At 60.3% G+C, this 114,025-nt stretch carries 107 protein-coding genes, 1 tRNA gene and 3 pseudogenes (1 of these 111 cut by a window edge); 54 read left to right on the top strand and 57 right to left on the bottom strand.

What is annotated here, in order from left to right; genetic code table 11:
• Positions 1–314: 314 nt before the first annotated feature.
• Entirely contained in the window at positions 315–1,220 is a 906-nt protein-coding gene (locus tag KGB25_RS13290; protein ID WP_008035828.1) for an NAD-dependent epimerase/dehydratase family protein, read from the bottom strand.
• 150 nt (positions 1,221–1,370) lie between these two features.
• Here KGB25_RS13290 and KGB25_RS13295 point away from each other — a divergent pair, with 150 nt between their 5' ends.
• A complete protein-coding gene (locus KGB25_RS13295) occupies positions 1,371–2,294 on the top strand; it encodes a LysR family transcriptional regulator (RefSeq protein ID WP_223435147.1) in 924 nt (307 codons plus the stop codon).
• A gap of 117 nt (positions 2,295–2,411) precedes the next feature.
• Complete coding sequence (locus KGB25_RS13300) at positions 2,412–3,194, top strand: SDR family NAD(P)-dependent oxidoreductase (protein ID WP_008043101.1); 783 nt, start codon at positions 2,412–2,414, stop codon at positions 3,192–3,194.
• 29 nt (positions 3,195–3,223) lie between these two features.
• Here the strand turns inward: KGB25_RS13300 and KGB25_RS13305 are convergent, their stop codons facing one another.
• The 11 genes from KGB25_RS13305 to KGB25_RS13355 form a co-directional block, all read right to left on the bottom strand.
• Positions 3,224–4,531, bottom strand: a complete 1,308-nt coding sequence (locus KGB25_RS13305; protein ID WP_223435149.1) for an OprD family porin — start codon at positions 4,529–4,531, stop codon at positions 3,224–3,226.
• Between the two features lie 80 nt (positions 4,532–4,611).
• The gene (locus tag KGB25_RS13310) at positions 4,612–5,184 is read right to left on the bottom strand and encodes a PPC domain-containing DNA-binding protein (protein WP_008043099.1); all 573 of its coding nucleotides are present in this window, start codon (positions 5,182–5,184) and stop codon (positions 4,612–4,614) included.
• A gap of 125 nt (positions 5,185–5,309) precedes the next feature.
• Positions 5,310–6,887, bottom strand: coding sequence for an aldehyde dehydrogenase (NADP(+)) (locus tag KGB25_RS13315; RefSeq protein WP_223435151.1), 1,578 nt, complete (start codon positions 6,885–6,887; stop codon positions 5,310–5,312).
• Positions 6,888–6,918: 31 nt separating this feature from the next.
• Entirely contained in the window at positions 6,919–7,878 is a 960-nt protein-coding gene (locus tag KGB25_RS13320; protein WP_223435153.1) for an amidohydrolase family protein, read from the bottom strand.
• Complete coding sequence (locus KGB25_RS13325) at positions 7,871–8,830, bottom strand: amidohydrolase family protein (protein ID WP_223435155.1); 960 nt, start codon at positions 8,828–8,830, stop codon at positions 7,871–7,873. The genes KGB25_RS13320 and KGB25_RS13325 overlap by 8 nt, the downstream gene beginning before the upstream one ends.
• A 15-nt stretch (positions 8,831–8,845) precedes the next feature.
• The gene (locus tag KGB25_RS13330) at positions 8,846–9,304 is read right to left on the bottom strand and encodes a thioesterase family protein (protein WP_223435158.1); all 459 of its coding nucleotides are present in this window, start codon (positions 9,302–9,304) and stop codon (positions 8,846–8,848) included.
• Between the two features lie 40 nt (positions 9,305–9,344).
• The gene (locus tag KGB25_RS13335; RefSeq protein ID WP_008033807.1) at positions 9,345–11,243 is read right to left on the bottom strand and encodes a TRAP transporter large permease subunit; all 1,899 of its coding nucleotides are present in this window, start codon (positions 11,241–11,243) and stop codon (positions 9,345–9,347) included.
• A gap of 15 nt (positions 11,244–11,258) precedes the next feature.
• Positions 11,259–12,302, bottom strand: a complete 1,044-nt coding sequence (locus KGB25_RS13340; RefSeq protein WP_008033809.1) for a TRAP transporter substrate-binding protein — start codon at positions 12,300–12,302, stop codon at positions 11,259–11,261.
• Between the two features lie 169 nt (positions 12,303–12,471).
• Positions 12,472–13,680 carry a CaiB/BaiF CoA transferase family protein gene (locus KGB25_RS13345; protein ID WP_223435160.1) on the bottom strand — a complete coding sequence of 403 codons (1,209 nt, stop codon included), beginning with the start codon at positions 13,678–13,680 and terminating at the stop codon, positions 12,472–12,474.
• A 1-nt stretch (position 13,681) separates the two neighbouring features.
• Entirely contained in the window at positions 13,682–14,461 is a 780-nt protein-coding gene (locus tag KGB25_RS13350; protein WP_008043086.1) for an enoyl-CoA hydratase-related protein, read from the bottom strand.
• Between the two features lie 73 nt (positions 14,462–14,534).
• On the bottom strand, positions 14,535–15,674 hold the full coding sequence (locus KGB25_RS13355; protein ID WP_008043085.1) for an iron-containing alcohol dehydrogenase: 1,140 nt from the start codon (positions 15,672–15,674) through the stop codon (positions 14,535–14,537).
• A 175-nt stretch (positions 15,675–15,849) separates the two neighbouring features.
• On the opposite strand from KGB25_RS13355, the gene KGB25_RS13360 reads away from it, so the two are divergent.
• Entirely contained in the window at positions 15,850–16,773 is a 924-nt protein-coding gene (locus KGB25_RS13360; protein WP_008033815.1) for a LysR family transcriptional regulator, read from the top strand.
• 503 nt (positions 16,774–17,276) lie between these two features.
• Positions 17,277–18,623 (top strand): PQQ-dependent sugar dehydrogenase, encoded by a 1,347-nt coding sequence (locus KGB25_RS13365; RefSeq protein ID WP_223435161.1) that lies wholly within the window; start codon positions 17,277–17,279, stop codon positions 18,621–18,623.
• 50 nt (positions 18,624–18,673) lie between these two features.
• Here KGB25_RS13365 and KGB25_RS13370 read toward each other — a convergent pair whose 3' ends face one another.
• Positions 18,674–19,183, bottom strand: coding sequence for an Lrp/AsnC family transcriptional regulator (locus KGB25_RS13370; protein WP_223435162.1), 510 nt, complete (start codon positions 19,181–19,183; stop codon positions 18,674–18,676).
• A 200-nt stretch (positions 19,184–19,383) separates the two neighbouring features.
• Between KGB25_RS13370 and KGB25_RS13375 the strand changes: the two genes are divergently transcribed.
• The 6 genes from KGB25_RS13375 to KGB25_RS13400 all read left to right on the top strand — a co-directional run bounded on the left by KGB25_RS13375 (position 19,384) and on the right by KGB25_RS13400 (position 26,393).
• Entirely contained in the window at positions 19,384–20,400 is a 1,017-nt protein-coding gene (locus KGB25_RS13375) for a 1-aminocyclopropane-1-carboxylate deaminase (protein ID WP_008045265.1), read from the top strand.
• 765 nt (positions 20,401–21,165) lie between these two features.
• Positions 21,166–21,615, top strand: coding sequence for a hypothetical protein (locus KGB25_RS13380; protein ID WP_008036370.1), 450 nt, complete (start codon positions 21,166–21,168; stop codon positions 21,613–21,615).
• 52 nt (positions 21,616–21,667) lie between these two features.
• Entirely contained in the window at positions 21,668–22,087 is a 420-nt protein-coding gene (locus KGB25_RS13385) for a hypothetical protein (protein WP_223435164.1), read from the top strand.
• Entirely contained in the window at positions 22,084–24,783 is a 2,700-nt protein-coding gene (gene mdeB, locus KGB25_RS13390) for an alpha-ketoglutarate dehydrogenase (protein ID WP_223435166.1), read from the top strand. Before KGB25_RS13385 ends, mdeB begins: the two co-directional genes overlap by 4 nt.
• A gap of 40 nt (positions 24,784–24,823) precedes the next feature.
• Entirely contained in the window at positions 24,824–26,068 is a 1,245-nt protein-coding gene (locus tag KGB25_RS13395) for a dihydrolipoyllysine-residue acetyltransferase (RefSeq protein ID WP_223435168.1), read from the top strand.
• A 124-nt stretch (positions 26,069–26,192) separates the two neighbouring features.
• Positions 26,193–26,393 carry a YbdD/YjiX family protein gene (locus tag KGB25_RS13400; protein WP_008033844.1) on the top strand — a complete coding sequence of 67 codons (201 nt, stop codon included), beginning with the start codon at positions 26,193–26,195 and terminating at the stop codon, positions 26,391–26,393.
• A gap of 101 nt (positions 26,394–26,494) precedes the next feature.
• Here the strand turns inward: KGB25_RS13400 and KGB25_RS13405 are convergent, their stop codons facing one another.
• On the bottom strand, positions 26,495–26,773 hold the full coding sequence (locus tag KGB25_RS13405; protein WP_223435169.1) for a Rho-binding antiterminator: 279 nt from the start codon (positions 26,771–26,773) through the stop codon (positions 26,495–26,497).
• A gap of 226 nt (positions 26,774–26,999) precedes the next feature.
• Here KGB25_RS13405 and KGB25_RS13410 point away from each other — a divergent pair, with 226 nt between their 5' ends.
• A complete protein-coding gene (locus KGB25_RS13410) occupies positions 27,000–28,220 on the top strand; it encodes a helix-turn-helix domain-containing protein (RefSeq protein ID WP_223435170.1) in 1,221 nt (406 codons plus the stop codon).
• A 35-nt stretch (positions 28,221–28,255) separates the two neighbouring features.
• Positions 28,256–28,888, top strand: a complete 633-nt coding sequence (locus KGB25_RS13415) for a glutaminyl-peptide cyclotransferase (RefSeq protein ID WP_223435171.1) — start codon at positions 28,256–28,258, stop codon at positions 28,886–28,888.
• Between the two features lie 30 nt (positions 28,889–28,918).
• Here the strand turns inward: KGB25_RS13415 and KGB25_RS13420 are convergent, their stop codons facing one another.
• Entirely contained in the window at positions 28,919–29,779 is an 861-nt protein-coding gene (locus tag KGB25_RS13420; RefSeq protein WP_008036363.1) for a CAP domain-containing protein, read from the bottom strand.
• A 333-nt stretch (positions 29,780–30,112) separates the two neighbouring features.
• On the bottom strand, positions 30,113–31,015 hold the full coding sequence (locus KGB25_RS13425) for a LysR substrate-binding domain-containing protein (protein WP_008033861.1): 903 nt from the start codon (positions 31,013–31,015) through the stop codon (positions 30,113–30,115).
• Between the two features lie 107 nt (positions 31,016–31,122).
• On the opposite strand from KGB25_RS13425, the gene KGB25_RS13430 reads away from it, so the two are divergent.
• Both KGB25_RS13430 and KGB25_RS13435 read left to right on the top strand, forming a co-directional pair.
• On the top strand, positions 31,123–32,520 hold the full coding sequence (locus KGB25_RS13430; protein ID WP_223435172.1) for an MFS transporter: 1,398 nt from the start codon (positions 31,123–31,125) through the stop codon (positions 32,518–32,520).
• Positions 32,517–33,791, top strand: coding sequence for a glucarate dehydratase family protein (locus KGB25_RS13435; protein ID WP_008036359.1), 1,275 nt, complete (start codon positions 32,517–32,519; stop codon positions 33,789–33,791). The genes KGB25_RS13430 and KGB25_RS13435 overlap by 4 nt, the downstream gene beginning before the upstream one ends.
• Here KGB25_RS13435 and KGB25_RS13440 read toward each other — a convergent pair.
• The 3 genes from KGB25_RS13440 to KGB25_RS13450 form a co-directional block, all read right to left on the bottom strand.
• Positions 33,775–34,083: a hypothetical protein gene (locus tag KGB25_RS13440; RefSeq protein ID WP_032832285.1), complete on the bottom strand. Its 309-nt coding sequence runs from the start codon at positions 34,081–34,083 to the stop codon at positions 33,775–33,777. The genes KGB25_RS13435 and KGB25_RS13440 overlap by 17 nt on opposite strands.
• 132 nt (positions 34,084–34,215) lie before the next feature.
• Entirely contained in the window at positions 34,216–34,848 is a 633-nt protein-coding gene (locus KGB25_RS13445) for a response regulator (protein WP_223435249.1), read from the bottom strand.
• Positions 34,849–34,874: 26 nt separating this feature from the next.
• On the bottom strand, positions 34,875–36,236 hold the full coding sequence (locus tag KGB25_RS13450) for a cache domain-containing protein (RefSeq protein WP_192228366.1): 1,362 nt from the start codon (positions 36,234–36,236) through the stop codon (positions 34,875–34,877).
• A 351-nt stretch (positions 36,237–36,587) separates the two neighbouring features.
• Between KGB25_RS13450 and KGB25_RS13455 the strand changes: the two genes are divergently transcribed.
• Together KGB25_RS13455 and KGB25_RS13460 are read left to right on the top strand one after the other, a co-directional pair.
• Positions 36,588–38,645: a carbon starvation CstA family protein gene (locus tag KGB25_RS13455; protein ID WP_008024713.1), complete on the top strand. Its 2,058-nt coding sequence runs from the start codon at positions 36,588–36,590 to the stop codon at positions 38,643–38,645.
• 14 nt (positions 38,646–38,659) lie between these two features.
• Positions 38,660–38,857 (top strand): YbdD/YjiX family protein, encoded by a 198-nt coding sequence (locus tag KGB25_RS13460; RefSeq protein ID WP_007900300.1) that lies wholly within the window; start codon positions 38,660–38,662, stop codon positions 38,855–38,857.
• Positions 38,858–38,993: 136 nt separating this feature from the next.
• Here KGB25_RS13460 and KGB25_RS13465 read toward each other — a convergent pair whose 3' ends face one another.
• A complete protein-coding gene (locus KGB25_RS13465; protein WP_223435174.1) occupies positions 38,994–39,221 on the bottom strand; it encodes a hypothetical protein in 228 nt (75 codons plus the stop codon).
• A 233-nt stretch (positions 39,222–39,454) separates the two neighbouring features.
• Between KGB25_RS13465 and KGB25_RS13470 the strand changes: the two genes are divergently transcribed.
• Entirely contained in the window at positions 39,455–40,186 is a 732-nt protein-coding gene (locus KGB25_RS13470; RefSeq protein ID WP_008039129.1) for a CPBP family intramembrane glutamic endopeptidase, read from the top strand.
• A gap of 21 nt (positions 40,187–40,207) precedes the next feature.
• On the opposite strand, the gene KGB25_RS13475 is transcribed toward KGB25_RS13470, so the two are convergent.
• The 5 genes from KGB25_RS13475 to KGB25_RS13495 form a co-directional block, all read right to left on the bottom strand.
• Complete coding sequence (locus KGB25_RS13475) at positions 40,208–41,419, bottom strand: MFS transporter (RefSeq protein WP_223435175.1); 1,212 nt, start codon at positions 41,417–41,419, stop codon at positions 40,208–40,210.
• A complete protein-coding gene (locus KGB25_RS13480) occupies positions 41,416–41,808 on the bottom strand; it encodes a GlcG/HbpS family heme-binding protein (protein WP_008039127.1) in 393 nt (130 codons plus the stop codon). The genes KGB25_RS13475 and KGB25_RS13480 overlap by 4 nt, the downstream gene beginning before the upstream one ends.
• Before the next feature lie 84 nt (positions 41,809–41,892).
• The gene (locus KGB25_RS13485) at positions 41,893–42,612 is read right to left on the bottom strand and encodes an IclR family transcriptional regulator (protein WP_207284603.1); all 720 of its coding nucleotides are present in this window, start codon (positions 42,610–42,612) and stop codon (positions 41,893–41,895) included.
• A gap of 309 nt (positions 42,613–42,921) precedes the next feature.
• Positions 42,922–44,037, bottom strand: coding sequence for a Gfo/Idh/MocA family protein (locus KGB25_RS13490; protein ID WP_192228363.1), 1,116 nt, complete (start codon positions 44,035–44,037; stop codon positions 42,922–42,924).
• A 135-nt stretch (positions 44,038–44,172) separates the two neighbouring features.
• Positions 44,173–45,093 (bottom strand): MurR/RpiR family transcriptional regulator, encoded by a 921-nt coding sequence (locus KGB25_RS13495; protein WP_008039123.1) that lies wholly within the window; start codon positions 45,091–45,093, stop codon positions 44,173–44,175.
• 321 nt (positions 45,094–45,414) lie between these two features.
• Between KGB25_RS13495 and KGB25_RS13500 the strand changes: the two genes are divergently transcribed.
• From KGB25_RS13500 to KGB25_RS30590, 13 genes and pseudogenes are all read left to right on the top strand, one after another.
• Positions 45,415–47,352 carry a bifunctional 5-dehydro-2-deoxygluconokinase/5-dehydro-2-deoxyphosphogluconate aldolase gene (locus KGB25_RS13500; protein ID WP_008039121.1) on the top strand — a complete coding sequence of 646 codons (1,938 nt, stop codon included), beginning with the start codon at positions 45,415–45,417 and terminating at the stop codon, positions 47,350–47,352.
• A gap of 136 nt (positions 47,353–47,488) precedes the next feature.
• Positions 47,489–48,382 (top strand): myo-inosose-2 dehydratase, encoded by an 894-nt coding sequence (gene iolE, locus KGB25_RS13505; protein WP_223435177.1) that lies wholly within the window; start codon positions 47,489–47,491, stop codon positions 48,380–48,382.
• Positions 48,379–49,188, top strand: coding sequence for a 5-deoxy-glucuronate isomerase (gene iolB, locus KGB25_RS13510; protein WP_008039118.1), 810 nt, complete (start codon positions 48,379–48,381; stop codon positions 49,186–49,188). Before iolE ends, iolB begins: the two co-directional genes overlap by 4 nt.
• Before the next feature lie 30 nt (positions 49,189–49,218).
• The gene (locus tag KGB25_RS13515; protein WP_008039116.1) at positions 49,219–50,721 is read left to right on the top strand and encodes a CoA-acylating methylmalonate-semialdehyde dehydrogenase; all 1,503 of its coding nucleotides are present in this window, start codon (positions 49,219–49,221) and stop codon (positions 50,719–50,721) included.
• 25 nt (positions 50,722–50,746) lie between these two features.
• Positions 50,747–51,568 carry a TIM barrel protein gene (locus tag KGB25_RS13520; RefSeq protein WP_223435179.1) on the top strand — a complete coding sequence of 274 codons (822 nt, stop codon included), beginning with the start codon at positions 50,747–50,749 and terminating at the stop codon, positions 51,566–51,568.
• A gap of 136 nt (positions 51,569–51,704) precedes the next feature.
• A complete protein-coding gene (iolD, locus tag KGB25_RS13525; RefSeq protein ID WP_223435180.1) occupies positions 51,705–53,636 on the top strand; it encodes a 3D-(3,5/4)-trihydroxycyclohexane-1,2-dione acylhydrolase (decyclizing) in 1,932 nt (643 codons plus the stop codon).
• A 32-nt stretch (positions 53,637–53,668) separates the two neighbouring features.
• On the top strand, positions 53,669–54,679 hold the full coding sequence (locus KGB25_RS13530) for a Gfo/Idh/MocA family protein (protein ID WP_008039111.1): 1,011 nt from the start codon (positions 53,669–53,671) through the stop codon (positions 54,677–54,679).
• A gap of 132 nt (positions 54,680–54,811) precedes the next feature.
• Positions 54,812–55,864, top strand: coding sequence for a Gfo/Idh/MocA family protein (locus KGB25_RS13535; RefSeq protein WP_192228358.1), 1,053 nt, complete (start codon positions 54,812–54,814; stop codon positions 55,862–55,864).
• A 156-nt stretch (positions 55,865–56,020) separates the two neighbouring features.
• Positions 56,021–56,947 carry a sugar ABC transporter substrate-binding protein gene (locus KGB25_RS13540; protein WP_008039109.1) on the top strand — a complete coding sequence of 309 codons (927 nt, stop codon included), beginning with the start codon at positions 56,021–56,023 and terminating at the stop codon, positions 56,945–56,947.
• 70 nt (positions 56,948–57,017) lie between these two features.
• Positions 57,018–58,583 (top strand): sugar ABC transporter ATP-binding protein, encoded by a 1,566-nt coding sequence (locus tag KGB25_RS13545; protein WP_008039108.1) that lies wholly within the window; start codon positions 57,018–57,020, stop codon positions 58,581–58,583.
• 56 nt (positions 58,584–58,639) lie between these two features.
• Positions 58,640–59,662 carry an ABC transporter permease gene (locus tag KGB25_RS13550; protein ID WP_008039101.1) on the top strand — a complete coding sequence of 341 codons (1,023 nt, stop codon included), beginning with the start codon at positions 58,640–58,642 and terminating at the stop codon, positions 59,660–59,662.
• Between the two features lie 610 nt (positions 59,663–60,272).
• Positions 60,273–61,295 (top strand): annotated as a pseudogene (locus tag KGB25_RS30585) (HAMP domain-containing protein); the annotation flags it as partial.
• Between the two features lie 102 nt (positions 61,296–61,397).
• Positions 61,398–62,153, top strand: a complete 756-nt coding sequence (locus KGB25_RS30590; protein ID WP_411736698.1) for a methyl-accepting chemotaxis protein — start codon at positions 61,398–61,400, stop codon at positions 62,151–62,153.
• A 62-nt stretch (positions 62,154–62,215) separates the two neighbouring features.
• Here KGB25_RS30590 and chrA read toward each other — a convergent pair whose 3' ends face one another.
• The 3 genes and pseudogenes from chrA to KGB25_RS13570 all read right to left on the bottom strand — a co-directional run bounded on the left by chrA (position 62,216) and on the right by KGB25_RS13570 (position 64,638).
• Positions 62,216–63,574: a chromate efflux transporter gene (gene chrA / locus KGB25_RS13560; protein WP_223435184.1), complete on the bottom strand. Its 1,359-nt coding sequence runs from the start codon at positions 63,572–63,574 to the stop codon at positions 62,216–62,218.
• Positions 63,567–63,701: pseudogene (locus tag KGB25_RS13565) on the bottom strand (chromate resistance protein); the annotation flags it as partial. The gene chrA and the pseudogene KGB25_RS13565, both read right to left, overlap by 8 nt.
• 19 nt (positions 63,702–63,720) lie before the next feature.
• Positions 63,721–64,638: a LysR family transcriptional regulator gene (locus KGB25_RS13570; protein WP_008024727.1), complete on the bottom strand. Its 918-nt coding sequence runs from the start codon at positions 64,636–64,638 to the stop codon at positions 63,721–63,723.
• A gap of 278 nt (positions 64,639–64,916) precedes the next feature.
• On the opposite strand from KGB25_RS13570, the gene KGB25_RS13575 reads away from it, so the two are divergent.
• On the top strand, positions 64,917–65,681 hold the full coding sequence (locus KGB25_RS13575; RefSeq protein ID WP_223435190.1) for an SDR family NAD(P)-dependent oxidoreductase: 765 nt from the start codon (positions 64,917–64,919) through the stop codon (positions 65,679–65,681).
• Positions 65,682–65,726: 45 nt separating this feature from the next.
• On the opposite strand, the gene KGB25_RS13580 is transcribed toward KGB25_RS13575, so the two are convergent.
• A complete protein-coding gene (locus KGB25_RS13580; RefSeq protein ID WP_223435192.1) occupies positions 65,727–66,629 on the bottom strand; it encodes a helix-turn-helix domain-containing protein in 903 nt (300 codons plus the stop codon).
• Between the two features lie 154 nt (positions 66,630–66,783).
• Between KGB25_RS13580 and KGB25_RS13585 the strand changes: the two genes are divergently transcribed.
• The 3 genes from KGB25_RS13585 (at position 66,784) to KGB25_RS13595 (ending at position 68,384) form a co-directional block, all read left to right on the top strand.
• Positions 66,784–67,224, top strand: coding sequence for a DoxX family protein (locus KGB25_RS13585; protein ID WP_223435194.1), 441 nt, complete (start codon positions 66,784–66,786; stop codon positions 67,222–67,224).
• 149 nt (positions 67,225–67,373) lie between these two features.
• A complete protein-coding gene (locus tag KGB25_RS13590; RefSeq protein WP_223435196.1) occupies positions 67,374–68,111 on the top strand; it encodes an SDR family oxidoreductase in 738 nt (245 codons plus the stop codon).
• Positions 68,112–68,126: 15 nt separating this feature from the next.
• Positions 68,127–68,384 (top strand): Atu4866 domain-containing protein, encoded by a 258-nt coding sequence (locus tag KGB25_RS13595; protein ID WP_008039090.1) that lies wholly within the window; start codon positions 68,127–68,129, stop codon positions 68,382–68,384.
• Positions 68,385–68,426: 42 nt separating this feature from the next.
• Here the strand turns inward: KGB25_RS13595 and KGB25_RS13600 are convergent, their stop codons facing one another.
• Positions 68,427–69,338, bottom strand: a complete 912-nt coding sequence (locus tag KGB25_RS13600) for a LysR family transcriptional regulator (protein ID WP_207284588.1) — start codon at positions 69,336–69,338, stop codon at positions 68,427–68,429.
• Between the two features lie 122 nt (positions 69,339–69,460).
• Here KGB25_RS13600 and KGB25_RS13605 point away from each other — a divergent pair, with 122 nt between their 5' ends.
• Complete coding sequence (locus KGB25_RS13605) at positions 69,461–70,360, top strand: pirin family protein (protein WP_223435251.1); 900 nt, start codon at positions 69,461–69,463, stop codon at positions 70,358–70,360.
• Positions 70,361–70,435: 75 nt separating this feature from the next.
• Here KGB25_RS13605 and KGB25_RS13610 read toward each other — a convergent pair whose 3' ends face one another.
• The 6 genes from KGB25_RS13610 to KGB25_RS13635 all read right to left on the bottom strand — a co-directional run bounded on the left by KGB25_RS13610 (position 70,436) and on the right by KGB25_RS13635 (position 78,036).
• A complete protein-coding gene (locus KGB25_RS13610; protein ID WP_192228351.1) occupies positions 70,436–71,377 on the bottom strand; it encodes a cupin in 942 nt (313 codons plus the stop codon).
• A gap of 89 nt (positions 71,378–71,466) precedes the next feature.
• Positions 71,467–72,783, bottom strand: a complete 1,317-nt coding sequence (locus KGB25_RS13615; RefSeq protein WP_192228350.1) for an MFS transporter — start codon at positions 72,781–72,783, stop codon at positions 71,467–71,469.
• Between the two features lie 120 nt (positions 72,784–72,903).
• Positions 72,904–73,725, bottom strand: coding sequence for an enoyl-CoA hydratase (locus KGB25_RS13620; RefSeq protein WP_192228349.1), 822 nt, complete (start codon positions 73,723–73,725; stop codon positions 72,904–72,906).
• Positions 73,722–75,161, bottom strand: a complete 1,440-nt coding sequence (locus KGB25_RS13625) for an aldehyde dehydrogenase family protein (protein WP_223435198.1) — start codon at positions 75,159–75,161, stop codon at positions 73,722–73,724. Before KGB25_RS13625 ends, KGB25_RS13620 begins: the two co-directional genes overlap by 4 nt.
• The gene (locus tag KGB25_RS13630; protein ID WP_223435199.1) at positions 75,158–75,949 is read right to left on the bottom strand and encodes an enoyl-CoA hydratase/isomerase family protein; all 792 of its coding nucleotides are present in this window, start codon (positions 75,947–75,949) and stop codon (positions 75,158–75,160) included. The genes KGB25_RS13625 and KGB25_RS13630 overlap by 4 nt, the downstream gene beginning before the upstream one ends.
• Positions 75,946–78,036, bottom strand: a complete 2,091-nt coding sequence (locus tag KGB25_RS13635) for an acetate--CoA ligase family protein (protein ID WP_223435201.1) — start codon at positions 78,034–78,036, stop codon at positions 75,946–75,948. The genes KGB25_RS13630 and KGB25_RS13635 overlap by 4 nt, the downstream gene beginning before the upstream one ends.
• 161 nt (positions 78,037–78,197) lie before the next feature.
• Between KGB25_RS13635 and KGB25_RS13640 the strand changes: the two genes are divergently transcribed.
• A complete protein-coding gene (locus KGB25_RS13640; protein WP_192228345.1) occupies positions 78,198–79,094 on the top strand; it encodes a LysR family transcriptional regulator in 897 nt (298 codons plus the stop codon).
• A 165-nt stretch (positions 79,095–79,259) separates the two neighbouring features.
• Here KGB25_RS13640 and KGB25_RS13645 read toward each other — a convergent pair whose 3' ends face one another.
• A complete protein-coding gene (locus tag KGB25_RS13645; protein WP_223435203.1) occupies positions 79,260–80,651 on the bottom strand; it encodes an aldehyde dehydrogenase family protein in 1,392 nt (463 codons plus the stop codon).
• Between the two features lie 100 nt (positions 80,652–80,751).
• On the opposite strand from KGB25_RS13645, the gene ptrR reads away from it, so the two are divergent.
• Entirely contained in the window at positions 80,752–81,633 is an 882-nt protein-coding gene (gene ptrR / locus KGB25_RS13650; RefSeq protein WP_008024741.1) for a putrescine utilization regulator PtrR, read from the top strand.
• A gap of 66 nt (positions 81,634–81,699) precedes the next feature.
• On the opposite strand, the gene KGB25_RS13655 is transcribed toward ptrR, so the two are convergent.
• Together KGB25_RS13655 and KGB25_RS13660 are read right to left on the bottom strand one after the other, a co-directional pair.
• On the bottom strand, positions 81,700–83,487 hold the full coding sequence (locus KGB25_RS13655) for an IlvD/Edd family dehydratase (RefSeq protein ID WP_008024776.1): 1,788 nt from the start codon (positions 83,485–83,487) through the stop codon (positions 81,700–81,702).
• 47 nt (positions 83,488–83,534) lie between these two features.
• On the bottom strand, positions 83,535–84,716 hold the full coding sequence (locus tag KGB25_RS13660; protein WP_008024778.1) for a fumarylacetoacetate hydrolase family protein: 1,182 nt from the start codon (positions 84,714–84,716) through the stop codon (positions 83,535–83,537).
• A 114-nt stretch (positions 84,717–84,830) separates the two neighbouring features.
• Between KGB25_RS13660 and KGB25_RS13665 the strand changes: the two genes are divergently transcribed.
• The 5 genes from KGB25_RS13665 (at position 84,831) to KGB25_RS13685 (ending at position 90,586) form a co-directional block, all read left to right on the top strand.
• Entirely contained in the window at positions 84,831–85,781 is a 951-nt protein-coding gene (locus tag KGB25_RS13665) for a LysR family transcriptional regulator (RefSeq protein ID WP_008024779.1), read from the top strand.
• A gap of 128 nt (positions 85,782–85,909) precedes the next feature.
• Entirely contained in the window at positions 85,910–87,490 is a 1,581-nt protein-coding gene (locus KGB25_RS13670; RefSeq protein ID WP_223435206.1) for an aldehyde dehydrogenase (NADP(+)), read from the top strand.
• 89 nt (positions 87,491–87,579) lie between these two features.
• Positions 87,580–88,962: an MFS transporter gene (locus KGB25_RS13675; protein ID WP_032832480.1), complete on the top strand. Its 1,383-nt coding sequence runs from the start codon at positions 87,580–87,582 to the stop codon at positions 88,960–88,962.
• Positions 88,959–89,699, top strand: coding sequence for an SDR family oxidoreductase (locus KGB25_RS13680; RefSeq protein ID WP_223414821.1), 741 nt, complete (start codon positions 88,959–88,961; stop codon positions 89,697–89,699). The genes KGB25_RS13675 and KGB25_RS13680 overlap by 4 nt, the downstream gene beginning before the upstream one ends.
• Before the next feature lie 38 nt (positions 89,700–89,737).
• Complete coding sequence (locus KGB25_RS13685; RefSeq protein WP_223435208.1) at positions 89,738–90,586, top strand: ureidoglycolate lyase; 849 nt, start codon at positions 89,738–89,740, stop codon at positions 90,584–90,586.
• A gap of 89 nt (positions 90,587–90,675) precedes the next feature.
• On the opposite strand, the gene KGB25_RS13690 is transcribed toward KGB25_RS13685, so the two are convergent.
• From KGB25_RS13690 to KGB25_RS13720, 7 genes are read right to left on the bottom strand one after another with little or no spacing between them, the layout of a single operon-like run.
• The gene (locus KGB25_RS13690; RefSeq protein WP_223435210.1) at positions 90,676–92,043 is read right to left on the bottom strand and encodes a sensor histidine kinase; all 1,368 of its coding nucleotides are present in this window, start codon (positions 92,041–92,043) and stop codon (positions 90,676–90,678) included.
• Positions 92,040–92,702 carry a response regulator gene (locus tag KGB25_RS13695; RefSeq protein WP_008028051.1) on the bottom strand — a complete coding sequence of 221 codons (663 nt, stop codon included), beginning with the start codon at positions 92,700–92,702 and terminating at the stop codon, positions 92,040–92,042. Before KGB25_RS13695 ends, KGB25_RS13690 begins: the two co-directional genes overlap by 4 nt.
• Before the next feature lie 11 nt (positions 92,703–92,713).
• Positions 92,714–93,358 carry a tetratricopeptide repeat protein gene (locus KGB25_RS13700; RefSeq protein WP_192228338.1) on the bottom strand — a complete coding sequence of 215 codons (645 nt, stop codon included), beginning with the start codon at positions 93,356–93,358 and terminating at the stop codon, positions 92,714–92,716.
• On the bottom strand, positions 93,355–94,161 hold the full coding sequence (locus tag KGB25_RS13705; protein ID WP_223435212.1) for an SDR family oxidoreductase: 807 nt from the start codon (positions 94,159–94,161) through the stop codon (positions 93,355–93,357). Before KGB25_RS13705 ends, KGB25_RS13700 begins: the two co-directional genes overlap by 4 nt.
• Complete coding sequence (locus tag KGB25_RS13710) at positions 94,148–94,822, bottom strand: TenA family transcriptional regulator (RefSeq protein ID WP_008028063.1); 675 nt, start codon at positions 94,820–94,822, stop codon at positions 94,148–94,150. The genes KGB25_RS13705 and KGB25_RS13710 overlap by 14 nt, the downstream gene beginning before the upstream one ends.
• Positions 94,819–96,300, bottom strand: a complete 1,482-nt coding sequence (locus KGB25_RS13715) for an AMP-binding protein (protein ID WP_223435214.1) — start codon at positions 96,298–96,300, stop codon at positions 94,819–94,821. The genes KGB25_RS13710 and KGB25_RS13715 overlap by 4 nt, the downstream gene beginning before the upstream one ends.
• Positions 96,290–96,967, bottom strand: coding sequence for a thermostable hemolysin (locus KGB25_RS13720; RefSeq protein ID WP_223435216.1), 678 nt, complete (start codon positions 96,965–96,967; stop codon positions 96,290–96,292). Before KGB25_RS13720 ends, KGB25_RS13715 begins: the two co-directional genes overlap by 11 nt.
• Positions 96,968–97,168: 201 nt before the next feature.
• Between KGB25_RS13720 and KGB25_RS13725 the strand changes: the two genes are divergently transcribed.
• Positions 97,169–97,720: a cytochrome b gene (locus KGB25_RS13725; protein WP_223435218.1), complete on the top strand. Its 552-nt coding sequence runs from the start codon at positions 97,169–97,171 to the stop codon at positions 97,718–97,720.
• Between the two features lie 152 nt (positions 97,721–97,872).
• Here KGB25_RS13725 and KGB25_RS30595 read toward each other — a convergent pair whose 3' ends face one another.
• On the bottom strand, positions 97,873–97,992 hold the full coding sequence (locus KGB25_RS30595; protein WP_411740530.1) for a fimbrial protein: 120 nt from the start codon (positions 97,990–97,992) through the stop codon (positions 97,873–97,875).
• 811 nt (positions 97,993–98,803) lie between these two features.
• Here KGB25_RS30595 and KGB25_RS13730 point away from each other — a divergent pair.
• Positions 98,804–99,085 carry an excalibur calcium-binding domain-containing protein gene (locus KGB25_RS13730; RefSeq protein WP_223435220.1) on the top strand — a complete coding sequence of 94 codons (282 nt, stop codon included), beginning with the start codon at positions 98,804–98,806 and terminating at the stop codon, positions 99,083–99,085.
• Between the two features lie 40 nt (positions 99,086–99,125).
• Here KGB25_RS13730 and KGB25_RS30460 read toward each other — a convergent pair whose 3' ends face one another.
• Positions 99,126–99,275, bottom strand: a complete 150-nt coding sequence (locus KGB25_RS30460; RefSeq protein ID WP_317850743.1) for a hypothetical protein — start codon at positions 99,273–99,275, stop codon at positions 99,126–99,128.
• Between the two features lie 175 nt (positions 99,276–99,450).
• Positions 99,451–99,693: a DUF4224 domain-containing protein gene (locus tag KGB25_RS13740; RefSeq protein WP_223435222.1), complete on the bottom strand. Its 243-nt coding sequence runs from the start codon at positions 99,691–99,693 to the stop codon at positions 99,451–99,453.
• Between the two features lie 327 nt (positions 99,694–100,020).
• Between KGB25_RS13740 and KGB25_RS13745 the strand changes: the two genes are divergently transcribed.
• Both KGB25_RS13745 and KGB25_RS13750 read left to right on the top strand, forming a co-directional pair.
• Complete coding sequence (locus tag KGB25_RS13745) at positions 100,021–100,290, top strand: hypothetical protein (RefSeq protein WP_223435224.1); 270 nt, start codon at positions 100,021–100,023, stop codon at positions 100,288–100,290.
• A gap of 264 nt (positions 100,291–100,554) precedes the next feature.
• The gene (locus KGB25_RS13750; protein ID WP_223435226.1) at positions 100,555–101,616 is read left to right on the top strand and encodes a GTP pyrophosphokinase family protein; all 1,062 of its coding nucleotides are present in this window, start codon (positions 100,555–100,557) and stop codon (positions 101,614–101,616) included.
• On the opposite strand, the gene KGB25_RS13755 is transcribed toward KGB25_RS13750, so the two are convergent.
• Positions 101,599–101,928 carry a hypothetical protein gene (locus KGB25_RS13755; RefSeq protein ID WP_223435228.1) on the bottom strand — a complete coding sequence of 110 codons (330 nt, stop codon included), beginning with the start codon at positions 101,926–101,928 and terminating at the stop codon, positions 101,599–101,601. The genes KGB25_RS13750 and KGB25_RS13755 overlap by 18 nt on opposite strands.
• A 394-nt stretch (positions 101,929–102,322) precedes the next feature.
• Entirely contained in the window at positions 102,323–102,541 is a 219-nt protein-coding gene (locus KGB25_RS13760) for a hypothetical protein (RefSeq protein WP_223435229.1), read from the bottom strand.
• 637 nt (positions 102,542–103,178) lie between these two features.
• On the opposite strand from KGB25_RS13760, the pseudogene KGB25_RS13765 reads away from it, so the two are divergent.
• Positions 103,179–103,376 (top strand): annotated as a pseudogene (locus KGB25_RS13765) (DUF2514 family protein); the annotation flags it as partial.
• 113 nt (positions 103,377–103,489) lie between these two features.
• Here the strand turns inward: KGB25_RS13765 and KGB25_RS13770 are convergent.
• The 3 genes from KGB25_RS13770 to KGB25_RS13780 all read right to left on the bottom strand — a co-directional run bounded on the left by KGB25_RS13770 (position 103,490) and on the right by KGB25_RS13780 (position 104,536).
• Positions 103,490–103,891, bottom strand: a complete 402-nt coding sequence (locus KGB25_RS13770; RefSeq protein WP_223435231.1) for a DUF3892 domain-containing protein — start codon at positions 103,889–103,891, stop codon at positions 103,490–103,492.
• Positions 103,892–104,023: 132 nt separating this feature from the next.
• On the bottom strand, positions 104,024–104,260 hold the full coding sequence (locus tag KGB25_RS13775) for a hypothetical protein (RefSeq protein WP_223435253.1): 237 nt from the start codon (positions 104,258–104,260) through the stop codon (positions 104,024–104,026).
• Positions 104,261–104,448: 188 nt separating this feature from the next.
• Positions 104,449–104,536: transfer RNA gene (locus tag KGB25_RS13780), tRNA-Ser, on the bottom strand.
• Positions 104,537–104,659: 123 nt separating this feature from the next.
• Between KGB25_RS13780 and KGB25_RS13785 the strand changes: the two genes are divergently transcribed.
• Entirely contained in the window at positions 104,660–105,331 is a 672-nt protein-coding gene (locus KGB25_RS13785; protein WP_007915443.1) for a Bax inhibitor-1/YccA family protein, read from the top strand.
• 65 nt (positions 105,332–105,396) lie between these two features.
• On the opposite strand, the gene KGB25_RS13790 is transcribed toward KGB25_RS13785, so the two are convergent.
• The gene (locus KGB25_RS13790; protein ID WP_223435233.1) at positions 105,397–105,834 is read right to left on the bottom strand and encodes an Lrp/AsnC family transcriptional regulator; all 438 of its coding nucleotides are present in this window, start codon (positions 105,832–105,834) and stop codon (positions 105,397–105,399) included.
• Positions 105,835–105,969: 135 nt separating this feature from the next.
• On the opposite strand from KGB25_RS13790, the gene KGB25_RS13795 reads away from it, so the two are divergent.
• The gene (locus KGB25_RS13795; RefSeq protein WP_192228321.1) at positions 105,970–106,863 is read left to right on the top strand and encodes a DMT family transporter; all 894 of its coding nucleotides are present in this window, start codon (positions 105,970–105,972) and stop codon (positions 106,861–106,863) included.
• Here the strand turns inward: KGB25_RS13795 and KGB25_RS13800 are convergent, their stop codons facing one another.
• Together KGB25_RS13800 and KGB25_RS13805 are read right to left on the bottom strand one after the other, a co-directional pair.
• Positions 106,864–107,904 carry an FUSC family protein gene (locus tag KGB25_RS13800; RefSeq protein ID WP_223435255.1) on the bottom strand — a complete coding sequence of 347 codons (1,041 nt, stop codon included), beginning with the start codon at positions 107,902–107,904 and terminating at the stop codon, positions 106,864–106,866.
• A 47-nt stretch (positions 107,905–107,951) separates the two neighbouring features.
• Positions 107,952–109,577, bottom strand: a complete 1,626-nt coding sequence (locus KGB25_RS13805) for an NADP-dependent glyceraldehyde-3-phosphate dehydrogenase (protein ID WP_207284543.1) — start codon at positions 109,575–109,577, stop codon at positions 107,952–107,954.
• A gap of 186 nt (positions 109,578–109,763) precedes the next feature.
• On the opposite strand from KGB25_RS13805, the gene KGB25_RS13810 reads away from it, so the two are divergent.
• The 5 genes from KGB25_RS13810 to KGB25_RS13830 form a co-directional block, all read left to right on the top strand.
• Entirely contained in the window at positions 109,764–110,651 is an 888-nt protein-coding gene (locus KGB25_RS13810) for a Dyp-type peroxidase (RefSeq protein ID WP_223435236.1), read from the top strand.
• A 370-nt stretch (positions 110,652–111,021) separates the two neighbouring features.
• Positions 111,022–111,774: a GntR family transcriptional regulator gene (locus KGB25_RS13815; protein WP_008039052.1), complete on the top strand. Its 753-nt coding sequence runs from the start codon at positions 111,022–111,024 to the stop codon at positions 111,772–111,774.
• Positions 111,771–113,501 carry a fumarate reductase/succinate dehydrogenase flavoprotein subunit gene (locus KGB25_RS13820; protein WP_192228316.1) on the top strand — a complete coding sequence of 577 codons (1,731 nt, stop codon included), beginning with the start codon at positions 111,771–111,773 and terminating at the stop codon, positions 113,499–113,501. The genes KGB25_RS13815 and KGB25_RS13820 overlap by 4 nt, the downstream gene beginning before the upstream one ends.
• A gap of 25 nt (positions 113,502–113,526) precedes the next feature.
• The gene (locus KGB25_RS13825) at positions 113,527–113,772 is read left to right on the top strand and encodes a ferredoxin family protein (RefSeq protein ID WP_007946457.1); all 246 of its coding nucleotides are present in this window, start codon (positions 113,527–113,529) and stop codon (positions 113,770–113,772) included.
• Between the two features lie 236 nt (positions 113,773–114,008).
• Positions 114,009–114,025 carry the beginning of an ABC transporter substrate-binding protein gene (locus tag KGB25_RS13830; RefSeq protein ID WP_008039050.1) on the top strand. The gene runs 1,390 nt beyond the window's last position, so only the first 17 of its 1,407 coding nucleotides appear in the window; it begins with the start codon at positions 114,009–114,011; its stop codon lies off the right edge, out of view.

The raw sequence follows: 114,025 nt of genomic DNA on the forward strand, positions 1-114,025 counted from the left end.
CGTTAGCTCGCCTTCAGCTTTTGATCTGAGCGCCCCCTCGAGAGGCCGAGTGGAGGTTCTGCGCAGTGGGCAACCCGGCATGGATGCCGGGTTAGCCGCCCCCGGCCATGGATGGCCGATGGCGGCGGGCCCACGGAGCAGGACCGGAGCGAGGGCATGCCGAGCCTTAGCGAGGCACCGAACGAAAGGGGCAAGAGCGCTTGGTTACTTGGCGCTCTTCCAAGTGACCCGCTGTAAGAGCGGAACCAATAGCCGCCGTTACCGCAGAAATGGATATGCACACACCCAGCAGCATCACCGCATAAAGCGAACAATCACCACTGCACACCGCTAGTCTCGATCCACTGCTGAATCGACTCCCGCTTCGGCGCCCAGCCCAACAACACACGAGCATTGACCGCACGCACACGGCTATTCGAACCAATGGCAAAACGCGCCCAATCCCCCAGCTCGGCAATCGCCTCATCCGCCGGCCAGCTCTGAATCGCCCCGCCAAAACCCAACGACTTGCTGATCGACGTCGCAATCTCGATAAACGAAGCCTCGCCATTCTCGGCAAAGAACAACGAAGCAGAAGGCGCCTTCTCGATAGCCAGACGATACAACTCCGCCAGGTCCTCGATGTGCACGTTGGACCAGCGATGCACCCCGGCCCCCATGTAAGCCCCCGCGCCATACTTGCGCGATTGAGCGAACAGTTTCGGCAGTTGATCGCTTTTCGCCGGCACGCCCAACGTCTCGCCATAAATCATGGTCGGGCAGAACACAATGCTGCGAATACCCAGCTCAACGCCGGCATTACGCACCAGCTGATTGATCTCGACCCGGTCCTTGCGGATGTCCATCGGCGTGAACGGCGTTTCATCGGTGAAGATATCCGGGCGTTCATAGGCGCCACGAGCATCATCACCGACCACGCTCGAACCGGAGGTGTGCAACAGCACTTTTCCGCTGCCGCTCAGGGCGCTGATAAACGTTTCCACCGAAGCACGATGGTCGGAGTTGGCGGCGTTGACCACTGCGTCGGCAGCGCGCGCCTGTTCGCTGAGAATATAAGCATCATCGAGGGTGCCGAGTACCGGGGTGATGCCCAGTGCCTGCAGCGCTGCGCGGTGTTCCGGGTTACGCACCAGGCCGCTGACTTCATGGCCCGCATCCACCAGGTATTTGGCTACGGAACCGCCGATGTAACCGGTCACGCCGGTAACGAAAATTTTCAATGGATTATCTCCCTTGCATCTTTGAGTTATGCCCGGCCTCGCATTAAATGGAAGGCGCAGGTATTCCTGGTCAAGGAATCCGGTCACGATACGATCCACTCCGTATATGAGCTAGACTGCTGGAACTACAAGTATCTGTGAATCAAGTTCATGCTAACGATCAAAGACATCAACCGCTCCGGCGAGATGGAAGTGTTCACCCGGGTCGTCAGCGCAGGCACCTTCTCTGAAGCCGCACGACGCCTGGACATGTCGCCCTCGGCGGTCAGCAAACTGATTGCGCGACTTGAGGCGCGCTTGGGTGCGCGCTTGTTGCATCGTTCGACGCGGCGTCTGGAGCTCACGGCGGAAGGCGAGCGGTTCAACAACGAATGCCTGCGGATTCTCGAACTGATCGATTCCGCCGAGCGAGATATCGCCAACGTGACCCGGCCTAGCGGGCTGATTCAGGTCAACGCCAACCTGCCGTTCGGTCTGCATTGCCTGTTGCCGCTGCTGCCGGATTTTCTTGCGGCCTACCCGGACATCACGCTGAACGTCGAGCTGACCGACACCGTGGTGGACCTGCTGGAGCGACGCGCGGATGTCGCGATCCGCACCGGCCCGATGAGAGAGTCGAGCCTGGTCCAGCGACGTTTGGGTGAAAGCCGCAAGATCACCGTGGCCTCACCGGGTTACCTCGCCCGCTGGGGACAGCCGAAAACCCTGGAGGAGTTGCAGCGGCATAACCGCCTCAGTTTTGGTTTTCATCGCCATTCCCAGGCCTGGGTTTTTCGCGGCGCTGACGGTCAACGCATCGAGATCGAGCCCAAGGGCAATGTCCTGCTCAGTGACGGCGAGAGCATGCGTCAGTCGGCGCTGGCCGGATTGGGGATTGCCCGGCTGGCGAATTTCCACATCAGCGCCGACATCGAAGCGGGGCGTCTGGTACCGCTGCTGGAGGCATTCGACAGTGGTGAAACCGAGGCGATTCACGCCGTGTTCATCGGCCCGGGACAGCAATTGCCCCATCGCGTACGGGTGTTCATTGATTTTCTGCTGGAACGAATCGGGCCGCAGTTGACCTCGCCCTGATTGCAACACAACCCCGCGGTTTCGGTTTTTTGCTGAATCAGTCTTCAGCAACCCTTGAAAGTCTTCACGCCAGGCCTGGGGCATGATTGTCCATATAACAACAAACCAGGGCTGTTCATGGACTATCAACTGACTGGAAAAACCGCGCTGATCACCGGCGGCGCGACGGGGATCGGCAAGGCCATCGCCCAGCGTTTCATCCTTGAAGGCGCCAACGTGGTCATCAGCGGGCTGCTGGCGGAAGAGGTCGACGCAGCCGTCGCAGAACTGGGTGAACGCAGCAAAGGCCTGGTGGCAGACTTGACCCAGGAAGGCGCGGCGGAACGTCTGGTGGCCTTGGCCCTTGAGTCCGGGCCGATTGATTTCCTGATCAACAATGTCGGCATCTTCGAAGTCCGGGACTTTTTCGAAACGGACGACGCCCAGTGGTTTCATTACTTCAACGTCAATGTCATGAGCGGTGTGCGCATGACGCGGCTGGTCATGAAGCAGATGCTCGAACGCGGGCACGGTTCGATTGTGTTTATCAGCAGTGAATCCGCGGTCAAGCCACAGCCGTGGATGGTTCATTACGGCGCGATGAAAACCTGCCTGCTGGGGATTTCCAGAGCGTTGGCCGAACTTACCAAAGGCACCGCCGTGCGGGTCAACTCGATCCTGCCGGGGCCGACCTACACCGAGGCGGTCAAGCGTTACCACCGCGAAATCGCTGCCGAGAAAGGCATCACCCCGCAGCAGGTGGTCCACGATTACTTTGACGATACCGAACCGACGTCGTTGATCCGGCGCATGATCGAGCCTGAAGAAGTGGCCTGCAGCGTGCTGCACCTGGCGGCGTCACCGGCGCTCAATGGCATGGCCATGCGCGTCGAGGGCGGCACCATTCGCTCGATTCTATAAGGGGTCGCATCCCTGCGAACCGGTACACGTTAAAGCAGCGGAATGCTGTAGCTCACGATCAAGCGGTTTTGATCCTGATCGCGGCTCGCTTCACTGTTGGACTTGCCGTTGCGCCAGCCAAACCCGATACCCTTAAGCGCGCCGGACTGAATCGTGTAGTCCAGGCCGAAATCCCGTTCCCATTCCTTCTGGGTGTCGCCGGTGACGGTCTTGATGTTATCGCCGCTGAGGTAGATGACCGAAGCCTTCAAACCAGGCACACCCATACCGGCAAAGTCATACGCATACTGACCGAAAGACGTGCGTTCGCCCGCGCGGGTGAAGGTCTGGATCAGGCGGTCGGTGTACAGGTACAGGCTGGCGCCGCCGGCACCTTTATCGGGCAGGTTGCCCTGGCTGAGTTGAGTGAAGTTGCTGCCGCTGGAAACGCTTTGATAACCGGCGGTGAGTGCATGGGCACCGACGGTGTAGATCAGCGCGGCGCTCCAGGTCCGGTTGTCGATTTCGCCATCGGCGCCTTCGGTGTAGCCGCTGATTCGGTAGCCTGACGTGCCCGAGCTGTTAGCGCCCGACGAATCGGTCTTGAAGTAGCGCAGGTCCGTTTTCAGCGATTGATTGTCCGAGATCGCCAGCGTGTGCAACAGGCCGAAAAACTGCTGGGTGTAATAGTTGTCGAGGTTGGCGTAGTAATACTGGGCGGTCAGGTCTTTGGTGATTTTCCAGTCGCCGCCAGCGAAGTCGAAGGCGTTGCTTTCACGGGTGCCGCCGGTGGCCGCCAGGCCTGTCCGGTCGCTTGAGCCACGGCCCGTCGCATGTTCGATGCGGCCACCTGTGAGGGTCAGGTCCTTGAACTCGCTTGAAGTGATCTGGCCGCCGTCGAATGTCTGTGGCAGCAGGCGCCCGTCGTTGGACACCAGGATCGGCAGTTTCGGCATCAGCGTGCCCAGGCGCAGCTCGGTTTTCGAGACCTTGACCTTGCCGGTCAACCCCAGCCGGCTCCATTCATCGACCGCGCTGTTGTCGCTGTCCGACGGAATCATGCTGCTGCCGACATGGCGTCCTTTGCCGCTGTCCAGCGTGATCCCCATCAGCCCGAGCGCATCGACACCAAAGCCGACCATGCCGTCGGTGTAACCCGACTTGAAGTCGAGCATGAAACCCTGCGCCCATTCCTCGGTTTTTGACGGCGCGGCCGGGCCGTCGCGGTTGTCGTTGTTGAAGTAGAAATTCCTCATCCCCAGGGTTGCCTTGCTGTCACTCAGGAAATCGGCGTGGGCCTGGGTGCTCAGTGCAATGGCGCCCAGCGCCAGGGTTACAACGGTGTTCTTGTTGCTCATGTAAATCGCCCCTTTTTTTTGTAGTTTTTGAATTCAGGAGGGTGGCTCCCGCCGTGACAGGCGGGAGCGTGATGCCTGGATCAGATACCCAGCACGTTGGCGCCGATGCATGGGTCAATGCCGCGCTCCAGTCGACGCTGGTGGACGATCACGGTGATTTCCATCGAGCCGGTGGTGACTTCGAAGTCGAGGATGTGGCCGCCATACGCCTGGAACGTGGCGTCACCGGCCACGCCGTGCATATGGATCGAAGGCTGATCGTTTTTCCAGGCGACCGAGCCGGTGATGCTCGCCATCTCGACACCGTTCAAGAGCTTGGCGTCGAAGTCCTTCTTGTCCTTGTTCCAGAAACCGAACTTGACGTTGCCGAAGCCGATACCGGTGATGGACGCGCTGGGGATCTTCTCGGCGATGGCCAGTTTGGTCAGCTCCTTGAACGCGTTGTCGCCCGTGCGCAGGACCATGAGGTAACCGGTGGGGGTTTTGGTGTAGCGCGGTGTGGCTTCAGTGGGGCATTGCATGGGCGCGGTCGTCGCGGTGGGAGTGGTTTCGGCAAAGGCCAATTGAGCACCTGCAATGTTGATCATCACGGCGGCGGACACGGCCAGCATCAGTTTGCACAGGCGTTGTTTCGGGTGACGTTGGACTTGCATGAGACTTCCTCTGTTTTTGTTGTTGTGTGGGTGTTGCGGTTTTCGGGACGAGCGAATCCGACGCCTGTAGTTCAACAGGCGCGGAAGTTGTCGCTAAACGTGGTTGTTAGTTGAAGCCGGGTGACTTACAGCGCATCGCGGCTGCTGACGCCGTCAACCAGTCGGGCGATGCTCAGCGGGTTGCTGTTTTTCAGGGCCTCCGGCAACAGGCTGTCGGGGCAATTCTGGTAACACACCGGCCGTAGGAAACGATCGATCGCCAAGGTTCCGACCGAGGTGCCGCGTGCATCCGACGTCGCCGGGTAGGGGCCGCCATGCACCATGGCGTCGCAGACTTCCACGCCAGTGGGATAACCGTTGAACAGCACGCGCCCGACTTTCTGTTCCAGCAGGGCCAGTACGTCGCCGAGGGTATCGAGCTCCGAATCCTCGGTAATCAGCGTGGCGGTCAACTGCCCGCGCAAACCGTGCAGTGCCTGCATCAACTCGCTGTGATCGGCGACTTCAACGACGAGGGTGGTCGGGCCGAACACTTCTTCCTGAAGCAACTCATCGCCATTGATCAGCAGGCTCGCATCAGCCTTGAACACTTGCGGCCGCGCCTGATTGCCCTGTTGCTCGCTGCCGGCCAGGTGCGTGATGCCGGGGTGAGCGCGCAGGTTGTCGAGGCCATGGCAATAGCTTTTCAAGGCGCCGGCGTTGAGCATCGTTTGCGCCGGTTGTTCGCTCATCAATCCGGTAAAACGTTCGAGGAAAGCCGTGAATTCCGCCGAGCGAATGCCCAGCACCAAACCGGGATTGGTGCAGAACTGGCCCGCACCCAACACCACGGAAGCGCTCAGCTCGGCGGCGATTTTTTCACCGCGTGCCTTGAGTGCTTCGGGCATCAGCAACACCGGGTTGATGCTGCTCATCTCGGCGAACACCGGGATCGGCTGAGGGCGCGCCGCCGCCATGTCACACAAGGCGCGACCGCCACGCAACGAACCGGTGAAGCCGACCGCCTGAATGGCCGGATGCTTGACCAGCGCCTCACCGACGCTGCCGTAGAGCAGGTTGAATACGCCTGCGGGCATCCCGGTTTTGCGCGCTGCGCGGGTGATCGCATCGGCGACGTAATCGGCGGTTGCCATGTGGCCGCTGTGGGCCTTGAACACCACCGGGCAACCGGCGGCGAGGGCGGAAGCGGTGTCGCCGCCGGCGGTGGAGAAGGCCAGCGGAAAGTTGCTGGCGCCGAACACGGCGACCGGACCGAGCCCGGTGCGGTACTGGCGCAGGTCGGGACGCGGCAGTGGCTGACGGTCCGGCAGCGCACGGTCGATGCGCGCACCGTAGAAGTCACCCCGGCGCAGCATCGTGGCGAACAGGCGCATCTGGCCGCTGGTGCGTGCCCGTTCACCTTGAATGCGCCCGGCGGGCAGGGCGGTTTCCTGGCACACCAGGGCGATGAACGCGTCATCCAGCGCATCCAGTTCTGCGGCGATGGCATCGAGGAACCCGGCGCGTCGGGCGGCCGACAGGTTGCGGAAAGTCGGGTACGCCGTGGCCGCGGCTTCTGCAGCGGCATTCACTTCCTCGGTTGTCGCCTGATGGAAGCGATAGGGCAGTGCTTCGCCAGTGCTGGCGTCGTGGCTTTGCAGGGTGTGCGTGCCGTTGGCCGAGCGCGTGCCGGCGATGTAGTTGTGGCCTGAAACTTCAAACATGTTGGACTCCTGATGAGCTGTTCAAATCGGGTCAAGCGAGCCGGTAGATGCGTCGGGCGTTGTCATGAAACAGCGCAAGCCGATCTTCGAGAGAGCGGTCCCGGACAATGGTTTTGAAACCGTCGAACACTTCGCTGAGGCTGTTCACCACGCCATCGACCGGGTAATTGCTGGCAAACGCGCAGCGGCTGACGTCGAAAATCGATATCGCGTCGTTCACCACCACGCGGTTCAACTCGATCGGCCACGCCTTGCCGGGAATGCAGATGCCGGAAATCTTCAGCACGACGTTCGGTTCCCGTGCCAGCAGGGCGAGGTTTTCACGCCAACCGGCCAGACCTTCTTCGGAGCGGTCGGCGGGCAATGCGGTGTGATTGACCACGATGGACACGTCGGGAAAATCCCGCGCCAGCTCGGCGGCTTCCGGCAGATGCCACCACGGCGCCTGCAATTCGAAGTGCAGGCCGTTTTCGGCCAGTTGGGCATAGCCATCGCGCCAGCGCGGATCGCGCATCGAACCGGGGGCGACAAAATCTTCGCGCCAGGCCTCACGGCTGGTTACTGCCGGTTTGTGGCGTATGCCGCGCACCAATGGGTGGTCGCCGTACAGGCGCAGCAGATCAAAAGCGTCTTCACGATCCAGCCAGGCCTGCGCGACCATGGCGCCCAGGGTGGACTCGGTTTTCGCCAGCGATTCGACAAACCGCACTTCATCGGCCGGTGTCGCCGGGTCCCACTCACCCTCGATCACGACCGTTTGCACGACGTGATGGCGGCCGGTCAGCCGGTGATAGTCGGCGGGCAGGAAATTGCGGCAGATCGACGAGTAATCGCCATAACGAAACGGTCGCAACGGCCGGTCGTTCAGCCATGGGTAGTAATGGTTTTCGATATCGAAATAGTGTTGATGCGCGTCGACGATGGGCAAATCCGCATCGTCGCCGCTGGCCAGAAAACGTGCGCGCCAGTCGATGGCCGACAGGTTATCCATGCTGCTCCTCCAATCGATAAAAGCGTCGAGCGTTGCCGGCGAACACCGCTTCCTGCACCGCACGGCCCATGGGGGCGAGCATCGCGGCCATGCCATCGGCAATCGTGTCGTAGGAAGCGCGCAGCCCGGCCACCGGAAAATTGCTGGCGAACATGCAGCGCTCGGGGCCGAAGATTTCCAGCGCGGTCAGGACCACAATCCGGTTGTCGTCATAATTCCAGGGCGAATCTTTAAGCCCGAACTCCGACAGCTTGATGTGCACGTTCGGCTGCAAGGCCAACGCTTCCAGGCCTTTGCGCCAGCGCGCCATGCCTTGTGGGCTGCGGTCCCAGGCGAAACCGGTGTGGTTGAGCGCAATGCGGATCTGCGGAAACATCGCCGCCACTTCCGCCGCCTCGATCAGGTGCCACGGCGGCACCCGCAGGTCCCACGACAGATCGTGCTCGGCCAGCCGTGAAAAGCCTTCCAGCCAGTTCGGGTCCTGCATGGTGCCCTTGGCCCCGGCCACCGACACGTCCGGCGATGCCGAGGTCACCGGTTTCGAACGGATGCCTTTCACCAGCGGCCTGGCGGCTTGAGCGGCGAGAATCTCTGCACTGTCTTCGCGATCGAACCAGGCATGGGCAACGATGGCATTCGGGAAGCCGTAACGGGCGTTCACTTGTTCCAGCCAGCGTGTCTCGGCGACTTGCTCATCGCGTGCACGCTCGGCCTCGACGTGCACCGTGCCGACCAAGCGTTGATTTTCGGTCAGGGCGAGGAACTGTTCCGGCAGGAAATCACGGCACAGGCTGTGATAGTCGCCGAGGAAGAATTCCTCGTGATACTCGTCCTGCAACCACGGATAGCGCCCGTTGCCCAAGTCCCACAAATGGTGATGGGCATCGACGACCGGCAGCGCATCCCCGGCCGCCAGGTTCGGCATGCCGTTGCGTTCGTGAAGGGTGATCATGACGGCGACCCTGACTCAGCGCGACGCGGAGAATTGCGAAGGGCTGAGCACGCCGTCTTCGACGTCGCCTGCGGCCGCTGCCTCGGCTTTGGCCTGGACGCGGCTGCGCAGTTTGGCGACATTCACCACCACACGGGTATGCGCCGCTGTCGCCACCAGCTCGACGTCATCGCGCACCTCGACATTGAAGGTGACGCTGCGACCTTCAATGCGGGTGACCGTGGCGGCAATGTTCACCGACATGCCCAGCAGCGTGGCGCCGACGTGACGGATATCGACCGCCGCCCCCACGGTGTTTTCACCCTCGTCGAGGAAGGTCAGCAGGTAATCGAGGCAAGTCTGTTCAATGTCGTCGACCAGGCGCGGCGTGGCGTAGATGCGCAAGTCTTCGCCCAGAAACGAAATGGTGCGTTGTTTGTCGACGATCAGTGGGCGCTCGGTGGCGGAGCCTGGGTGCAGTGTGGAGAAATTCATACAAAACCTCGTGTTTGAGTGCTGACAGTCAAAGGTTGATTCAGGCAGACGGCAGGAAACCGATGGAAATCCACGGCACGGCGATCAGCACCGCCAGCGCGACGACCAGGGCGCCGAGATACGGCCAGACCCGGCGCATGGCGCCACTGGGGTCGACCTTGGCGATGGCGCACGCGGCGTAGAAACCGACGCCGAATGGCGGGGCGAACAAGCCCAGGCCCATGGCGAAGATCGCGACCATGGCGTAATGCACGTCGTTGATGCCCATGGCTTTGGCAATCGGGAACAGCAGCGGGCCGAACAGCACGATGGCCGGGATGCCTTCCAGGAAACTGCCGAGCAGGATGAACGCCACGGCGGAGATGATCAGGAAGCCCATCGCGCCCCCCGGAACGGTCGCCATCACTTGCGCCAACTGGTGCGAAAAGCCCGACTGGGTCAGCGCCCAGGCCATGGCGGTGGCGCTGCCGATGATGATCAGGATCGCGCCGGACAACGACGCGGTGCTGACCAGAATCGGGTACAAGCGGCGCCAGTCGAAGCAGCGGTAACACAGCAGACCGACGATGAAGGTGTAAGCCACGCCGATGGCGGCGACTTCGGTCGCGGTGGCGACCCCTTCGACCACCGCAGTGCGGATCACGAAGGGCAGGGCCAGCGCAGGGATCGCGAGCAGCAGCGAGTGGCCGATTTCCTTGCCCGAGGCGCGTTTGCCGGTGGAGGCCTCACCTTTGCGGTTCTTCCACCAGATGACGGCTGCCATCGCAATTGCGCCCACCACCGCCGGCATGAAACCGCCGGTGAACAGTGCGGAAATCGACACGCCGGTCACCGAACCGATGGTGATCAGTACCAGGCTTGGCGGAATGGTTTCCGACATCGCCCCGGAGGCGTTAAGCATCGCCACCAGTTCGTTTTCGTCCTCGCCGCGCTTCTTCATTTCCGGAAACAGCGCCGGGGCGATGGCGGCCATGTCGGCCGCTTTCGAGCCGGAAATACCGGAGATCAGGTAAATGGCGCCGATCAGCACATACGACAAACCGCCGCGCACATGGCCGATCAGCGAGCACAGGAAACGGATCATCGCCCGCGCCATGCCCATGGCTTCGATCAGCGCACCCAAAAACACGAACAGCGGGATGGCCAGCAGGATCAGGCTCGCCATGCCTTCGTCCATCCGCCCGACCACCAGCGTGAGTGGTGTGCTGGTCATGGTCGACAGGTACGCCACCGTGGCCAGGCCGAACGCGACCATGATGGGGACGCCGATGACGATCATCGCCATCACGCCGACCATGAAGAAGATCACCAGGTTCCAGTTGCCCATCAGCAACATCGAGCCTTCGGCCACCCACAACAACGCGCCGAGGGATGCGAGCATCGCCACCGAGACCGAGAAGTCGATCAACCGTGCGCTGGTCAACAGCCGGGCGACGCAGGTCATCAGCATCAGGCTCAGGCCGACGGCGATGGCGGAGACGCGAAAGGCGTTGGGGATTTCGAGGGCGGCGGTGGTGATGATCCACTCGTCGCTGACGTACTCCCAGGCCGGGGTAAACAGCAGCCCGATGAAGGTGATGACGATCACTGCGCCCAGGGTGTCGATGAACGCCCGTTTTTCCACGGGCAGCCGCGAGATGAACGAGGTCAGGCGCATGTGCTCGCCGCGTCGCATCGCCACCACCGAACCGAGCATCGCCAGCCACAGGAACAGCAGCGAAGCCAGTTCGTCGCCCCAGACAATCGGCTGGTTGAGCACATAACGCGAGAACACGTTGCAGAACAGCAGCGTGACTTCGATGACCACCAGCAACGCGGCGCTGCCCTCGGTCAGCCAGCGCAGACCGGTGTCCAGCGCGCGGCCGAGACGAAATGTGGTTTGGTGTGGGCTGAGTCCTTCAGCGGGAGCAACATCCGTCATTGGCAGTTCATTTTTCATGACTTTGTCTCCGGCTTAGGACAGTTGACCCGCGTATTGCTCAAGCAAGCTCCAGGCTTCCGGGCCGTACTTATCTTTCCATTGGGTGTAGAAGCCTTTCGATTGCAGGTCTGTCCTGAACAATGTGCGGTCGACTTTGTTGAAGGTGATGCCGTGGGCGGTCAGCGACGGCTCCAGGCTGGAGTTGAGGTCGATCACCTGTTGGCGCTGAACCAGCGCGGCGGCGTTGATCTGCCGGGAGACGATTTCCTGCACGTCCGCCGGCAGTTTCGGGAAGGTCTTGCCCGAGGCGACGATCCAGAAACCGCCCCAGATGTGGTCGGTCATCGAGCAATATTTCTGCACTTCATAGAAACGTGCGGACTCGACCACCACCAGCGGGTTTTCCTGGCCGTCGACCACTTTGGTCTGCAAGGCCGAGTAGGTTTCGTTGATGCTGATGCCGGTCGGCGAGGCGCCCAGGGCGCTGAACATCGACGTCCACAGCGGGCTGACCAAGACGCGCAGTTTGAAGCCGGCGAGGTCTTGCGGCGTGTTGATCGGACGCGTCGAGCTGGTGATCTGGCGGAAGCCGTTGTTCCAGACTTTTTCCATCGGAATCAGGCCGACCTTCTCGGTCTTGGCGCGCACGTACTCGCCCAGCTTGCCGTCCAGCGCGGCCCAGACACTGTCGTAGTCCTTGAACGCAAACGGCATGCTTTCAATCGACATGGCCGGCACCAGCGTCGAGAGAATCGCACCCGGCAATGGAATGAAATCGATTGCCCCGGCGCGCACCTGGGACAGCATGTCGGTGTCGCCGCCCATGGCGCCGTTGGCGTACACCTGCAAGTCCACCGCGCCGTTGGTTTCGGCCTTGATCGCCAGCGAGGCGGCCTTCATCTGTTGGTTCAGCGGATGGGTGTCGGGCAGGCTGCTGGTGTAGCGCAGCACGATGGGTTTGGTCGCGGCGAAGACGCTGGAAGGCAGCAGGTTGGCGGCGAAAGCACCACCCACGGTGACGCCGGCAGACACTAGAAAGGATCGGCGGCTGACGGACTCGGTCAAGATACGGCTCATGATGTTCACCTATTGTTTTTGTTGTAGTTGTTCTAAAAAGCAACGCGAACGCTGCTCCTTGTGGGAGCGAGCCTGCTCGCGATGGACCTGAGGGCGCCGCGTTTATCCAGCCAAAAACGCGTTTTCGTTAACGTCCATCGCGAGCAGGCTCGCTCCCACACAGTTCGGTTCAGGAGGCGAGTGCGACCACCGCCTGGGTTCGAATCAACTCGTCGATTTCGTGTTCCGCATACCCGCTTTCCTTCAGCACTTCGCGGGTGTGCTCGCCGAGCAGCGGTGCAGGGCGGCTGGTCGGTGGCGCGGCGTTGTCCATGTCGGAGAAGTGAATCGGCAAGCCCATGCCGCGCACTCGGCCTTCGGTCGGGTGTTCGGTTTCGACGACCATGCCGCGTGCCTTGGTTTGCGGGTGGGCCAGCGCGGCGGCGATGTCGAGGACCGGCCCGGCAGGCAGGCCGAGGCTGTCGAACAACACCATCCATTCATCGGTGGTGCGTGCGACCAGGACTTCGTTGAGGATTTCCACCAGCGCCAGGCGATGCTCCATGCGCAAGGCGTTGCTGGCGAAGCGTGGGTCGGCTTTCAATTGCGGAACGGCCAGCGCCTCGACCAGTCGTTCGTAGTTGGCCTGGTTGGCGGCGCCGATGTTGATCCAGCCGTCCGCCGTGCGGAACACCTGGTACGGCGCGCTGGTGGAGTTGGCCGAACCCATTTTCGGCAGGATGGTGCCATCGGCGAAATACGCCGCTGCTGGCCAGTACATTTGTTGCAGGCCGGCTTCGAACAGCGAGGTGTCAACCATCTGCCCAAGGCCGGTTTTCTGTTTCGCGGCATACGCAGCGCAGATGCCGAGGGCGGCGAGGATGCCGGAGTTGATGTCGGCCACCGGCGAACCGGCCTTGACCGGCTCACGACCGGCTTCACCGGTCATGCTCATCATGCCGCTCATGCCTTGGGCGATCAGGTCGAAACCGCCTTTTTCGCCGAACGGCCCGCTGCGGCCGTAACCGGAAATCGCGCAGTAGATCAGCCCGGGGTTGAGGGTTTTCAGGGTTTCGTAACCGAGGCCGAATTTTTCCATGGTGCCGGCGCGGTAGTTTTCCGTGACCACGTCGGCGTCCATCAACAGGCGGCGCAGAACGTCGCGGCCGCCCTCGGTTTTCAGGTTCAGGCCGATCCCGCGCTTGTTGCGGTTGACCACCATGAACGAAGCGGATTCACCGCTGGCCATGATCGGCGAGAAGCGGCGCGAATCATCACCGTCCGGGACTTTCTCGACCTTCACCACGTCAGCGCCCATGTCGGCCAGCATCATGCCGCACACCGGGCCGGACATGATGTGAGCCAGTTCTACCACGCGCATTCCTGTCAGCGGTCCCATGTTATTTGCCCTCGAATTGTGGTTTGGCTTTGGCGATGAACGCGTTCAGGCCGATCTGAAAATCGTCGGTGTCGTAGCAGGCGTAGCTGCTGTCGATCTGCTCGACGGTGGGGGCGATGCCCGCTTCCAGTTGCCGTGCCGCCTGGCGATGCCAGCGGGCGACGAGCGGGGCGCCGTTAGTGATGCGTTTGGCGGTGGCGAGGGTTTCGGATTCGACTTCGGCATCCGGTACGACGCGGGTCACGAGGTTTTTCACGTAGGCGTCGTTGGCGTCGAGAATGCGGCCTTCAAGGAGAATCTCCAGGGTCGTCGAGCGTCCCGCCAGCGCCACAAGCCCGGCCATTTCGTCATAGGACATGACCAGCCCGAGCTTGCCGACCGGCGCGCCGAAGCGGCTGGACGTGCCACAGATGCGCAGGTCGCAGAGTGCAGCGATTTCCAGGCCACCGCCGACGCACACACCGTGGATCATCGCGATCACCGGGTGCGGGCAGTCGACAACCGCGCGCATCGCCGCTGAAGTGACTTCGGCATAGTGTCGGGCCTGCGCCTGGTTGGCGCGCACGCTCGGAAACTCGCCGACATCGGCGCCGGCGGCAAAGGCCTGTTCGCCCGCACCGCGCAACACCACGCAGCGCACGCTGAGGTCGGCGGACAGTTCGGTCATGACGTCACCCAGGTCTTGCCACATGGACAGGGTCAGGGCGTTCATCTTTCCCGGATGACTGAGGGTGACGATGGCAATGGCGTCTTGCCGTTCGATAAGGACGGTGGGCTTCATGATTGTTCCGCTGCCGTCGGCGTTGCCGACGACGCGGTTGCCTCCTGATTTATTGTTGTTGGGCAGCGGCTGCTTACAGCGATTGTTCGAGCATCGACAGGTAGTCCGCCGAGGATGCTTCGCGCGGATTGGTCTTGTGGCTGTGATCGTGCAGCGCGCCCTCGACGATGCCGGCGAACAGGCTTTCATCGACGCCGATCTGGCTCAGGCGGGTCGGCAGGCCCAGGCGTTTGGTCATGTCTTCGATGGCTGCGCCGATGTTCGCGTCGGCCTCAAGGCCCATGGCATGGCGCAGTCGTTCCAGTTTGCGCTCGTCGCGGACGGTCGGGGCGTTGGCGTTGAAGTGCACGACCGCCGGTAGAAAAATCGCGTTCAAAGTGCCGTGGTGCAGTTTCGGATTGATGCCGCCCAAGGCGTGGGAAAGGCTGTGCACGCAGCCCAGTCCTTTCTGGAAGGCCAGCGCGCCTTGCATGGACGCGCTCATCATGTTCATCCGCGCTTCGCGATCACCGGGCTCGGCGGTCGCGCGTTCGATGTGTTCCCAGGCACGCCACAGGCCGTCGAGGGCGATGCCGTCTGCGGCAGGGTTGAAGGCCGGGGCCATGAACGTTTCGATGCAATGCGCGATAGCGTCCATGCCGGTGGCGGCGGTGAGCATGGGCGGCAGACCGAGGGTCAACTCCGGATCGCAGATGGCCACGCGCGGCACGACATAGGGGGAGATAACGCCGACCTTGCGACCATCGTCGAGGATCAGGATGGCGCCGCGACCCACCTCGCTACCGGTGCCCGCCGTGGTCGGAACTGCAATCAGCGGCGCGGTGGCCGAGGTGATGCGATCCAGTCCGCCTTCAATCACCGCGAAGCTTTGCAGAGGACCGTCGTGGGTGGCGCAGACCGCGACGCCCTTGGCCAGATCGATCGATGAACCGCCACCGACAGCGATGATGCCGTTGCACTCGCCGAGGTGGTATTGGGCCACGGCTTCACGCACGGCGTGCTCATTCGGATTGGGCGGGGTGGCGTCGAAAATTGTCGGTGCGCGGTCACTACCGAGGGCGGCGATGACTTTGTCGACGATGCCGGCATTGCGCACGCCGACGTCGGTGACGATCAGCGGCCGGGTGATGCCGGCGCGCTCGGCTTCGGCGGCGAGGTGCTGCAGGCTGTCGTAGCCGAACTGGATTTTGGTGACGTAATTGATGAGTGACATGATTCACCACAAGTTATACAGGATTGTTATTGTTGCAACCGGTCTGGGGCAGGAGGGCTTTCGCGCTCTGGTCAAACCCATTGCATTGCCTGGCTGTGGAGTGGACTATAGGGCCGTCTTGGCCAGCCTCGATACTGACAACTTTCGATACCTCTATAACTTTTAGTTAACCCTGATGACGCCCTCACTGAACTCGATCATGTCCCGCCTGCACGTCAAGCAGCTCCGTTTGCTGATCGCCCTGGATGAGCACGGCTCCTTGCTGGGCGCGGCCAAACAGGTCGCGCTGACCCAGCCCGGCGCGAGCAAGGCGCTGCAAGAAATTGAAACCACTTTCGGCACTGCGCTGTTCACTCGCACTAACCGCGGGCTTGAGCCGAACGACGCCGGGCGTTCGGTCATCCGGTACGCGCGGTTGATCCAGACTGACCTTGCGCACCTGCGCGAAGAGATCATCGGCATCATGAGCGGCGAGGGCGGACGCGTGTCGGTCGGCACCATCATGGGCGCCGTGCCGCTGCTGACCACGGCGATCAGCCGGGTGATTGCCGACAACCCGAAGCTGTCCATCGAGATTGTCGAGGACACCAGCGCCGCGCTGCTCAGCCAGCTCGATGCCGGGCGCCTGGACCTGGCGATCTGCCGTACCACCATCAGCACCACCCCCTACTTGTATGAGAGCTCGACCTTCGTCGAGGAAACCCTGGCGGTGATCGCCAGCACCCAGCATCCGTTCGCCTATGCCCGCCAGTTGTCGTTGAAAGACCTGGTGGATTACCGCTGGGTCGTCTATCGCGCCAACATGCCGATGCGGCTGTTGCTGGAGCGGGAGTTTCATGAGGCCGACCTGCGTTTCCCGGTGCATTTGCTGGAAACCACCTCGGCCTTCGCCACTCTGTCGCTGCTCCAGGAAAACCCGACCCTCGTCGCGCTGGTGTCGACCGACGTGGCGAAGTTCTGCTCCGGCTACGGCTTCACCACCACGCTGCCGCTGCCGATCACCTCACGCAGCGAACCCTATGAACTGGTGTCGCGCAAAGGCGTCCCGGACTCGCCAGCGGCCAGGCTGCTGCGCGAGGCACTGCTGAATCCCGCCTGATTGCTGGCGATGACGGCCTCGCAATCGATGCAAATCCTACGGGCCCCATCGCCGGCAAGCCGGCTCCTACAGTGGATCGTGTTGTTCACCTTTCCCGTGCCCGCCACCAAACCCTTGTAGGAGCCGGCTTGCCGGCGATGGCGGCCTTGAAATCGATGCAAACCTTACGGGCCTCATCGCCGGCAAGCCGGCTCCTACAGTGGATCGTGTTGTTCACCTTTTTCGTGCCCGCCACCAAACCCTTGTAGGAGCCGGCTTGCTGGCGATGGCGGTCTTGAAATCGATGCAAAACTCTCGGGCCCCATCGCCGGCAAGCCGGCTCCTACAGTGGGTTGCGTCTTTGTCAGGGATAGTGCCCGGCATTGGACGTTTGCATTCGTGCGATTCAGGCAAAATTGATTTGTGGCGGGCGCGGTGTTTGAAACGAATCGGCGCCGCGATACTCGACGGGATTTTGCCTATTCCTGAATTGGCCCACGGATGGCCATTGCGAGGTTCGAACCATGACTGTCTCCCGCCGACTGGCGCTCTTGATGACCGCTGCCGCGTTGCTCACCGCGTGTGGTGAATCTTCCAAACTGCCGCCGCAGGCCAGTGTCGGCCCGAGCCCGCAGTTGCCTGAGCCCACGACTACGCTGATCCCGACGTTGAAGGTGTCCAAGGCCATCGGCTGGGCCGGCAGCGACAAGCCGAAAGCGCCCGCCGGTTTCACGGTGACGGCCCTGGCCGAAAACCTCGACCACCCACGCTGGATCTACAGATTGCCCAATGGCGATCTGTTGGTCGCCGAAAGCAATCACCCGCCGATGCCTGAAGGCGCCACTGACGGTGGCAGCGGTCCGCTGGCCTGGGCGCGGCGCACCGCGATGGGTTTTGTGATGGGCCGTGTCGGTGCCGATGCGCCCAGCGCCAATCGAATCACTTTGCTGCGCGATGCCGACGGTGACGGTCACGCTGAACTGCGCACGGTGTTCATGAGCGGACTGACGTCACCCTTCGGCATGGCGTTGGTGGGCAACGAACTGTTCATCGCCAACGCCGACGCCCTGGTCAAGGTGCCTTACAGCGAGGGGCAAACCGAGATCACGGCGACGCCGGTGAAAGTCACCGATCTGCCTGCCGGTATCAACCATCACTGGACCAAGAACGTGCTCGCCAACCCCGAGGGCACCAAGCTGTACGTCACCGTGGGCTCCAACAGCAACGTTGGCGAAAACGGTCTGGAGGCCGAAGAAGGGCGCGCGGCCATCTGGGAAGTTGACGTTAAAAGCGCAGACAAGCGTCTGTTTGCCAGCGGTCTGCGCAACCCCAACGGCCTGGCCTGGAAACCCGGTTCGAGCCAGTTGTGGACCGTGGTCAATGAGCGCGATGAAATCGGCAGCGACCTGGTGCCGGATTACCTGACGTCGGTAAAAGACGGCGCGTTTTACGGCTGGCCATGGAGTTACTACGGCAACCACGTCGACACCCGGGTTGAGCCGCCGCGCCCGGACAAGGTGGCCCAGGCCATCGCCCCGGATTACGCGTTGGGCACCCACGTCGCACCGCTGGGCCTGGCGTTCTCTGACTCGCGCGGCATGCCCAGCGCTTTCGCCAATGGCGTGTTCATTGGCGAACACGGCTCGTGGAACCGCAATCCGCAGGCCGGCTACAAGGTGGTGTTCATCCCGTTCAGCGACGGCAAGCCTTCAGGTTTGCCGGTGGATTTCCTCACCGGTTTCCTCAATGCCGACGGCGAGGCGCAAGGGCGTCCGGTGGGCGTAGCGCTTGATCAGAGCGGTGCGCTGCTGGTGGCGGACGATGTCGGCAACAAGGTATGGCGCGTGGCGGTGGCCAAACCGGGTCAATAAAGCGGGATAGGGCCCGGTCACCGCGCAAGTTGCGCGGCTGACACGGGCCATCAAAGAGGTATCTGCGGCGTCGAGACCACTTGGCGCAAGCCCATGAACGAACGAATCTGCCGCACGCCGGGCAGGTACAACAATTGCTCCGCGTGCAGGCGGTTGAAACTGTTGCTGTCCTTGGTTCGTATCAACATGAAGTAGTCGAATTCCCCCGTCACCACATGGCATTCCATGCAGCCGGAAACCTTTTGCGCCGCCGCTTCGAAGGCAGCGAAGGATTCCGGCGTCGAGCGGTCCAGCACCACGCCGATCAACACCACCATGCCCGCATCCAGCGCGTCATTGTCCAGCAACGCGACGATGCCCTTGATCAAACCCGCCTGCTTGAGGCGTTCAACGCGGCGCAAACACGCCGGCGCACTCAGTTTGACCTTCTCGGCAAGCGCCACATTGGAGATGGAAGCGTCGCGTTGCAGCGCCTTGAGAATGGCGCGGTCGGTGCGGTCCAGCGGGTGTGGCTCCGGGCTGGATGTGCCGGTTTTCTTGTGAGTATTTGTTGCGTTCATATGGATTTCCACGCAATAAAAAGTTGTTTGAAGTGATAGGCGGCGATTTATGTTTCTTTAATGTATTGAAACTTGCAACACATATTTTTGGCTTTGTTCTTAATATTGAACTCATCGAAGCCCCTCTGAAAGAACCTGGAATGCAGCCTGTTTGCCTTTCGGTCTGGCGCTTGGATATCCAATAATCAAGGAGCAGAGTCATGAACCTGAATCGTTTCAAACGCTATCCGTTGACCTTCGGTCCTTCGCCCATCACTCCCTTGAAACGCCTCAGCGAACACCTGGGCGGCAAAGTCGAGCTGTATGCCAAGCGTGAAGACTGCAACAGTGGCCTGGCCTTCGGCGGCAACAAGACTCGCAAGCTCGAATACCTGATTCCCGAGGCCATCGAGCAGGGCTGCGACACCCTCGTGTCCATCGGCGGGATCCAGTCGAACCAGACCCGCCAGGTCGCTGCCGTTGCCGCACACCTGGGTATGAAGTGCGTGCTGGTCCAGGAAAACTGGGTGAACTACTCCGATGCCGTGTATGACCGCGTTGGCAACATCGAGATGTCTCGCATCATGGGCGCGGATGTACGACTGGACGCTGCCGGGTTCGACATCGGCATTCGCCCCAGCTGGGAGAAGGCGATGAACGATGTGGTGGAGCGCGGTGGCAAACCGTTTCCGATCCCGGCGGGCTGTTCCGAACATCCGTATGGCGGCCTCGGCTTCGTCGGTTTCGCCGAGGAAGTCCGCCAGCAGGAAAAAGAACTCGGCTTCAAGTTCGATTACATCGTGGTCTGCTCGGTGACCGGCAGCACCCAGGCGGGCATGGTGGTCGGGTTTGCCGCCGACGGCCGTTCGAAAAATGTCATCGGTATCGACGCTTCGGCCAAACCGGAAAAGACCAAGGCACAGATCCTGCGGATCGCCCGGCACACCGCTGAACTGGTGGAGCTGGGGCGCGAAATCACCGAAGAAGATGTGGTGCTCGACACACGGTTTGCCTATCCGGAATACGGTTTGCCCAACGACGGCACGCTGGAAGCCATCCGCCTGTGCGGCCGACTTGAAGGCGTGCTGACCGACCCGGTGTACGAAGGGAAATCCATGCACGGGATGATCGAAATGGTTCGCCGTGGCGAGTTCCCTGAAGGCTCGAAAGTGCTTTACGCACACTTGGGCGGGGTGCCTGCGCTGAATGCCTACAGCTTCCTGTTCCGTAACGGCTGATCACAAACCTGTAGGAGCCGGCTTGCCGGCGATGGCGGCCTCGAAATCGATGCAGAACTCACGGGCCTCATCGCCGGCAAGCCGGCTCCTACAGTGGATTGTGTTGTTCACATTTTCGTGTCTGTCACCGAACCCTTGTAGGAGCCGGCTTGCTGGCGATGGCGGCCTTGAAATCGATGCAAAACCAATGGGCCCCATCGCCGGCAAGCCGGCTCCTACAGTGGATTGTGTTGTTCACATTTTCGTGTCAGTCACCGAACCCTTGTAGGAGCCGGCTTGCTGGCGATGGCGGCCTTGAAATCGATGCAAAACCAACGGGCCTCATCGTCGGCAAGCCGGCTCCTACAGTGGATTGTGTTGTTCACATTTTCGTGTCTGTCACCGAACCCTTGTAGGAGCCGGCTTGCCGGCGATGGCGGCCTTGAAATCGATGCAAAACCTACGGGCCTCATCGCCGGCAAGCCGGCTCCTACAGTGGATTGTGTTGTTCACATTTTCGTGCCTGTCACCAAACCCTTGTAGGAGCCGGCTTGCCGGCGATGGCGGCCTCGAAATCGATGCAGAACTCACGGGCCCCATCGCCAGCAAGCCGGCTCCTACAGTGGATTGTGTTGTTCACATTTTCGTGTCTGTCACCGAACCCTTGTAGGAGCCGGCTTGCTGGCGATGGCGGCCTTGAGATCGATGCAAAACCAACGGGCCTCATCGCCGGCAAGCCGGCTCCTACAGGAAAGGGGACAACGTTCAATCGCCAGGAGTAGCGCCATGCATGCGATATCGCAATCCGCCGTCTGGATCAAGGAACCCTCGGCGGATGCCGGGGTGGTCATCGTGACCAGTGCCGCATTGCCCAAATACATGATCGACCAGCTGCACGTGGCCATCGACGACTGGGATCAGGTGGCTTACCTGGCCGTCAAGCAATGCAGGGCATTGATGCTCGACTGGTTGCGGGTCGGGTCCAGCCCCGAGCAAGCGTGTGATGCCCGCCAATTGCTGCGCGGCGTGTGCAAAAGCAGCTTTTTACTGGACGTCGAAGTCGGCACGGTGCCGGGCCTGACCTGGCTGGGATCCGTCTGCGGTCACTCGCTGCGCGTCGTCGACCTGGGAACCGTCGCCTCAACCCATGCGGCGATGGATCGACAGGTGGAAGCCGTTTTGTTGGCGACCCGGAGCCTGGCGAAAAGCGTGCTGCAGGAGCGCTACGTCATTTAGCGGATGTCTTCGTCCGCTCAATCAAACACACCCAATAAGAAAGGCAACGCCTATGAGCCGATCTGCCGACCGTCGTAATAACGCCAGGAAATGGATGCGCGAGCCCTCAAGTGGCACGCGCATTGTTGTGATCACTGCTGGACTGGGCAGTGAACATCTAGAGTTGATTCACCACAGTTTCAGTTGCTTTGAAAACATTGCACTGATGCAGGTCGATGTCGCGCCGATGAGCGCTGGAATGTTTGAAGCGCACACATCCACCTGTGATTACTGCCTTGTCGTGGCTGGCGAACTGGATAAGCGCTTTTTACGCGATTTGCCCAAGCGCAGAATCAATATTTACCCGATAGCCCGGGATGCCCGGACCGAGCGCTCCGTCATCGAAGCGGTCGAGCAGGTCAAAAGCCTGGCCCGAGCAAACCCTACACCGCGCATTGATAACGAATCAGCCTTTTGCAGGAGATGCCCATGAACCCGTCCGATCTTCATGCCCAGTTACCCGGCCAGACCACGGAAGATGCCGAGGAAATCGCTGAATGGCGCGATGCCTTGCTATCGGTCATCGCCCACGGCGGCACCGGGCAGGCCCGGCAGATCATGGACATGTTGGTGACGCTGGCCAGCACCTGCGAGATGAATTGGCGGCCCCGTCACGGCACGCCCTACATCAATACCATCAGCGTTGAGCAGCAGCCGGTGTTCCCGGGGGATCTGGCGCTCGAAGAACGCCTGGCCTCGATCATGCGCTGGAACGCGTTGGTCATGGTGGCGAGAGCCAACCAGGCCTACGGGGAACTCGGCGGCCACATCGCCAGTTACGCGAGCGCCGCCGATTTGTTTGAGGTGGGCTTCAACCACTTCTTCAGGGCGCGCACTGAAACCAGCGGCGGCGATCTGGTGTTCTACCAGCCGCACTCGGCGCCGGGGGTCTATGCACGGGCTTTTCTGGAGGGCCGCCTCGAAGAGAAGGACTTGCAGCATTACCGGCAAGAGATCGGCGCACGCGCCAATGGCGCCCGGGGGCTGTCGAGTTATCCGCATCCGTGGTTGATGCCGGACTTCTGGCAGTTCCCGACCGGCTCGATGGGCATCGGTCCGATCAGCTCGATCTACCAGGCGCGTTTCATGCGCTATCTGGAACACCGCGGCCTGCAAGACACTGCCGGGCGCACCGTTTGGGGGGTGTTCGGCGACGGTGAAATGGATGAGCCGGAAAGCATGTCGGCCCTGACGCTGGCGGCACGCGAAGGGCTGGATAATCTGGTGTGGGTGGTCAACTGCAACCTTCAGCGTCTGGACGGTCCGGTGCGGGGCAACGGTCGCATCATCGACGAGCTGGAGGCGCTGTTCGGTGGGGCCGGCTGGAACGTCATCAAACTGGTCTGGGGCTCTGACTGGGACGGACTGTTTGCCCGGGATCACGACGGTGCGCTGGTCAAGGCCCTGTCCGCCACGGTCGATGGCCAGTTCCAGACGTTCGCTGCCAAGGACGGGCGTTTCAATCGCGATCAGTTCTTTGGCCAGAACGAAGCACTGGCTCATCTGGCCCAAGGCCTGACCGATGAACAGATCGACCGCCTCAAACGCGGTGGCCACGACGTGGTGAAGATTTTCGCCGCCTACCAAAGCGCGATGCGCGAGGGCAGAAAACCCACGGTGATTCTCGCGCAGACCAAGAAAGGCTTCGGCATGGGCGATGCAGGGCAGGGCAAGATGACCGTGCACCAGCAGAAGAAACTCGACAAGGACGCGTTGATCGCCTTCCGTAACCGTTTCAATTTGCCGTTGACCGATGAACAGGCGACTTCGCTGAGCTTCTTCAAACCTGACGACGACAGCGCCGAAATGCGCTACCTGCATGAACGTCGCCGGGCATTGGGCGGCTATATGCCGTCGCGGCCCACCACGTCGACGTCCTTGGCCGTGCCCGACGTCAACAGTTACGCCGGGTTCGCCATTGCCGCCGAAGGCAAGGAAATGTCCACCACCATGGCCTTCGTGCGGATGCTCAGCGGGTTGCTCCGGGATAAACAACTGGGGCCGCGCATCGTGCCGATCGTGGCCGATGAAGCGCGTACGTTCGGCATGGCCAGTTTGTTCAAGCAGATCGGGATTTACTCCAGCGTGGGCCAGCGTTATGAGCCGGAGGATATCGGTTCGATCCTGAGTTATCGCGAAGCCCTCGACGGGCAGATTCTCGAAGAGGGCATCAGCGAGGCCGGGGCGATCAGTTCCTGGGTAGCCGCCGCGACCAGTTATTCGGTGCATGGCCTGCCGATGTTGCCGTTCTACATCTACTACTCGATGTTCGGCTTCCAGCGCATCGGCGACCTGATCTGGGCAGCGGCGGACCAGCGGGCGCGCGGGTTTCTGCTCGGCGCCACGGCGGGGCGCACGACGCTGGGTGGCGAAGGTTTGCAGCACCAGGACGGCAACAGTCACCTGATGGCGGCGATGGTGCCCAACTGCCGGGCCTACGATCCGGCGTTCGCCGGTGAGTTCGCGGTGATCCTCGATCACGGCATGCGCCAGATGCTGGAACGCCAGGTCGACGAGTTCTACTACGTCACGCTGATGAACGAAAACTACCCGCAGCCCAACCTGCCCGAGGGCGTCGAACAGGCAATTATCAAGGGCATGTACCTGTTCGCCCGGCATGAAGTCGAGGACGCACGCGGCAGCGTTCAGTTGCTGGGTTCCGGCGCGATCCTGCTTGAAGTGATCGCGGCAGCCGAGCTGCTGGCCAGCGACTGGAACATCGACAGCGAGGTCTGGAGCGTCACCAGCTTCACCGAGCTGGCCCGCGAGGCCCGTGAGGTGGAGCGCTGGAATCGCCTGCATCCGGGACAACCGGCGCGGCGCAGCCACGTTCAGGAATCGCTCAACGACAATGCACCGATCATTGCCAGCACCGATTATGTGCGCGCCTTGCCCCAACTGATCGCCAGCTACGCGCCGACACGTTACACGGCGCTCGGTACCGACGGTTTTGGCCGCAGTGATACCCGCAGCCGGTTGCGCGCGTTTTTCGAAGTGGACCGCCATCAGATCGTCTTGAGCGCCCTGACGTCACTGGTTCAGGACGGGCGCCTCGATGCCGGCGTGTGTGCCGAAGCGATTGCGCGCTACGGGATTGATGTTGACGCCATCGCGCCTTGGGACGCTTGAAGCCGGGCTTCAGGTCGAGTCGAATTTTCAGGAAATGGTCATGAAGAATGTGCATGAAGTGCGAATGCCCGACATCGGCGATGCCAAGGATGTCGGTGTCATCGAAATACCGGTCAAGGCGGGCGATGCGGTGGTCGAAGGGCAGACCCTGATCATTGTCGAGACGGACAAGGCGTCCATGGAAATTCCATCGCCGCACACGGGCGTGTTGCAATCGTTGGTGGTCAGTCTGGATGACAAAGTCAGCGAGGGATCGCCGATTGCCTTTATCGAAAGTGAAGGGCTATCGGCGGCGCCGGCACCCCGCATCGAACCCGTTGCAACGGTCATAGAGCCTCAGCCGATTGCCTCGCCGGCGTTGCTCATCGAAGCGGTTGATCCGCCAACGGACTTGCCGCTGGCATCGCCATCGGTTCGCAAGTTCTCTCGAGAACTGGGTGTTTCGCTCAAAGCCATTCAGGGCACGGGCCTGCGTCGCCGCATCACCAAGGACGATGTGTTGGCCCATGTGAAAGGCGCACTGACGGTAACTGAAACCCGTGCCCAGCCGTTGGGCGGATTGCTGCCCTGGCCGGTGGTGGATTTTGCCAAGTACGGGCCGGTGGAAACCCGGCCACTGTCGCGCATCCGCAAAATCAGCGGGGCCAACCTGCATCGCAATTGGCTGATGATTCCCCACGTGACCAATCACGACGACGCGGATATCACGCAACTCGAACAGTTCCGCGTGCAGGTGAACAAGGAAAAGGCCGGCAGCGGGGTCAAGTTGACGTTGCTGGCGTTGTTGATGAAAGCCTGTGCGGGCGCGTTGAAAAAATTCCCGGAGTTCAATGCCAGTCTCAACGGCGACGAATTGGTGTTGAAGGGTTATTGCCACATCGGTTTTGCCGCCGATACACCCGAAGGGTTGGTCGTGCCCGTCATCAAGGACGTCGATCAAAAAGGTGTGCTGGCGATTGCCTGGGAAATGTCGGCGCTGGCTGAAAAGGCCCGTGCGGGTAAGTTGAGCGCTGCCGAGATGAGTGGCGGCTGCTTTTCGATCTCGTCGTTGGGCGGCATTGGCGGGACGTATTTCACGCCGATCATCAATGCGCCGGAAGTCGCGATTCTCGGGGTGGGCAAAAGCACGGAGCGACTCGCGCTGGAGGGCGGGCAGGTTGTGACGCGCAACATGCTGCCGTTGAGCCTGAGTTGGGATCATCGCGTGATCGATGGCGCGGCGGCGGGGCGTTTCAACGCCTATCTGAGCAGTGTGCTGGCGGATTATCGCAGGCTGGTTCTGTGAACGGGGGACGGTTTGTCGGGTTCGTTCAGCCACTTGAACATACAAATTCCCCGGTCGCGGACACAATGCAGATACATGAGTGCGGTTTGATGAGGTCGTCCAACACCACAAAGAGGCTTTTGCCATGTTCCGCAAACTGCAGCTTGCCGCCAGGTTCCTCAGCCAGAGTACGCGCCTGATGGTGGGCGTTCCGGATTACGACAACTACGTCGCGCAGATGAAGCTGAATCATCCGGACCAGCCGGTCATGAGTTATTCAGCGTTCTTTCGCGAACGTCAGGAAGCACGCTACGGCAAACGCAGCTGCACGACGCGGTGCTGCTGAACGCCGGTTGAACGGCGGCTGCCGAAAAGCCTCGTCCTCATTGAGAGGGCGGGGCTTTTTGCGTTTCACAGAGCCGAATTGAGGGGCCGGCACACCGAGTGCTAGAACGAGCAGTTCGCGCCCTGAAGCACCACGCGTCCAAACTGCGCATTGTCGTCCAGCGGCGTCACGGCCAGCAGCTGATCCAGACGGATTTCCTGTGGGCCGCCTGCCGATTCAACACAGAGAAACTCTTCTTTGTCGCTGGACGTCCGTGTCGTCAGCGCTTTGGCCGTCAGGCTTGTGCCATCCATCAACTCGATATGCAGTCGATAACCGCGCAGGCAGGCAATCTCGAGATAGTCGTGCAGGTCGCAATCCAAAGGCTGATACGTGTTCATGGCATGACTCCTGGCAATCTTGACGTTTGATGATGCAGGGTTGGCCTGCAACATAGAATCTCCCACGTATTTTGTGCAAGCCCCGCAATCCCTGTGGGAGCGAGACCGGCTTGCCGGCGATGAGGCCCTTACAAACGCAAACAATCGCGCCCCGTGCTCAGCTGCCGCGTGACTAGACTAACCAGGGTTATCGAACGGCAGGGGCGACAACCGTGGCGCTACTCTTATGGACTCATTGATCACAGCCGCAGCGCGGGCACTCGCGGCGGGTGATCCGCTTGGCGCGCTGGACCGGGTGGCGTTGCGTGACGATGCGCCCGCGCTCGCGTTGCGCGGCATCGCCATGGCGCAGCTCGGCGATCTGGTTCGGGCGAAAGCGCTGGTGAAAAGCGCCGCGCGCGCATTCGGGCCGAAAGAGCCGTTGGCACGGGCGCGCTGCGTGGTGGCCGAGGCCGAAATTGCGCTGGCTTCGCGTGACCTGGGCTGGCCAGTGAAGGCGCTCGAAACGGCACGCCTGACGCTTGAGGCCCACGGGGATCGAGTGAACGCCGCTCACGCGCGGTACTTGCAGATTCGGCGATTGGTGCTGATCGGTCGGCTCGACGAGGCGGACGTTCTGTTGGCCGCGCTGGATCCCGCACCGTTGCCGCCGGTGCTGCGCGCCGCCCATGAATTGGTGGTGGCGGGGATTGCCATCCGCCGCCTGCAATCGCAAACAGCCCGGCTTGCCCTGGCGAGGGCCGAACATGTCGCACGCGAGGCGGGTATCCCGGCGCTCACCGGCGAAGTCGAAAACGCCGTTAACGTCCTGAATTCCCCGGCGGCGCGCCTGATCGCCCATGGCGAAGAGCGGCCGTTGTGGCTGGATGAAGTTGAAGCCGTGCTCGGCTCGACCGCGTTGGTGGTGGACGCCTGCCGTTATGCCGTGCGTGGCGTTGGTATGTCGGTTTCCCTCTCCAGGCGCCCGGTGTTGTTCACCCTCGCTCGGGCGTTGGCCGAAGCGTGGCCGGCGGACGTATCGAGGGAAACCCTGATCCGCCGGGCGTTCCGCCTGAAGCTGTCGGACGAGTCTCATCGAGCGCGCTTGCGTGTCGAAGTCGGGCGCTTGCGTGCGGCGCTGAAACCCTTGGCGGGCGTCATCGCCACTCAACGCGGGTTTGCGCTGGTGGCGCTGGTTTCATCTGACGTAGTGGTGTTGGCGCAACCGGTCGAAGAACGACACGCGGCGCTGTTTGCCTTGCTCGCCGACGGCGAATCCTGGTCGAGTTCGGCGCTGGCGTTGGCGCTCGACACCAGCCAGCGCACGGTGCAGCGCACACTCGACGCGCTGGCGGCGGCCGGCAAAGTGCAGCCATTCGGACGTGGCCGGGCGCGGCGCTGGATGACCCCGCCGGTACCGGGTTTCGCGACGACCTTGTTACTCCCGGCACCACTGCCGAGTGACTAGGATGAACGCCACGAACCCCTGAAGAGGTAACCGAGATGAAACACTCAACCGCAGAAATCCTCCGCGAATATGGCCCGTTCGCCGGTGTCGACAGCGTGCATGGCGTGACCTGGGACGGTGAGCGCGTCTGGTTTGCCAGTGGCGAAAAACTCATCGCCCTCGACCCGGCCAGCGGCAAGACCCTGCGTTCAATCGACGTCCGCGCCGATGCAGGCACGGCCTTCGACGGCCAGCACCTGTTCCAGATCGCCGCCGACCGCATCCAGAAAATCGACCCGCAGACCGGCAAAGTGCTCAACACCATCCCGGCACCCGGTGGCGGCAATGATTCCGGGCTGACCTGGGCTGAGGGGACGCTGTGGGTCGGCCGCTATCGCGACCGGAAGATCCACCAGATCGACCCCGAGACCGGCGCGATTTTGCGCACGATCGAGTCCAACCGCTTCGTTACCGGGGTGACTTGGGTGGACGGGCAGCTGTGGCATGGAACGTGGGAAGGGGATGAAAGCGAGCTGCGCCGCGTGGATGCCAAAACCGGGGAAGTGCTGCACAGCGTCAAGATGCCGACCGGAGTCGGCGTGTCGGGACTTGAGTCCGATGGCGGCGATCAGTTCTTCTGCGGCGGCGGTGGCAGCGGGAAGGTGAGGGCGGTGCGGCGGCCAGCGTGACGCATCACGCTGGCCATGGTGTGACCGGCCTCAAGGCGCTCCAAACAACATCGTCCAGTAAACCCCTTGGTCACTGCGCGCGTCCGTCGCGTAGGCGGCTCCCACTTGGGTGAACAACGGGCTCATCAGGTTGGCGCAATGTCCGGGGCTGGCGAGCCAGCCTGCCATTGCCTTGCTCGGTGAGCCTTGGCCTGCGGCGATGTTTTCACCGATCTGGCGGCCACGGAATCCGGCAGCCCGCGCCCGGTCGGCAGGCATATCGCCGTCGGGATCGCGGTGTGCGAAGTAATTTCCGTAGGCCATTGCCTTGCTGTGGCCCTGCGCCGCTGCCCCGAGGCTGGCATTCCAGGCCAGTGGTCGGGCGGCGGCAAAGCGCTGGCGTCCGCAGAGACGCGGTTTCGCCCGCGCGGCGTTGACCTGGGCGAGCAACGCCTTGCTGACGGCTCGCGCGTCGTTCATTTGACTGTCCAGCACCGGCCGCGCCAGTACCACTTGCCATTCGCTGCGGCTGCGGCTGACGCCGATATCGGCGTATTGGCTATCCAGCAATGCCGAGCAGTAATCGCTCTGCAGCAGGTCGAAGGCCTCTTCGGCATCCTGCGCGCCGACCACGCGCAGGCTGCGCACGGTCACTGCCTGATAACCGGATGCTTTCAACCGGTCCCGCAAGCCGCCGCCGTAGCCGACCGGCAAGGCCAGATTCGATTTCAGCGCCAGCGGTGCCAAGCGTTGGGCGGGACGCCGCTCGCAGCGCTGCGGGTGGGCGCGGTAATCGTTGATGGCTTCCACCAGTTGCCGTTCCGCGCCGGCGTGGGCGGGGCGGGTGGTAATGGAAAGCAAGGTAAACAGGCACAGCGAAGTCAAGCGCAAGGCGTGGGCGGTTTGGCGCATGGAGGGACAGCTCTGAAGAGATGGCAGCGGTTAGGGGAGGAATTGGCGCCGCTGTAAGACTGGGGAGTTGAAACAAGGTTCACGGGGCAGGAGCGCATATTTACCGGCGACTTCGTGTGTCCGACGGACGTACCTTCACCGCTACATCTTCAGGTGCAAGGATTGCCGGCGATGGCGATAACACAAATGTCTTCGCGGGCAAGTCGGGTCGCCGCATCGCACGCTCCTACAGGGTTGGTGTCGTTCACAAAATTGTGTTTCAACTCAAACCCGTAGGAGCGAGGCTTGCCCGCGAAGACGGCAGCACAAACACCGACGAAATCAGCTCAGCCCTCACAACCCCCAGCCTTCACGAACAGCCGTGCGAATCCCTTCCAGCAACATGGCAAACGCCGGGTTGTCATTGTTCTCGCGCCAGATCAGATGCAACTCGCTCTGCACACCTTCCCCCAGGTCGATATCGCGAAACACCACGTTCTTGAACACCACGCTGCTGGCGCACCGTGGCACCAGCGCCAGGCCCATGCCGGCGTTGACCAGCGCCAGAATGGTCAGCGACGAACCCAGCCACTGCACGTATTCCGGGGCGACGCGGGCCGAGCGCAGCATGCCGGTCAGCAGTTCGTTGAACGGTGGGTAGGCGGCGTGGGAGTACATTAGAAACGGTTGCGCATCGAGGTCTTTGACCGACACGGTTTCGGCGCTGGCCAATCGATGATGGCTGGGCACGGCCAGGACAAACGGCTCGCGCACCAGGCACTCGGTGGCATATCCCGGTTCCAGCAACGGCGCGCGGACGATCCCCAGGTCGATGCGGCGGGCGCGCAGGGCTTCGTGCTGCTGGTAGGTATTCATCTCCGACAGGTCGATTTTCACGTGCGGTTGCTTGAGGCGAGCTTCGGCGATGACCTTGGGCAGGAATTCATACACCGCGCTGCCGACAAAACTGATGTTGACCGTGCCGATATCGCCCTCGGCAAAACGCCGGGCGGTGGCGGCGGCTTGCTGCGCGCGTTCGAGCAGGTTCTGCGCTTCGATGAAGAAGGCGCGGCCGGCAGCCGTCAGGGCGACGCTGCGGGTGGTGCGGGTGAACAGCTCGACGCCCAGATGATGCTCCAGCAGCTGAATCTGTCGGCTGAGCGGCGGCTGGGTCATGTTCAACCGTTCGGCGGCGCGCCGGAAGTTCAGTTCGGTGGCCACCGTGGTGAAGCAGCGCAGTTGGGTCAGTTCGAACATTGATCTAATCCAAGTATCAATCGAATGCCAAGTTAGATTAGACGGGATCAATGTCGGCGTCCATGATCGGCGCGTCCCTAAAAAAACAATGAACGGGAGTCGCCCCCTTGAATACCCTCCAGAGTCCGCCCGATCCAACTGTGCTCGCCCGCGCAGCGGCCAAGGTGAAGCGCCATGTGCTGCCGCTGTTCGTGGTGATGTTCATCGTCAACTACATCGACCGGGTCAACATCGGCTTCGTGCGCAGTCACATGGAAACCGATCTCGGCATTGGCGCCGCGGCCTATGGCCTCGGTGCCGGGCTGTTCTTCATCGGTTACGCAATCTTCGAAGTCCCCTCCAACCTGCTGCTGCAACGCTACGGCGCCCGCGCCTGGCTGACGCGCATCATGTTCACCTGGGGCGCAGCGGCCATGGCCATGGCGTTCGTGCGCGGCGAAACCAGTTTCTATGTGCTGCGCTTCATCCTCGGTGCGGCCGAAGCCGGGTTCTTCCCCGGCATCATTTATTACTTCACCCAATGGTTGCCGTCGACCGAACGCGGCAAGGCCATGGCGATCTTCCTCAGCGGCTCGGCCATTGCCTCGGTGATTTCCGGGCCGGTGTCCGGTGCGCTGTTGCACGTCAGCGGTTTCAGCCTGCACGGCTGGCAGTGGATGTTCCTGATCGAAGGCTTCGCCTCGATCGTGCTCTGCGGGTTTGTCTGGTTCTGGTTGCAGTCCCATCCACGCCAGGCGAACTGGCTGAGCGAGGAAGAAAAGGACGCACTGGTGGGCGCCATCGCCCTCGAACAGCAGGCCCGCGAAGCCACGCAGACGGTCAAGCCGTCGATGTTCAAATTGCTCGCCGACAAGCAGATCGCACTGTTCTGTTTCATCTACTTTTCCATTGCCTTGACCATCTATGGCGCGACGTTCTGGCTGCCGAGCATGATCAAGAAAATGGGCAACTTCGGCGACTTCCAGGTCGGCCTGTTCAACTCGATTCCGTGGATCATTTCCATCGTCGCGATGTATGGCTTCGCCGCCATGGCCAGCAAATGGAAATACCAGCAGGCATGGGTCGCCTTGACCCTGGTGATCGCCGCATTCGGCATGTTCATGTCCACCACTGGCGGGCCGGTTTTCGCCTTCGTCGCCATCTGTTTTGCCGCGATTGGTTTCAAGGCCGCCTCGGCGTTGTTCTGGCCTATTCCGCAAGGCTATCTGGATGCGCGCATCGCTGCGGCGGTGATCGCTTTGATCAATTCCATCGGCAACCTCGGCGGCTTCGTCGCCCCGACAGCGTTCGGTTTCCTGGAACAAAAAACCGGCTCCATCGAGGGCGGTCTCTACGGGCTGGCGGCCACCTCGCTGGTGGCGGCGGTGGTGATCTTCTTTGCCCGCACCGCCCCGCGTGGTGATCCCATTCGCGTGTTGAGCGGCCAGCCTGCCGACATCGCAGCGTCAGAAAAATCAGTCAGTCATCAAGCCTTGAGCTCAGGTCCAAAGGGAGCAGCCTCTTGAAAATCAAACGAGTCACCGTCACCCCCATCGCTTTCCGTGATCCGCCGCTGCTCAACGCCAGCGGGATTCATGAGCCGTTCGCGCTGCGTTCGATCATCGAGATCGAGAGCGACAATGGCTACATCGGTCTCGGTGAAAGTTACGGCGATGCGCCGGCACTGTTGATCCAGCAGCAACTGCAATCGCAACTGATCGGTCTCGACCCGTTCGACCTCAATCAACTGCGGCGCATCGTCCAGGCCACCGTGGCGGCAAACAAACCGGCGAGCATTGCCGGCGCGGAACTGGCACCGGGCTCCCATGCCAGCAAAGCGGTGAGCAATGCGTATTCGGCGTTCGAAGTGGCGTTCCTGGATTTGCAGGCGCATTCGTTGAACGTGCCGTTGGTGGACTTGCTGGGCGGGGCGATTCGCGACGAGATTCCGTTCAGCGCCTACCTGTTTTTCAAGTACGCGCAGCATGTCGATTCACCGTACAAACCGGACAATTGGGGCGAGGCGCTGAACGAAGAGCAGATCGTTGCCCAGGCACGGCGGATGATCGAGGCCTACGGTTTCAAGAGCATCAAACTCAAGGCCGGCACGCTGCCGCCGGAGCACGAAGTGTCGTGCATCAAGGCGCTGAAAAAGGCCTTCCCCGGTTACCCATTGCGCATTGACCCGAATGGCAACTGGTCATTGGAAACGTCGATTCGCATGGCTGAATTGCTGGGCGATGACCTGCAATATTACGAAGACCCGACGCCGGGCCTCGACGGCATGGCCGAGTTGCACAAACGCACCGGGTTGCCGCTGGCGACCAACATGGTGGTCACCGATTTCGACGAGTTCCGGCGTAGCGTGGCGTTGAACAGCGTGCAGATTGTCCTCGCCGATCACCATTACTGGGGCGGGCTGCGCGACACGCAGGCGCTGGCGAAAATGTGCGACACCTTTGGTCTTGGCGTGTCGATGCACTCCAACTCGCACCTGGGCATCAGCCTGATGGCGATGGCGCATGTTGCGGCCGCGGTGCCCAATCTGGATTACGCCTGCGACACGCATTACCCGTGGCAGGAGCCGGATGAAGAAGTGATCAAGGGCGGCAAGCTGCCGATCGTCGATGGCTGCGTGAAAATCACGCGCGCGCCGGGGTTGGGTCTGGAACTGGATCACGATCAACTGGGCAAGCTGCATGACCAATACCTGACCTGCGGCATCCGCCAGCGCGATGACGTTAAGCAGATGCAGCGTTACAAACCGGACTGGAAGGCGGTCAAACCGCGTTTTTGAGCTCGGTCAGCAGGCGTTCTATCTGCGCCAGTTCCCAGGTGCTGAGCAGACTGACCGGGTCAGTGCCGTAACGTTGCCAATTGTCGAACAGGCCCTCGCGGCCGTCCGGGCTCTGGCAGCGTTGGCAGCGGCGCAAGTGGTTGTCGTCGATGTCGAGGGTCAGCTGCCAACCTTCGATGTCGACCTGCATCAGACCGGATGCGGAAGGTTCGCCTATCAGCCGCAGGGGACGAACCTCCAGGGCGGCGTCGCGCAATAGCTGGTAAATCTCGCGGGTGGTCAACGGTGGCACGGGTGTCTCCGGTGGCTCAGATAAAAAATCGGCAACGACACCCCCCTGTAGGAGCCAGCTTGCTGGCGATGGCGATCTTGAGGACGCCATCGCCGGCAAGCCGGCTCCTACAGGGGGTAGTGTTCAGCAGGCTTATGGGGAAATGATCCCGTGGCCGATAGCGTATTTGACCAGCGCCGCCGGTTTGTCGATGTTGAGTTTGCGGCGGATGCTCAGGCGATGGGTTTCAACCGTGCGCACGCTGATGTCGAGGTCGCGGGCCATTTCCTTGTTGTTCATCCCCTGGGCCATTTTGTACAACACCTGGCTTTCACGCGGCGTCAGCTCGTTGTCGGTACTTTTATCAGCAATGAGCCGCTGGGCAATTTCCGCGCTGTAGAACGTGCCGCCGCTGGCAATGGCTTCGATGGCGGCGATGATTTCCCGTGACGGCGCGTTCTTCAGCACATAACCGCTGGCACCCGAACGCACGGACTCGCTCACGTATTCATAATTGTCGTACATGCTCAGCACCAGCACTTTGAGCGACGGGTACTGGCTGCGCAGCAACCGGGTCAGCTCCAGTCCGTTCATGTCCTTGAGGCTGATGTCGACCAGCAACAGGTCAGGCTGGCAGCGTCCGACCATCTCGATGGCGTCCGCGCCATTCTCGGCTTCACCCACCACTTCCAGCGGGGCCATGACGGACAGCAGCGCCTTGATCCCGTCGCGAACCAGGGAGTGATCGTCGACCAGGGCGACGCGGATCGGGGAGGGCAGGTTAATCACGGGCATTCACTCTTGTTGTCTGATCAGCGTTTTGTGCCGGGCATTTTCATGGGCAGCAGCACGTCCAGCTCACTTCTTCCCGGCACCGAGATCAGCTCGAACCGACCGCCAAAGTGCTCGACACGCTCACGGATATTACGCAGGCCGATGCCGGCATGGCCACGTTCGACCTGGGCAACGTTGAAGCCGATGCCGTCATCGATCACCGTCAGCCGGATGGATTCTTCAGAACCGTGCAGGTTGATGGAAACGTTTTTTGCCTGTGCATGGCGTTCAATGTTGGTCAGGCCTTCCTGCACAATGCGAAACAACGAAACCGCCGCGCCATCGACCAGATGGCAGTCGAATTCGTTGTCGTTGTAGGTCACGGTGAGGCCGCTGCGTTGCTCGAATTCCTCGGCAAGTTGACCGATGGCCGCCGACAGCCCCAGGGTGTCGAGCAAGGATGAGCGCAGGTCGTGGGAGAGGCTGCGCACCTCGCCAATCGCTTCGCCGAGACGTTCCGTGGCCTCTCTTAAAATGCTCAACCCTTTGTCTTGTCCATTCTCCAGCACATGGCTGGCGAGTTCGAACTGGAACTTGATGGAGACGAGCACCTGACTGATGCCGTCGTGCAGTTCACGGGAAACCCGCGAGCGTTCTTCCTCCTGCAAACTGACGATTCGCTGGGTCAGGCGTTGCAGTTTTTTGTCGGCCAGACGGTGCTCGCTGACGTTCAGTGTCATGCCGCTGGCAAACACGAACAGCACCGCCACGAGCGCCACGGCGGCAATCGCCAGCATGGTTTTGCGGATGCCCTGGGCCACCTCGTCACGCGCCTGTTGGGTCGCGCGTTCGACGTCCTCAAGGTAAATGCCGGTGCCGAGCATCCAGCCCCAGCGATCCAGCATCACCACGTAGGCGAGCTTGTCGGTTACCTGACCGGAAGATGGCTTGTTCCAGGCGTAGCGTTGAAAGCCTTCGCCCGATTGCGCACTTTTGAGCAATGCCTGTATCACCGGCAGGCCGTGCGGGTCCTTCATGTCCCACAGGTATTGGCCGACCAGTTCCGACTGTCGCGCGTGCATCAGGCTGCGACCTTCGCGGTCGTACACGAAGAAGTAGCCATTGATGCCAAAGCTGAGTTTGCGCAGTTCTTCCAGCACGCGTTGCTGGGCGTGTTCGTCACCGTGGCCGTCGTCGTACAGCGGCGCGATCAGGCTTTGCGCCATTTCCACGTAGTTTTTCAGTTCGGCACGCTTGCTCGCCAGGATGCTGTCTTCGATCAATTGCGCCTGTTGGTCACCCACCTGGCGGTTCAGGGAAATCACCAGCCCGCAGATGACAGCGATCGCCAACACCAGCGGCAGAATCCCGAGCGCGACGATTTTGTGTTTGAGCTGCATCTGGGCTCCTGTCCGGACCGGGGGAAGGCGAAGGCCGGCATCATATGCCAAAGATGCGCACGTCCAGTAGCGCTGCTGGACGGAATGACCTGTGGCTTTCTGGACGACGCGAAATTGTAGGAGCCAGCTTGCTGGCGATCCAGACGACGCGGTGTATCAGTCACGCCACCATCGCCAGCAAGCTGGCTCCTACAGGTTTTGCGTTTCTACGTAGAACTACGTAGAGGGCGCGTACGTAGTAACGCGGATTTATTTGTAGACGGCATGCGCGGATATTGGGCCAGCTCCGCACAGCGGACACAATTATAAAAATTACCGCCGCAGTCACAAGCTGTCGGCAGGAGACACGCTATGCCCCGTCTGGCTAAACACCTCGCCTGGTTTGCCGTGGCTGTTCTGGGAGCGTTTGCGCTGAGTGTCGTGGCCCTGCGCCGCGGCGAAGCGATCAACGCCCTCTGGATCGTAGTCGCAGCCGTCGCCATCTACCTCGTTGCATACCGCTACTACAGCCTGTTCATCGCCAACAAGGTGATGCAACTGGACCCCAATCGAGCCACTCCCGCCGTACTCAATAACGATGGCCTGGACTACGTTCCGACCAACAAGCACGTACTCTTCGGTCACCACTTCGCAGCCATTGCCGGCGCAGGTCCGCTGGTCGGTCCAGTGTTGGCGGCGCAGATGGGCTACTTGCCCGGCACACTTTGGCTGATCGCCGGTGTGGTGCTGGCCGGTGCGGTTCAGGACTTCATGGTCCTGTTCATGTCCACTCGCCGCAACGGTCGCTCCCTGGGCGACATGGTCCGTGAAGAAATGGGCCGCATCCCCGGCACCATCGCGCTGTTCGGCTGCTTCCTGATCATGATCATCATCCTCGCGGTGCTGGCGCTGATCGTGGTCAAAGCCCTGGCCGAAAGCCCTTGGGGCATGTTCACCGTGATGGCGACCATCCCGATCGCGATGTTCATGGGCATCTACATGCGCTACATCCGTCCGGGCCGCATCGGTGAAATCTCGATCATCGGCGTGTTCCTGCTGCTGGGCTCGATCTGGCTGGGCGGGCAGATTGCCGCTGACCCGGTCTGGGCCAAGGCCTTCACCTTCACCGGCATTCAAATCACCTGGATGTTGATCGGCTACGGTTTCGTTGCCGCGGTACTGCCGGTGTGGCTGATTCTGGCACCGCGTGACTACCTCTCCACGTTCCTGAAAATCGGCACCATTGTGGCATTGGCGATCGGCATTCTGATCACCATGCCCGAGCTGAGAATGCCGGCACTGACCCAGTTCATCGATGGCACCGGTCCGGTGTGGAAGGGCGGTATGTTCCCGTTCCTGTTCATCACCATTGCCTGTGGCGCGGTATCGGGTTTCCACTCGCTGATCGCTTCCGGCACCACGCCGAAGCTGCTCGCCAGTGAAGGTCATGCCCGCTACATCGGTTACGGCGGCATGCTGATGGAATCCTTCGTCGCCATCATGGCCATGGTTGCGGCATCGGTGATCGATCCGGGCGTGTACTTCGCCATGAACAGCCCAGCGGCGATTGTCGGCGCGGATGCTGTTTCGGTTGCGCAGACTGTCAGCAGCTGGGGCTTTGCAATTACCCCGGAAGCGCTGCAAGCAGTGGCCAAGGACATCGGTGAAACCACCATCCTGGCCCGTGCCGGCGGTGCTCCGACCCTGGCGGTCGGTATCGCGCAGATCCTGCACCACGTCCTGCCGGGTGAAAACACCATGGCGTTCTGGTACCACTTTGCGATCCTGTTTGAAGCGCTGTTCATCCTGACCGCAGTCGATGCCGGTACCCGTGCCGGTCGCTTCATGTTGCAGGATTTGCTCGGCTCCTTCGTGCCGGCGCTGAAACGCACCGAATCCTGGACCGCCAACCTGATCGCCACCGCCGGTTGTGTGGCGATGTGGGGTTACTTGCTCTATCAAGGCGTGATCGATCCGCTGGGTGGCATCAACACCTTGTGGCCGCTGTTCGGCATCTCCAACCAGATGCTGGCCGGTATCGCGCTGATGTTGGCGACGGTTGTGCTGATCAAAATGAAGCGCCAGCGCTACGTCTGGGTGACCATGCTGCCAGCGGTCTGGCTGCTGATCTGCACCACCACCGCCGGCTTCATCAAGCTGTTCGACGCCAACCCGGCGATCGGCTTCCTCGCGCTGGCCAAGAAGTACAGCGATGCCTTGGCCAACGGCCAGGTACTCGCGCCGGCCAAGAGCATCGAGCAGATGCAGCACGTGATCTACAACGCCTACACCAACGCGACGTTGACCGCGCTGTTCCTGTTGGTGGTGTTCAGCATCCTGTTCTTTGCCCTCAAGGTCGGCATTGCCGCGTGGGGAACCAAGGAGCGCACGGATAAAGAAGCGCCATTCCAGGCCCTGCCGAATGCGTGATCGAGGAGTGCAGCATGTTCAATGACCTGAGTCGCCTCGGTAAATACCTCGGTCAGGCCGCGCGCCTGATGGTCGGCATGCCCGACTACGATACTTACGTCGAGCATATGCAGACCAAACATCCGGACAAACCGGTGATGAGTTACGAGGTGTTCTTCCGGGAACGCCAGGAAGCGCGTTACGGAAGCAAGGCCGGGCCAAAGTGCTGTTGATCCGGTTGTCGGGTTAACAGCAATCCCTGTGGGAGCTAGCCTGCTGGCGATGGCGGCTGAACATTCAACATCACTGTTGATTGACAGTCCGCCATCGCCAGCAGGCTAGCTCCCACATTGTTTTGCGCAGTAATTTTCAGGGTTTACGTTCGATGAGGGTTCGCCCCGGTTCATTGCGGCACACAAGCTTGTCCCGATAGTTGTCACACAGCGATCTCAGCACATCACTCGCGCAAGCCCCGCTGATCCGCCGATCAATCGCAAAACCCGCCACGTCGCCCTTCAGTTGAATATCCACCCCCGACACCGTCTCCAATCGCTGCTTGATCGGCGCTTCTGCTGTTTGCACGGCCTCGCGGAACATTGAACTGTGCAAATGGCCACACGTCCAAGCCATTAAGCCGGTTTGAGCATTTCAATGTTTCTGGAGGCGGGTGATGTCGAGGCGGGCGTTGATTCGGTTTTTTGCGGTTTATCTGTCCGCTTTCCTGGTGTTCGGATTGGGCGTGGCCGCGGCGTCTCCCTAGATTGCCACTCACATTCTTCTGAAGTGGATGCTATAACCCGGCACTCGCCTCGACGCCAACGGACAGACACATGATTGAAGAGGGACTTTCGCTACTGATCGATTACGGCACTTATCTGCTGCCCGGTTTTAGCCTCTGTGCTCTCTGGTTCTGGCTGACGCCGAAGACGCAACCCGGTTTGCGTATTGTGATCCTGCTGCTGACCTTCGTCCTGCTGCGCGATGTGATGACACCGCTGCGCTTATGGTCCCTGAGTGGCGATGTGCAGATCGGCTTTGTTGCTAATCCGTTTGTCCTGGCCGTGCTGGGTGCACTGTCGCTGGCGATCGTCGCCGCGCTGGCAAGGATCGCCCCGCAGCTTTGGCAACTCGTCGTCTGGAGGAAGGGCAATCTGGCTGCAGGGCTTGCGCTGGGTGTTGCGGCCGGGTGTGCGATCGGCGTTCCGCTGCGGCTCTATCAAGGCATCGGTGTAGGCGAAATAGCCGGTTACTGGCCCTGGTTGATGGGCATGGTCGTGCTGGCCTACGGCGGGAATGCGTTGGAAGAAGTGCTGTTTCGCGGGTTCCTGCAAGGTCACCTCGAACACCACACCTCTGCGATACGAGCCGCCTTGATCAGCGCTGTCGCCTTCTCGGCCTGCCATTCGTTTCTGGCACTGAGCGTCACCCGAATTGGCTGGCCGATTCTACTGTTCACGTTGCTGGAGGGGCTAGTCTGTGCTTTCGTCCGCATGCGCTACGGCGTGATCGCCGCCACCGCTGCGCACGGGACTGCGATATTGCTCATCGCCGTTCCCATGTGATTGATCAGCATTGGGGGTTGCTCAGGGGTTGCAGATTTCGGCTCGGTGCTCAAGCGAGTCTTTTCGGTTGAGCGACAGCAGCCAGATCAGCGGCAACTGCGCAAGGATCACGGTCACGACACCGGCCCAGGGCGTGAGAGCCATTTGCCCATTGGCGACCAGGGCACTGCCGCTGGTTTCGCCCAAGGCGATACCCAGGTTGAAGGCCGAAATGTTCAGCGCCGAAGCGAACGCCACGGCGTGCGGGGTATAGCGTTCGGCGGTGGCCAGCATGCCGGCCTGGGCGGCGGGAGAGAGACCGAAGGCCAGCGCGCCCCAGAAAAACAGCATCACTACCATCGGCAGTTGATAGGGCAACAGCAGCGCGACCGCCGCCAGCACGAGTGTCAGTAGCACAAAGATCATTCGCAGCGCCGATTGCCAGCCCATCGTGGCCGCGAGTCGGCCCCCGACCAGATTGCCGACCAGGGTCGCAGCGCCGAATACGACCAACAACAAACTGGCGGTCGCGGTGGAAAAGCCGCTGATGTCGGTGAGGATCGGGGTGATAAAGGTGAAGGCGGCAAAGCTTGAACCGAAACCCAACACGGTCACGGCCATCATCGCCAGAATGGCCGGGTGCCTGAGTGCCGCCAACTGAGTGAGAGCTTTGCCCGACGGCGGCGTCGGCACATTCGGCAACCATCGCGCACTGGCTATCAAGGCCAGGGCGGCCAGCAGCGCGACCGCATAAAACGGCAGCCGCCACCCCATCGCGTTACCCAGGATGCTGCCAATCGGCACACCGATGACCATCGCGAGCGTCAGGCCGGCGAACATCACGGCAATGGCTTTGCTTGCCTGTCCCTTTGGCGCCAGGCTGGCGGCGACGGTGGCACCGATGGCAAAAAAGCTGCCATGAGCAAGCGCGGTGATGATGCGTCCTGCCAGCAACCAAGGGTAATCGGTGGAGAGCGCTGCCAGCAGATTCCCGCCCAGAAACAACGCAATCAACGCCAGCAGCACCGGTTTGCGCGGCAAGCGCGCCAGTGCCAGAACGGTCAGCGGTGTGCCCAGTGCCAGCGCCAATGCGTACAGCCCGACCAGGCTTCCCGCGCGCGCCAGTGGGATGTCGAGGTCAGAGGCGATAGCCGGGAGAATGCCGACGACAATGAACTCGGCCATTCCGATAGCGAAAGCGGTCACCGCCAGCGCCACCACGCCAGGGTGAATACGTTGCGTGGTCGGGTTCATGGACGACCCGCTGCCTGCAGGGCAATCACCTGATCCGCCTCGACGGTCGCCCCGGCAACGCCAACGGCGCCGATGACCTTGCCGTGTTCATCACGCAACACCACGCCACCGCCAAAGCTGATCAGGCCGCCGTTGGTAGCCTCCAGCGAGTAAATGGCTCCGCCCGGTTGCGCTTCCATACCCAGTTCGGCGCTGTCGGTGCGAAACAACGCAGCCGTGCGTGCTTTCTTCAGCGAAACATCGATGGCGCCTGGCACAGCGTCATCCATGCGCACGAAATGGCGCAGAAGTCCGGCATCGTCGACCACGCTGATGCAGACGGCGAAGCCTTGATCACGCGCCTGCGCTTGTGCACGGTTAATGACCTGCTGGGACAATTGCTCAAACATTCGGGACTCCATTGAATAAAACGACAGGAACGCGATGATCCCGACGATTGCTTTTCAAGGGAATATGCCCCAGGCCATTGGCGGTTAAAGTTTGAGCATGTCGAACATTTCGCGCATGGCGTGGTTCGCCAACGTGCACAACGCTGTCTTGGGCAAGCGTGAGGCGGGCGCGGCAACACCGAGCGCCGCCACCACGCGACCTTGCAAGCGCAGGGGCAGGGCGACGCAGTTAAGCCCCGGCTCGGCTTCTTCAAGGTCTAACGCGTAGCCATGGGTGACGATACCGGCCAACTCGATTTCCAGTTCCGCAGGCAGCAAGTCCGCTCGACGCAGACTGCGGCGCAGGTCCTCGTCAAAGGCCAGGAATATTTTACCGATGGCCGAGGTGGTCAGCCCGGCGCGACGCCCGCGCGGGCTTGCAACGCGCAAGTTGCCGCTGCCTTCCAGGGCATCCATGTAGAGGTATTCGCGGGTGCCACAGGGCGCTGCGAGGAAACAGGTTTCGCCACTGCGTTCGGCCAGCGTGCGCAGCGCAGGGGCAAAGGCTTCACGCAGCAACGCATCGGCGTCGTTCAACGGTTGAGCGATTTCGCGCAGGCGCAAACCCAACGCATAGTGGGTGCCACGGCGGGCAATGTAGCCCATGGCGGCCAGTGTATTGAGCAGGCCGTGCAAGGTGCTCTTGTGCAGTCCGGATTGCGCCGCAAGGTCCACCAAGCGGATTTCGCCCTCCGCCGCTGCGATGGTTTCAAGGATCATCATCGCGCGCTCGACGGACTGTATGCCTTTGTTCTCGTTGATCATGTGAGGGACGTTCGTTGGCCAGTAATGAGTCTGAGGTCCACGAGGAATAGTGCCTCGTGGTTCGGTGAAAGCCCATGAGTCGCAGGATTATCCACGCTGACAGGATTGGGCAGCAGTCCTGATCATCCGGGGGGCTTGATGCTGGCGTGAAGGTGGCCGGAGCGATTGGCGGGGAAAGTTTGATGATGTCGGAGTTTAGCGCGGGTGATTGTCTGCGCCGGTCGCAAAACACCCGCACCCCGCAGAACATTTGTGGGAGCGAGCCGGCTCGCTCCCACAGGAATTGGCGTTCTTCAACGCCTATTGCGATCAGACCTCGCTGATGTTGACCCAGCGCTGTTCCCGCGCCGCCAGTCGAATCGCCGTCGCCAGTCGCTCCACTTCAAAGGCTTGCTCGAAATCGGTGCCGGCTTGTCCGTGGCCGGCCAAGGCCATGATCAGCTCATGCACTTCCAGCGTCTTCAACTCGTTGTAGCCCAACTGATGCCCCGGCGCTGGACTGAACGCTGCGTAACCGGGCAAGTCCGGTCCGGCGAGTAAACGTTGGAAACCGTCCTGGCCGGCGCGGCACAGGCGTAACTCATTCAAACGCTCCTGATCGAACGCCAGGGTGCCTCGGGTACCGCTGATCTCGAAGCTCAGATGATTCTTGTAGCCGTGCTTGAGCCAACTGCTGCTGAAGGTGCCACGGGCGCCGCTGGCAAAGCGCAGCAAGGCATGGGCGTGATCGTCGACAGCAATGCTGCGTTGATCCTGGCTACCGGCCGTGACCGGGCGCTGGCGGTGCACGGTCTGGGAATCGGCGCACACCGCTTCGACATTACCCAGCAGATGGCGCGCCATGGCGAGCAAATGGCTGCCCAGATCCGCCAATGCCCCGCCGGCATGCCCGGCCTCACAGCGCCACGACCAGGGGGACGCTGGATCGGCCATGAAATCTTCGCTGAATTCGCCTTGAAAACTGATGATCTCGCCGAGTTCGCCGCTCAGAATCAACTCACGTGCCAGGCCAATGATCGGGTTGTGCTGGTAGTTGTAGCCGACACGGGTGACCACGCCGGCATCCTTGGCCGCCACGTGCATGGCATTCGCCTGTTCAAGGTTCACCGCCAGCGGTTTTTCGCAGTACACCGCCTTGCCGGCGGCAAGAGCAGCCATGGCCATCGGGTAGTGCAGATGGTTGGGGGTGGTGATGGCGATCAGGTTGACCTTGGGGTCGTCGATCAATTGCTGCCAGTCGCCATGGGCCTGCTCAAAGCCCCAGGCAGTGGCGCATGCTTGCGCACGAACGGGATCGGCGTCGGCCAGGGCGGCGAGGCGAAGCGTGAAGGGCAGTTCGAATGCCGCACTGACGTTGCGAAAGGCCAGGGCATGGGCACGGCCCATGAAACCCGTGCCGATAAGTCCGATTCCGAGTTCGCGCATGACAGGATCCTTTGGATTCTTGTTTTCAGAGATCCAATTTATAGAATAAATATTCTCTTGTTTCAATTTTTAGAATAAATATTTACACGTGATCGCTGAGTCGCCGTATGCGGAACCGTAACACCTGTGTCCGGGTCAGTCGTCGAACCCGACCTGTTCGTGAATCTCATCGACCTTCAACTCCAGTCGATAGGCCACGGCGATAAACAGCGCCTGACACAGGCACAGGGTCGCACTCAATGAACGGAACGCAAACGAACTGCCTTCGTTGACCAGCAGCAGGGTGTTGGCGCGCTTGGCCAGGGGCGAGAGATTGCTGTCGGTGATGATCAGGGTTTTCGCCTGATGATGCTGGGCGATGCGCAGGCAGTGCTGGGTTTCCTTGCCGTATGGCGTGAAGCTGATGGCGATCACCAGGTCATTGGCGCGCACGCTGCGCATCTGCTCGCGGTAGCTGCCACCGAGCCCAGACACCAAATGAATGCGCTTGTTGGTGTGTTGCAGGTTGTAGACCAGGTAATCGGCTACCGCGAACGAACGACGCACGCCGACCACGTAGATGTTGTCGGCGTTGACCACCAGGTCCACGGCCTTGTCGAAGGCCTGGTCATCGAGTTCCAGCCCCAGTCGCTCGATGCCCGACAGGGTCGCGTCGATGCACTCGCGCGCCAGGTCGCCGCCGCTGGCTTTCTGCGACTTGTTGGCGATCATGCTGCGAATGCGCTGCTGGTAGTTCTGTACCGGCGTGGTTTTGTGGGTATACGCCTCGCGGAACAATGCCTGCATTTCGCTGAAACCGCTGAAGCCGAAACGCTGGGAAAACCGCACGATGGCCGACGGGTGCACTTCGCACTCGCGAGCGATGTCGCTGATGCGGTCGACCATGATCCGGTCGCTCTGCTGGCTCATGTAACTGGCAATGCGTTTGAGCTGGCGCGGCAGGCTTTCGTATTCATTGGTGATCAGCTGCAGCAGGCGCTCGGCATTGATCGGGGGGCTGACAAGATCGCTCTCGGGCGTGCTCTCGGTCGTATCCGGCTGATCGGTGCGGGACATAAGGAATCCTTCTGGCTTGTTCTTGGCTTGTTCTTATAGCGACGATGTTTCACCGCGTCCCAGGACAATAGGTTGGCTGTGCGCAGTCTACAGGGTAGGCCCGAACAAAATCATGAGCTTGCGGTAGTGTGAGGCTTGCTGAAACGATGCACCGCCTCTGGAGTGCTTGTAATGAAGCTTATTGGAAAAAATATTCTACGTAAAAATTATTTGGAATAATTATTGATTATTCGGTCCCGGTCGTTTTAGTCTGCATCCACCAAGAGTGTTCGGCACGGTCATCGTCCTGAACACAGGCTGATAAAAATAACAGGAGCCAGCATGGGCCAGACTCGTTTTGCCAGTGGACGCCAATTGGATCTGATTTGCCTGGGGCGACTGGGTGTCGACCTCTATGCGCAGCAAGTCGGGGCGCGGTTGGAGGATGTGAGCAGCTTCGCCAAGTACCTCGGTGGATCGTCCGCCAACATCGCTTTCGGCACCGCCCGGTTGGGGCTCAAGTCGGCGATGCTGAGCCGGGTAGGGGACGACCACATGGGACGTTTCCTGGTCGAATCCCTGGCCCGCGAAGGCTGCGATACCAGCGGTATCAACGTTGATCCGGAGCACCTGACGGCGATGGTGTTGCTCGGCCTCAAGGACCGCGAGACCTTTCCTTTGGTGTTCTATCGCGAAAACTGTGCCGACATGGCGCTACAGGCCGAAGACATCAGCGAAGCCTTTATCGCCTCCAGCAAAGCCTTGCTGATCACCGGCACGCATTTCTCCACCGACGGCGTCTACAAGGCGAGCATCCAGGCGCTGGACTATGCCGAAAAACACAACGTCAAACGGGTTCTGGACATCGACTACCGCCCGGTCCTGTGGGGGCTTGCCGGCAAGGCCGATGGCGAAACCCGGTTCATTGCCGACCAGAACGTCAGTCAGCATGTGCAGAAAATCCTCCCGCGTTTCGATCTTATTGTCGGCACCGAAGAAGAGTTTCTGATTGCCGGTGGTTCCGAGGACTTGCTCACCGCGCTGCGCAATGTCCGTCGATTGAGTGACGCGACCCTGGTGGTCAAACTCGGCCCGCAAGGCTGCACGGTGATTCACGGGGTGATCCCGGAGCGTCTGGAAGATGGCGCGATTTATCCCGGCGTGCGGGTCGAAGTGCTGAACGTACTAGGGGCCGGCGATGCCTTTATGGCCGGCTTCCTCAGCGGTTGGCTGGAGGATGCCAGCGACGAGCATTGCTGCCGGTTGGCCAATGCCTGCGGTGGCCTGGTGGTGTCACGCCATGCCTGCGCCCCGGCGATGCCGACCCGTGCCGAGCTCGATTATCTGTTCAACAGTCCGGTGCCGATTACCCGGCCGGATCAGGACGCCACGTTGCAACGCCTGCATCAGGTCAGTGTGTCGCGTAAGCCGTGGAAGCAACTGTTCATCTTTGCCTTCGACCATCGCTGGCAACTGGTGGAACTGGCGCAAAAGGGCGGTCGCGACCTCGGCGTCATCAGCGAACTCAAACAGCTCTTTATCAAAGCCGTGGAGCGGGTCGAACGCGATTTGCGCGAGCAGGGCATCGAGGCCGATGTCGGGCTGCTGGCGGACCAGCGTTTCGGCCAGGACTCGCTGAACGCGGCCACCGGTCGTGGCTGGTGGGTGGCGCGGCCGGTCGAGATACAAAACTCCCGTCCACTGGCCTTCGAACACGGGCGTTCGATCGGCAGCAACCTGATTGCCTGGCCGCAAGAGCAAATCATCAAATGCCTGGTGCAATTTCACCCGGACGACGAGCCAATGCTACGCCTGGAGCAGGAAGCGCAGATCAAGGGTTTGTACCAGGCGTCGCAAGTCAGCGGTCATGAACTGCTGCTGGAAATCATCCCGCCCAAGGATCATCCCTCGACGCACCCGGACGTGTTGTATCGCGCGCTCAAGCGCCTCTACAACCTGGGCATCTACCCGGCGTGGTGGAAGATCGAAGCCCAGAGCGCCGAGGAATGGAAGCAACTCGACGAGCTGATCCAGGAGCGCGATCCGTACTGCCGAGGCGTGGTGTTGCTGGGCTTGAATGCCCCGGCGGCGACGTTGGCCGAAGGGTTTCAACAGGCGAGCCAGAGCCGGACATGCCGAGGGTTCGCCGTGGGGCGGACGATTTTTCAGGAACCAAGCCGTGCGTGGCTGGCTGGGGAAATCGACGACGAGGCGCTGATTCGACAGGTGCAGGGCACGTTTGTCGAATTGATCGATGCCTGGCGCACAGCCAGGGCTTGACGCGACACCGCGTTATCGTTGTTCGCGGGCAAGCCTCGCTCCTACAGATCACCGTAGCTTCCCGTAGGAGCGAGGCTTGCCCGCGAAGGCGGCCTCAGATTCAACGGAAATTCAGAAAACAATAAAAGGTGCAGCCATGCCCGCTATCCGAATTGGCATCAACCCGATCTCCTGGAGCAACGACGACCTGCCGTCCCTCGGTGGCGAGACGCCGCTGAGCACCGCCCTCGGCGAAGGCAAGGAGATCGGCTACGAAGGCTTCGAACTCAACGGCAAATTCCCCAAGGACGCCAAAGGCGTTGGCGATGTACTGCGCCCGTATGACCTGGCGCTGGTGTCCGGCTGGTATTCCAGTCGCCTGGCACGCCGCTCTGTGGCCGAGGAAATCGACGCCATTGCCAGCCATGTCGAGCTGCTGGCGAAGAACGGCGCCAAGGTGCTGGTTTACGGAGAAGTCGCCGATTCCATTCAAGGGCAACGTATTCCTCTGGTCGAACGCCCGCGTTTTCACACCGAACAGGCGTGGCAGGAATACGCTGACAAACTGACCGAGCTGGCGCGCTTCACCCTGTCGCAGGGTGTACGTCTGGCGTATCACCACCATATGGGCGCCTACGTCGAATCCCCGTCGGACATCGACACCCTGATGGCGTTGACCGGCAGTGAAGTTGGCCTGCTCTTCGATTCGGGTCATTGCTACATGGGGGGCGGTGAACCCTTGCAGGTGCTGCGCAAACACATCTCACGCATTTGCCACGTGCATTTCAAGGACGTGCGCAAACCGGTAGTGCAGTTGGCGCGCAACAATCTGTGGAGCTTCCCGGACTGCATCATCAACGGCACCTTCACCGTGCCGGGAGATGGTGACATCGACTTCGCCGAACTGCTCGACGTGCTGCTGGCGGCCGATTACCAGGGCTGGCTGGTGGTCGAGGCCGAGCAGGACCCGGCGGTGGCCCCGAGCTACGTCTATGCCAAAAAAGGCTTCGACACCTTGCGTGCGCTGCTCGACGAGAGGACGGCACGATGAGCCTGCTGGTCAAAAGCAATGCCCGTGGCCGGACCATGGTCGAGTTGGGCAAAGGTGAACTTGAATACGTCGGTTTCGCCGCTTACCGCTTGAGCCTCGGCGAAACCCTGCCGGTCTCTGCCGGTGACAAGGAACTGTGCCTGGTGCTGCTCAGCGGCCGGGTCGGCATCAAGGGTGAAACGCCGGGGCAGGGCGTGTTCGACTGGGACAACCTTGGGGATCGCCAGTCGGTGTTTGAAGACAAATCCCCGTTCGCCGCGTACTTGCCGCCCGGCAGTCAGGCCCGGATTGTCGCGTTGAGTGATGTGCAGATCGCCGTTTGCGCGGCGCCCGGTGCACCAACCGAGAACCTCGGCCCACGGCTGATCAAACCCGAGACCATGAAACGCAGCGTGCGCGGCAAGGGCGCCAATACCCGCTACGTCTGCGACATCCTGCCGGACACCGAGCCGGCCCATTCGCTGCTGGTGGTGGAAGTGCGCACGCCTTCGGGGCACTCGTCGAGCTACCCGCCGCACAAGCACGACACCGACGATCTGCCGCACCAGAGCTTTCTCGAAGAAACCTATTACCACCAGATCAACCCGCCCCAGGGCTTCGTGTTCCAACGGGTCTACACCGACGATCGCAGCATCGATCAGGCCATGGCCGTGGAAAACAACGACCTTGTGGTCGTGCCCAAGGGTTATCACCCGGTCAGTGTGCCGTACGGCTACGAGTCGTATTACCTGAACGTGATGGCGGGCCCGAAACGCGTCTGGCAATTCCATAACGATCCGCAGCACAGCTGGCTGCTGGATCTCTGAATTCCAACCTCTGCACGGAGAACAAGCACAATGAGCGACGCCCAGGTTGTAGGTCATTACATCGATGGTCAGGTGCAAGACAGCGGCAGTGAAAGGTTCAGCAACGTCTTCAACCCGGCCACCGGCAGCGTTCAGGCGCGGGTCGGGTTGGCCAGCCAGAAGACCGTGGACCAGGCTGTCGCCTCGGCCCTGAAAGCCTTCCCGGCCTGGTCCGAGCAATCGTCCCTGCGGCGTTCGCGGGTGATGTTCAAGTTCAAGGAACTGCTCGACCGCCATCACGATGAGCTGGCGGAAATCATCAGCCGCGAACACGGCAAGGTCTTTTCCGACGCCAAGGGCGAGGTCACCCGCGGCATCGAAATCGTCGAATACGCCTGCGGTGCGCCGAACCTGCTGAAAACCGAGTTCAGCGACAACATCGGCGGCGGCATCGACAACTGGAACCTGCGTCAGCCGCTCGGTGTTTGCGCCGGGGTTACGCCGTTCAACTTCCCGGTGATGGTGCCGCTGTGGATGATTCCGCTGGCGCTGGTCACCGGTAACTGCTTCATCCTCAAGCCGTCCGAGCGCGATCCGTCCGCCAGTTTGCTGATGGCTCGCCTGCTGACCGAAGCCGGCTTGCCGGACGGTGTGTTCAACGTGGTCCAGGGGGACAAGACGGCGGTCGACGCCTTGCTGCAACACCCGGACATCGAAGCGATTTCGTTTGTCGGTTCAACGCCGATCGCCGAGTACATCCACCAGCAGGCGACCTCGCGTGGCAAGCGTGTACAGGCGCTGGGCGGGGCGAAGAACCACATGATCGTCATGCCCGATGCGGATCTGGATCAAGCGGCGGATGCCCTGATCGGCGCCGCTTATGGTTCGGCCGGTGAGCGCTGCATGGCGATTTCGATTGCCGTGGCAGTCGGTGATGTGGGGGACCGGCTGATTGCCAAACTGCTGCCGCGCATCGATCAGTTGAAAGTCGGCAATGGCCTGCAGGGTGACACCGACATGGGGCCATTGGTGACCGCCGAACACAAGGCCAAGGTTGAAGGCTTCATCGATCAGGGCGTAGCCCAGGGCGCGCAACTGATCGTTGACGGGCGCAACTTCAAGGTGCCGGGTGCCGAGAATGGCTTCTTTGTCGGCGCGACGCTGTTCGACAACGTCACGACCGGGATGAGCATCTACCAGCAGGAAATTTTCGGGCCGGTGCTGGGCATCGTTCGCGTGCCGGATTTCGCCAGTGCCGTGGCCCTGATCAACGCCCATGAGTTCGGCAACGGCGTGTCGTGTTTTACCAGCGACGGCGGGATTGCCCGTGCCTTTGCGCGCAGCATCAAGGTCGGCATGGTCGGCATCAACGTGCCGATTCCGGTACCCATGGCCTGGCATTCGTTCGGCGGCTGGAAGCGCTCGCTGTTCGGCGACCACCATGCCTACGGCGAGGAAGGCATCCGCTTCTACAGCCGCTATAAAAGCGTGATGCAGCGCTGGCCCGACAGCATCGCCAAGGGCCCGGAATTCAGCATGCCGACGGCCAAATAATTCACCTGTGCGGAGAACAACAATAATGAGCAAGCCGCTGCGTTTCGCCTTGAACCGTATGGTCGCCCCACGCTTGTCCCTGCCTGCGTTCATCGAGTTGGCGGTGACTCTCAAGGCCGACGCCATTGAGATCCGCAACGACCTCAAGGGCATCGAGATCGAGGACGGGACCACGCCCGGGCACGTCCGGGAGTTGTGTGCGGCCCAAGGCATCACCGTGCTGTCGATCAACGCGTTGTATCCGTTTGATGTGTGGAATGACGAGCGCCGTGCGCAGGCGTTGAAACTCGCCGCTTACGCACGTGATTGTGGCGCGCAGGGGTTGGTCATGTGCCCGTTGAACGACCGGGCCGACCCGCGCAGCGAGGCCGAACGCGCTTCGGGCCTGCGCACAGCGTTGAGTCAGCTGGCGCCGATCCTGCGCGATCACGGCATCCTCGGTTTCATCGAACCGCTGGGCTTCGAAGAATGTTCGCTGCGGCGCAAACGCACGGCGGTCGATGCGATCAAGGCCATCGGCGGGCTGGATGTGTTCCGTCTGGTGCACGACACCTTTCATCATCACCTGGCCGGTGAACAGGAGTTTTTCCCTGAGTTGACCGGGCTGGTGCACATCTCCGGCGTCGAGGATACCGAAGCGCCGTTGGCGACAATCCGCGATGGCCATCGGGTGCTGGTGGGCGAGGGCGACATTCTCGGCAACGCGGTGCAGATCGAGACCTTGCTCGGCAGCGGCTACAGCGGCTACCTGTCGTTCGAACCGTTTGCCGACAGCGTGCATGGGCTGGTGGATATCGAGCAGGCGATCGGCGCGAGCATGGATCACCTGCAAAAATCCCTGGGCTGAGGCCATCGCGGTTCAAATGTGGGAGCGAGCCTGCTCGCGAAGCGGCGGCACAATCAATATTGATGTCGCCTGACACAACGCTTTCGCGAGCAGGCTCGCTCCCACAAGGGTTTCTTCGTGTATTGAAGGATCAGATATGACCACTACAAGACTGACCATGGCCCAGGCCCTGGTGAAATTCCTCGATAACCAGTACATCGAGGTCGATGGGGTTCAGAGCAAATTCGTCGCCGGGATATTTACCATCTTCGGCCACGGCAACGTGCTGGGTCTGGGGCAAGCCCTGGAGCAGGACAGCGGCGACCTGATCGTCCATCAGGGTCGCAACGAACAAGGCATGGCCCACGCCGCCATCGGGTTCGCCAAGCAGCATCTGCGACGCAAGATCTACGCCTGTACTTCGTCGGTGGGGCCAGGCGCGGCGAACATGCTGACCGCTGCCGCCACCGCGACAGCCAACCGCATCCCATTGCTGTTGTTGCCGGGTGATGTCTACGCCTGCCGCCAGCCAGACCCGGTGCTGCAACAGATCGAGCAGTTCCACGACCTGAGCATCAGCACCAACGACGCGTTCAAGGCCGTGAGCAAATACTGGGATCGCATCAACCGTCCCGAGCAACTGATGACCGCCGCAATTCACGCCATGCGCGTGCTCACCGATCCCGCCGAAACCGGTGCCGTAACCCTGGCCTTGCCGCAAGACGTGCAAGCCGAGGCTTACGACTACCCCGATTACTTCCTGCAAAAACGCGTGCACCGCATCGAGCGCCGTCCGGCGACCGAAGCGATGCTCGACGATGCCGTGGCGTTGTTCAAAGGCAAGCGCAAACCGCTGATCATCTGCGGCGGCGGAGTCAAATACTCTGGTGCCAATGCGGCGTTACAGGCCTTTGCCGAGCGCTTCGATATTCCCTTTGCCGAAACCCAGGCCGGCAAAAGCGCGGTGGTCTCCAGCCATGCCCTGAACGTCGGCGGCATCGGTGAGACTGGCTGTTTGGCGGCAAACCTGTTGGCCAGGGATGCAGATCTGATCATTGGTATCGGCACTCGTTACAGCGACTTCACTACCGCGTCGAAGTCCTTGTTCCAGCATCCTGAAGTGCAATTCCTCAACCTCAATATCAGCCCGTGCGACGCCCTGAAACTCGACGGCGTACAACTGCTGGCGGACGCCCGAACCGGTTTGCAGGCACTGGCGGAAGCGCTGGGCGACTACCGCTCCGGTTGGGGTGATCAACCCCATCAGGCCAGGGCGCAGCTGGATGAGGAAGTCGATCGCCTTTATCAGATCGAATACCAGACCCAGGACTTCACCCCGGAAATCAACGATCACCTGGACCCGGCAGTGTTGCGCGAATTCATCGAGTTGACCGGCTCGTGCCTGACCCAGAGCCGCGTACTCGGCGTGCTCAATGAAACCCTCGCGGATGACGCGGTGATCGTTGCCGCCGCCGGCAGCCTGCCGGGTGACTTGCAACGCAGCTGGCGCAGCAAAGGCGTGAACACCTATCACGTCGAATACGGATATTCGTGCATGGGCTATGAGATCAATGCCGCATTGGGGGTGAAACTCGCCGAGCCTGAGCGCGAGGTCTATGCGCTGGTGGGCGACGGCTCCTACATGATGTTGCACTCGGAGCTGGCGACCTCGATTCAGGAGCGACGCAAGATCAACGTGGTGCTGCTCGACAACATGACCTTCGGCTGCATCAACAACCTGCAGATGGGCAACGGCATGGATAGCTTCGCTACCGAGTTCCGTTACCGCAACCCGCAAACCGGCAAGCTCGACGGCGGTTTCGTGCCGGTGGATTTCGCCATGAGCGCGGCGGCCTATGGCTGCAAGACCTACAAAGTGAACACCGTTGAAGAGTTGCACGCCGCGTTGGCGGATGCGCGCTTGCAGACCGTGTCGACCCTGATCGATATCAAGGTCCTGCCCAAAACCATGATTCACGGCTACCTGTCCTGGTGGCGGGTCGGCGTGGCGCAAGTCTCCACCAGCGCCCGCACCGATGCGGTGGCCAAGACCCTGAACGAACGACTGGCCAAGGCCCGTCAGTACTGATTGCCCTGAAACGAACAAACAGGAGTGTTTATATGTCTTTGAAGCTTGGCGTCATCGGCACCGGGGCCATCGGCCAGGACCACATCCGTCGTTGCAGCCAGACCTTGCTCAACAGTCAGGTAGTCGCGGTCACCGACATCAATTTGCAGCAAGCGGCCAAGGTCGTTTCCGATCTGAAGCTGACTGCCGAGGTCTATCCCGACGGTCATGCGCTGATCAAGGCGCCGGAAGTCGAAGCGATCCTCGTCACCTCCTGGGGGCCGAGCCACGAAGAGTTCGTATTGGCAGCGATTGCCGCAGGCAAACCGGTGTTCTGCGAGAAACCGCTGGCGGTCACCGCCGAAGGCTGCCGCAAGATCGTCGAGGCCGAAGTGGCCCATGGCAAGCGGCTGGTGCAGGTCGGTTTCATGCGTCCGTACGATGAAGGGTATCGCGCGTTGAAATCAGTGATCGACAGTGGCCAGATCGGCGAACCGTTGATGCTGCATTGCGCTCACCGTAACCCCACGGTGGGCGAGAACTACAAGACCGACATGGCGATCACCGACACGCTGATCCATGAGCTGGACGTGCTGCGCTGGTTGCTCGACGACGATTACGTTTCGGTGCAGGTAGTGTTCCCGCGCAAGAGCAGCAAGGCCCTCGCGCATTTGAAAGACCCGCAGATCGTTCTGCTGGAAACCGCCAAGGGCACACGCATCGACGTGGAAGTTTTCGTCAATTGCCAGTACGGCTACGACATCCAGTGCGAAGTGGTGGGGGAGACCGGCATCGCCAAACTGCCGGAGCCGTCCCAGGTTCAATTGCGTAGCGGGGCGAAGTTGTCCAACGCGATTCTGATGGACTGGAAGGATCGCTTCATCGCGGCGTACGACGTCGAGTTGCAGGCGTTCATTGATGGTGTAAGGGCCGGGCAGGTGGGTGGGCCTTCGGCGTGGGATGGCTTTGCTGCCGCTGTCGCCGCCGATGCATGCATCGAAGCGCAAAACAGCGGGGCGATCGTCAACGTCGCACTCCCTGATCGCCCCCGCTTCTACGGCTAACAATTATCCCCTGTGGGAGCGAGCCTGCTCGCGATAGCGGTGTATCAGGCGACATCAATGTGGAATGTACCGCCGTCATCGCGAGCAGGCTCCCTCCTACAGGGTTTGCGTTCTTTCAGGGGAAATACGTGTATGCGCATCGGACTTGTCGGTTACGGCCATGGCGGCCGGTTTTTCCATGCTCCGCTGATCAGCAGTTTGCCAACGGCGACCTTCGTGGGCGTGGTTACCCGCTCCCCCGAGCGCCGACAATTGCTGGCCGCGGAGCATCCCGGCGTGCCAGCCTTCGACAGCATCGGCCAATTGGTGGAAGCCGGAATCGATGTGTTGGTAGTGTCGACACCACTCAAGGGCCGCCCGGCACTGGTGCTCGACGGCATTGAGTACGGTGTGGCAGTGGTCAGCGACAAGCCGTTCGCTGCCGATGCGCAACAGGCACAAACCCTGATTACCATGGCCGAGCGCCAGGGTGTGCGGCTCAGCGTCTATCAGAATCGGCGCTGGGATTCGGATTTCCTCACCGTACGCAAACTCATCGAGTCCGGCGCGCTGGGCCAGGTCACCCGTTTTGAGTCGCGGATCGAGCGCTACTCGCCGCAGTCGGTGAACAACGGCAGTGGCGGCGGCTTCCTGCGGGATCTGGGCAGCCATCTGGTGGATCAGGCGTTGTTGCTGTTCGGTCCGGTGACACGGGTCTATGCCGAACTGGATTACCTGGAGAAAGGCCAGACGTTCGATAACGGCTTTTTTATGTCCCTGACTCACGCCAGCGGTGTGACCTCGCACCTGGGTGGCAGTTGCCTGCAAAACACCCCCGGCCCGCGCTTTCGGGTGACCGGCACACAAGGCTGTTACAGCGTCGATGGTCTGGACGGGCAGGAGGCGTCGGCGCTTGCCGGGCTCTCGCCTAAAACCGAAGGCGAACGCTGGGGCGTGGAGGAGCACCGACGCTGGGGCTGGTTCGAACAGGGCGAAGAGCGCGAACGGGTTCCCTCCGAGCGGGGCTGTTGGAATCAGTTCTATTTACAGCTACAAACCGCGTTGCAGAGCGGTGGCCCACTGCCTGTGGACGCCCGTGATGCACTGGCGACCACCCGTGTGCTAGACGCCGCGCGGCTGAGTTTCAAGCGCCATCAAGCGGTGGAGTTGAGCCCGTTCGAAAGCCATGGAATAAAATCAGAATAAAATTCTAAAATTGGTTGATATAGAAAATATTTTCCAATAAAGTCATTTCCAGCGAGCTGCCTCGCGTTATGTTTCAACACTTTTCCTGCTTGTCCGCTTACTGAAATCGTCACGCCTCATCCATAAAACCAACAAGAATGTGGAGAAAGACTTTTCATGAAGACCAAGATCCGTTTTGCCTCACTTGCCCTATCCCTGATGGTCGCCAGCGGCGCTGTGCTGGCCGATGTGAAGATCGGCGTCAGCATGTCCCAGTTCGATGACACCTGGCTGACCTATCTGCGTGAGTCCATGGACAAGAAAGCCAAGTCCTACCCCGACGGCGTCCAGCTGCAATTCGAAGATGCCCGCAGCGACGTGGTCAAGCAACTGAGCCAGGTCGAAAGCTTTATCAGCCAGAAAGTCGATGCCATCGTGGTCAACCCGGTGGATACGGCCGCAACCAAAAAAATCACTGAAGCCGCCGTGAAGGCCGGTATTCCGCTGGTCTACGTCAACCGCCGCCCCGATGACCTGAACCTGCCCAAAGGTGTGGTGACTGTCGCTTCCAACGACCTGGAGGCCGGTGAAATGCAAATGCAGTACCTGGCGGACAAGATGGGCGGCAAGGGCGATATTGTGATTTTGCTGGGCGACCTCGCGAACAACTCCACCACCAATCGCACCAAGGGCGTCAAGGAAGTACTGGCCAAATACCCGAACATCAAGATCGAGCAAGAGCAGAGCGGTATCTGGCTGCGGGATAAAGGCATGACCCTGGTCAACGACTGGCTGACCCAGGGCCGCAAGTTTGACGCGATCGTCTCCAACAACGACGAAATGGCCATTGGCGCCGCGATGGCCCTGCAACAGGCGGGCGTCGAAAAAGGCAGTGTGTTGATTGCAGGTGTCGATGGTACGCCGGACGGTTTGAATGCCGTGAAGAAAGGCTCGCTGGCGGCTTCGGTGTTTCAGGACGCCAAGGGGCAGGCCGACGGTTCCATCGATACTGCAGTGAGAATGGCGAAAAACGAGCCGGTCGAGTCGGCTGTCTGGGTGCCGTTCCGCCTGATCACACCGCAAAACGTTGACCAGTTCAAATAGTCCGTCCGTTCAATAACAACAATAAGTACGCAAGGTGGCGAGCGCGACCTTGCTGATGGAGTACCTGATCATGTTCGCTTCAGCGACTGCTTCGAGCACCCCTTTGAAGGGTGCCCAGCCCACTGCAACACCTGTCGATGAGCCGTACCTGCTGGAGATCGTCAACGTCAGCAAGGGTTTTCCCGGTGTAGTGGCGTTGTCCGATGTGCAGCTGCGGGTGCGCCCCGGTTCCGTGCTGGCGCTCATGGGCGAAAATGGCGCCGGCAAGTCCACCCTGATGAAAATCATCGCCGGCATCTACCAGCCAGACGCCGGCGAACTTCGCCTGCGGGGCAAGCCGGTGGTTTTTGAAACGCCGCTGGCGGCGCTTCAGGCCGGGATCGCAATGATCCACCAGGAACTCAACCTGATGCCGCACATGAGCATCGCCGAAAACATCTGGATCGGTCGTGAGCAGCTCAACGGCTTCCACATGATCGACCACCGGGAAATGCACCGCTGCACGGCGAAATTGCTGGAGCGCCTGCGGATCAACCTCGACCCCGAAGAGCTGGTCGGCAACCTGAGCATCGCCGAGCGGCAGATGGTCGAGATCGCCAAAGCCGTGTCCTATGACTCCGATATCCTGATCATGGACGAACCGACTTCGGCCATCACCGACAAGGAGGTCGCCCACCTGTTTTCGATCATTGCCGACCTGAAAAGCCAGGGCAAAGGCATCATCTATATCACCCACAAAATGAACGAAGTGTTCGCTATCGCCGATGAAGTGGCGGTGTTCCGCGATGGCGCCTACATAGGCCTGCAGCGGGCCGACAGCATGGACAGCGACAGCCTGATTTCGATGATGGTCGGTCGTGAGTTGAGCCAGTTGTTTCCGGTGCGCGACGAGCCGATTGGCGATCTGTTGCTGTCGGTGCGCGACCTCAAGCTGGATGGCATCTTCAAAGGCGTCTCTTTCGACCTGCATGCCGGAGAGATCCTTGGCATTGCCGGGTTGATGGGCTCCGGACGGACCAACGTGGCCGAAGCGATTTTCGGCATTACCCCGAGCGACAGTGGCGAGATTCGCCTCGATGGCGAAGTGGTGCGCATCAGCGATCCGCACATGGCGATCGAGAAGGGTTTCGCACTGTTGACCGAGGATCGCAAGCTCAGCGGCCTGTTCCCATGCCTTTCGGTACTGGAGAACATGGAAATGGCGGTGCTGCCGCACTACGCCGGCCACGGCTTCATTCAGCAGAAAGCCTTGCGGGTGTTGTGCGAAGACATGTGCAAGAAGCTGCGGGTGAAAACCCCTTCACTGGAGCAGTGCATCGACACCTTGTCCGGCGGCAATCAGCAGAAGGCCTTGTTGGCGCGCTGGCTGATGACCAACCCGCGAATCCTGATTCTCGACGAGCCGACCCGCGGTATCGATGTCGGCGCCAAGGCCGAGATTTACCGACTCATCTCCTACCTCGCCGGCGAAGGCATGGCGGTGATCATGATTTCCTCGGAACTGCCGGAAGTGCTCGGCATGAGCGACCGGGTGATGGTCATGCACGAGGGCGAACTGATGGGCACCCTCGACCGCAGCGAAGCGACTCAGGAACGAGTGATGCAACTGGCCTCGGGCATGTCCTCGGTTCATTAATGATGCGGGTGGTGGCTACGGCCGCCGTCGATGACGCAATAGAAAGGTGAGTGGCTATGAACGCGATACTGGAAAACAAACCGGCAGCGGCACCGGCCAAGAGTCGCCGGCGCTTTCCGACCGAGCTGAGCATCTTCCTGGTGCTGATCGGGATCGGCCTGGTATTTGAAATGTTCGGCTGGATCGTGCGCGACCAGAGCTTCCTGATGAACTCCCAGCGGTTGGTGTTGATGATCCTGCAAGTGTCGATCATCGGCCTGCTGGCGATTGGCGTGACCCAGGTGATCATCACCACCGGCATCGACCTGTCGTCGGGCTCGGTGCTGGCCTTGTCGGCGATGATCGCTGCCAGCCTGGCGCAGACCTCGGATTTCACTCGGGCGGTATTCCCGTCGCTGACCGACTTGCCGGTGTGGATTCCAGTGATTGTCGGGCTCGGCGTCGGGCTGCTGGCGGGGGCAATCAACGGCAGCATCATTGCCATCACCGGGATTCCTCCGTTCATTGCCACCCTGGGCATGATGGTCTCGGCCCGTGGCCTGGCGCGTTACTACACCGAAGGCCAGCCAGTGAGCATGCTGTCGGATTCCTACACGGCGATCGGTCACGGCGCGATGCCGGTGATCATTTTCCTGGTGGTGGCGGTGATCTTCCACATCGCGCTGCGCTACACCAAGTACGGCAAATACACCTACGCCATTGGCGGCAACATGCAGGCGGCGCGTACGTCGGGTATTAACGTCAAACGCCATCTGGTCATCGTCTACAGCATCGCCGGGTTGCTGGCGGGACTGGCGGGCGTGGTGGCTTCGGCCCGTGCCGCCACCGGGCAGGCCGGGATGGGCATGTCCTATGAGCTGGATGCGATTGCCGCAGCGGTCATCGGCGGCACCAGCCTGGCGGGCGGGGTGGGGCGCATCACCGGCACGGTCATCGGCGCACTGATCCTTGGGGTGATGGCCAGCGGGTTCACTTTCGTCGGGGTCGATGCCTACATCCAGGACATCATCAAGGGCTTGATCATCGTGGTCGCGGTGGTCATCGACCAATACCGCAACAAGCGCAAACTCAAGCGCTGACATTGACTGCCAGTAGCGGGGGCCGGCTCTGGCTCTCGCTGCCATGTCCGTTGCCGCCTTGTCTCGCAAGCCGCGCATGTGGAGGTCGGTCAGGTAGTGATTCAAGTAGAGATAGTCTGTCGCAAAATTTTACACAGGGGCCCTCTGTCTGCGACGAGGCGGTTCCATTTTTTTATTAAGTAATTGTAATTTAAGGAGTTTATGTCTTTGGCGTGAAAAGTGCTGGTGATTGATGTCAGGGGGCCAGTACTGCTTGCTGAGCTGACCCGATCCACGTTGCCGTCGGGTTCCGCCGTCAATGCGCGCATCGTCGGACCTCAACCAGTATCTCCGCACAAGGACTGCTTCAATGCCTCTTGACCGACTTTCCATCCAATGGAAGATCACCTTGCTGACCGGCTTCTGTCTGGTGGCTATCGTTGCCATGCTCATCGGCATCTCGCTCTACCGCATGGGGGCCGGGACCACGCTGGTCAAGGCGAGCAGTGCGCAGATGCTCGAAGCATCGGCCCGCGAACGCATGCAAGGGGAGGGCAAGGTTCAGGCGTTGACCATCCAACGTTACTTCATGTCGGCCTACCAGGATGGCCTGAACTTATCCCGCGAAGTAATGCGCCAGCGGCGCCAGGCGCAGAAACTGAATCTGGACGGCCAGGCCCTGCGTGATTCGCTCAACCAGCAGATCAAAGAGGCGTTGCAGGCCAACCCGCAACTGCTCAGCCTCTACCTGGTGTTCGAACCTGATGCGCTGGGCGGAGACGATTCCGCCTTTGCCGGCCATGCCGAAACGGGCAGTAACGAACAAGGCCGATTCGCCACTTACTGGGCGCAGCGCGGTGCAAGCCTGAACACCCTGGCAGTGACCGAAGACATGATCAGCGACGCCACGCCCATGCTCGACGGCAGCCCTTTCAATACCTGGTTCAACTGCCCCAAGCAAAGCCTTAAGCCCTGCTTGTTGAATCCCTACTTCGATGACGCTTCGGGGCAGAAGACGCTGATCACCACCTTGACCTTTCCGGTCATCGAGAACGGTCGCATGATCGCGGTGGTCGGCATGGACATCAGCCTGAGCAATCTTCAGCAGTTGGCGACGGCGGGCAGTCAGGGCCTTTATCAGGGGCAGGGCGCCATCAGTATCCTCAGCCCGGCCGGCTTGCTGGCCGGTCACAGTGTGGACGCCGGCCTGCTCGGCCAGAGCCTGTCCAAGGCCTACCCGGGCGAAGCGGCCGAGCTGCTGGACTTGCAACGTCAGGGGTTGGGGCATGAGCAGCAGACGAACGACCATTTGCAGGTGCTGGCACCGCTGCAACCCATTCCAGATGCCAAGCCCTGGGCCGTGTTGCTGGACGTGCCCATGACGACCCTGCTGGCGCCGGCCATGGCCTTGCAGAACGATCTGGACGTGCGCAACACCCAGGGAACCTGGCTGGAGCTGCTGCTCGGGATAGCCGCCGCCATCGCCGGTCTGCTCCTGGTGTGGCTGACCGCGCGCGGCGTGACCCGACCGATCCTTGGGGTCGCCAGCATGCTCAAGGACATCGCCAGCGGTGAAGGCGACCTGACCCGTCGCCTCGACTACTCGCGCAAGGACGAGCTGGGCGAACTGGCCGGCTGGTTCAACCGCTTCCTCGACAAGCTGCAACCGGTGATTGCCGACGTGAAGCGTTCGGTGCAGGACGCCCGCAGCACCGCTGACCAGTCCGCGGCGATCGCCAGCCAGACCAGCTCCGGCATGCAGCAGCAATATCGCGAAGTGGACCAGGTGGCCACGGCCTCCAACGAGATGAGCGCCACCGCCCAGGATGTCGCCCGCAGCGCGGCGCAGGCCGCTGAAGCGGCGCGTGGTGCCGACCTCGCCACCCGCGAAGGCCTCGGCATCATTGGCCACACCACCAGCGCCATCGATGCTCTGGCTCGCGACATGAGCAGTGCCATGGCGCAGGTCGAAGGTCTGGCGGCCAACAGTGAACAGATTGGGTTGGTGCTGGAGGTGATCCGCAGCATCGCCGAGCAGACCAACTTGCTTGCCCTTAATGCCGCCATCGAAGCTGCGCGTGCCGGTGAGGCCGGGCGCGGCTTTGCGGTGGTTGCCGATGAGGTGCGCAACCTGGCCAAGCGGACCCAGGACTCGGTGGAGGAAATCCGTCAGGTCATCGAAGGTTTGCAGAAGGGGACCCGCGAAGTCGCCAGTTCAATGAACAGCAGCTACCAGCAAGCACAGGGCAGCGTCGTACACGTCGAACAGGCGGTCGCCGCCTTGCGTCGAATCGGCGAATCGGTATCGGTCATCTCCGACATGAACCTGCAGATTGCCAGCGCCGCCGAGGAGCAGAGCGCCGTGGCCGAAGAGATCAATACCAACGTGGCGACCATCCGTGATGTCACCGAGTCCCTTTCGGGGCAGGCCGAGGAATCGGCCCAGGTGAGCCAGGCGCTGAACCGCCTGGCCAACCATCAGCAGGGGCTGATGCAGCAATTTCGGGTTTAGTCTGGTTCAGGGCGTGGGTGAAGGCCATTGATGCGATTCACCCTCGCATTCCTTGCACCAGGCTAACGCAACAGATGCACGGTCAAACCGACGAGCGCGCAGGCCATCAGCACCTGAATGACGCCCCGCTTGAAGCGGAACAAGGCAACCGCCGCCGCAATCGCGATCAGCGCGGAGGGCCAGTCGAGGTTGCCGCTGAAGCCTGTTGGCCAAAGCACGTGATAGCCGAAGAAGCACGCCAGATTGAGGATCACTCCAACCACGGCGGCTGTTATGGCGGTAAGCGGTGCCGTGAACTTGAGTTCGTTGTGGGTCGACTCCACCAGCGGGCCACCCGCGAGGATGAACAGGAACGAGGGCAGGAAGGTGAACCAGGTCACCAGCGAGGCCGCCACGGCCCCGGCCATAAACACCTGATCGGCTCCGAACACTTGCGAGACATAGGCACCGACAAAGCCGACAAAGGCCACGACCATGATCAGCGGCCCCGGTGTGGTTTCCCCCAGCGCCAGCCCGTCGATCATCTGTGTCGGGGTCAGCCAGCCATAGTGTCCGACCGCGCCCTGGTAGACATACGGAAGCACGGCATACGCACCGCCAAAGGTCAGCAACGCAGCTTTGGTAAAGAACCAGCTCATTTGAGTCAAGGTGCCTTCCCAGCCGAAGAGGAGGGTCAAGATGCCCATTGGCAATGCCCAGAGCGTGGCGCCGATAAGTGCGAGCGACGCCAGTTTCAGCCAGTTAAAACGGGCATGCTCAGGGGTGGGGGTGTCGTCATCGATCAAGGCTGGCCCGAAGGATTTTTTGGCGGAACCATGGCCCCCGGTCCTGAACTTCTCGGGCGCCAGGCGCCCTCCGACATAGCCGATCAAAGCGGCGCTCAGCACGATCAGCGGGAATGGAACGTTGAATGCGAAGATCGCGGTAAATGACGCCGCCGCTATCGCCCACAGCCAATTGTTCTTCAGTGCCCGAGAGCCGATCCTGTGTGCCGCTTGCACCACGATGGCCGTCACGGCGGGCTTTATCCCATAGAAGAGCCCGGCCACCACGGGCATTTCGCCGAACGCGATGTACATCCACGACAACGCAATCAGGATGAACAGCGAGGGCAACACAAACAGTGCACCCGCAATGACTCCTCCCCATGTCCGATGCATCAGCCAGCCAATGTAGGTCGCCAACTGCTGAGCCTCAGGCCCGGGCAGCAACATGCAGTAGTTGAGGGCATGCAAAAATCTGCGCTCCGAAATCCAGCGCCGCCGTTCTACCAACTCCTGGTGCATGATCGAGATCTGTCCTGCCGGCCCGCCGAAACTGATGAAGCCGAGCTTTAGCCAGAACCAGAACGCCTCACGCAAACTGACCGGCTGAGGCCTCGACAGATTCTCGTCAACGTCCAATGTGGAAACCTTACTCATCGGGTTGTTCCTCTTTCACAAATTCGTCGAGCAGGCCGTCGAAGATGGCGCTTGCCGCAGCGAGCAAGTAGTCGTCATGGGAAATGGTTTCACGCAGCCCTGCCAGCACCCGTTCGAGAGCTGATGCAGGCAGGGCGAAATCGTCCTCAAGCGGCGCTATCCAGCACCGAGCCTTGTTGTACGAACCGGTCGATCAACCACCTTGCCGCAGGGCCCGGTGGCAGATCCGTACGGTAGATGACGTCGAAGGTATATTGGCCGCTTTTGTATTCCGGTATGTTCAATTGCACGAGCCGGCCGCTCTCCAGATCTTCCTGGACCATCGGCAACGGCATGTTCCCCCAACCGATGCCTTCACGCAGCAGCATGTGCTTGGCACCCAGGTCCGCCAGGCGCCAGGTGCGGTTACTGAGCACGGCGAAATCCTTGCCTTTGGTCAGAAGCGAGCGATCGGACAACACCAGTTGCGTGAACTCTCGCCCGGCGCCCGGCACATTCGAGTCGCTTGAAGCCAGTGGATGATTCGGGGCTGCCACCGGAATCAACTCCACGCTGCCGACGCCAATTCTTTCGATACCGTCGATGCCTTCGTTCATCGGCCCACTGACGCCGACGATAGCACCACGGTTGATCACCAGTTCCGTGACGGCGCCGAGCGCTTCCATATGCAAGTGCAGGGCAACCGTAGGAAATTCTTCGCGAAAGGATTTGAGTGCGTCGACCACGCGCTCCGGGGGAAGCATCACATCGAGCACCACGTGGACTTCGGCTTCAAGCCCCTGAAGCAGCCCTTTCACTTTGGCGCGTAAACCATGAATGCCATTGGCGATGGTCCGGGCTTCGGCCAGAACGGTGCGGCCAGCGTCGGTGAGCTGCGGCTTGCGTGTCGTCTGACGGTCGAACAGCGACACGCCGAGCTGCATTTCCAGGTTGGCAATCGAGTAGCTGATGACCGAAGTGGCTCGATGCAGCTTTCTGGCAGCCGCTGCAAAACTGCCAACTTCAACGACCGTCAGGAACACGCGCAGTTGGTCCAGTGTCGGTGTTCCGGGATCAGAAATCATGCGTGTTTCCTCGAACGTAATGGTCAATATTATCCCGGTATTGCTAACCGTTTCATCAGCATGGATCGCCTGCCCGGCTTGCGCTTTCAACCCGACCCTCAGGGAAACTGAAACGCCAGACAGATAAGCGCAAAGCCCCGACAGGGTGAGCAAGGCTCCTAAAGAGTGGCGGGTCGCAATCGGCGACAGTTGAGTCGTCGATTGCGACACCCCCATACGTTCAGGCGTATGCGCAGCGGCTGGAATTATTCAGCTGCGCTCTTAACAGGAGAAACAAGATGACTGATTTCATTCCTACCCCCAACGAGATCGCCGGCAAAGTCGTGATTGTGACGGGCGCCGCCAGCGGTATCGGCCGTGCCATCGCCGAGCTGTTTCATGCCCGTGGCGCCAGGATCATAGCCGAAGACATCAACCCTGAAGTGAATGCACTTGAGCGCCCGGGGCTGGTGCCTTTGGTGGCGGATATCACGGTCGATGGTTCGGCTGAACAGGCTGTTGCACTGGCCGTTCAACACTTCGGCAAGCTCGATGTGCTGGTCAATAATGCGGGGCGGATCATCTACAAGCCTCTGGTCGAGATGACCCGCGAGGACTGGAGCTGGCAGATGGAGACAAACGTGACGGGTGCATTTCTCCATTCCCGCGAAGCGGCGAAAGAAATGATGAAGAAAAAGTCAGGCGCTATCGTCAACATTGCCTCCTATGCCTCTTACTTTGCCTTCCCCGGTATCGCGGCCTACACCGCGTCGAAAGGGGCACTGGCGCAGTTGACCCGGACCCAGGCGCTGGAAGCGATAGAACACGGTATCCGGGTCAACGCGATTGGCGTGGGTGACGTGGTCACCAATCTGCTCAATCACTTCATGGAAGACGGCCCGGGTTTCCTGCAAGAGCACGGGAAATCCGCCCCCATTGGCCGTGCCGCCTCGCCCGGGGAGATCGCCGAAATCGTGGCATTCCTGGCCTCCGAGCGCGCCAGTTTCATTGTCGGCTCGGTGGTCATGGCCGATGGCGGCATGAGCATTCCCGTGGGCGGTTGATGGGTCGGTTGTACCTGCGGCACGGTGCACGCCGTGCCGCGTTTTTCATTTGCGGTAGTGACTGGGCAGGACGCCGACTTCCCGTTTGAACGCTTGAGAGAAATGGCTGGCGCTGCTGTACCCGACTTCCAGTCCGGCATCGATGATGCTCATGTCGGTTTCAATCAGCAGTTGCCTGGCTTTGGTCATTCTCAACCTGATGAAGTAGCGCGAGGGTGAAAGCCCCGTGGCGCGTTTGAACAGGCGGCTGAAGTGGTACTCGCTCATGCCGGCTTCGTCGGCCAGGTCACCCAGACAAAACGCCTCACTCAATGACCTCTCCATCGCGTTCAGCACACGCTTGAGCTTGAAGGCCGGCAGGGCGTTGCGCTGCACGATGTTGTCCGCTTGCGTATCAAGATACCGGCGCGCCAGATGCACGGCGATGCACTGGGCGATGCCTTGCATCAGCAGTGGGCTGGATTCTCCCTGGGCAGTCAGTTCAACTCTGAATTGTTCGAACAGCACTGACAGCGCTTCATCTCGACCGCCGGATATTTCCCGCAGGCAAATCGCACCGGTGACCTCTTTGTGGGTTTCCTGGATTGCACGTTCAAGCAATGGCAGACCGAGGTAAATGTGCATCACCACGAAGGGCTCCGCACTGTTCACGTGCCAGCGCATTTCGTAGGGCACAGCACTGGTGGTCAGGAAAAAATCACCCTTTGTCACCTCACTCGCCAGCCACTCTTTGCCGGGCTCCCGTTCTTCAATGGTGGCGCTCCCGCAAAGCACCCAGACAATCAGCGGTTCAGCCACGGCGGGAACGACAAAGCTCTGTTCGATCCTTTCCCGGGTAAAGATCTGCACCAGCACATCGTTGGAAAAAACATCCTCGGAGGCGGCCAGGCGCTGACCGCGAATGTGCGATTCCAGGCCTGTTGCAGAGGTTCGCTCAACGATTTGCACGATTGAACTTCCTGTTGATGGGGGGAGTTACTTGCCTATTTATTCGAATCTAATGATCTAAATTAGTCGGCTATTCAGAGGAGAGGGCAAGACGCAAAATTTCTTCACAGCAGCGATTCATGGCGAGTCGCACAAACTTTGAAGGAAATACCTCATGACTACTTCTGCAAACATCGCTCATTCCACCGGCTCTGAACAGAGCCGCCGCGACGTGGCCCAAGCCTCGGCTTCGTTGATCGGCCGCGTACTGCTCAGCGCAATCTTCATCCTCTCCGGTTTTTCGAAACTGGCCGCTCCCGCGATGATGGTCGGCTACATCAGCTCCGTGGGTCTTCCGCTTCCGGAACTGGCGCTGGCGTTGGCGATCATTGTCGAAGTCGGTGGTGGCCTGGCACTGATCGCCGGTTACCGCACTCGCACCGTTGCCGCTGTACTGGCCGTGTTCAGCGTATTTACCGCACTGGCTTTCCATAACGCACTGGGCGATCAAAACCAGTTCATCCACTTCTTCAAGAACATCGCGATGGCTGGTGGCCTGTTGCAGGTCGTGGCCTTCGGTGCCGGTCGCTTCAGCCTCGACGCTCGCCGTCGTTGAACCGGTAAGTCGCAGCCCGTTATCCCGACAGGATCAGGCAAGTTGTCAGAAGGATCTGACTAACTGGCTGCCCACCGTTATCCCTAATCTGGACTGGCAGCGAGACACCGCTCTCGCGTCACCAGCCACTCAAGTGAGGGATTAGGGTCATGTCGAATATTTCGAAAAAAGTCGTTCTGATTACGGGCGCGAGCAGCGGAATAGGTGAGGCGACAGCGCGCCTGTTGGCCAGTAGCGGTGCACATGTCGTGCTCGGGGCACGTCGTACGGAGCGCCTCGAAATACTCTGCGCGCAGATCAATTCCAGCGGGGGAAGTGCCCACTTCCAGGCATTGGATGTCACCCGTCTGACCGACGTACAAGCATTCGTGGATTTTGCGTTGAATCTGCATGGCCGGGTCGACGTATTCGTCAATAACGCCGGGGTCATGCCGCTGTCGAAACTCGAGGCGCTGAAGGTCTCTGAATGGGATCAGATGATCGACGTCAATATTCGCGGCGTCTTGCACGGTATCGCGGCAGGTTTGCCGTTGATGCAAAAACAGAAATCAGGCCAGTTCATCAACATTGCATCGATTGGCGCCTACACCGTCAGCCCAACGGCGTCGGTCTACTGCGCGACGAAGTTTGCAGTGCGCGCCATATCTGAGGGATTGCGTCAGGAGGTCGGCGGGGACATTCGTGTCACGGTGATTTCACCCGGCGTAACCGAGTCCGAGCTGGCCGAGAGCATTTCCGATGAAGGCGGGCGTGCCGAGATGCGCGAGTTCCGCAAGATCGCCATCCCGGCAATGGCCGTCGCTCGCGCTATCGCTTACGCCATCGAACAGCCTGCCGATGTGGATGTCAGTGAGCTGATTGTCCGCCCGACCGCCAGCGCGTTCTGAACAGAGGACTTGAACATGACGGTAAAAAAATCCGCTGATCAGGACAAGTATGTCGGTATGTGGGTCACGGCAGACGGACTCATCCGCCATGAGCTCTTGCCGGGTGGCCGGTACGATGAAGCCCGGGGCCGGAAGGCGAGTGCCTACCAGGGGCGGTATTGGCTGGAAGGTGACCACATCGAGTACGTCGATGACACCGGGTTCACGGCTGATGGCGACTTCCGCGACGGGATTCTGTACCACGCGGGCATGATTCTTTATCGCGAGGTGTAGAGGCCTGCCACTGCCGTGACGGGGTGCCCGCAATGGGTGCCGTTACTGATGCACAGGCGAAGAGTCGGCCGCATTCATCTTCTGGATGACCAACTCGATGAACGCTGATACCGCCAGCGGCAACTGTCGGCGGCTCGGATACAGCACGTTCAGGCCGTAACCGTTGGGTTGGTATTGAGGCAACACCGGGACCAGTGCGCCGGCCTCCACCTCAAGCTTGGCCATCACCGGCGGCAGCAGCGCGATGCCGAGGCCCGCCACGGCGGCCTTGCGCAACGCCTGGGCGGTATTGCCGCTGAAGCGTCCGCTCACTTGCACTTCTTCCTCACCGTTCGGGCCGACCAAGCGCCAAGTGGCATGGCCGCCTGGATGCGCCGAGATCACACAATCGTGGTTTACCAGGTCATGCAGCGTGCGGGGTGAACCCCGCGCCGCGAGGTAGGCGGGGCTGGCGACCATCCCGACGCTGCGCGGGTCAAGGATCTGACGACCGACATAGCCTGAATCGCGCAAGGGGCCGCCGCGAAAGGCGACGTCGATCTGCTCGGCGATCAAGTCGGCCTTCGCGTCGCTGAGCACGAAGTCGAGTCGCACGCGCGGATGCGCGGTCAGAAACTCCGTCACCCATTGCATCTGAAAAAAGTCGAAAAAGTCGGCCGGGGCCGCCACGCGCACCCGACCACTGGGCTCGTGACTGCCCGTCATCAACGCCTGTCCCGCTTCGAGCAGGCCCTCGACGGCGCCCACGCAACGCTCATGAAAGCCAAGGCCGGCACTGGTGAGCGTGAGCTTGCGAGTGGAGCGCTGCATCAGCCGAGTGCCGAGCTGCGTTTCGAGCTGCTGGATGCGCCGACTCACGGTATTGGGGGGCATGCCCAGCTGTCGCGCGGCTTCTGCAAAGCTGCCGCAACGTACTACCTGCACAAACATGGCGATGTCATTGAGGTCGAGCATGGCGAGACATTCCTGATGCTGGTGGACGAGTGCAATCCAATTGTACCGGCTTATCAAGTAATCGTTCCGGGCCTATTGTCTGGAGCATCGGGCCGAAAGGCTTCCAACTTCGAGTCATCATGATGTCCTTTAAGCAACAACCTCAGATCGATACACAAGAAACCGTTACCCAGCGGGCCATCCGTTACCGCACCACCGGCAATGGGCATGGCGCGATTGTCCGGTTGATGAGCCCCTCAGACCTCGGCCAACTGCTCAAGCCTTTTGTGTTCCTTGACCTGTTTGAAGGCGAGAGCTCGTTCATCAACGGCATGCAGATGCATCCACATTCCGGCATCGCCACGGTCACCGTCATTACCGAAGGGAATTTGCGTTTTGAGGAGGCGGATTCGGGTTCGGGGATGATTGACTATGGTGGTGTCGAATGGATGCGCGCGGGTGGCGGGGTCTGGCATGGCAAGGAAATGTCGGTCGGTACATCGAAGCGCATTCAGGGTTTTCAACTGTGGGTTGCACTCCCGCCAGCGCTGGAAAATGCCAGTGTCGATAGCCAATACCTGGAGTCAGGCGTGATGCCAGAAGTGGGGCCGGCGCGTGTGATTCTAGGTGCATACCAGGGTGTCCAAAGCCCGGTTCGCGCTCCCGCCGGCATGAACTACCTGCTGGTCACGCTACCTGCCGGAGAATCCTGGAGTTATGTGCCGCCCACGGGTCATGAGTCGTTGTGGTTGAGTGTCAGTCGTGGATCGCTTTGCGCTCCGGAGGTGGTCATGGCGGGAGAAATGGTCGTTTTCGAACCCGGTAGCGGCACCGTTACGCTCAAGGCCATGCACAAGGAAACGGTCTTCGTGATCGGCTCCGCGCAGCCACATCCTTATGATCTGGCGCTGGGAAGTTACTCGGTGCATACCAACCCGCAAGCCTTGCGGGCGGGGGAGGCAAAAATTGCCGAGATCGGTGCACGGCTGCGTGAATACCTGAAAAAGCCGAGCGGGTCAGCCAGCGTGCCCGTTTTCAAGTAACCCGGCTTTCAGGTGATTAAACCGGTGTTGCCTGACCGCTCGTGCAGGGCGAGCGGGGGCAATGAACAACCTGTATCAGCTGAAGCGAATATCCAGTGAGCGAAGATGCGTCTGCAGCCCCGCGTCCTGAATCGGGATCAGGAACGCTTCCTGATCCGACTCGTTGAAGTGGGCGTGCCAGTAGCCAGGTGGCGTTACAAAAGCCAACCCCGGGGCCCAATCCACGCGAACCGGGTTACGTATCTGGCCATCGGCATCCAGCTCGGTGCCCACCAGTGAGTAGCAACCTGCCGGGCAGTCGATGATGAAATCCAGCGCAATGGACTGATGCCGGTGAGGCTTCTGGATCGAGCCGGCAGGCAAGATTCCATACATTGCCCAGAGCACATGGGTCACGGTTCGGGTTTGAGGAAAATTGCGATTAGCCAACAAAATGCTGATACGGCTGCGGTCTTGCGCGCGCGGGTCATCGGCCGCTTCACGCAGCTTCGCGTTGGCTGTATGCGCCGGATACAACGTAGGCATGAACCGATCGATGCTGCGGGTCACGCCGAGATAACGCAGCAGTGGTTCGTCATGCACGTAGTAGAGACGGGCATCCTCGGTCGCGCTGAAACGGGCGTCCAGAAGACCCGGCAGCGCAATGAAGCAGCCTTTGGACCATTCAAGGGTGTGCTCGCCCTGGGTGACTTCGCCTGCGCCGGCAATCACATAAAAAACCTGCGAGGTGGCGTTGGGCTGGAGCGTAAGGTTATCGCCCGCATTGAGGCGGATGAAGTTTGCACAAAGCCCGGGCCCGGTTGCCGGCCCTTCACAGCCCAGTGCTTCGCTCAGGTCCAGCGGTACGATCCGCGAGGGGCCAGTGGCACAGAGTGACGCTGGAAAGTTGTGGTAGGGAACGCGGGTAATGAGCTTGGCGCTGATCGGATTCGCCGCTTTGCTGTACTCGAAATACTCGGCTTCCCGCTCGTTTGTCGGCACGGCGTCTACTGCATCGATCCTGAATGTGCTGTTCACGGTTATCACCTCGATCTTTGATCCTTTGACGCAGCTTCTGTTGGATTGCTGTCAGAAGCTGCGAGGGGGGTTACAACGGGAAGTGGTGATTATCGGTTGACCATTTTCGCCGGTACGAACACCAGGATGATCATGGCCGAGACGAACACGCAGCCCGCGACAATGACCAACCCTGTGGTCATCGATTGCGTCAGGTCCTTCAGGTAACCGTGCATTGCAGGGCCGGCGAAGCTGGCCAGATTGCCCGTGGAGTTAATCAGCGCAATTCCGGCCGCCGCACCTGCACCGCCCAGAAACGAGGTCGGCAGCGCCCAGAACATGGGCAGTGAGGTGATGATCCCGGCAGTCGCGATGATCAGACCGGTAATGGCCAGCCAGGGTGTCAACGGGAAGAACGCGCAAATCAGAAAACCAGGCACGGCCACCAACAGCGGAATGATTGCATGCCAACGGCGCTCCCGATGGCGATCAGAGCTTTTACCGGCCAGGTACATGCCCAGCAGTGCCGCCAGATAGGGCACCGCCGAAATGATCCCGATCGTTCGCGGGTCGGTAATGCCGGAGTTGCTGATGATGCTTGGCTGCCAGAAGCCAATGGTGCTGGTGCCCATCACGAGCAGGAACAGAATGGCGCACATCAGCCAGACCCGACCGCCGAGCAATCCTTGACGCACCGAGCTGTGGGTTTTGGAGCGGTTGTCCTGGCTGATTTCTTCGGCAACCAAGGCGCGTTGTTCTTTGCTCAGCCAATGAGCGTCGTCGACTTTGTCGGTAAGAAAGAACATCACGACAAAACCCAGTATCAGTGCCGGTGCGGCTTCGATAATGAACAGCCATTGCCAGCCGGCCAGCCCATGGACCGCGTTCATGGTGTGCATGATGTAGCCCGACACCAGGCCGCTGAGGATGCCGGACACCGGATTGCCCGCCATCAGCAGCGCGACCATCTTGCCCCGGCGATGGGCCGGAAACCAAAGGGTGAGATAGAGCACGATGCCGGGGAAAAAGCCTGCTTCGGCGATGCCCAGGAAAAACCGGGCGATGTAGAACTGCATCGGCGTCTGAACCAGTGCAGTCGCTGCCGAGATGAGCGACCAGGTGATCATGATCCGGGCGATCCAGCGTCGCGCGCCGACGCGGTGCAGGATCATGTTGCTGGGCACTTCAGCGAAGAAGTAGCCAATGAAGAAAACACCGGCGCCCAGGCCGTAGACCGCATTGCTGAAGGACAAATCGTTGAGCATGGTCAGCTTGGCAAAGCCGACGTTGATCCTGTCCAGGTAACTGACGACATAGCAAAGGAACAACAGCGGCATGAACCGCCACATGATTTTCTTGAACGTTGATTCGGCGAGGGCAGGGTCCTGTACGCCGATGTGCTGTTCTGCGGTATTGAGGATAGTCATCGCTGACTCCTTGTTATTTTTATGGAGTGCTCGTGATATCAATGCCCTGTGATCGCCAGCGAGCAGTCGAAGCGGCTGTACTCTGGCGATTGTGGCAGCTCTGAAGGTTGTCTGGATAAATCAGGTGCCGCTAAAGCGTGCCGGTCGTCGTTCCATGAAATGCGCCACGCCTTCCTTGAAGTCATCGCTCTGGATGCTCAGGAACATCTCCCGGTTGGCCTGGGCGATGGACTCGGTGAGTGTCTGGAAAGGCGACTCGCCCAACTGCTGTTTGATGACGCGTACAGAGCGGGGCGAGACATTGAGGGCCAGTTCTTCGGCGTATTTCAGGGTCTGATCCAGCAGGGCATCCGCTGCAAACAGGCGTTCGACCAGGCCCATGCTCAGTGCTTCCTGCGCCGATACCTTGCGTGACGAAAGCAACAAATCCGCGGCGTGCCCCGGCCCGACAATGCGCGGCAACAGCCAGGCAATGCCGTGTTCGGCAATCAACCCGCGTTTGGCGAAAGCCGTGGAAAACACCGCGGTTTCACTGGCGAAACGCATGTCGCTGTACAGCGCCAGTACCAACCCCAAGCCGGCTGCGGCGCCGTTGATTGCGCTGATGACGGGTTTGCGGACGCCGGGGAAATACGAGTAACGGCTTTGGTAGTCGGCGCGACGGTTCATGTCATAGGCGCGCATCCAGGCCATTTCACTGATGTCGTCGGGTGGCAGCACCTCAAGTTCATCGATGTCCATGCCGGCGCAGAATGCACGACCGTTACCGGTCAATACGATGACGCGAACGGTGTCGTCGCGATCCAGTTGAGCGAACGCTTCGCGCAGCTCTGCCTCCATCACCTTGGTCAGTGCATTCATTTTCTCGGGGCGCATCAGGGTCACGACGGCAACGTGCTCTTGAGCGCCGAAACGGCTGAGTTCGATCTGATTGAAATTCATGATTTTTCCCTCGTGCTGGCGACGGGCATTTGAATGGCGCGTATTTCCACAAACTCCTCGATTCCGTACGTACCGCCCTCACGACCAAGGCCGGAATCACCAAAGCCACCGAACGGCGCTGCCGGGTTATAGGGCGCGCCATTGACGTCGACCTGACCGGCGCGTAGTTGAAGGGCGAGGCTCAGGGCGTGATCGGTATCGGCCGCCCACACCGCGCCGGCCAGGCCATACGCTGTGCCGTTGGCAATCTCGACGGCCTGCTGTTCGCTTTCATAGGTGGTCACACTGAGTACAGGGCCAAACACTTCCTGCTGTGCCAGTGCCGATTGAGGCGGAACGCGGCCGAAAATAGTCGGCGCAATGTAGTAACCGGTCGCCGGCACTGGCGCTTGGCTGCCGCCGGCAATCAGGTCAAAACCCTGGGATTCGCTATCAGTGATCATGGCGTGAACACGGTCCCGATGCGCCGCAGACACCAGGGGCCCCATGCGTGTGGTCGCCTCCATGGGGTCGCCTAGCGTCAGGCGAGTCACCGCGTCAGCCAGCAAGGCACGGTAGGTGTCATACAACTCGACGGGGACGAGCAAGCGCGTCAGTGAGTTGCACGATTGGCCCGAGTTCAGAAAGCATGACGCGACCACGTGGCGTACGACGTTTTCGGCAGGGGCATCCGCTGTCGCGATGCAGGCTGATTTGCCACCCAACTCCAGTGAAACCCGCTTCAGTGCCTGGCCTGCCGAGGCGGCGATACGTCGGCCCACTGCGGTGGAACCGGTAAACGAGAGCAGCGCGATGTCTGGATGATCGACCAAAGCCTGGCCGGTCGCCGCGTCGCCCAGAACAATGTTCAGCACACCGTTGGGCAGGCCGGCGGCCAGTGCCGCTTCACCCAGTGCACGTGCTGTGCAAGGCGCCAGTTCCGACGGTTTGAGGACCACGGTGCAACCGGCGACCAATGCAGCGGCGACCTTGCCGGTGATCTGGTGCAACGGGTAGTTCCACGGGGTGATAGCACCGACGACGCCGACCGGGACATGGGTGATGGTGGAGTTGCCGACCTGGGCATCCGCCAGGCAATCGACCGCCAGATCAGCCGTCGCCCGCCACGCCAGAATCGGTGCCTGCACCTGTATGCGCTGCGACAGCTTGAGCGGCATGCCGACCTCGGCGGCGATCCCTTGGGCAAGCTGAGCAACGTGTTCTTCCAGTTGATTGGCGATGCCGCGCACGAAGTCAGCCCGCGTGCTGACAGGCAGCGTTGACCACGAGGCAAAGGCATTTTTCGCGGCCTCGACGGCGAGGTCGATTTCCGATGATGTGCCATGGGCGACCTGGCCCAGCCCGGCTTCGCTCGCCGAGTCGTAGACGCGAGTGCTGTCGGCGGATTGCGCGGGCGTCCAGCGTCCGTTGATCAGGTGATGTTGATAGGCAGTCATGGTGTATTTCCTTTGCGTGCACGGGCGTCGAGAAACGCGCTCATCAAGGTCTGTGGCTCACCGCTGGCATAGCATTCGAGTTGGGCGCGGATGCCGGCGGTACAGGCGTCGTCGAAACCGGGTTGAGTGAGCGCCCGGAAGCGTTGTTTGGACAGGCGGATGGCCGTCGCGGGTAGCTGCGCCAGCGAGTGTGCGCGGACGATGGCTGCACCCAGGACGTCTGACGCAAGCTCTGTCACCAGCCCGATCTCGTGAGCGCGCTGGCCGTTGATGAGTTCGCCGGACAGGGACAGTTGCGCGTTGTGGGTCAGGCCGACATGCAAAGAGAGCAAGTAGGAGCCGACGATGCTCGCCAGGCCCGCTTTCACTTCAGGCTGACCGATGCGGGCGTCCGGCGTGGCAACCCGCCAGTCGCCACACAGCGCGAGTTGCATGCCTGCGCCGGCGGCGACGCCGTTGATGGCGACCACGCAGGGTTTGTCCAGGTCGCGTACGGCCTGGTACATGGCGCGTTGCGCGTTCAGCCAAGGCGCAATCTGCTTCCAGTCGACCGCGCTGGCTTCTTCCAGATCCTGACCCGCACAAAACGCCCGGTCACCGGCACCCGTCAGAACGACCGCTTTAACAGCCGGGTCGTCATTGAGTTGTGTCAGCGCGGTGATCAATGCGCTGCGCAGGTTTTGATTCACCGCGTTCAGGTTGGCGGGGCGGTTGAGCGTGACCAGCGCCACCTGATCCTCGATTTCAACCAGGACGCTGCGCTGTTGATCGATATGACTGATGCTCATGGTGCCTCCCGGTATTCGATAACGGCGTCGACCGCTACTACGCCTTCGGCCATGACCATGACCGGGTTGACGTCGACGCTCAGCAGGTTTGCCTGGTGTTGCAGGGCGAAATCACCCAGCGCCACCGCTGCCCGGGCCAGGGCCTTGGCGTCGAGTGGCGGTTGACCGCGCGCGCCCTTGAGTACCGGGGCAATGCGCAGTTGATCGATCGCTTCCAGCGCTTGCGCCTCAGTGAACGGGGCGAGCAGCGAAACGGTGTCCTTGCGGATCTCGACCAGGGTTCCCCCTTCACCGATCACGACCAGCGGGCCGAACAATGGATCTACTACGACGCCAAGCATGAATTCATGCAGCCCTTTGACCGAGCGCGCGACGATCAGCCGGCCGTGGGGAACACCCAGCGTGTCCAGGGCGCCCAGGCAACGATGCGCCGCGTCCTGAACCGCTTGCGGGTCGGCGAGGTTGAGATGAACGAGACCGTGCTCGCTCTTGTGGGGAACCTGCGCAGCGCAGCCTTTGATGACGATGCGCCCGCCGAAATCAGCGGCGATACGGGCCGCGCTATCCGCGTCATGGCAAACCCGATGCTCGACGACCGGCACCCCGGCGTTTGCCAGGAGGGCCAGGCTGTCTGCCTCATCAAGCAGGCCGGCGCAGGCGTTCACGGTTGTTGCCGTGGGTGCGGGGAGTGGCGAGCCTTGCCATTGGCAATGCCGGGCGTACTGACGAAGCGCCGCTACCGCTTCGCTTTCGTTGCGGAATGCCGGCACTCCGGCTTGCTGGAATTGCGCCCGGACATCCGCTTGAGGCGCGGTCATTACCACGGGTTTGCCGGTGTGTTGCATGAACCTCGCAGTGGTCTGAGCCAGCCCCGGCACATCGTAGCCGGGGCCCGCCACGGGGATCCCGATGAGAAACATGTCCGCTTCCGGGTCTTGGCCAAGCACATCGAGAACGGCAGGAAACATCCCGCCGTTGCCGAGCAGGGCGGCGGTGAGGTCCAGCGGATTTGCGGCGCTGGCGAAGTCAGGGATCAGACCTTTCAGGCGTTCCAGGGTTGGCGGCGCCAGCTCGGTCAGCGGCAGACCGACACGTTCGGCGGCATCGGCGCACAGCACACCCACTGCACCGCTGTGACTCATCACGACCGCTCGACCAGCACCCGGAGCAAAACCGCTCAGGTACAGCGGTGCTGCGTTGACCAGTTCGTGGATATCGTGTGCACGCCAGATTCCATGCTTGTCGAGAAACGCATCGAGGGCGCCATCCTGGCCCACCATGGCCCCGGTGTGGGACGCGGCGGCAGCAGCGCCCTTGTTACTCACGCCGCCTTTGAGCAGCACGATGTGGCAGCCGTTTTGACGAGCGATGTGTGCCGCCTCCGCGAGCAGCATCGGGTTCGAAACCGTTTCCACGTACACCAGAATCAGGCGGATCTGCGGGTCGTCCACGAGGACGCGAGTCAGCTCCGACACGCCCAGGTCAGCGTCGTTGCCAGTGGCTGCCAGGTAGCGAACGCCATAACCCTGCTCACGCAACATCGCGTACGGCATGACGCTCGCCGCACCGCTTTGGCTGACAATGGCGATAGGTCCGTCGGCGGGCGCCACTTCCATGAACATGGTGCTGAAATTCAGCATCGCGCCGTTGGCGAAATTGGCAAACCCTTGGGCGTTGGGGCCGATCAGACGCATGCCGTGATGGCGTGCGAAGTCCACCAGTTCATTCTGCAACTGGCGACCGCTTTCGCCGGTCTCGGCAAACCCGGAAGCCATGACCACTGCCGTCTTCACACCCAAACGGGCGCACGCCTTGATCGCTTCCACCGCCGCAGTGCCCGAGACGGCAATGATTGCTGCCTCGGGAACGGTATCCAGCGCCCCCAGATCGGGATAGCAACGCAGGCCTTGAACCGACTCGCGCTTGGGGTTGATCGGCAGGATTGTGCCGGCGTAACCCAACTTGAGCATGTAATGGATGGGCCGTCCGCCGACTTTGTTCGGGTCTTCGGATGCGCCGATGACGGCGACGCTGGACGGGTCGAACAGCGATAACGCTGCCGGGCTGATTTTATTGTTATGGGCCATGGGGGCTCTCGTTGGCTTCAGGTCTGATACGAGTCTAGGGAGCGCCATACCCATCTGGAAGTGTCATAAAGGCGATATCAGATACATCAAATAGTGATGGCTTGATGCAGGGCTGTCGTTTATGTTTCGAGCACTGGAAGAGGGCGCTGAGGGCGAGGTTGATGAATCTGAAACAGCTACAAAGCGTGCTGCTGATGGACGAGCTCGGGTCTATTTCCCGAACCGCAGTGGCACTGGGCACCGCTCAGTCGCTGGTCAGCCGGCAACTGGCGCAACTGGAGGTCGAGTGGGGCGATCAGCTATTCGTGCGCACCGGGCGTGGCCTGGTCGTCTCGGATTTTGGGCGGCTTGTGCTACCGGAGATTCGTTTGCTGCTCGCTCAGGCCGAGCGCCTGGAAACGTTGGTCAGGGAGTCCTCAGGCGTGCCGGCAGGGACGGTGCACATCGGTGTGCTGCCGTCGATGTCGAGAAGGTTGCTGCCCATGCTGTTCACCAAGCTGCAAACCCATGCCCCCGGCGTACGCCTGCATGTGGTCGAGGGCTTCAGCGGTGATCTTGATGAGCAACTGGCAGCAGGTGCGCTGGACCTGATAGTCGTTAATCGCTACGGCATATCCAACGCGCGTGACGAAGAAACCCTGGGCGTCGTTGATACGTACCTGGTGGGTAAAGCGGGAAGCCTCAATGGGCTCAAGCAATCGATCGAGTTTGCTGCGTTGGCGGATTTTCCGCTGATCCTGCCTTCTCGCCCCAACGGGTTACGGACCACCCTGGACCAGTTGGCGCGCAAACATCAGCTCTCGTTGAACGTGGCTATCGAAGTCGACACGCTGAACGCAATGAAGGATGTGGCGACGACAGGCGGAGCGTTCACCATCCTGCCTTTTCTGGCGGTGCAGGACGATGTCGAACGCGGGTTGCTCGATGCCGTGCGAATCACCAGGCCGGAGATCAAACGGACGATTGCCTTGGCGTTCACCCACCAGCATCCGCTGTCAAAGGCGGCCAGAGTGGTTGGCGTGCATGTCCGTGAATTGTCCAAGGCGCTTCTTGAGTAAATCCTGCGCTTTTGAAGAATGGTCATGCCTGGGTTTTGCTCAGTCCCGCAGCGAACCTCCAGCCGATAAACCATCAGCTGCCGCTTATGAAGCGGCAGCTTTTTTATGCCTTGAAGGCTCCACAAAATTCACCTGGAGCCAGCTTTCAAGACTTCATCCCTGCACTTAGTGACGATCCAGCCACACCGTCTGCGCGTTGCAGAATTCCCGCACGCCGAAGTGCGAAAGCTCGCGACCAAAACCGCTCTTCTTCACGCCGCCGAAGGTGACGCGCGGATCGGAGGCGCAGTAACCGTTGATGAATACGCCACCGGTTTCCAGTTCGCCGGCCATCTGTTGGGCACGTTCTACGTTGCCGGTGTAGATAGTCGCAGCGAGGCCGAATTCACTGTCATTTGCCAGTTCCAGCGCGTGGGCGGCATCGCGTGCGGTGATGATCGACGCGACCGGGCCAAACAGTTCCTGCTTGAACGAGGTCATCTGGTCGGTGACATCAGCGAAAACCGTTGGCTCGTAGAAGTTGCCGGGGCCTTCTGCTTTCTTGCCACCCAGCAACAATGTCGCGCCTTCTTCCAGGGTATCGCGCACTTGTTGATCCAGTTCATCACGCAGATCAAAGCGGGCCATCGGGCCAACGTACGTGGTGGCGGCGAGTGGATCACCGACCACCAGTTTGCGCGTGGCTTCGACGAACTTGCGTGTGAACTCCTCGACGATGCCTTGCTCGACAATCAGGCGTTTGGCCGCTGCGCAGACTTGCCCGGTGTTTTGATAGCGGCCAATGACGGCGGCTTTCACCGCATCGTCGAGGTCGGCATCGTTGAGCACGATAAAGGGGTCGGAACCACCGAGCTCCAATACACATTTTTTCAACGCTGCACCGGCCTGCGCGCCGATGGCCATGCCGGCCCGCACGCTGCCGGTGAGGGTCACCGCTGCAATGCGTGAATCTTTGATCGCCGTGGAAACGCCGTCCGGCGTGACGTTGATGACTTCGAAAACCCCTTCAGGGAATTCGGCTTGCTTGAAGGCATCCAGCAACAGGTAAGCGCTGCCCATCACGTTTGGTGCGTGTTTGAGCACGTAGGTGTTGCCGGCGAGCAGTACCGGAACGGCGCCACGTAGTACCTGCCAGATCGGGAAGTTCCACGGCATCACCGCGAGAATCGGGCCGAGCGGGCGGTATTCAATGCGCGCTTTCCCGCCCTCAACCAGTGTCGGTTCAGCGTTGAGCATGGCCGGGCCGTGCTCGGCGTACCATTCGCAGAGCTGCGCACATTTTTCGATTTCGCCACGGGCCTGACTGATCGGCTTCCCCATCTCCAGGGTGATCATGGTTGCCATTGCTTCTGCGTTGTTGCGCAAGACGTTGGCCAGGGCGATCAGCCGTTGCGCGCGTTGCGCCACCGGTGTGCCGCGCCAGACACGAAACCCGGCCGCAGCGCGTGACAGTGCGGATTGCAGCGCCGCATCGGATTCAAAAGGGTAGTGGCCGATCTGCTCGCCGTTGGCGGGGTTGATCGAAATGGCATGGGTGAGGCTGGAAACATGGGTCATGGCACCGTCCTGCGGGGTGGGGATGGGGTCAGACTACGGTGGCATTTGTTTTCTGGAAACTGAATAATACTGATCGTACCGTTCACGTTTGGAGAATGACTTGGATCTGGTTCAGCTCGAAATTTTCAAAGCTGTCGCCGAGCACGGCAGCATCAGCGTGGCCGCTCAGCATATCCATCGGGTGCCGTCGAACCTGACGACGCGGATCAAGCAACTGGAGCAGGATCTGGGCGTGGACCTGTTTATCCGCGAGAAAAGCCGCCTGCGGCTGTCGCCGGCCGGTTGGAGTTTTCTCGACTATGCCCGACGCATCCTCGACCTGGTCCAGGAGGCCCGCGCGACGGTTGCCGGGGAAGAGCCACAAGGATCGTTTCCCCTGGGGTCGCTGGAGAGCACGGCGGCGGTGCGCATTCCTGAGTTGTTGGCCGCCTATAACCAGAAGCACGCCAAAGTCGAGCTGGCCTTGTCCACGGGACCTTCCGGAACCATGATCGACGGCGTGCTCTCGGGTCGATTGGCCGCTGCGTTTGTCGACGGGCCGGTGCTGCACCCGGCACTGGAGGGCGTGCCGGCCTTCGAGGAAGAGATGGTGCTGATCGCGCCGCTCAACCATGCCCCGATCCACCGCGCACAAGACGTGAACGGCGAAAACATCTACGCCTTTCGTTCCAATTGCTCTTATCGCCACCACTTTGAAAGCTGGTTCGCCAAGGACGCCGCAGTGCCCGGCAAGATTTTCGAAATGGAGTCCTATCACGGCATGCTGGCCTGTGTCAGCTCCGGTGCTGGCCTGGCGCTGATGCCGCGCAGCATGCTCGAAAGCATGCCGGGCTGCACCACCGTGAGTGTGTGGCCGTTGTCTGAGTCCTTTCGCTATTTGCGAACCTGGCTGGTGTGGCGCCGGGGGACGGTGTCGCAAAGCCTGACCATGTTCGTGCGTTTGCTCGAGGAGCGATGCGCAGCGGCGGACCTGCTGACTTGAGCGAATCGCGCCGCCATCGATCAGCAGATTCTGCCCGGCCGAAATAGCAGGGCTGCGCAAAAACCGTCAGTGCGAATGACGCGGCTCGCCGCCACTTCGAGCGATGACCCGCATATGCAGGGTGGCCGGCTCCAGGCATCCGCCCGTCGATAACTGTCCAACCAATTGCCGGTACAGCTCTTGCCACGGCGTTTGGGACGCGGGGATGTTTGGCGTCCACTCGGCGCGACGGCGGGCCATTTCGGCTTCGTCGACCAGCAGGTTTACCGATCTCGCGTTGAGGTCCACACGCAGGCGGTCGTTGGTTTTCAGCAGCGCCAAACCTCCGCCGACAGCGGCTTCCGGGGACATGTTGAGGATCGAAGGGCTGGCCGAGGTGCCGCTCTGGCGACCGTCGCCCAGGCACGGCAGAGAGTCGATGCCTTGCTTGATCAGTGCTGCCGGTGGCGCCATGTTCACCACTTCGGCGCTACCGGGGTAGCCCACGGTGCCGGCGCCACGAATCACCAGGATGCAGCGCTCGTCGATTTCCAGCGCCGGGTCGTCGATTCGGGCGTGATAGTCCTCCGGACCTTCGAACACAATTGCCCGTGCTTCAAAGCTGTTTTCTGCGCCTGGCTCGGACAGATAAGTCTTGCGGAACGCCTCGCCGACCACCGACATTTTCATGATTGCGCTATCGAAGAAGTTGCCGCTGAGAACGATGAACCCCGCGCGATGTTTGAGAGGGGTCTCGAAGGGATAGATCACGTCAGCGTTGCTGGTCAGACTGCTGCTGACGATTTCGCCGATCGTCTTGCCGCTGACCGTGGCGCAGTCTTCGTGCAGGCGCCCGGCTTTTTGCAATTCATGCATGACCGATGGCACGCCGCCCGCGCGATGGAAACCTTCGCCCAGGTATTTGCCGGCCGGCATGCAATTGACCAGCAGCGGCACATCTTCGCCAATCCGTTGCCAGTCATCCAGGCTCAACTCGACACCCATGTGTCGGGCGATGGCGATCAGGTGCGGAGGGCAGTTGCTTGACGCGCCGAGCGCCGACGCGACGGCGATGGCGTTTTCGAAGGCTTCGCGGGTCATGATGTGTGACGGGCGTACATCCTGCATCACCAGTTCGCAAATGCGCTTGCCGGTGGCGTAGGCCATTTGACCGCGCTCGCGGTAGGGCGCCGGAATACTCGCGCAACCCGGCAACGACATGCCCAGCGCTTCGGCCAGTGCGTTCATCGACAGTGCGGTGCCCATGGTGTTGCAGTGACCCACCGAAGGCGATGCCGCGGTGGTCATTTCCATGAAGCCTTCGTAATCGATTTCACCGGCCGCCATCAGGTTGCGCGCGTGCCAGAGCACGGTGCCGGAGCCGATCAGTTCGCCCTTGTGATGACCGTCGAGCATCGGCCCGCCGGACAGCACAATGGACGGCAGGTCAGTGGTGGCGGCGGCCATCAGGCAGGCCGGGGTGGTCTTGTCGCAACCGGTGGTGAGTACAACACCATCCAGCGGATAACCGTGGAGAATCTCCACCAGTCCCAGATAGGCCAGGTTCCGATCCAGTGCGGCAGTAGGCCGGCGTGACTGTTCGGCGATCGGGTGGACGGGGAATTCCATGGGGATGCCACCGGCATCACGAATGCCGGCCTTGACCCGCTGCGCGAGTTCCAGATGATGACGGTTGCAAGGTGTCAAGTCGCTGCCGGTCTGGGCGATGCCAATGATCGGGCGACCCGATTGCAGCTCTTCTCGGGTCATGCCGTAGTTCATGTAGCGTTCGACATACAGGGCAGTCATGTCCGCGTGGGCAGGGTCGTTGAACCATTGCTCGCTGCGCAGACGGCGTTTAGGGGTGTCACTCATGATTCATGTCTCTCTTGTAATTGGATGAATCGACAATCTGTTCTGGATCAGCGTGGCAGCAGTCCTCGGGACGCCAGGTTACGCAGCAAGGCGCTCACGCCAAAGGTCCAAGGCGTTGCCTCGCAGCTGTGGGTCACCTGATTGTGCAGGCTGCCGAGCAACGGGCTGCTGATGCTGACCCGGTCCCCCAGTTTGTGGGTGAAACCACTGCCGACATGATCGCGATCTTCGGTAGGCGCGAACAGGGTACCGAGAAACAGCAGGAAACCATCGGGGTATTGGTGGTTGGCGTTGAGGGTCTGGCCAGCGAGGTCCTGCGGGTCACGGCTGATCTGGCTCATGGAGCTCGATCCGTGCATCCGGTAACCGTCCTCACCTTGCACCTCAAGGTCGACCACGCAGGCACGGACATCGTCCAGGCTGAAGTGCTCGTCGAACAGGCGGATGAACGGCCCGATCGAGCAGGATGCGTTGTTGTCCTTGGCCTTGCTCAGCAGCAGCGCGCTGCGGCCTTCAAAGTCCCGCAGGTTGACGTCATTGCCCAGGGTCGCACCGTGAATCTGCCCGCGACTGTTCACCGCCAGCACCACTTCCGGTTCCGGGTTGTTCCACTGCGAACCCGGATGAATGCCAATCCGGCTGCCGCTGCCAACAGAGGCCAGAACCGGTGCCTTGGTGAAGATTTCCGCGTCCGGACCGATGCCCACTTCCAGGTATTGCGACCACATGCCTTGTTCGATCAACAAGGCTTTCAGACGCATGGCCTGCTCTGAGCCAGGAACGATCGAACGCAGGTTGTCACCGATCACACCGTGCACGGTGGCCCGCACGGCTTCGGCTTTGGCGGCGTCGCCACCGGCCTGCTCCTCGATCACACGCTCGATCATGCTGGCGGCGAATGTCACGCCGGCGGCCTTGATCACCTGCAAGTCCAGAGGGGCCAGCAGGTAAGGTCGGGACGGGTCGGCGTCAGGTCCGGTGTTGGCGAGCAAGGCTTCGATGCTGGCAATGAAGGTGCCCGGCGTCTCGCGCACTGCCGACAGAGGAGCGTCCGATTCCAGCAAGTCACTCAGGGTCGCGAAGCGCTCCGACAGATCGAACACGCCGTCGGCGCGCAGGACGATCGGCGAAGGTCCGGCGATCTGGCCTGGTACCCAGGCGCGACCGATCAAGGTACCGGCGACGCCATCGACGGGCAGGGTGTTTTCGGGAGTAAGCAATAGCGACATGGGGCATCTTCCTGGTTCGTAAAGACTTCACGCTAGGACGGACAGTCGATAAACTCCAATGAGATAAATTCAGTATTCGATAACTTGCGGTTATTACCTGTGCGAGGCGTGTTCATGTCAGATCTGTCCTTCTCCAGTTTCTGCGGTTGGCTCAAGTTCAGGCATTTGCTGCTGATCGACACGTTGGGGCGCACCCGTAACATGCACCTGGCGGCGCAACAGATGAACCTCAGCCAGCCGGCCATCAGCAAGATGCTCAAAGAGATCGAAAGCCTGCTCGGTTTCGCCTTGTTCGAGCGCCAGCCACGGGCCATGCCGCCCACGGCGCTGGGCGAGCACGTGCTGCGCTATGCGCAAATCGCCTTGAACGATGCGCGCTCCTTCGTCGAGCAAATCAGCAGCCTGCGCGAAGGGGGGCACGGTCACCTCAAGGTCGGCGGAATATTTGCCGCTACGGCGGTGGCCCTGCCCGAGGCGATCTTGCAGATCAAACAGCGCTGGCCATTGCTGTCGATCGAGGTGGTGGAGCAAACCAGTAACCACCTGATGGAAATGCTTGAAGAGAAGAAACTGGACCTGGCCATCGCCCGTTTCACCGATCAAAGCCAGCAACAGCGGTACGACTTTCAACCGCTGGCTCCCGAACCATTCTGCATTGTGGTCAACGACCGGCACCCACTGGCAGGTGTCGGCCCCATCTCGTTGGAGCAACTGGTGGACTTGCCATGGATTCTTTACCCGGTGGGTACGCCGATTCGCGGGCGCATGGAACTCGCGTTCGCCGAAGCCGGCGTGGGTATGCCCCGCAACACCGTCGACACCATTTCGATGCAGACCTTCCTCCAGGTGCTGCAGCGTGGGCCGATGATCGGGATGCTGCCCAATGCCATGGTCAACCCACTGCTCGAAAGCGGTCAGCTCAAGACGCTGGATACGCCTTTGCATTTGGTCCCGCAGGACTACGGCATCCTCACCCGCAAGGGCGAGCAGCTGGTGGGAGCGGCTCTGGAGTTTGCCGAAATACTCAAGGACAACGCCCGTTTGAACAACGATTCGGCGAGTTAAATACGATGGGGTTTATCGGTCGTTTCGATAACGGATCGTTATCGGTTAATCCAAAAATGCCATTGGGAAAGAATCGATTCGCGACAGTACAGTAGCGACCAGCTTTCAATCAGGGTCAGGAGACTGTCATGCCCGAACTGTCCGGACACAATTTCATCGCGGGAGGCCGCAGCGCCGCCGGATCGGTGGTGTTGCACAGCGTTGATGCGACGACCGGGCAACCTTTGCCCACGGCCTTCATTCAAGCCACGGTCGAGGAAGTGGACGCCGCGGCAACGGCCGCCGCCCAGGCCTATCCGGTTTATCGTCATCTGCCGGCCGCCCGTCGTGCCGAGTTCCTTGAGGCCATTGCCACAGAGCTGGATGCACTGGGCGATGATTTCGTTGCCCTGGTCTGCCAGGAAACCGCTTTGCCGGCGGCACGTATCCAGGGCGAACGCGCTCGCACCAGCGGCCAGATGCGCCTGTTCGCCCAGACCCTGCGTCGCGGCGACTTCTACGGTGCACGCATCGATCTGCCACTCCCGGCACGCCAACCCTTGCCGCGCGTCGATCTGCGTCAGTGTCGCCTGGGTGTCGGCCCGGTGGCGGTGTTCGGCGCCAGTAACTTTCCGTTGGCATTTTCTACCGCTGGAGGTGACACCGCGGCTGCGCTCGCTGCCGGTTGTCCGGTGGTGTTCAAAGCCCACAGCGGACACATGGCGACCGCCGAACGAGTGGCCGAAGCCATCGTTCGCGCCGCCGAGCATACCGGCATGCCTGAAGGCGTGTTCAACATGATCTTCGGTGCCGGCGTGGGTGAAACGCTGGTCAAGCATCCGCTGATTCAGGCCGTCGGTTTCACCGGTTCACTCAAGGGTGGCAGGGCGCTGTGCGACATGGCCGCCGCCCGCCCGCAACCGATCCCGGTATTTGCCGAGATGAGCAGCATCAACCCGGTGCTGGTCCTGCCCGAGGCATTGCAAGTGCGCGGCGAGCGCATCGCTACCGAACTGGCGGCGTCGGTGGTCATGGGCGCGGGGCAGTTCTGCACCAATCCCGGCCTGGTCATCGGCATTCGCTCACCGGCCTTCAGCCACTTTGTGCAGACGCTCAGTGCCTTGATGGCTGATCAGCCCGCGCAAACCATGCTCAATGCGGGCGGCCTGCGCAGTTACGTTCACGGTTGCGAAACGTTGCTGGCGCATCCGCAGATCATTCATCTGGCAGGGCGGACACAGCAGGGCAATAAGGCGCAGGCGCAATTGTTCCAGGCAGATGCCAGCCTGCTGCTGACGGGCAACGAGTTGCTGCAGGAAGAAATCTTCGGTCCGGCCACCGTGGTGGTTGAGGTGGCCGATCGGGCCGAACTGTTGGCGGCCTTGCACGGTTTACGCGGCCAACTGACCGCGACCTTGCTGGGAGAGACGGCAGAGTTGGAACAGTCCGCCGACCTGGTGGCGCTGCTTGAGCAAAAAGTCGGTCGCGTACTGGTCAATGGTTACCCCACCGGTGTGGAAGTCTGCGATGCCATGGTCCACGGCGGTCCTTGGCCGGCGACATCCGATGCCCGTGGCACCTCGGTTGGCACATTGGCCATCGATCGCTTCCTGCGTCCGGTGTGCTACCAGAACTTCCCGGACGCCTTGCTTCCTGACGCGCTGAAGAACCGCAATCCATTGGGACTGACGCGCCTGGTCAACGGAGAAAAAACCACCGAAGCACTCTAGTCATTGCGCTATGCCGAGTGAACGGTTCACTCGGCCTGACCCATTCGATAAAAACAATCAGGCATGTCCACATGCCCAGGGGTTACCTCATGCAAACGATATCCGAGCAATTGCCCGCGCAGGCGCAGGCCAGCGCCCTCGAATTTGAAGACCGGACCTACCGCAAGGTGATCTGGCGAATTCTTCCTGTCCTGCTCCTGTGTTACATGGCGGCTTACCTGGACCGGGTCAATATCGGCTTTGCCAAACTCGACATGCTCAACGAGCTGCAGTTCAGCAACACCGTCTATGCCTTGGGCGCCAGTATGTTCTTCTGGGGCTACTTCCTGTTTGAAGTGCCAAGCAACCTGTTGCTGCATCGCTACGGCGCGCGCTTCTGGATTGCCCGGATCATGTTGACCTGGGCCGTAATCTCCATGGCCGTGGCGTTCACCGTGCCGCTGGCGGGTTTCTTCCACATCGAATCGAGCACGATGTTCTACGTGCTGCGCTTCTTGTTGGGTATCTGTGAAGCCGGCTTTTTCCCGGGTGTGATTCTGTACCTCAACTACTGGTTTCCGACCCATCGGCAAAGCCGGGTGATGTCCGGGTTCCTGATGGCATTGCCGGTCAGCCTGACCCTGGGCGGGATCCTTTCCGGTTGGCTGATGAGCAGCATGCAAGGTGTGCAGGGCATGTCCGGATGGCAATGGATGCTGATCATCGAAGGCATTCCCTCGATCATCATGGCGTTCGTCGTCATCGTCTGCCTGGCCAACAACATCGACTCCGCCAAATGGCTGTCCGCTGCGGAGAAAGCCTTGCTCAAGGCCAATCTGCAAACCGATAACCAGGGCAAGGCTTCGCGCCTGAGCGAGGTGTTTTTCAATCCACGGGTGTGGTTGCTGGTCCTGATCCTGCTGACCTTCAACACCGGCTTCTACGGCCTGGCGTTCTGGATGCCCTCGATCATCAAGAGCACGGGCATCACCAACAGCTTGCACATTGGCCTCCTGACCGCCATTCCCTATTCGATTGCCACGGTTGCGATGCTGCTCAACGCACGGCACTCCAACCGGACTGGTGAGCGTCGTATGCACGCGGCGATTCCGGCCTTCATCGGTGGTTTGGGGTTGATCCTGAGCGCGTATTTCGCCGACAACCTGGTGTTGTCCGTGTTGTTCCTCAGCGTATCTGCCTCGGGGATCCTCAGCCTGATGCCGATTTACTGGACCCTGCCAGGGACCGTGCTTTCCGGCGTCGCCGCTGCGGCGGGTATCGGCATGATCAACGCCTTCGGCAACCTCTCCGGTTTCACCGGCTCGATGATCACCGCCGTCGCTGAAAACCTGACCGGCAATATCAACAACGGCACCTATGTACTGGCGCTGTGCTTGTTCGTCAGCGGCGGGCTGATCCTTGCCATTCCCGCGTCGATGCTCGGCAGAACCCCTAAAACAGCACCCCTCACCGCGAAGCTGGAGGCTGCATGAACCTGCAGAACAAACGGGTGCTGATCACGGCGGCGGGGCAGGGTATCGGCATGGCCAGCGCCATTGCCTTTGCCCGGGCCGGTGCCGAAGTGTTTGCCACGGACCTCGATATCAGCAGGCTGGAAGGGCTTGAAGGCATAACGGCGATTACCCTGGACGTGACATCGACTACCGCCATCAGCGAAATCAGTGAGCGCATCGGCGCACTGGACGTGCTGTTCAACTGCGCGGGCTACGTGCACAGTGGCAACATTCTCGAATGCGATGAAGCGGACTGGGCGCGGTCGATGGACATCAACGTCACCGCCATGTACCGCATGATCCGCGCGTTCCTGCCGGGCATGCTGGAACGCGGAGGTGGATCAGTCATCAACATGTCATCGGTGGTTTCCAGCATCAAAGGCGTGCCCAACCGTTTTGCCTATGCTGCCAGCAAAGCGGCGGTGGTAGGGCTGACCAAGGCGGTTGCCGCCGACTTCATCAGTCAGGGCATTCGCTGCAACGCCATTTGCCCCGGTACCGTGGAGTCGCCGTCGCTGCGTCAGCGCATTGCCGCCCAGGCCGCGCAACAAGGCGTCGACGAAGCACGGGTCTACCAGCAATTCCTTGACCGCCAACCCATGGGGCGCATCGGCAGTGCCGACGAGATCGCCCAGTTGGCTTTGTACCTGGGCAGCGATGCGTCCGCCTACACCACAGGCGGTGTGCATGTCATCGATGGCGGCATGAGCATCTGAAACCCGCTTCGCACTTTCGGTTTGAGCAGGAGAACTAAATGAAACTGTTGCGTTATGGCGAAAAAGGTTCGGAAAAACCGGGCCTGCTGGATGCCGATAATCAGATCCGCGACCTCTCGGCGCATGTACCGGATATCGCCGGGCTGGCCCTCAGCCCGGAAAGTCTGGCAACGCTTGCCGCCATCGATCCGTCCAGCCTGCCCATCGTTGCCGGTCAGCCACGGATAGGCGCCTGCGTCGGCCAGGTCGGTAAGTTTGTCTGCATTGGTCTGAACTACGCCGACCATGCGGCCGAGTCGAACATGGAAGTGCCGAAAGAGCCGATCATCTTCAACAAATGGACGAGTGCCATCTGCGGCCCGAACGACAACATCGAGATCCCGCGCGGTTCAAAGAAGACCGATTGGGAAGTCGAACTCGGCGTGGTCATCGGCAAAGGCGGGCGCAACATCGATGAAGCCAACGCCATGGAGCATGTCGCCGGCTACTGCGTGATCAACGATGTCTCTGAGCGCGAATGGCAACTGGAGCGGGGCGGTACCTGGGACAAGGGCAAAGGCTTCGATACCTTTGGCCCGCTCGGCCCGTGGCTGGTAACCCGCGATGAAATCACCGATCCGCATGCGCTGGACCTGTGGCTCGATGTCGACGGACACCGCTACCAGCAAGGGAATACGCGGACGCTGATCTTCAACGTGCCGCAACTGATTGCTTACCTGAGTCGTTGCATGAGCCTGCAACCTGGCGATGTGATTTCGACGGGCACGCCGCCGGGCGTCGGTTTGGGCATCAAGCCACAGCCGGTTTTCCTGCGTCCGGGGCAGACCATTCGCCTGGGCATCGCGGGGTTGGGCGAACAGCAGCAAGTTACCGTGCAGGCGGATTGAGGCAAGCGTTCCCAAACACCAGAAATGACAGAGCCCCGAGCGATCGGGGCTTTGTCGTTTTTCTCGGGTCTTGTTAACTCAAACTCAACTTAGCGAGGGCAAATCACTAACGTCGCACGGGTCCCCGTTGGCGTTCGATTTTCCAGCTTGATTTCCCCTCCCGTACGATCTGCGATTGCCTTGACGATGGCCAGCCCCAGGCCTGCCCCTTGGCCATTGCCACGGCTGTAAAAGCGCTCAAGGAGCCGATTGCGTTCCGACTCTTCGATTCCCGGGCCTTCGTCCTCGACGGATAACTCATAGCGATCTTCTTTTCTTTCCAGGCGCACGCTGATCAAGCCGTTAGCCGGTGAAAAATTTGCCGCATTCGTCACTAGATTGTTCAAGGCAATGTGGATGTCGGCCGAATCGATCCTGACCGGGCCGATGTCATCATCCGCATCGAAAACCAGTTCAAGTCCTTTGCTCAAAAGCCAGGGAGTCAACTGCACCAGGCTTTCTCGAACGGTGGCTGTGAGGTCAATGGGGGGAGGGATTTTGGCTGCCGTCTTCGGTTCGAGACGCGCCATGGTCAGCAATTGGTTGACCAGCCGGCTGGTACGATCGACGCCGGCGATCAGGTGTTCAAGTGATTCGCGTCGGTCATTTTCGGTGCCGGCCTCCAGCAGGTTTTGTGCGTGCACCCGCAAGACGGCCAAGGGCGTGCGCATTTCGTGGGCGGCGTCGGCAATGAAGCGCCGCTCACGTCCGAGCACGTCCTGAATTTGCGCAAGCATGCGGTTGAGTGCCGCCTGCATCGGTTCCAGTTCGCTGGGCAGCGGTGTCATTTGCAGCGGCTCCAGAGAGCCGCTATGGCGTGCGCGCAGGGTTGCGGCCATATCGGCTAACGGCTTGAGCCCCCAGCCGATGGCCAGCCAAACCATCGCCGCGAGGATCAGGCTGCCCAGCATGTTCGGCCACAGGGTGTGGCGGACGATGCGATCGACCAGATCCGCCCGCACATCGTCGCGTTCACCGACCCAGATACGCAGGCCATTTTGTTTGTCTTCAAGGACAAAGGCGCGCCAGTGACGATTGTTCAAATCCACCACATCACTGAAACCGGGTGTGTTCGGTGGCGTGCCGAACGAGGGCGCACTGGCGGTGTGCACCAGCACTTCACCTTTGGGACTCCACACCTGAAAGGCGATTTTCCTTTCGTACGGATGACCATCGCCGCGAGGCACTGCCTCGCCCAGCGCCGTATTGAACGCCTGGTACAGATCCGCATGTTCCTTACTCGCCAACGGCATGCGCATCACGCCTTGCAACAGGCGGGCATTCTGCGCCAGTTGCGCATCGTAGACCTCGGCGATTTCGTGGTTGCTGTCGTGCACGTTAAACAGGCTGATCACCGCCAGCCCGGCGAGCATCAAGCCGATGATCAGCGTCAGCGTACGGCGACGGATCGACGTCATCGACGTTCCTCCACCAGATAGCCCACACCACGAACGGTGCGGATCAGGTCGGTGGAGAATTTCTTGCGCAGGTGATGGATGTGCACTTCCAGGGTGTTGCTTTCCGCTTCTTCATTCCAGCCGTACAGCAATTGCATCAAATGATCGCGGGTCATGACGCGACCCGGTGGCGAGAGCAATTCGTGCAACAACTGGTATTCCTTGGGTGTCAGCCCCACGGGCTGGCCAAGATAGCTGACCTGCTGCGTGCCGGGGTTGAGGCTGATGCCGGCGTGTTCGATCAGCATTTGCGCGCGTCCGGCGCTGCGCCGCAGCAGGGCGCGCAACCGGGCTTTGAGTTCGGCCAGGTCGAACGGTTTGATCAAGTAGTCATCGGCGCCGGCATCCAGTCCGGCGATGCGGTCTTCGGTGGCATCGCGGGCGGTGAGTATCAGGACCGGCAAGTTGGAACCGCTGTCGCGCAGGCGCCGCAGCACTTCGAGACCGTCCATGCGCGGCAGGCCGAGATCAAGCACGGCCAGGTCGAAGGTTTCACTGAGCAGGGCATGCAGGGCGCTGCTGCCGTCCTTGATCCAGTCGACGGTGTAGCCTTCGCGCCCGAGGGCCTGGTGAATGCCTTCGCCGAGGGCGACGTCATCCTCGATCAGTAATAAACGCACGCGAACTCCTGTCAGTCGAGTTTTCTGTTTACGTCCACCAGCAACGTCTCGATCTCTTTGCGGCGCCCGGCATCGGCCGTTTCGCGGTTGGGGCGAGGGGCGGCGAGCAGCGCCTTTTGCAACGCTGCCTTGGCCTCAGAGTAGCGCTTTTGACGGTAAAGGTGATCGCCCCAAAAGTACAGGCTGTCGATGCCATTGGGGTTCATTTGCAAGGCAAGCTTGAGCAGTTGTTCGGCCTTGTCTGAATCACCAAAACCGATGGGCCAGCCCGGTACGCGGTCATACAGTGCGCCGAGGCTGGTGTAAGCCGAGCCTTGCAGGGCTTTGGGGTCCAGAGTCAGGGATTTTTCCAGGTCAGCCTTGGCGTCTTTGGCTTTGCCCAATGCCCCGAGCCCGCCTTGGGCGCCGGCCCAACTGCTGGTGACAATGCCCTTCCAGATCCACGCTTCGGCCACGGCCGGGCGTTCCTGGCTGAAGGCGGAGGCTTGCGCGGCCAGTTGTTCGAAGGCTTGCTCGCGTTGTTTTTCCGGCATTTCGTATTGAATGTGCGCCCAACTCTGCTGGAGGGCAGAGAGGCGTTGCTGGTCGGCGCTGTCGAGGGCCCAGGCGATCTGGCTGAAGGCGCCTATCAAAAGGCAGGCAAAGATTTTTTTCATGGTTTTTGCTCGTTCTCGGGTTTGTGGCTCAGACGGCGGATCAGTGGCAATTGCTTGCGCAGGCCTCGATCCACCAGGTTGGGCAACAGGCTGTTGAGACGCACGAAAAAACGTTCCGGCCAGCCCAGGTAAAGGTCGCGGTGGTCGCCGGCGATGGCGTGGAGGACGGCCGAGGCCACGGTTTTCGGGTCGTCGACATTGGCCTTGAGGGCATCGTTCAGGGCTTGGGCCGCCGCGCTGTTCATCGATGTGCGGGTGGCGCGGGGTGCCACGTACAGAACACTGACCCGGGTATCCGCCAGTTCCCGGCGCAGGGCTTCGGAAAAACCGCGCAGGGCAAACTTGGTGGCGCAGTAACTGGCATAACCGGGGTAGCCGATCGAACCGTAGGTCGAGCCGACATTCACCACCATGGCACTGTCGGCTTGCTTGAGCTGCGGCAACAGCAGCTTGGTCATGCAAATCGGTGCACTGACGTTGACCGCCAACATGGCGTTGATGTCGCTGTCATCGAGCTGTTCCAGCATGGCGAAATGATTGACGCCGGCGGCATTGATCAACAGGTTGATGCCGCCGATGGCCTCAACGGCGGCCAGTACCTTGTGCCGGTCGAAGGGCAACGTCAGGTCGGCGGCCACCCAGTGCACATTCTGCGGATAGCGCGCGAGCAGCGGCAGCAGTGACTCCTGGTGACGAGCCACGGCCAGGACCCGGGCACCGGCGGCGCACAGTGCGCTGGCGATCTCCATGCCGATGCCGCCACTCGCGCCGGTCAGGACCACACGGGCCTCATGCAGCTGCATGTTGGACTTCCAGGCGGCCCGGCAAACCGCGGAACATGTCGGCGTAAAGCCGGTACACCACTTTCGAGGCGTGGATCACGGCGGCCTGGTCGGCGCTGTCGTCGAGTTGATTCATGAGCCGGCGATAGGTCTGCATGTGCTCGATGTCCAGCGAACCGTGGGAGCTCAAATAACTGAAGGCGCTTTCCGGCAAGGCCAGGTGCTCACGGATGCTGCCCGCCGCGTGAGTCGCCAGGGCGATGCTGGTGCCTTCCAGTACGTTGACCATGCCGAACAGCCCCACCGGGTTGCCCCGGGCAATCAGGTCGTAGAGAAAGCCGACCATCAGTTCAATCGGCAGCGAGGGCTGGCCGTTGCGCACCGCTTCGCGATCACCGCCACAGGCGGCTATGTCGTCGAGCACCCATTGTTCGTGGCCGTATTCATCCTCGATGTATTCACACACCGCCTTGCGCAGCCATTCCAGGCGTGTGGGCAGGCGCGCGCCGCACGCCATCATCAGCGGCACGGTATGGCGCACGTGGTAGTACGCCTGAGCGAGAAACGCCCGATAGCTTTCAAGACTGACCTGGCCTTGCAGCGCATCGAGGATGATCGGCAGGTTGAACAGTTCGTGGCGCTCTTGTTGAGTGGCTTCTTGCAGAGTGTCGAAAAACGTCATGATGCGGGCTCCTCGGAATGGGGAAATTCGGTCAGTTGTGCGCGGTATAACGCGACGATGGCGTCCCGGCGCGGGCGGCCATTGGCAGTCAGCAGGCCATTGGCGGCAGTGAAGGGTTCATTCAGGCGTGTCCAGTGATGCACCTGGGCATAATCGGGCAACGCGTCGTTGGCTTCGGCGACGGCAGCAGCCAGTTGTTCGTCCGTGCAGTCCGGGCGATTGGGCCACAGCAGTGCGTGATTTCGCGGCAGGGCCTCGCCATACACAAAAGCCTGGGCGATGTGTTGGCGTTGGGTGAGTTCCGCTTCGACCCATTCCGGGTTGACGTTGCGCCCGTAGCTGGTGATGAATTGATGCTTTTTGCGACCGTTGAGGAAGAGGAAACCCTGCGCGTCGAACTCCCCCAGATCGCCGCTGTGCCACCACTCGTCGGTGTAGGCCGGCTCACCCAGGTAACCGAGCAAGAGCGAGCCCTTGATCAGTACCTCACCGTCTTCGGCCAGTTTCACTTCGACGTGGGGCAGGGGCCGGCCGACGCTACCTGCACGGTACGCTGCAGGGCGATTGAGGCAGACGACCGAAGCGCATTCGGACAGGCCGTAACCTTCATAGACCGGCAGGCCGACATGTCGGGCGCGTTGCAATAAGTCCTTAGAGACCCGCGCGCCACCGACGGCGGCAAAGCGCAGTGTTTGCGGATTGAACGCGTTCTGTTCGGTTGCGCTGACCAGCATCAGCAGCAGTTGCGGCACCAGAATCAGACTCTCGGGCGAACGACTGGCCAGGCAACCGAGCAGGCGCGGTACATCGACGCCGCTGGCGCCCCGGATGCCCAGGGTTTTCTGGCTCGGCAGGCTCAGGGTGGCACCGGCGTAGAGCGCGGCGTAGCAGCCCAGGTTCTCCAGCAGGATCGCCAGCGGCAACAGCGCCAGGTGATGCTGTGGTTCAGTGGGTTTGCTGGCCTGATCCAGTTCCCGCGCTACCCGCAACAAGCTGTCGGCGCTCAGGCACACGCCTTTGGGAGTCCCGGTGGTGCCGGAGGTGAAGGTCAGTTTGGCCGTGCCGGGGAGCATTCGGCTCGGGCCGGCAAACGGGCGTCGCCAGAACTCGGCGCTTTTCTCATAGCCGGCAACGAGCAGTTCGGCTTCGAATTCCGGTTCGGCAATCACTCGTTCTGCCTGGCTCTGTTCCAGGCAGTGGGCACGCTGTGCGGGGCTGAAGAAGGGGGGCAAGGTCACGCAAGCAAGGCCTTCGAACAGCGCGGCCAAGTCCCAGAGTATGGCCTCGACGCCGTTGTCCAGAGCCAGGGCGATGACGCTTGCCTGTTCATCGCGCAGACGCTGTTGGCGGTACTTCACTTCAGCGTACAGCGTGGCGTAATCGATTTTCAGGGTGTCGCCCCACAGGGCAATGACGTTGCTCTTGCGCTCGGCATGGCTGCGCAAGGCCTGCTCGAATCGTTGGCATTCAGGCGACATGGCAGGCTCCGTCAAGGGACGATGGCAAGCCCAGCCGGCTGAACAGACCGATGTTGCGCAAATGAATGAAGCCGGCGCGGATGTTGCCGACGTGAACCCAGGGTTTGCTTTCGTAGTAGCTGCCCCAACTGTGCCGGTCGTCGCCCAGTCGCTGCGGGTCGGCGGCGCAGAGAGTCACCGGTTTCAGGCCCAGTCGGTGAAAGCTGTTGACCAGGCCCATGTTGCCGGTGAATGCCACCCATTCCAGCCCGCCCATGGCCAGCAGATAGGTAATGGCAATGATGCTCATCCGGGCATTGCCGGTGTCGGTGGCGGCCAGATTGCCGACCTCGACGATGCCGGCAGGGTCCACCGGACGCTCCACCACGGCGCTGATCAATGCCTGGATCGGTTTGTCCAGATAACGCTCCAGAAACAACGGCTCGTCACGGCCCAGACGTACCCCGGCGACCGCGCACAGTTCGCCGTCGGTGCTGCTTATGCCGAACAACTGCGGCATGAAATGACGAATGTCTGCACCGTGAACCTTGCGAAAGCGTTGCTGGATAAAGTTCTCGAATACCGGCCTCTGGTCATCGCCCGGCAAGGCGCGGGACAGGACGATCTGTGGCGTTTCTGCCTGGCCGAAGTGCAGCGGCAGTGCAATGTTCCAGTCGAAATCGGGCATGGGCGGAACGCCTCCCTCTATAAGTTTGGGGGGAGTATCCGAGGCATTTCTTAACGAAATCTGAAGGTGGAAAAAGGTTCGTTGAGCGCTGTTCTTCAGACTGTCTTAAGTTTTGACCGACAGGCTGCGTGCCGCCGGTTCAAAGCAACCGCTCAGAGGCTGTCGCACGGCAGTCGTCCTAAATTTTGATGAGGCGTGTTTATGACCCGCGAGATAGCCACAGATCGTTACGCAAAGCTGTCGATCACCCTGCACTGGCTGATGTTGGCGCTGTTCGTCGGCGTGTATGCGTGCATTGAGATCAAGGGGCTGCTGCCACGCGGCAGCAACGCACGAGCTCTGTTCCTGGGGTTGCATGGGCTGTTCGGGATAAGCATTTTCGCTCTGGTCTGGATTCGCCTGCTCGGGCGTCTGACGCCGCGTCCACCGATCACGCCAACCCCGCCGGCCTGGCAGACCGGCCTGTCACACCTGATGCACCTGGCGCTGTATGGCTTGATGATTGTGACGCCACTGATGGCCTGGTTGATGCTGGCTGCGGGAGGCAAGCCCTTGCCGTATTTCGACGTCTATCTGTCGGCACCGGTGTCGGTGGATCCGGATCTGGCCAAGCGATTCAAGTACTGGCACGAATGGCTTGGCACCAGCGGCTATTGGCTGATCGGCCTGCATGCGCTCGCTGGCCTGTTCCATCACTATTGGGTCGGTGATAACACCCTTGCCCGGATGTTGTCTGGACGAAGCAGGTCATGAATTCAGTGCGCTCTTGACCCAGACGGCGGTTGCTCACGATGTTCAGGGGCATGGCGAGGGTCGCCTAATACTGCTCTGAATATGGAATAGGCCGTCTCGACTCACGGTGTTGTGTTTTACACCAACCTGAGACGGCTCAACGGCTACTAACTTCACTCATAGGAAAGTGTGATTGTTACTCCGGCATTCACCTTGCCGGGCGTAACAGTATCCCCGGTTCGAACATACTGCGCGGTGAGTGTTTTGGTCAGGCTTCCTTCGGGTGCAGACATAGTCCCCAATAGCCCTGAACTCCTTGGAGGATCCCCATTTTCTATCGATTTGGATTGCGGGGCCGGCGCATCAAACGTAAACGTGAAATATACCCTCAGCGATATTTCATCCCCTACAAATACCTCATCGACGCTAGGATTGGCGAACGTACCGGACTCCACGTCAAGTTTTGCTATTCAAGTTCTGGGAAACTGTTTGTCCGTAAGTTTCGGTCCTGATTCATCAGCAATAGGCACTATTAACCAAGGAAATTTTGGCAAATTCCCCAGCGCCGGTGGTCGTCTAGGTAAATAGTTTGTTGTTCGCTATCTCAGGACTTCCACCCTCTTTGTTACAGGCAAAGTAAAAGCAGGAATATCAATGACAATGACTTACCAATAAACGCTCGGTCCCCGATTTCACGACCGGCCCATTGTGGTGGCAGCGAGGTTGGCGTGCGGCGATGACATCGGCAAGGCTTGAATGCCTGGATGACTACCTTTGGCCGGTGCGCTATCGCGTCTTCGCCCTGAAGGTTTGCCAGTGGTCTTGTTTTTTGACGGTGAGAATTGCGATCGGTAGAGCTGTCGGTGGGAGATTTTGGAGGCGCGCGACGGTAAACCCGCTCGGTGATGTCTCCTTTGGTGTTGAAGGTGCGGTGGCAGCTTGACGCTCTGTTTTTCCAGCAGGCGCCGTTGATTCCTATCCGTGTTCATGGCGATAGTTATCCTCGACCGGCGTTAACCGGCAGGCTGTATGTGAATTTGTGGGTTACGCTGGAAAGCAGGCAACGTGAGAACGCAAACGGTCTCTCATCATGGATGGATCAAGATGAAACTGATTTTGGTTGTGCTTGTTGTTGGTCTGTTGGCTTGGAAGCTTTCCCCTGAATTACAGTCCTGGGCTGAGGCTCGGCTATCGACGCCCCAAATCATCTCTACGGTCGTGGCTGTGCCGAAGCCTGTTTCGGCTCCAGTCAAATGCGATGGGCGCAAATACTGCTCGCAGATGACCTCGTGCGCAGAGGCGAAAAACTTTCTGCAAAATTGTCCCGGAATGAAAATGGATGGCGACAATGACGGAGTACCCTGTGAGATGCAGTGGTGCCGGTGACATTCGCCGTTCAGCAGCGGGCTTGTAGGTGGAAGAGGGCTTAGGCTGTTGCTTTGGATGCCAGCTCGCACTTGGCGGCCAGCTTCAGCAGGTTTTGAGTCGTCGGCTTGAAGCCTTCCGCGTTCGGGTAGTGAGCAAGGTCATGCCCATGCGGGTATTCCTCGAACGGACCATGGAAAGGCCAATTCATCTTCCAGTCCGCTCAGGTGGTGTAAGCATCCATCCCGTCACCCCAATAATCGGTTCCACCTCCCACGCTCAGGCAATGCCTGACATTCGACTTCTGGTCGTACGCCAGTTCGGAGTGCTTCGCTGATACATCCGAGGGGGGAGGTGATGGTATTCGGTCTTGCGGGGGGCACATATCAGTTCACTCGCGAGAAGTCGGGCGTCCATGCTGGAGCCGCCGGGACGCGGTTAGGATCAACGATTGTGGGCGAGACAATGCCCAGTTTCATTCGGGCGTACATGCGCCCTACGAGTGGGCGCTTGTCGCGGCTTTCCACGAACACCAACTGACGATCTATCAGCCCGCGTCGCTGGTACGCCCTGGCTTTGTAGCCAGTGAGATCCGCCAACTCTTCGTCAGAGAGAATTTCGGTTTCCATGATGGTACTCCATGCCACACGTGGCGGCAGAAGGTGGGACGGTGGTTATTCCCAGCCGTGTAGATAGGCTGGTCCGGTGAGCCCTTCAAGTTCTTGCAGCAGTGTCTTTTCCAGAGTCACGGTCTTGCCTTCGTCTTGGTCAAATGCCTCCGTGTTGTCGAGTATGTTGTCGTGGACCAGACGGTCTTCAGCATGCGGACCGTGCGCGGCACAAGCTCGCCGAACGGGTAGCTTTTGCTGCGCTTGTGCAACGCTGGGTTTTCTGTGGGTATGGGGTGCCTCTCTGAAGTCAACTACAGTTAATTGATCAGTAAAAAGGAGATTGAAATGGGACGTTTTAGATGTCCGATTTGCGAAACCGATGAGGCTCAGGAATTACAGGTTGCTCACAACGGGTTAGGTGTTGGGTGTGCTGCGTGCAGCGCCTACGAAATCACCAGGGAGGCCATCGAGAAGATGTTCAGCAATGGTTTTCGCTACAACGTGTCAATTTCCAGACAGTGGTTACAGCGGGAAAGAGACGCGGGAAATGTTCCGCTGATAACTTGGCAGGTCGCGGCAACGTTGGTTGCGCACCCTGATGCGGAAATCAAATAATCGAGGATTCAAGATGCTACAGCATGACTTACGTCCACTCGCCAAGGGGCATTGGCCCTTGCAGTGCTGTCATCAGCGGCAGGCTGACGCTGTTGCTGCACATGTTTTGGCGAGAGGGCTTGCCGTCCGATCGTGTCAGATGTGCCAAAAAAAGCTCACACCGCATCAAGCAAACATGACCGTCTTTTGAGTGATGGCTTTCTGATTTCATATTTGATATGTTTTGATTTTCTGAATTGGTCAATAATTTATAGGATTATATTTGTGAGCTTGGACCTTGTGGCGGACTTTGACGTAAAAAGGGATGTTTATCATTCGTTCGCGAAAACCGTTGCTGATCTTTTAGAGCGGTTGTTGCAGGCAAAGAAAACTTCATATCACTCTATTTCTTATAGATGTAAGACTCGTGATAGCTTTGAGCGGAAAGTTGATAGCAAACAAAGTTATACTTTGCTTGAGGAAATAACGGATCTGGCTGGTGCAAGGATAATTACTCATTTCTCAGATGATGTAGATGTAGTAGCGTCGTTGGTGGAGAGTGAGTTCAAAATTGACAGGGTTAATTCGATTGATAAGCGCGCCGCACTAGATCCTGATCGGTTTGGCTATTTGTCGCTACACTATGTCGTTTCGTTGAAAAGAGATCGTGAAAAACTTCAGGAGTATTCAGCATTCAAGGGGTTGAAAATTGAATTGCAGATTAGATCTATATTGCAACATACGTGGGCAGAAATCGAGCATGATATAGGTTATAAAAGTTCCGTTGAGGTCCCGAGAGGCATCAGAAGAAAATTTTCTAGGATGGCTGGTCTTTTGGAACTTGCAGACCAAGAGTTCGTGTCAATAAGGACTGAGCTTCAAAAGTATGAAAAATCAATAAAGTTGGAAGTTCTGAAAAATCCAGATAGAGTAGCGCTAGATAAAGTTACATATTTGGATTTTGTTCGTTCCGACTCTAAATGTCTTTCGGTAGATGCGGCAATCGCTGAAATGTGCAGTTTTACTTTTTTCTCAGTGCCAAAAAATGTATCAAGGCAGCTGGATGGTTTGTTGTTTTTTGGAATAAAAACTATCGAGCAGCTTAAAAACTCATTGATTGAAAATGAGGAGGATATATTGCGACGTGCTTCAGATGTTTCTGAAACTAGGTCTTCTGAAAATAAGCCTGTTCCTGTTTCAAGAGGGATTTCGATTTTTTATCTGACTCAAGTTCTTGCTGCCAATAGTGGGGATCCTGAAATTATTGATGCATTTTTTGTCGCTCGAAATTTGGGCGGCCCTGAGTTCAAAGAGTATCTTCTCAATTTCTCACAACGTAAGAAATAGAGGTGGTACGGTTGCGGATTTTTTAAACTGATCAATCTGTCGCGATTGATTTTCCGTTACCACAATTTCAGGTCGCGACGTGTTGGCAAAAAAGCGAGCGGACTTTTTAGCAGACCCCGCGGCGATGTTGATCAGGAACGGCGACTCCGTCTCCTGCCATTTCTCGAAGGCGTGGCGTTCACCCAGCACCTGCAGCGCATCCGCAAGTGCCTTCAACACAATCAGCGAGCGTCTCTCGGCGCCGATCCGTTCCAACAAGGTTTTCTCCTTGGCGCGCTTGTCCTTCTGAATTTCCGCGTTGCTCTTAGCCATCGCCTGCCTCTCCAATTCCGTGGGGTGGTAGATCCAGCCGTGTCTGTCGTCGGCGCTGGCGCACCTGGTTGCTGATGCGTCTCACGGCGGCCCCGGGAACTTGACGCTGTTTTTTCGGGTGATAAGCCAGGCAACAACGGCCGGTCGGGCAAGCAGCCTGGCGAGCGCCAGAAGAGATTGATCATGCGGCCTCCGCAACTGGCTGGCGGAAGACAGGAAGGGCGTCGGCCTGCTCGCGCACAGCCTTCATTCCCGCTTCGTCATAACCCCAGATGTTGCTGTCGTTGAACCGCTCAGGTCCGAGATAGCCAAGGTGCAGCGGCGCGCCTGTGTGGATGTAGTCGCGAAAGGCTTCGACCAGGCTGCGGAGCGTGCCGCCGTGACTGAATCCGCGCTACCGGCCACCCCATACCGTCTTGTGCGTGAAAATCCGTTTGCCGGTGTAGTCGTCGATGAGCCATACCTTACCGCGCTGATCTACTTCCATGCTGGCGTATCGGTTCACAGCCTGGCTGTAGAAGAACCGGCGGCCGTGGTCGGCGATGATCTTGATCGCCTGGTTGACCTGCTCGGCGCGCTGGCGCTTCAGGTTGAGTTTGTTTTCTGTGGGCATGGAGGAGCCTTGGCCGGTGTTCGGCTACAGTGAGTTGGTCATCGAAATGGAGATCGGACATGCAATGCTTAATTTGCCAAGCTGTTTCTAAAATTGTTCACACGACAGGATGCTGGTCCGAGGTCAAATGCTCGGCCGGATGCGGACACTTTAGGGTCTCAGCAAACCTTGTTGCGAAGATGAAGTTCAAGAACGAACTCTTTGACGTTGAACGAACAAGGCAATGGCTCGGGATGGCTCGGAACGAGGGGCCAGTACCGTTGATATCGACCTACGATTACAACGTTTCCTTATTGCACCGCGCCACTAAAGAGCGATCTGGCAGCACGGCGAGTCGTTCTAGGACATCGAACACTTCGAAATAGATTGATTTTTTACATCGGTCCGCCGCTGCGTGGGCATGGGGTGTCCTATGCCGGGTCATGCCCGGGCGGTGGAGGATGGGTGGATGGATGGATATTTCCCGATAGCTAGAAGAGTTCGGCATAATCGAGACTCAACTCGGGAGATAAGATATTGATTAAGGACAGGGTTATCTGGGGCGGCTGCGTCGGTCTTTTTTTGACTGGCAGCGTGTTCGCTTATGCTTTCGCTGGTGGCTCTTCCGATGGTTTCAAGATTGTAGATTTGTTCGCAATCCGGTCGACTCGCAGCCAGTGAAGCCAGCGGCAATTCCTGTACTGTCGCCGCAAGCAAGGCAGCTACCCGCGCCGCAATGGTGCTTGCCGACGTGCTCAAGCGCGCTGACCAGCGAGCGGGCGATTTGGCTGAAGTTGCTGAGCAAGCCCGAGCCAGGGGCGTGACCTGCGAGCAGGCGTATGACGGTATTGCAAAATATGGGTTTGAATCGGCAGAACGCCGGAGATGGGAAATGCTAGGGAATGATCTGGACTTCGATGAAAAGGCTGTGCGGGATGCCGCTATTGTGCTCGCACAGCCAGACTCCTATCACTCAAAAGTCGGAAGGTTGCCTAGATTGTCGCGCTTTCTGCTATTTCTATCGGTTGAAAGAAATTCGTCGTCGACAACGTGCACTGCGGCGCCCGGCGCCCAAGCTGTCTTGTCAGAGTTCAAAACTCGGGTTTGGAATGTGGCCTTGCCCTTGCGTATCAAGTCCGCCACAAATGCCCGTGCGACAATTCGCTCCGCGCCTATCTTCCCCGCTAGCTCTTCGCGAACCAGCACCCACTCGATATGCTCTCCGCCATCGCTGTATTTAACTTTAGTAATGCAAAAATCTGTCATGACGGCTCCAGCTTTATGGCGCTTCGAAATGAAGCTTGAGCTTATGTTGGGGCGGCATGATGGCATTTCAATATGCATCTTTAGCGAGTACATGAGATCGATCAAGAGATCATCAGGGAGGAGCAGTTTTCGTACCACTTTTTGTACCAATTCAGCGTTCTTCAGGGGGTTGAATGCCCCCCGTAGCCCCCTGACCAAAAACGCCAGCTAATCCGCATCACTTCCTGATCCCCATCGTCACTCAGGCGACATGAGAACTGCGGGCGATAGCTTGATGAACTCCTCGTTCTTGTCGATGGTGTCCAGGGCGCCGCGAACGTTTTCAGCGACTTCGGCGCCACCTCGCTGCTCTACCCGGTTGGATAGCTCCATAATGGCTGCTTCGAGGGTCAGTTGGTTTTCGTTGATCTTGTAGAGCAGGGACGGGCTCAGGTCTGAGTTTGGCGTCGCGATTCCTCCATGAAAGAAGGTCATCGCAGCAGTGGAAAGGTGGTGTGCCACATAGGGGCATGAAGCAGTTGGCAGGACGCCGGAGGAGGGTCAAAGCGGGAAAGTTTGTAACGGCTACCAAATAGTTTTCTGGCGCCTCGAAAAATCGCCGCCGATTCTCAATCCTCAGAAACGACAAAGCCCTGAATAATCAGGGCTTTGTCGTATAAAGATGGCGGAGGCGATGGGATTCGAACTCATGGACCTGTTACAGTCGACGGTTTTCAAGACCGTTGCCTTAAACCACTCGGCCACACCTCCGTTTGCGTTGCGGGCGCCATAATACCTGAATGAAACACACTGTCAAACTCTGTGCATGGCTTGTTACAGAGCGTCTGTTATGATCTTTGCGACTGAACGTTTCAAACCAACAGGAGTGTCGCCATGCGCGAACAGGATTACGCAGTTAATAACAGCGTGCAGGCTGAGCAGCTAGAGGTTAGCCGCGTCCTGCGCAACACATACGGCTTGCTCGCTCTCACCCTCGCATTCAGCGGCGTGATGGCGTTCGTCGCCCAGCAGATGCGTGTTGGCTACCCGAATATCTTCGTGGTGCTGATCGGTTTCTACGGCCTTTTCTTCCTAACCAACAAACTCCGTGATTCCGCGTGGGGCCTGGTGTCGGCGTTTGCCTTGACCGGTTTCATGGGTTTCCTGCTCGGCCCGATCCTCAACCGTTACCTGGGCATGCAGGGCGGCGCGGAAGTAGTGAGCTCGGCCTTCGCAATGACGGCGCTGGTGTTCGGCGGTCTGTCGGCTTACGTGCTGATCACCCGTAAGGACATGAGCTTCCTCGGTGGCTTCATCACCGCAGGTTTCTTCGTGCTGCTGGGTGCGACGCTGGCGAGCTTCTTCTTCCAGGTCAGCGGTCTGCAACTGGCGATCAGCGCAGGTTTTGTGCTGTTCTCCTCGGTCTGCATTCTGTTCCAGACCAGCGCCATCATTCACGGCGGCGAGCGCAACTACATCATGGCGACCATCAGCCTGTATGTGTCGATCTACAACCTGTTCATCAGCTTGTTGCAGATCTTCGGCATCATGAGCCGCGATGATTAATCGTCGTCCATGAGTAAAAAACCCGCTTCGGCGGGTTTTTTCTTGCCTGCGATTTGGCTGAAGGCTTACGCCATGGGCGGTAATCGGCGTTTGACCGGGGTTTTCTTGACGATGGCGGTGTTGGTTTCTGCATGGGTGTTGAGGCGGTCGAGGAGGGTGTCCAGCTGTTCCATTGAGCGCACGTGCAGGCGGGCGATGAAGCAGTCGTCGCCGGTGACCTTGTCGCACTCGGTGAATTCGGGAATCGCCTGGATTTGCCGCTCCACCTCTTGCAGCTGGCCCGGCAACGGGCGGATTCGCACGATGGCCTGGAGTTGATAGCCGAAACACTTGGGATCAATCTCGACGGTGTAGCCCTTGAGCACGCCGCGTTCTTCGAGGCGGCGCAAACGCTCGGCGACGCTCGGTGAGGACAGGCCGCTGAGGTTTGCCAGCGCCTTGAGCGAACGCCGTGAGTCTCCCATCAACGCCGTAATCAGCACCTGGTCGATATCGTCAGTCATGGCGCAACCCCTGTAAGGCAATTAATCAAAACCGCCTTGATAAAAAAGGCAGATGTCGAGTTTAGCCTGCTTTTTGCGCTGGAGAAGCCCCCGGTTGGATGGGCATACTTTGGGCTCAATCACAGGAGTCTGATGATGGACAAAACACTTCGTCGCGGGTCATTCGAGATGACCGCCGCCATGCTGATTTCCGGGACCATCGGCTGGTTCGTGCTGGTGTCCGGACAACCGGTGCTGGACGTGGTGTTCTGGCGTTGCGTGTTCGGCGCCGGCACCTTGTTGCTGATTTGCGCGGCTTTCGGCTTCCTGCGCCCCGGCATTCTGACCCGCACCACGTTCCTGCTGGCCGTGCTCAGCGGCGTGGCGATTGTCGGCAACTGGGTGCTGTTGTTTGCTTCTTACTCCCGCGCTTCGATTGCCATCGGCACCGCGGTGTATAACGTTCAGCCGTTCATGCTGGTCGGCTTGGCCGCGCTGTTCCTCAACGAAAAAATCACCCTGCAGAAACTGTTCTGGCTGGGCGTTTCGTTTCTGGGGATGCTGGCGATTGTCAGCGCACACGGTCAACAGGGCGAGGGCGGCAACGATTACCTGATGGGCATTGTGCTGGCGCTCGGGGCCGCTTTCCTTTATGCGATTGCGGCGTTGATCATCAAACGCCTGACCGGCACGCCACCGCACCTGATCGCGCTGATTCAGGTCAGCACCGGCGTGTTGTTGCTCGCGCCATTCGCGCACTTCTCGGCGTTGCCGCAAGCACCGAGCGCCTGGGCCAGCCTGGTGACTCTCGGCATTGTTCACACCGGCGTGATGTACGTGTTGCTGTACGGCGCGATCCAGAAATTGCCGACGGCACTGACCGGTGCGTTGTCGTTCATTTACCCGATTGCGGCGATTTTCGTCGACTGGTTTGCCTTCGGCCATCGTCTGGAAGTGCTGCAATGGATCGGTGTCGCTGCGATTCTGCTGGCCGCCGCGGGCATGCAACAAGGCTGGAGCCTGAAGTTTCGGCGGACAGTTACACAATAATCAGATGTTCCAACACGGCGCGGTCTTGGCCAGGCGCTGGCGCATTTCGCCAATGTTGCTGGCCAGCTGCCGGATCAATAGCCGGTAGCCGTCCAGCGGGTTATAGACCGGTGCGTCCAGGCTCGATTCCGCCGGCAGCTCGACGGGTCGATTCAGCCGTTGGGACGCGCCGGATTTCAGCGCCCGCGCCATCCCCACCCATTGCACGCGAATCAGCCGATGCTCCGCTTTCAACGCCGATTGCAGATTCGCCATGGCGTCGGGGTCATTGGCATCGGGTCGGGTGTTGCCGAGGATTTCCAGAGTGCTGACGCACATGCGCAAATGGCGCTGGATGGCATCGAGCTCGGTCATGGAAATCTTCACTTCCTTGGACACCGACGGCATCAGCGAGCGCTGTTGCACCATCACCGTGTTCAGGCGATTCATCAACTTCACGTGCTCGTCATCGGTCACGGGTTGGCCATTGATGATGCGCCCGTAAATCGTCGCGCAATCGCGCAGCGCATCGGCCAGGTTGTAGCGCCAGGAGTAAACCGCGTACAGCGGCAGCGCAAAGGAAAACGCCAGGGCCAGGGCAATGCCGATCAGGATATCCACCCCGCGCCACAGCCCGTCGGTCACCGGATTATCGCCATGCCCGGCGACGATAAACACGGTGATCGCCGACAGCAGCGCCGTGTAACCGCCTTTGCCGATGGCATGGTATGAGAAAAATCCGCAGACCACCGACATCGCAAAATAGGTCAGCCACGGCATCCCGAGCCAGGCTTGTTGCGCCACCAATAACAGGCCGACACCAGCGCCGATCAAGGTGCCGATGGCGCGCTCGGCGGCCTTTTTGCCAATGTTGCCGTGGTGCTGCAAACCGCCGATCACCACCAGCATCGTCACCGACGCCCACTCACCGTGGGGCAGGTGGATGCCGGTGGTCAGCAGGATCGTCGCCAGCAACCCCAGCGATACACGCACGGCGTGAATCAATCTGGCGTGGCGATAGCGCCGGTATGGGTCCAGTAACGGACGCAGTACCCGGCGCAGTAACGGTGGCAGTCGGTTGGCTCTGAAGGTACTCAGACTCGTGGTCCTCAGAAGATGTAGTCGGTGGTCAGGAAACTCGAACTGCGGCCGCTGATGATCTCGCTGATGAGGTCCTTGTTGGTCTCCTGGAACTTGGTCGCGACCAGCGTGCGAATAGAGAACACCCGCAACGCATCATGCACCGACAACGTGCCTTCGGCCGAGTTCTTGCGACCATTGAACGGATAGGTGTCCGGGCCACGCTGGCACTGGGCGTTGAGGTTGATCCGCCCGACCTGGTTGGCGAAGGTGTCCACCAACCGGCCAACCGCCACCGGGTTGGTGCCAAAGATACTCAGTTGCTGGCCGAAGTCCGACTCCAGGACGTAATCGATCACTGTGTCCAGATGCCGATAAGGCACGATTGGCACCACCGGGCCGAACTGTTCTTCCTGATAGACACGCATCTGTGGCGTCACCGGGAACAACACCGCCGGATAGAAGAAGGACGCGCGGGCTTCACCGCCATTCGGGTTGACCACACGGGCACCTTTGCTCACGGCATCCGCAACCAGCCCGTGCAGATAATCGACCTTGCCCGACTCCGGCAGCGGCGTCAGGGCTACGCCGGTTTCCCACGGCATGCCGGGTTTGAGGCTGGCAAGTTTGGCGTTGAATTTGTCGATGAACGCCTCGACCACGTCTTCGTGGACGAAGAGGATTTTCAGCGCGGTGCAGCGCTGGCCATTGAACGACAGCGAACCGGTGACCGCTTCGTTCACGGCGTTGTCCAGGTCCACCTCAGGCAAAACGATGCCAGGGTTTTTCGCGTCCAGGCCCAGCGCTGCGCGCAAACGGTGCGGTTTCGGGTGGAGTTTTTTCAGGTCGCTGGCGGCCTTGTTGGTGCCGATGAACGCGAAGATATCGATCTTGCCGCTGGCCATCAGTGCGCTGACCGTCTCGCGGCCACTGCCGTAAATGACGTTGATCACACCGGTCGGGAAGCTGTCGCGGAACGCTTCCAGCAGCGGACGAATCAGCAGCACGCCGAGCTTGGCCGGTTTGAACACCACGGTGTTGCCCATGATCAACGCCGGAATCAGCGTGGTGAAGGTTTCGTTCAGCGGGTAGTTGTAAGGTCCCATGCACAGCGCCACGCCCAGCGGTACGCGGCGGATCTGCCCGAGCGTGTCCTGTTCCAGCTCGAAACGACTGGAGCGGCGATCGAGTTCCTTGAGGGCGTTGATGGTGTCGACGATGTAGTCGCAGGTGCGGTCGAACTCTTTTTCCGAGTCCTTGAGGTTTTTGCCGATCTCCCACATCAGCAACTTGACCACGGCTTCGCGCTGTTCGCGCATACGCCCGAGAAACGCTTCGACGTGCTGGATGCGTTCGGCCACGCGCATGGTCGGCCACAAACCCTGGCCCCGGTCATAGGCGCGGACGGCGGCGTCGAGCGCGGTCAGCGCGGTGTCGGCATCGAGCAGCGGCGTGCTGCCGAGGATCACTTGTTCGTCGCCATTTTCGCCGGTCAGGTACACCGGGCTGCGGACTTGGGCGAGGGGACCGGCCCAGGTTTTCAGTTCGCCATCGACCAGGTATTCACGTTGCTCGGTCTGGCCGTCGAGGCGGTACTTTTCCGGGATGTCGCTGGCGTCGGGAAACAGGTTGCCGAGGATGTGTGCTGTGGTCATGTCGCTACTCCATGTGATGTAAGCCATGCGCTGGCGGCTTGCAGTTCAGAATTCACTTCAAAGGTTATACGCCTTATTGCCTCGACTTTTTAAGTGCCGGGGTCAAGATCCGGCGATCTTTTGACCTGAGAACACACAACGGCCGACGCTGCGGGTAAACTTCATGCTCTTTATTAAGGAGTTCATATGAGTTACTACCAGCCGGGCATCCTCGCCACCCCCGTTCCACCTCAAGCCCGTCATATGTTCTTCGCGCTGGAATCCGTCGATGCTCTGCCGGCCGCGCTCGACAAATTGATGCTGCTGGTGGACGGGAAGTCGGCGGTGGCCGGTTTCGGTGAATCCCTGGTCAAGGCGCTGCACGTGCAGATCGACGGGCTGCGGTCGTTTCCGGCACTGACCGGCGTCGGTGTCGACAACCCGTCGACCCAGCACGCGCTGTGGTGCTGGTTGCATGGTGTCGACCGTGGCGAGTTGCTCAATCGCGCCACCGCCATCGAAGCCGCGCTGGAACCGGCCCTGCGCCTGGTGCAGATGAACGAAACGTTCCGCCACCTCACCGGCCACGACCTGACCGGTTATGAAGATGGCACCGAAAACCCGCACGATGAAGCCGCCGTATCTGCCGCGTTGATTGGTGAGGGCGCTGACGGTGTGGTCGGTGGCAGCTTCGCCGCGATCCAGCAGTGGCAGCACGACCTGAAGGGCTTCCACGCGATGCCGTCCGAAGAAAAGGACAACATCATGGGCCGTCGCTTGAGCGACAACGAAGAAATCGATGACGCGCCGATCTCTGCCCACGTCAAACGCACCGCCCAGGAAAGCTTCGCCCCCGAAGCGTTCGTGGTCCGCCGGTCGATGCCGTGGATCGAAGGTGATCGCGCCGGTTTGATGTTCCTCGCGTTCGGTTTCTCCCTCGACGCCTTCGAAGCCCAATTGCGGCGCATGAGCGGTCTGGAAGACGGCATCACCGACGGCTTGTACCGCATCAGTCGCCCGATCACCGGCGGCTACTACTGGTGCCCACCGCTGAAGGACGGTCGACTGGATTTGCGCGCACTGCGCGTCGGTTGATCTGTAGGCGCACGGCTTACCGGTGATGGCGATTTCATGGACGCCATCGCTGGCAAGCCGGCTCCTACAAGTGCGTGGGCGTGCCGGGAATGTTCGGTTGACGCCAATCCTGTAGGAGCCCGGCTTGCCGGCGAAGGCGATTTCATGGACGCCATCGCCAGCAAGCCGGCTCCTACAAGTGCGTGGGTGTGCCGGGAATGTTCGGTTGACGCCAATCCTGTAGGAGCCGGCTTGCCGGCTATCCATGCAGCGCGGTGCGTCAGGTGCCGCGCCATCCCACGAATCTAACCTTATTCTCAAACAGTATTTCTCAACCCCCGCACTAGAACTCTAAGATCACGTCATAACTCGTTATAACAAGTGATCTGCCATGACCGATAACGTTCTCTCCCTCAGCAGTGTTCCTTTGCACACGCAACTGCGCGACGTCTTGCGTGCCCGCATTCTCGACGGCGAATACCCGCAAGACAGCCAGATGCCTTCGGAAAGCGAGCTTGGCGCGTTGTTCAAAGTCAGCCGCATCACCGTGCGCCAGGCCCTCGGCGATCTGCAAAAAGAAGGACTGATCTTCAAGATTCACGGCAAGGGCACCTTCGTCGCCAAGCCGAAAACCTTCCAGAACGTCAGCACCCTGCAAGGCCTCGCCGAGTCCATGACCGGGCGCGGCTACGAGGTGATCAACCGCCTGCGCAGTTTCAAATTCATCCCCGCCGACAAACTCGTCGCCGAACGTTTGCAGGTGGCCGAAGGCGAGATCGTGGCGCAGATCAAGCGGGTACGCCTGATCAACCGCGAGCCGATCTCACTGGAAATCACCTACCTGCCCAAAGCCATCGGCGAACGGCTGGAAAAGGCCGATCTGGTCACCCGCGACATCTTCCTGATCCTCGAAAACGACTGCGGCCTGGCCCTCGGTCATGCCGATCTGGCCATCGACGCCGTACTCGCCGACAGCGACCTGACCCAGGCGCTCAACATCGAACCCGGCTCGCCGATCATGCGCATCGAGCGTCTGACTCACGATGCCAGCGGCCAACCCGTGGACTTCGAACACCTTTACTACCGTGGCGATGCCTTCCAGTACCGCCTGCGGATCGACCGGCACAAAGGGGCGCAGGCATGACAAGAAGTACCCTCGAACAGGAATACGACATCGTCGTGATCGGCGGTGGCACGGCGGGTCCCATGGCGGCAATCAAGGCCAAGGAGCGCAACCGCGACCTGCGCGTGTTGCTGATCGACAAGGCCAACGTCAAACGCAGCGGCGCGATCAGCATGGGCATGGACGGCCTGAACAACGCGATCATTCCCGGCCATTCCACGCCGGAGCAATACACCAAGGAAATCACCATCGCCAACGACGGCATCGTCAATCAGGCAGCGGTCTACGCCTACGCCACCCACAGCTTCGAAACCATCGAGCAACTGGACCGCTGGGGCGTCAAGTTCGAGAAGGATGAAACCGGCGACTACGCCGTGAAAAAGGTCCACCACATGGGCGCTTACGTGCTGCCGATGCCGGAAGGGCACGACATCAAGAAAGTCCTGTACCGCCAGTTGAAACGCGCCCGGGTCAGCATCACCAATCGCGTGGTGTGCACGCGCTTGTTGACGGACGAAGAGGGTGCGGTCAACGGCCTGATGGGCTTCGACTGCCGCACCGCCGACTTCCATGTGATCAAAGCGAAAGCGGTGATCCTCGCCTGCGGTGCCGCCGGGCGCCTCGGTTTGCCGTCCTCGGGTTACCTGATGGGCACCTACGAAAACCCGACCAATGCCGGCGACGGTTACGCCATGGCTTATCACGCCGGGGCCGAACTGGCGAACCTCGAATGCTTCCAGATCAACCCGCTGATCAAGGATTACAACGGCCCGGCCTGCGCCTACGTCACCGGTCCGTTGGGCGGCTACACCGCCAACAACAAGGGCGAGCGCTTCATCGAGTGCGACTACTGGAGCGGCCAGATGATGTGGGAGTTCCACCAGGAACTCGAAAGCGGCAACGGCCCCGTGTTCCTCAAACTCGATCACCTGGCCGAGGAAACCATTCAGAACATCGAAGAGATCCTGCACAGCAACGAACGCCCGAGTCGCGGTCAGTTTCACGCCAATCGCGGCACCGATTACCGCACGCAGATGGTCGAGATGCACATCTCGGAAATCGGTTTTTGCAGCGGGCATTCGGCGTCGGGTGTGTGGGTCAACGAGAAGGCCGAAACCTCGGTCAAGGGTTTGTACTCGGCGGGTGACATGGCCGCCGTGCCGCACAACTACATGCTTGGCGCGTTCACCTACGGCTGGTTTGCCGGTACCAACGCAGCGGATTTTGTCGCCGGTCGCGAATTTTCAGCGGTCGATGCCAAGCAGATCGAGACAGAGAAAGCGCGGGTCTACGCGCCACTGGACCGCGAACACGGACTGCCGCCGGCCCAGGTCGAGTACAAGCTGCGACGCTTCGTGAACGATTACCTGCAACCGCCGAAAGTGACCAAGAAGATGCAAATCGGCCTGCAGCGTTTCAGCGATATCCAGCGCGATCTCGATCAGATCAAGGCCCACAACGCCCACGAACTGATGCGCGCCATGGAAGTCAGCATGATCCGCGACTGCGCTGAAATGGCCGCCCGCGCTTCGTTGTTCCGCGCCGAAAGTCGTTGGGGGCTTTACCACTATCGGGTCGATCACCCGCAACGCAACGACAGCGACTGGTTCTGCCATTGCCATTTGAAGAAGGATGAAAACGGCCAGATGAGCAGTTTCAAGAAAGCCGTCGAGCCTTACATCATCCCGCTGGATGCCGAAGAAATGCAGGCCTACGACCGGCTGCGTGTCGGTGCCTTTGCGGCCTGAGCCTGACTATAAGAGAGACCGACCAATGGCCTATCAACCCCAGGAAATTTTCTTCCGTTCCAACGCGCCCGTCACGGTCGACGAGGACCTGTGCATCGCCCACAAAGGCTGCACCGTGTGCGTCGACGTCTGCCCGATGGACCTGCTGGCGATCAACCCGGCCACGCAAAAGGCCTACATGGCCTTCGACGAATGCTGGTACTGCATGCCCTGCGAAAAGGACTGCCCGACCGGGGCGGTGAAAGTCGAAATCCCTTATTTGCTGCGTTGACTGACAGGACGCCATCGCTGGCAGGCCAGCTCCCACAGGGATTTTCAGTGGGACACGGATTTCGCTGGCAACAGAGAACCTTGTGGGAGCTGGCCTGCCAGCGATGAGGCCCGCCCAGACAACCCAAAGCCATCCGGAAACACCGGACGCTGGATTCACCCAACACCCCTCGTTTCCCACCACGCCCTGATCGTGGCGGAGACGAACATCCTATAAATGATTCGAGGGGATTCACCATGTTATTGCGTGCAGC

It is taken from the genome of Pseudomonas sp. BF-RE-21, from assembly GCF_019947305.1.
In the GTDB taxonomy this organism is placed as follows: domain Bacteria; phylum Pseudomonadota; class Gammaproteobacteria; order Pseudomonadales; family Pseudomonadaceae; genus Aquipseudomonas; species Aquipseudomonas migulae.

Bases quoted from the DNA above. Each gene is read 5' to 3' on its own strand.
- KGB25_RS13365 (WP_223435161.1), top strand. From the start codon at position 17,277: ATGACTGTCTCCCGCCGACTGGCGCTCTTGATGACCGCTGCCGCGTTG.
- KGB25_RS13595 (WP_008039090.1), top strand. From the start codon at position 68,127: ATGACGGTAAAAAAATCCGCTGATCAGGACAAGTATGTCGGTATGTGG.
- KGB25_RS30460 (WP_317850743.1), bottom strand. From the start codon at position 99,275: ATGAATTGGCCTTTCCATGGTCCGTTCGAGGAATACCCGCATGGGCAT.
- KGB25_RS13600 (WP_207284588.1), bottom strand. From the start codon at position 69,338: ATGCTCGACCTCAATGACATCGCCATGTTTGTGCAGGTAGTACGTTGC.
- KGB25_RS13775 (WP_223435253.1), bottom strand. From the start codon at position 104,260: ATGACCTTCTTTCATGGAGGAATCGCGACGCCAAACTCAGACCTGAGC.
- KGB25_RS13295 (WP_223435147.1), top strand. From the start codon at position 1,371: ATGCTAACGATCAAAGACATCAACCGCTCCGGCGAGATGGAAGTGTTC.
- KGB25_RS13480 (WP_008039127.1), bottom strand. From the start codon at position 41,808: ATGTTTGAGCAATTGTCCCAGCAGGTCATTAACCGTGCACAAGCGCAG.
- KGB25_RS13415 (WP_223435171.1), top strand. From the start codon at position 28,256: ATGAAACACTCAACCGCAGAAATCCTCCGCGAATATGGCCCGTTCGCC.
- KGB25_RS13820 (WP_192228316.1), top strand. From the start codon at position 111,771: ATGACAAGAAGTACCCTCGAACAGGAATACGACATCGTCGTGATCGGC.
- KGB25_RS30590 (WP_411736698.1), top strand. From the start codon at position 61,398: ATGCAGCAGCAATATCGCGAAGTGGACCAGGTGGCCACGGCCTCCAAC.
- KGB25_RS13785 (WP_007915443.1), top strand. From the start codon at position 104,660: ATGCGCGAACAGGATTACGCAGTTAATAACAGCGTGCAGGCTGAGCAG.
- KGB25_RS13385 (WP_223435164.1), top strand. From the start codon at position 21,668: ATGAGCCGATCTGCCGACCGTCGTAATAACGCCAGGAAATGGATGCGC.
- KGB25_RS13585 (WP_223435194.1), top strand. From the start codon at position 66,784: ATGACTACTTCTGCAAACATCGCTCATTCCACCGGCTCTGAACAGAGC.
- KGB25_RS13410 (WP_223435170.1), top strand. From the start codon at position 27,000: ATGGACTCATTGATCACAGCCGCAGCGCGGGCACTCGCGGCGGGTGAT.
- KGB25_RS13545 (WP_008039108.1), top strand. From the start codon at position 57,018: ATGTTCGCTTCAGCGACTGCTTCGAGCACCCCTTTGAAGGGTGCCCAG.
- KGB25_RS13570 (WP_008024727.1), bottom strand. From the start codon at position 64,638: ATGATTTCTGATCCCGGAACACCGACACTGGACCAACTGCGCGTGTTC.
- KGB25_RS13630 (WP_223435199.1), bottom strand. From the start codon at position 75,949: ATGAGCATCAGTCATATCGATCAACAGCGCAGCGTCCTGGTTGAAATC.
- KGB25_RS13330 (WP_223435158.1), bottom strand. From the start codon at position 9,304: ATGAATTTCTCCACACTGCACCCAGGCTCCGCCACCGAGCGCCCACTG.
- KGB25_RS13660 (WP_008024778.1), bottom strand. From the start codon at position 84,716: ATGTCGCTATTGCTTACTCCCGAAAACACCCTGCCCGTCGATGGCGTC.
- KGB25_RS13635 (WP_223435201.1), bottom strand. From the start codon at position 78,036: ATGGCCCATAACAATAAAATCAGCCCGGCAGCGTTATCGCTGTTCGAC.
- KGB25_RS13340 (WP_008033809.1), bottom strand. From the start codon at position 12,302: ATGAGCCGTATCTTGACCGAGTCCGTCAGCCGCCGATCCTTTCTAGTG.
- KGB25_RS13490 (WP_192228363.1), bottom strand. From the start codon at position 44,037: ATGCGCGAACTCGGAATCGGACTTATCGGCACGGGTTTCATGGGCCGT.
- KGB25_RS13755 (WP_223435228.1), bottom strand. From the start codon at position 101,928: ATGGCTAAGAGCAACGCGGAAATTCAGAAGGACAAGCGCGCCAAGGAG.
- KGB25_RS13655 (WP_008024776.1), bottom strand. From the start codon at position 83,487: ATGAGTGACACCCCTAAACGCCGTCTGCGCAGCGAGCAATGGTTCAAC.
- KGB25_RS13455 (WP_008024713.1), top strand. From the start codon at position 36,588: ATGCCCCGTCTGGCTAAACACCTCGCCTGGTTTGCCGTGGCTGTTCTG.
- KGB25_RS13405 (WP_223435169.1), bottom strand. From the start codon at position 26,773: ATGAACACGTATCAGCCTTTGGATTGCGACCTGCACGACTATCTCGAG.
- KGB25_RS13715 (WP_223435214.1), bottom strand. From the start codon at position 96,300: ATGTCGCCTGAATGCCAACGATTCGAGCAGGCCTTGCGCAGCCATGCC.
- KGB25_RS13740 (WP_223435222.1), bottom strand. From the start codon at position 99,693: ATGGAAACCGAAATTCTCTCTGACGAAGAGTTGGCGGATCTCACTGGC.
- KGB25_RS13310 (WP_008043099.1), bottom strand. From the start codon at position 5,184: ATGCAAGTCCAACGTCACCCGAAACAACGCCTGTGCAAACTGATGCTG.
- KGB25_RS13815 (WP_008039052.1), top strand. From the start codon at position 111,022: ATGACCGATAACGTTCTCTCCCTCAGCAGTGTTCCTTTGCACACGCAA.
- KGB25_RS13355 (WP_008043085.1), bottom strand. From the start codon at position 15,674: ATGTCACTCATCAATTACGTCACCAAAATCCAGTTCGGCTACGACAGC.
- KGB25_RS13520 (WP_223435179.1), top strand. From the start codon at position 50,747: ATGAGCAAGCCGCTGCGTTTCGCCTTGAACCGTATGGTCGCCCCACGC.
- KGB25_RS13495 (WP_008039123.1), bottom strand. From the start codon at position 45,093: ATGTCCCGCACCGATCAGCCGGATACGACCGAGAGCACGCCCGAGAGC.
- KGB25_RS13790 (WP_223435233.1), bottom strand. From the start codon at position 105,834: ATGACTGACGATATCGACCAGGTGCTGATTACGGCGTTGATGGGAGAC.
- KGB25_RS13535 (WP_192228358.1), top strand. From the start codon at position 54,812: ATGCGCATCGGACTTGTCGGTTACGGCCATGGCGGCCGGTTTTTCCAT.
- KGB25_RS13615 (WP_192228350.1), bottom strand. From the start codon at position 72,783: ATGACTATCCTCAATACCGCAGAACAGCACATCGGCGTACAGGACCCT.
- KGB25_RS13485 (WP_207284603.1), bottom strand. From the start codon at position 42,612: ATGATCAACGAGAACAAAGGCATACAGTCCGTCGAGCGCGCGATGATG.
- KGB25_RS13425 (WP_008033861.1), bottom strand. From the start codon at position 31,015: ATGTTCGAACTGACCCAACTGCGCTGCTTCACCACGGTGGCCACCGAA.
- KGB25_RS13475 (WP_223435175.1), bottom strand. From the start codon at position 41,419: ATGAACCCGACCACGCAACGTATTCACCCTGGCGTGGTGGCGCTGGCG.
- KGB25_RS13515 (WP_008039116.1), top strand. From the start codon at position 49,219: ATGAGCGACGCCCAGGTTGTAGGTCATTACATCGATGGTCAGGTGCAA.
- KGB25_RS13380 (WP_008036370.1), top strand. From the start codon at position 21,166: ATGCATGCGATATCGCAATCCGCCGTCTGGATCAAGGAACCCTCGGCG.
- KGB25_RS13500 (WP_008039121.1), top strand. From the start codon at position 45,415: ATGGGCCAGACTCGTTTTGCCAGTGGACGCCAATTGGATCTGATTTGC.
- KGB25_RS13375 (WP_008045265.1), top strand. From the start codon at position 19,384: ATGAACCTGAATCGTTTCAAACGCTATCCGTTGACCTTCGGTCCTTCG.
- KGB25_RS13675 (WP_032832480.1), top strand. From the start codon at position 87,580: ATGCAAACGATATCCGAGCAATTGCCCGCGCAGGCGCAGGCCAGCGCC.
- KGB25_RS13705 (WP_223435212.1), bottom strand. From the start codon at position 94,161: ATGCAGCTGCATGAGGCCCGTGTGGTCCTGACCGGCGCGAGTGGCGGC.
- KGB25_RS13685 (WP_223435208.1), top strand. From the start codon at position 89,738: ATGAAACTGTTGCGTTATGGCGAAAAAGGTTCGGAAAAACCGGGCCTG.
- KGB25_RS13575 (WP_223435190.1), top strand. From the start codon at position 64,917: ATGACTGATTTCATTCCTACCCCCAACGAGATCGCCGGCAAAGTCGTG.
- KGB25_RS13305 (WP_223435149.1), bottom strand. From the start codon at position 4,531: ATGAGCAACAAGAACACCGTTGTAACCCTGGCGCTGGGCGCCATTGCA.
- KGB25_RS30595 (WP_411740530.1), bottom strand. From the start codon at position 97,992: ATGTCTGCACCCGAAGGAAGCCTGACCAAAACACTCACCGCGCAGTAT.
- KGB25_RS13680 (WP_223414821.1), top strand. From the start codon at position 88,959: ATGAACCTGCAGAACAAACGGGTGCTGATCACGGCGGCGGGGCAGGGT.
- iolE (WP_223435177.1), top strand. From the start codon at position 47,489: ATGCCCGCTATCCGAATTGGCATCAACCCGATCTCCTGGAGCAACGAC.
- KGB25_RS13360 (WP_008033815.1), top strand. From the start codon at position 15,850: ATGACGCCCTCACTGAACTCGATCATGTCCCGCCTGCACGTCAAGCAG.
- KGB25_RS13350 (WP_008043086.1), bottom strand. From the start codon at position 14,461: ATGAAGCCCACCGTCCTTATCGAACGGCAAGACGCCATTGCCATCGTC.
- KGB25_RS13450 (WP_192228366.1), bottom strand. From the start codon at position 36,236: ATGCAGCTCAAACACAAAATCGTCGCGCTCGGGATTCTGCCGCTGGTG.
- chrA (WP_223435184.1), bottom strand. From the start codon at position 63,574: ATGAGTAAGGTTTCCACATTGGACGTTGACGAGAATCTGTCGAGGCCT.
- KGB25_RS13460 (WP_007900300.1), top strand. From the start codon at position 38,660: ATGTTCAATGACCTGAGTCGCCTCGGTAAATACCTCGGTCAGGCCGCG.
- KGB25_RS13605 (WP_223435251.1), top strand. From the start codon at position 69,461: ATGTCCTTTAAGCAACAACCTCAGATCGATACACAAGAAACCGTTACC.
- KGB25_RS13590 (WP_223435196.1), top strand. From the start codon at position 67,374: ATGTCGAATATTTCGAAAAAAGTCGTTCTGATTACGGGCGCGAGCAGC.
- KGB25_RS13470 (WP_008039129.1), top strand. From the start codon at position 39,455: ATGATTGAAGAGGGACTTTCGCTACTGATCGATTACGGCACTTATCTG.
- KGB25_RS13400 (WP_008033844.1), top strand. From the start codon at position 26,193: ATGTTCCGCAAACTGCAGCTTGCCGCCAGGTTCCTCAGCCAGAGTACG.
- KGB25_RS13825 (WP_007946457.1), top strand. From the start codon at position 113,527: ATGGCCTATCAACCCCAGGAAATTTTCTTCCGTTCCAACGCGCCCGTC.
- KGB25_RS13730 (WP_223435220.1), top strand. From the start codon at position 98,804: ATGAAACTGATTTTGGTTGTGCTTGTTGTTGGTCTGTTGGCTTGGAAG.
- KGB25_RS13640 (WP_192228345.1), top strand. From the start codon at position 78,198: ATGAATCTGAAACAGCTACAAAGCGTGCTGCTGATGGACGAGCTCGGG.
- KGB25_RS13625 (WP_223435198.1), bottom strand. From the start codon at position 75,161: ATGACTGCCTATCAACATCACCTGATCAACGGACGCTGGACGCCCGCG.
- KGB25_RS13315 (WP_223435151.1), bottom strand. From the start codon at position 6,887: ATGTTTGAAGTTTCAGGCCACAACTACATCGCCGGCACGCGCTCGGCC.
- KGB25_RS13760 (WP_223435229.1), bottom strand. From the start codon at position 102,541: ATGCCCACAGAAAACAAACTCAACCTGAAGCGCCAGCGCGCCGAGCAG.
- KGB25_RS13805 (WP_207284543.1), bottom strand. From the start codon at position 109,577: ATGACCACAGCACACATCCTCGGCAACCTGTTTCCCGACGCCAGCGAC.
- KGB25_RS13370 (WP_223435162.1), bottom strand. From the start codon at position 19,183: ATGAACGCAACAAATACTCACAAGAAAACCGGCACATCCAGCCCGGAG.
- KGB25_RS13690 (WP_223435210.1), bottom strand. From the start codon at position 92,043: ATGACGTCGATCCGTCGCCGTACGCTGACGCTGATCATCGGCTTGATG.
- KGB25_RS13335 (WP_008033807.1), bottom strand. From the start codon at position 11,243: ATGAAAAATGAACTGCCAATGACGGATGTTGCTCCCGCTGAAGGACTC.
- KGB25_RS13300 (WP_008043101.1), top strand. From the start codon at position 2,412: ATGGACTATCAACTGACTGGAAAAACCGCGCTGATCACCGGCGGCGCG.
- KGB25_RS13665 (WP_008024779.1), top strand. From the start codon at position 84,831: ATGTCAGATCTGTCCTTCTCCAGTTTCTGCGGTTGGCTCAAGTTCAGG.
- KGB25_RS13320 (WP_223435153.1), bottom strand. From the start codon at position 7,878: ATGGATAACCTGTCGGCCATCGACTGGCGCGCACGTTTTCTGGCCAGC.
- KGB25_RS13620 (WP_192228349.1), bottom strand. From the start codon at position 73,725: ATGAATTTCAATCAGATCGAACTCAGCCGTTTCGGCGCTCAAGAGCAC.
- KGB25_RS13465 (WP_223435174.1), bottom strand. From the start codon at position 39,221: ATGTTCCGCGAGGCCGTGCAAACAGCAGAAGCGCCGATCAAGCAGCGA.
- KGB25_RS13345 (WP_223435160.1), bottom strand. From the start codon at position 13,680: ATGGGACCGCTGACAGGAATGCGCGTGGTAGAACTGGCTCACATCATG.
- KGB25_RS13720 (WP_223435216.1), bottom strand. From the start codon at position 96,967: ATGCCCGATTTCGACTGGAACATTGCACTGCCGCTGCACTTCGGCCAG.
- KGB25_RS13395 (WP_223435168.1), top strand. From the start codon at position 24,824: ATGAAGAATGTGCATGAAGTGCGAATGCCCGACATCGGCGATGCCAAG.
- KGB25_RS13810 (WP_223435236.1), top strand. From the start codon at position 109,764: ATGAGTTACTACCAGCCGGGCATCCTCGCCACCCCCGTTCCACCTCAA.
- KGB25_RS13670 (WP_223435206.1), top strand. From the start codon at position 85,910: ATGCCCGAACTGTCCGGACACAATTTCATCGCGGGAGGCCGCAGCGCC.
- iolD (WP_223435180.1), top strand. From the start codon at position 51,705: ATGACCACTACAAGACTGACCATGGCCCAGGCCCTGGTGAAATTCCTC.
- KGB25_RS13745 (WP_223435224.1), top strand. From the start codon at position 100,021: ATGGGACGTTTTAGATGTCCGATTTGCGAAACCGATGAGGCTCAGGAA.
- KGB25_RS13710 (WP_008028063.1), bottom strand. From the start codon at position 94,822: ATGACGTTTTTCGACACTCTGCAAGAAGCCACTCAACAAGAGCGCCAC.
- KGB25_RS13795 (WP_192228321.1), top strand. From the start codon at position 105,970: ATGGACAAAACACTTCGTCGCGGGTCATTCGAGATGACCGCCGCCATG.
- iolB (WP_008039118.1), top strand. From the start codon at position 48,379: ATGAGCCTGCTGGTCAAAAGCAATGCCCGTGGCCGGACCATGGTCGAG.
- KGB25_RS13530 (WP_008039111.1), top strand. From the start codon at position 53,669: ATGTCTTTGAAGCTTGGCGTCATCGGCACCGGGGCCATCGGCCAGGAC.
- KGB25_RS13540 (WP_008039109.1), top strand. From the start codon at position 56,021: ATGAAGACCAAGATCCGTTTTGCCTCACTTGCCCTATCCCTGATGGTC.
- KGB25_RS13550 (WP_008039101.1), top strand. From the start codon at position 58,640: ATGAACGCGATACTGGAAAACAAACCGGCAGCGGCACCGGCCAAGAGT.
- KGB25_RS13725 (WP_223435218.1), top strand. From the start codon at position 97,169: ATGACCCGCGAGATAGCCACAGATCGTTACGCAAAGCTGTCGATCACC.
- KGB25_RS13325 (WP_223435155.1), bottom strand. From the start codon at position 8,830: ATGATCACCCTTCACGAACGCAACGGCATGCCGAACCTGGCGGCCGGG.
- KGB25_RS13420 (WP_008036363.1), bottom strand. From the start codon at position 29,779: ATGCGCCAAACCGCCCACGCCTTGCGCTTGACTTCGCTGTGCCTGTTT.
- mdeB (WP_223435166.1), top strand. From the start codon at position 22,084: ATGAACCCGTCCGATCTTCATGCCCAGTTACCCGGCCAGACCACGGAA.
- KGB25_RS13700 (WP_192228338.1), bottom strand. From the start codon at position 93,358: ATGAAAAAAATCTTTGCCTGCCTTTTGATAGGCGCCTTCAGCCAGATC.
- KGB25_RS13645 (WP_223435203.1), bottom strand. From the start codon at position 80,651: ATGACCCATGTTTCCAGCCTCACCCATGCCATTTCGATCAACCCCGCC.